Below are 114,650 nucleotides of genomic sequence, written 5' to 3'. Positions count from 1 at the left end.
ACGCGATCTCCGGCAGCAAGATTTTCATCTCTGCCGGCGAACACGACATGAGCGACAACATCATTCACCTGGTGCTGGCGAAACTGCCGGATGCGCCTGCGGGCACCAAGGGCATTTCGCTGTTCATCGTTCCTAAGTTCCTACCCGATGCCGAAGGAGAGGCGGGGGCGCGCAACGGCGTTTCCTGCGGTTCGATCGAACACAAGATGGGCATCAAGGCTTCGGCCACCTGCGTGCTGAACTTCGACGAGGCCAAGGGCTTTCTGATCGGTGAACCGAACAAGGGCCTGAACTGCATGTTCACCATGATGAACCATGCGCGTCTCGGCACCGGGATGCAGGGTTTGTGTCTGGGGGAGGCGAGTTTTCAGGGCGCGATCAAGTACGCCAATGATCGTTTGCAGATGCGCTCGCTGACCGGCCCGAAAGCACCGGATAAAGTCGCCGACCCGATCATCGTTCATCCAGATGTGCGTCGAATGTTGCTGACCATGAAGGCCTTCAACGAAGGCAATCGCGCGCTGACCTACTTCACTGCGCAACTTCTGGATGCCGCGCACCTGAGCCCGGATGACGCCGCGCGGCAGGACGCCGAAGACCTGTTGGCGTTCCTGACGCCGATCTGCAAGGCCTTCATGACCGACACCGGGCTGGAGGTGACCAACCACGGCATGCAGGTGTTCGGCGGCCACGGCTTCATTCGTGAGTGGGGCATGGAGCAGTTGGTTCGCGATTGCCGGATTGCACCGATCTACGAAGGCACCAACGGCATTCAGGCGCTGGATTTGCTTGGGCGAAAAGTGCTCGGCAGCCAGGGCAAATTGCTGCGCGGCTTTACCAAAATCGTTCACAAGTTCTGCGCGGCGAACGCCGATCATCCGCAACTCGCCAGCTATGTGGCGCAACTCAACGGGTTGAACCAGCAGTGGGGCGAACTGACTACCCAGGTCGGCATGGCCGCGATGAAGAATCCGGACGAAGTGGGCGCCGCGTCGGTGGATTACCTGATGTACAGCGGTTACATCATCCTCGGTTACTTGTGGCTGCGCATGGCGCTGGTGGCTCAGGCGCAACTGGATGCGGGCAGCGGCGATGCCGATTTCTGCCGGGGTAAACTGGCAACCAGCGAGTTTTACTTCAAGCGATTGCTGCCACGCACCGCCGCACATCGCGCGGCTATCGAAGCGGGTAGCGATTGCTTGATGCAACTGCCAGCGGAGTTGTTCTCGGTGTAACGGTTGCGTTTGAAAAGCTTCGCGGGCAAGTCGGATCGCCGCATCGCTCGCTCCTACAGGTCATGCACCAAATCGAAATGGCGCAAACCCTGTAGGAGCGAGGCTTGCCCGCGAAGGTGCTCTGGCAGACACAAAAACGCAATGACCAAAAATTACAAAATGGTCACAGCCTGACCCTATGTGTCGCAAAAGTTGTTGGGTTACACTCGGACCCAACGAAAACACTCTTCCTACGAATCACCTGTAAAGATCCTGCGAGGTTTGCCATGGCTGACTACAAAGCGCCCCTGCGCGATATGCGCTTCGTCCTCAATGAAGTATTCGAGGTCGCCAAGCTCTGGGCCGAGTTGCCTGCACTGGCCGATACCGTCGACGCAGAAACCGTTGAAGCCATTCTTGAAGAGGCCGGCAAGGTCACCAGCAAAAGTATCGCGCCCCTGAGCCGTGCGGCTGACGAAGAAGGTTGCCATTGGGCGGACGGTGCTGTCACCACGCCGGCAGGTTTCCCACAGGCTTATCAGACTTACGCTGAAGGCGGTTGGGTCGGTGTCGGTGGCGATCCGACCTACGGCGGCATGGGGATGCCCAAGGCGGTTTCGGCCCAGGTCGAAGAAATGGTCAACTCCGCGAGCCTGTCGTTCGGTCTGTACCCGATGCTGACCGCCGGTGCTTGCCTGTCGATCAACGCCCACGCCAGCGACGAACTGAAAGCCGCTTACCTGCCGAACATGTACGCCGGCGTCTGGGCCGGTTCCATGTGCCTGACCGAGCCTCACGCCGGTACAGACCTGGGCATCATCCGCACCAAGGCTGAGCCTCAGGCGGACGGTTCCTACAAAGTCAGCGGCACCAAGATTTTCATCACCGGCGGCGAACACGACCTGACCGAGAACATCATTCACCTGGTACTCGCCAAACTGCCGGATGCACCGGCGGGGCCGAAGGGCATTTCGCTGTTCCTGGTGCCGAAGTTCATGGTCAATGCCGATGGCAGCCTGGGTGCACGTAACCCGGCGACCTGCGGTTCGATCGAACACAAGATGGGCATTCAGGCCTCCGCGACTTGCGTGATGAACTTCGACGAAGCCGTGGGTTACCTGGTCGGCGAGCCGAACAAAGGCCTGGCGGCGATGTTCACCATGATGAACTACGAGCGTCTGGGCGTCGGTATCCAGGGCCTGGCCTCTGGTGAGCGCTCTTACCAGAACGCCGTTGAATACGCCCGCGACCGCCTGCAAAGCCGTTCGCCGACCGGCGCGCAGAACAAGGACAAAGTGGCCGACCCGATCATCGTCCACCCGGACGTGCGTCGCATGCTGCTGACCATGAAAGCCTCGAACGAAGGCGGCCGTGCTTTCTCGACTTACGTGGCCATGCAACTGGACACCGCCAAGTTCAGCGAAGATGCGACCACCCGCAAACGCGCGGAAGACCTTGTGGCGCTGCTGACCCCGGTAGCCAAGGCGTTCCTGACTGACCTCGGTCTGGAAACCACCGTTCACGGCCAGCAGGTTTTCGGCGGCCACGGTTACATCCGTGAGTGGGGCCAGGAGCAACTGGTTCGCGACGTGCGCATCACTCAGATCTACGAAGGCACCAACGGCATCCAGGCGCTGGACCTTGTCGGGCGCAAGATCGTTGGCAGCGGCGGGGCGTTCTACAACCTGTTCGCCGACGAGATTCGTCACTTCACCGCGACGGCCAGCGCTGAGCTGGACGAGTTCACCAAGCCGTTGAACGATGCCGTGACCACCCTCGACGAATTGACGGCGTGGTTGCTGGATCGGGCGAAAAACAACCCGAATGAAATCGGCGCGGCTTCGGTCGAGTACCTGCAAACTTTCGGTTACGTGGCTTACGCCTACATGTGGGCACTGATGGCCAAGGCCGCCTTCGGTAAAGAAGCGCAGGACGATTTCTACGCGAGCAAATTGGGTACGGCGCGGTTCTATTTCGCACGCCTGCTGCCGCGTATTCACTCGTTGAGTGCGTCGGTGAAGGCCGGTAGCGAGTCGCTGTTCCTGCTGGACGCGGCGCAGTTCTGACAATGTAACGTCATGTAAGCATTCTCTTACATGACGTGCTGCTTTTCTCCCATAGATGCAAATTGGATCCACGGCTAATCTACTTCACATGGACGTCGCGCAGGAAGCGCAAAGCAACAACACGGACACGTAGGATTCTGCCAGGACGGCGGAGTGAAATGGATGTCAGGGAAACAGTCTGCAAAGCCCCGCTTCGGCGGGGTTTTCTTTTGCCCGCAGAAAAGTAGTCAGCTCATCCCGTCCAGGGTTGTCGGGACGTCATTCGGGCCATTCATCACTTCTTCAAGCAAGGTCCGCAACAACGCCAATGACGCTTGTTGCCGTTGCACATCGCGACACACCAACCCGACTTTCAATGGCACCCGTGGCTCGGTCAGCGGCTTCCAGAGCAGTTCGTCATTGCCCAGCATCTTCTGCGAGCGGCCGGGCAGGACAGTCGCCAACCGGGTGTGCGGCAGGCTGTCGAGAATCCCCGCCATGTTGTTCAGTTCGGCCTGCACTTGCGGGCGTCGCCCCAGGCTGGCCAGTTGCGTCTGCCAGATCTGTCGCACCTGAAACTCTTCACCCAGCAGCAACATCGGCAACTCGGCGGCCTGACTCATGGAGACTTTCTTGAATTCGCGCAGCGGATGATCTGCCGGGATGACCAGTGTCAGTTCATCTTCGTACAGCATCACGCCGTGTAGCCCCGGCTGACGGGGCGGCAGGTAACTGATGCCGATGTCCAGCGAACCGTTGAGCAGCCGTCGTTCGATTTCCAGTCCCGTCAGTTCATAGATCTGCACCACAAGGTGCGGCTGCGCCTTGCGCACGCGTTCGAGCATCTGTGGCACCAGGCTGGTGTGGACGGTTTGCAGCACGCCAATGGCCAGGGTGCGCAGCGCTTGTCCCTTGAAGTTGCCCAATGCTTCACGCGCCCGTTGCAGGCCATCGAGCAAGGGCAGGGCGTGGTTGTACAGCGTGTGCGCGGCCAGGGTCGGCAGCAAGCGTTTACTGCTGCGCTCGAAAAGGCTCACATCGAGGTGTTGTTCGAGCTGGCGAATCTGTTGGGAGAGTGCCGGTTGGGAGATTGAAAGCCGCTCGGCGGCCCGGCCCACATGGCCCTCTTCGTAGACCGCGACGAAATAACGCAGTTGTTTAAAATCCATAAGTTTTACTTATTGAAAATGCTGGGAAATCGAAATGGCTCAAGGTCTTGCCTGAGCCTAGTCTAACCGCATTCACAGGGCTTACAGGGCCATAGAACGCGATGACTACCGTTTACGCCGAAGGTGTTTACATAGGTAAGGCAAAACACTTCACACGAGGTGTTTTCGGATGAATTTGTTCAATTTACGACGCAACGCTCCCAGTCTTGACGACCTGAGCGCGGACACTTTCCTGTCGTACAGAAGTGACAATCTTTCCAGTGAGTGCCTGATGCCCAGTGTCGAGCGGCCGAAACAGATTTTTGTGCGCGGTCAGGGCTCCTGGTTGTGGGACAGCGAAGACCGCGCCTATCTGGATTTTTCCCAGGGGGGCGGGGCCAATAGCCTCGGACATAGCCCTTCGGTACTGGTCAACGCGATCACGGCGCAAGCTCAATCGCTGATCAACCCCGGTTTCGGCCTGCACAATCGCGGCATGCTCAACCTCGCCGAGCGGCTCTGCGTCAGCACTGGCAGTGACCAGGCGTACCTGCTCAACAGTGGCAGTGAAGCCTGTGAAGCGGCGATCAAACTGGCGCGCAAGTGGGGCCAGCAACATCGCGGCGGTGCGTCGCGGATCATCGTGGCCAACAACGGTTGCCATGGCCGTAGTCTCGGGACGATTCCGGCGTCGGACAGTTCCAGGCTGACCAACCGCTTCGAACCGCAACTTCCAGGCTTCAGCCACGTACCGTTCAATGATCTGGCCGCTCTGCACGCCGCCGTTGATGCCCGGACCGTGGCAATCATGCTTGAGCCGATCCAAAACGAAGCCGGGGTCATTCCCGCTACCGAGGATTACCTCAAGGGTGTCGAACGCCTGTGCCGTGAGCTTGGCATCCTGTTGATCTTCGACGAAGTGCAAACCGGTCTTGGTCGACTCGGCACCTTACTCGCGGAACAGTCCTACGGTGTGCGAGCCGATATCGTCGTCCTCGGCAAAGGCCTGGGCGGTGGTGTGCCCTTGGCGGCGCTGCTGGCGCGAAGCAAAGCCTGCTGCTTCGACGTCGGCGAGCTGACGGGCACTCACCATGGCAACGCGCTGATGACCGCTGCTGGCCTGGCTGTGCTCGATAGTGTGCAGGACAAGGGCTTTCTCGAGCATGTCAGGGAAACCGGCCAGCACTTGCGCGAAGGCCTGGCACGTCTGGCTCATCGCTATGGACACGGCGAACTGCGTGGTCAGGGATTGCTCCGGGGGCTGACCCTGTCTGACGATTCGGCTGACGCCGTAGTCAAAGCAGCGCTGTACGAAGGCTTGCTGCTCGACGCCCCGCAAGCCGATTGCCTGCGACTCACCCCAGCGCTCACGGTCAGCAAATCCAACATCGACGAAATGCTCCTGCGCCTGGCCCGCGCGTTTTCCCGCGTGCGCACCGCACAACTGCAATGCCGCAAAGGGATTGCCGTCTGATCAGAACCGCCCTACACGAATTCCCGAACCGTCTCGCGGTATAACGCATCGCCCCACGTTTGATTCTTTTGACGTGGGGCGTTTTTTTTGTCTCTGCGTTTTGCCAGGTGCACTTCGTCGCTTGAACGGGAGATAAATCGGTGGCTTTTTAGAAAAGCCGGCAGGGAGTGCCGGTGCCAGTGAAGGATTCCTGGTTTTGATTTCTATACCACTCAGTGGTATGTTTTTTGGAAGGGATGCCAATGTCACCAAGGTTGTTCAAGACAAAGCGTTTTGCGATGCAGGCGGGTAAGGCCTGGATTGGTGATGATGAGCTTCGGGAGGCATTCACCGAAATGCTCAAGGGCCAGGTGGAAAGTCTCGGCGGCGGGGTTTGGAAGAAGCGTTTGAATGCCAATCGCCACCGCTCGATTGTTGTGGCGAAGGGCGGTCGTTACTGGATCTATCAGTTGCTGTTTGCCAAGAAGGATCGGAGCAATATCAGTTTTGCGGAACTGACCGAACTGCGTGGTTTAGCCAAGGTTTATGGCGTTATGACCGACATGCAAGTCCAGCACTTGCTGGACACCGAGGAGTTTGTGGAGATACACCATGAGTAAGAAATACAAAAGCGACGTGTTTGAGTCGATTCACGAATCCGCCAGTGCCTTGTACGCCATCGGCGCAATCAGCAAGGCAACCATGCGCGAGTTCGATGAATCCTGTCTCGCGACGGTGCCGGACGCGATTCCTGCAGAGCAGATCAAAGCACTGCGCGAACGCAACAACGTCAGCCAGCCGGTATTTGCGCGTTATCTGAACACCAGCGCGTCGACGGTCAAACAGTGGGAAGCAGGGGCCAAACACCCCAGTGGCATGGCGTTGAAGTTGTTGAGCATTGTTCAGAAACACGGTCTGGAGATACTGGCCTGAGGAACCGCACTGAACCCTGACGAACGGTGTTGGTCGATTAGCAGTAAGGCTCACATGAGCCCACTTCAATTCAGGAGCTGCCCCATGGACTTCATTCGCATCCTCATCGCCATTCTATTGCCGCCACTGGGCGTGTTTCTGCAAGTCGGTTTCGCTGGCGCGTTCTGGCTGAATATTCTGCTGACGTTGTGCGGTTATATTCCAGGGATCGTGCATGCGGTGTACATCATCGCCAAGCGCTAAGGTTCGCATCGCAAGATAGATCGCATTCGCTGGCAAGCCAGCTCCCACAGAGTTTGTGCACGCTGAAGATCCTGTAGGAGCGTGGCTTGCCCGCGAAGGGCGCGACACGGTTTCAGCTTTCGAGCGCCATCACCCGTCGATAAAACAACCACTCCTGTTCCAGCGCATGGGCCTGATTGCCGGCCTTGCGGAAGCCGTGACGTTCGTCCGCGTAATAATGCGCTTCTACCAGAATGCCGTTTTGCTGCAGCGCCTCGGCCATGTCGCGGGTCTGTTGCGGCACGACCACAGCGTCCAGTTCGCCCTGAAAGAAAATCACCGGCACGTTGATGTTGCTCGCATGCAGCAGGGGTGTGCGTGCGGCGTAGCGCTCGGCGTCCAGCTCGGGATCGCCAATCAGCCAATCCAGGTAATCGCCTTCGAACTTGTGGGTTGCGCGGCCCAGGGCAACGGGATCGCTGACGCCGTAAAGGCTGGCGCCGGCGCGAAAGACCTTCTTGAACGCCAATGCACACAGCGTGGTGTAGCCGCCGGCACTGCCACCGCGAATAAACGCCTGGTCGCCATCGATCAATCCGCGCTCGGCGAGATGGGCGACTACCGCGCAGGCGTCTTCCACATCCACTTCACCCCAACTCAAATGCAGCGCCTGGCGATAGGCCCGGCCGTAGCCGCTGCTGCCACGGTAGTTGAGGTCGGCCACGGCGAAGCCGCGTTGTGCCCAGTACTGGATGCGCGGATCAAGCATCGGGTAGCACGCCGATGTCGGGCCGCCGTGGATGAATACCACCAGCGGCGGTTTCGCTTCGCCGGTCATCGCAGGGTAGAAGAAACCATGAGCCTCGCCCGAACCGCTCGGGTAGCGCAGGGTTTGCGCGATGCTGATCTGATCGGCGGGCAGCGGCGCGATTCCACCGGCCAATACCCTGACGGCTCGGGTCTTGCGGTCGATGGCGATCACGGCTGATGAACTGATCGGCGAAGCGGCAATGCAGTAGATGAATTGTTCATCCAGTGCCAGATGTCGGAATCGGCTGTAGTCCCCGGTGAAATCTTCTGTAGCGTCACCGCCAATGCCCAGTCGGCCGAATCCGCCTTCGGTCCAACTGGCCAGATAGCTGTTTTCACTCAAGGGCAGCCAAGTGCAACCACCCAACTGCCAGGGCGCGGGTCCATGATCCGCCGCAGTGCTGGGCAACGGGCGCAACGCATCGGAAGACTCCGCCCACGGCTGCCAGTAACCGCCGCGATCCGTCAGACACAACAGCCGGCCACGGTCATCGAATCGCGGTTGTTGCAACGACTCCTGAATATCTTCACCCGCCAGGCAACGCGCTTGAGCATAACGGCCATCGCTCTGGCGCTCGGCAACCATCAGGCGGGTCGCGGTCCATGGCTGGTCCGGACGGCTCCATTCGATCCAGGCCAACCGTCGAGCATCGGGGCTCAGTGTCGGCGCGGCATAAAAGTCAGCACCCTCGGCCAACAGATGCCGCGTGCTGTCCGCCAGATCGATGGCCACCAGACGATGTCGATCCCGATGTTCTTCAACGGCCAACACTTGCCCGTTGGCAAATTGCAGATCGCCGTAGCGGCATTGACCGGACGTCAGCGCTTCGGGCGTTTCGCCTTTGAGCGATTGGCGATACAGCTGCTGATCCGCCTCGTTGACGAAAACTACCCCGTCATCTGTCAGACAGAACGCTCCGCCGCCATATTCGTACACCCGACTGCGCACGCTGAAACCCATTGGCGTCAGGCAATGCGCCTGGCCATCACGCCAATGCCAGATTCGACAAGCGGCGTCCTCGGGACGGTACTCGTTCCAGAACAAGCCATGCTGGCCAACCTGCAGTTCGGCAAAGTCGACACCGGCAGCGACCGCTTTGGCGGCGCTGAAGGGTTCAGCTTTTTGCGATGAGTCGTGAGTTTCGTTCATTGCGAAAGGCCAGTTGTTCGATGGTCTGGGTCGCGTGCTCGGCTTCTTCGCGGGCCTTGAGAATCACGCCGTGATGTTCCGACTTGCTGCACACCGGGTCGGCGTTGCTGGCGTCACCGGTGAGCATGAAGGCCTGGCAGCGGCAGCCACCGAAGTCCTTTTCTTTCTCGTCGCACGAGCGGCATGGCTCGGGCATCCAGTCGTAACCGCGAAAGCGGTTGAAGCCAAACGAGTCGTACCAGATGTGCTGCATGCTGTGGTCGCGCACGTTAGGAAACTGCACCGGCATCTGTCGGGCACCGTGACACGGCAGCGCGGTTCCGTCCGGGGTTACTGTCAGAAAAATACTGCCCCAACCGTTCATGCAGGCTTTCGGGCGTTCTTCGTAATAGTCCGGCGTGACGAAAATCAGCTTGCACGGATGCCCTTCGGCTTCCAGTTTGGCGCGGTATTCGTTGGTGATGCGTTCGGCCCGGACCAGTTGTTCCTTGGTCGGCAACAGACCGACCCGATTGAGCTGCGCCCAGCCGTAGAACTGGCACGTGGCGAGTTCGACGAAGTCCGCCTCAAGGGCGATGCACAGCTCGATGATCCGGTCGATCTTGTCGATGTTGTGCCGGTGGGTGACGAAGTTCAGCACCATCGGATAACCATGTGCTTTCACTGCACGAGCCATTTCCAGCTTCTGCGCGAAGGCCTTTTTCGAGCCGGCCAGCAAGTTGTTCACCTGCTCGTCGCTGGCCTGGAAGCTGATCTGGATATGGTCCAGGCCGGCCTCCTTGAAGTCGCTGATTTTCTGCTCGGTGAGGCCGATGCCGGAGGTGATCAGGTTGGTGTAGAAACCCAACTTGCGCGCCTCGGCAATCAGTTCGGCGAGGTCCTGGCGCACCAGCGGTTCACCGCCGGAAAAGCCCAGCTGCGCCGCGCCCATTTCCCGTGCTTCGCGGAACACCTTGATCCACTGTTCGGTGCTCAACTCTTTGCCTTGCTCGGCGAAATCCAGTGGATTGGAGCAGTACGGGCATTGCAGCGGGCAGCGGTAGGTCAGCTCGGCCAGCAGCCACAGCGGCAAGCCGATTTCCGGTTTGGGCGGTAACTTGTCCGACACGGAATCAGGCAAGTTCGATCCAGTGCTGAGCACGGGCGACCTCCATGAATTGCTCGATGTCATCACCGAGCTCCGGCACGCCAGGGAACTGCGCGTCCAGCTCGGCGATGATCGCCGCGACGTCACGTTCGCCGTCGATCAAACCGCCGATCAGCGCGGCGCTTTCATTCAGTTTGATCATGCCTTCCGGGTACAGCAGCACATGGCCTTTCTGCGCAGGTTCATACTGGAACCGGTAGCCTGGACGCCAGGTTGGGGTCTTGCTGCGATCAAAACTCATAAGCTGATTCCTTTGTGCCAGACCCGTTGCTCGGTCACGCTGTGATACGGCGGGCGTTTCAGTTCGTAGGCCATGCTCATGGCATCGAGCATGCTCCAAAGAATGTCCAGTTTGAACTGGAGAATTTCCAGCATGCGCTCCTGGCCTTCCCGCGTCGTGTAGTGCTGCAGGGTGATCGCCAGACCGTGTTCGACATCGCGGCGCGCCTGGCCCAGACGGGTGCGGAAATATTCGTAACCGGCCGGGTCGATCCATGGGTAATGCTGCGGCCAGCTGTCGAGACGCGACTGGTGGATCTGCGGCGCGAACAGCTCGGTCAATGAGCTGCTGGCGGCTTCCTGCCAACTGGCCCGGCGGGCGAAGTTGACGTAGGCGTCCACGGCGAAACGCACGCCGGGCAACACCAGTTCCTGCGAGCGCAGTTGGTCCGGGTCGAGGCCGACGGCCTGTCCCAGACGCAGCCACGCTTCGATACCGCCGTCTTCGCCGGGGGCGCCGTCATGGTCGAGCAGGCGTTGAATCCACTCGCGGCGGATTTCCCGGTCCGGGCAATTGGCCAGAATCGCAGCGTCCTTCAGGGGGATGTTCACCTGATAGTAGAAGCGGTTGGCGACCCAGCCCTGGATCTGCTCGCGGGTCGCCCGGCCTTCGTACATCGCCACGTGATAGGGGTGATGGATATGGTAATAGGCGCCCTTGGCGCGCAGGGCGACTTCGAATTCGGCGGGGGACAGTGGGGTGTCAGTCATTTCGGTCTCCGGGGGAATAACCGGTGGATTCTGTTGTGTCTGTTCGGACGCTTTCGCGGGCAAGCCTCGCTCCTACAGGTTCGGCGCTATCCCTGTAGGAGCGAGGCTTGCCCGCGAAGAGGCCATCCGCTACAACACAATACTCATGCCGTCATACGCCACTTCAACGTCCCGCCGAGCCAGCTCGGCGCGCTCCGGCGAATCCTCATCGAGGATCGGGTTGGTGTTGTTGATGTGGATAAGCACCTTGCGCTGCTTGGGCAACTGTTCCAGCACTTCCAGCATACCGCCGGGGCCGTTCTGCGCCAGATGGCCCATTTCCCGGCCGGTGCGGGTGCCGACACCACGGCGCTGCATTTCGTCGTCGTCCCACATCGTGCCGTCCACCAGTAGGCAGTCGCTGCCGGCCATGATTTCCAGCAACGGCGCGTCGACCTTGCCCAGGCCCGGCGCGTAGAACAGCTTGCCGCCGGTGTTCAGGTCTTCAATGATCAACCCGATGTTGTCGCCCGGATGCGGGTCGAAACGGTGCGGCGAATACGGTGGCGCGGCACTGCGCAGTGGCAGCGGAGTGAAACGCAGACTCGGGCAGGTCGGGATGGTGAAGCTGCAGTCGAGTTCGATGCGGTTCCAGTTCAGCCCGCCATTCCAGTGGGTCAGCATGGTAAACAGCGGGAAACCGGTGCTCAGGTCTTCATGGACCATGTCGGTGCACCAGACGTTGTGCGGGCAACCCTCGCGCAGGCTGAGCAGGCCGGTGGTGTGGTCGATCTGGCTGTCCATCAGGATGATCGCGCTGATACCGGTATCGCGCAGGGCGCGGCCCGGTTGCATCGGGGCAAAATTCTGGAGCTGGGCGCGGATGTCCGGCGAGGCGTTGCACAGCACCCAGTTCACGCCGTCATCGGAAATCGCGATGGACGACTGGGTCCGCGCCTTGGCGTTCAGGCTCCCGTCGCGAAAACCTGCGCAGTTCACGCAGTTGCAGTTCCACTGGGGGAAACCGCCGCCGGCGGCGGAACCTAGAATCTGGACAAACATGGGTGCTCCATCATTTCAACGCTGAAAATAAAAACGCCTCGGCAAACCGAGGCGCTGAACGGCAGGACAAGCTTAGCGGCTTGCGAAGTACATGGTGACTTCAAAGCCGATACGCAGGTCGGTGTAAGCAGGTTTGGACCAGGACATGGGAGCGCTCCTTCAGGTGATGGGACGGTTGAGATCTATACATATAGTCCACCTCCAGCCGGAGATGTTCAGATAGTTAGGTGGCTATGTTACTCAAAATTACAGAGCGATTGGCCTGCAATCTCGGAAAAAGCTAATTGCACCAGCGGTAATGATCATTTTGTCACTTGCCAAGGCGCCTCCGGTTGCGAACTGCTGGCCAGACCGCGCCAGCCGCCCTCGGCGTTGATCAGGCGTTGTGCGGCGGCGCGCAGGGCAGAACGATCGATGTCCAGAATGGCTTGGGGAAGCTGCGCCAGATAATCCGACGAGTGGCCGGCCAGCTTGCCCTGCCAGAGCAGTTCGGCGGCCTGGGCGACGGGCAACGCAGCGATCTGGAATTGATCGGCCAAGGCCTGACGCTGGGCAACGAAGGTCGCCTCGTCGATGCCGTCGATCATTGCGGGCACGTCGTTCAGAAAGTCTTCCATGTGTTGCAGCAAGTTCAGAGGGGCGACGCTCGGTGATTGCACGCCGAACAGAACACCCGTCTGCCCATGGACCTGACGCAGCGCACTGAACACCGCATAACCCAGTTGCAACTCAACACGAAGACGCTGGTAGAACGGCGTCTGACAAATGTGCGCGAGCAAACGCCACGCAGCTTCGTCAGAGATTTCCTGCGTGGCCGTCGGACAGAACAGCAACAGCGCGTGTTCGCTGGAACCGGTGTCGACGGCGGTCCACAGACGCTGCCCGTTGATCGAGGACGGCGGTGACGGTTGAGTGTCCGCAATGCCGGGCACGCGACTCAGGGCGAAACCCATCGCTGCTTGAGTCTGTGCCGACAACCCGATTGCCAGGCCTTCCCAGCGCGCCGTCGACCACAGCTGCTGCCAGTCATCAGCGACTGAGCTTTGCTCAAGGCAATGATCAGGCAGCGCTTTCAGCAGTTGTTTAATCGGTATCAACGCGGCGCTTTTCGGTTCTTCCTGTGAGAAACCGGCGTCAGGGTTTGTCAGCTCTTTCAGCGCATGTTCGAGGACGGTCGGCATCGACTCTTGCAGCCCCGTCATTTTCAGCAACCATTCATTTCCAGAAGCGCTGAAGGAAAAGTCGACGCCCGCCTGACGGGCATCCTCTCGCAGCGGCTGCAGGCGGTTTTCCAGACCCTGCTGATGGCGGGGTTGAGGTCTGGACTCTAATCGCCAGCGCAGATAAATCGCGCCTTCAGCGGTGTTGTCCGGCAGGGCTTGGCTGAATTGCATCGGCGAGTTTTCGCGACGGCTGCGCGAGCGGTCCTGGGCAAATGTCCGCAGGCCACGGTGTTTGCTGGTCTGGCCGCGAATCAGTCCGGCATTTGAGGGTGGCGCCTCGGCGCGCAAGAACGGATTCGGTGTCGGCAGTTGCCATTCACCGCTGAAGTTATCCACAGCGCCGATTTTCTTCAGGATGTCCTTGAGCGCTACAACGCCTTGCTCGGATAACCCGGTTTCAAGCTGTTCGCTGTCGAGTCGGGCCAGCTGCATAGCACTGCTGACTTGTTGCTGGCGCTGAAGCACGGCAGCGTACTCGTCACGCAGGAGGGCCCAATCTTGTTGAGCAGCAAAAAAGCCCAGCCAATCCAGGAGCTTCTCGCTCAGGATGCTCGCCGACGCGGTCGTTGTGAATTCAACGTGCAGCACGGCCTGTCCGGCAAATTGATACAGCGGCTTGGCATTCAGATGCTCAGCCAAACCGCATTCGCGCAATACAGTCAGCAGCCCGCCGGGCTTCGCGGCGTTCAACCAATGGCACAGAAACGCCAATGCTTCGGTCGACGCATTGGGCAGTGCTTCGAAGGTAAACAGCAGATCCAGCCGACGCTCGCCAGCCTGTTGATAACTTGCGACTGAAGACTCCATCAGCGGCACAGGAGCCTGTTGCGGGAGGTTTTTTCCCTCGGAAATCACCGCGCCGAACTTCAGCGCCATTTGCTTCAGCTCTTCGATACTTTGCGGGCCGGCCAGGCTCAGCGTCATCTGTCCGGTCTGATAAAACCGCTGATGGAAATCCCGCAGCGCTTGCTGAAACTCCGGTTGCTGCACGGGCAGGCTGTCGCGGTTGCCGGCATGAAAGCCGCGCAACGGATGAGTCGGCGAAAGCCCATCGAACAACGCCAGTTGCTGCTGTGCCGTAGGATCCTGCGACCAGGCGACAAACTCCGCGTGCAGCACTTCCCGTTCCCGCAACTGATCGTCCAGATTCATACGCGGATGAGCGAGCATGTCTGACAGACGCTGCAATCCTTCGTTGAAGACTTGAGGTGGCAACTCGAAAAAGAAGTCGGTGGTGCGCTCGCTGGTCCGTGCATTCACTTGCCCGCCATGACCTTGTACGTAGGCCATCAGCCCTTGTTCCGCAGGAAAACGCTCGGTACCGAGAAACAACAGGTGCTCAAGAAAATGCGCCAGACCTGGCCATGCCAATGGCACGTCATGACTGCCCGCGGCGACCCGCAACGCGGCCGCACAACGCTTCAGATTCGGGGCATGACGCAGCGTTACCCGCAGGCCGTTGGCCAGGGTTTCAGTGTGAGGGCGAGGGGGATTCAGCGCAGGCATGAGCACTTCCAGAACAGGGAAGCGCTAATGCTAGCGGATTACTGGGTGTCAGCGCTTGTTCAGCTCGCCGTAAAGCTCCGGGCGGCGATCGAGGAAGTAACGATTGGCGGTGCGGGAATCGATCATCAACTGGCGATCCAGCTCACCGACAATCAGCGCTTCATCGAGGCCCGCCTGTGCGATGCGGCTACCATCCGGCGCGGCGATGCTGCTCTGGCCGCAGTAGTGGATGTCGCCTTCGTTGCCGCAGTAATTGGCATAAGCCACGTAACACTGGTTTTCGAAGGCGCGGGCGCGGACGGTGACGTCGGCGATGAAGTCGTAAGGAATCATGTTCGCCGTCGGCACCAGAATCAGTTCGGCGCCGGCCAGGGCCAGACGCCGCGCGTTTTCCGGGAACTCCATGTCGTAGCAAATCAGGAAACCAAGCTTCCAGCCGTTGAGCTCCACCAGCGGAAAATCATCCTGGCCGGCGCTGAACATCGAGTGATCGAGGTCGCCGAACAGGTGAGTCTTGCGGTAGTTGCACAGGCGTTCGCCATTGGCGTCGATCAGTTGCACGGCGTTGTAGATCTGCCCGTCTTCGGTACGCTCGGGATAGCCATACAAAATGGCGATCCCCGCTGTCTTGGCAATGCGCGCGATCTGCTGCGCCGATTCACCGTTGTGCACCTCCGCCAGGACACTGACGGCATCGACGCCGATGTTGTAGCCGGTCAGGAACATCTCCGGCAGCACCAGCAAATCGGCGCCTTTGGCCTCCAGCGCCAGTTGATGCAGGCGTTGCAAATTGCCGGCGACGTCCAGAGGCAGCGGTGGACATTGGTAAAGGGCTACGCGCATTTCGAACTCCTTTTACTCGGGCAGGGCGATCGGACCGATCTCGTTGAACACATCTCCTGGACCCGGGTTCTCGGCGTGAGTTTCACCGCCGAAGTGTTTCATGATGCCCCACACCGCATTGAGCGAAGTCTGCACCGCGCCTTCGACCCACGCCGGTGTCCACGAAACGTCGTCGCCAGCGATGAAAATCCCGCGCTGTTCGGCTGGCATATCAGCCTGCATGAAGTGTGCGTACATGCGCTGGTTGTAACGGTAGTGACCGGGCAATGCGCCTTTGAACGCGCCAAGGAAATGCGGGTCGGCTTCCCACGACACGGTGATCGGATCGCCGATGATTCGCGCGGCGATGTCGACTTTCGGGTAGATCTTTTTCAGCGCGTTCAACGCCAGTTCGACGCGTTTTTCCACCGGGTGCGGAAGCATTTTCAACGCATCGCTCATCCACGAGTACGACAGGCAAATCACGCCCGGCTTGTCGTCGCCGTTATCGAACAGATAGGTGCCGCGGGTCAGGCGATCGGTGAGGGTCATGCTCATCAGGTCGCGGCCGGTTTCCGGATCCTTGTCCTTCCAGAACGGGCGGTCAACCATCACGAAGGTTTTGGAAGATTGCATGTAGCGGGTGCGGTCGAGGGCCATCCACATCTTTTGCGAGAACAGGGTTTCGTCGCACTCGATCTGGGTGGTCAGCAGCCAGCTCTGGCAGGTGGTCAGCACTGCCGCGTACTCGCGGGTATCGCCGTTGTTATCGGTGACCGCAAAACGACCGTCCGCGGCGTGAGCGATTTTTTTGACCCCGGAGCGTGGCGCGCCTCTGTGCAGCGACTTGAGGCTGGTGCCTTCGGGCCAGTGCACGCAACGTTCCGGCGCATGGCGCCAGATGCCTTGCGGCACTTGTTCGACGCCGCCGACGACCAGGTGTTGGTGATCGTCGCAGTTAGTCATCACTACGCGGAAGATTTCCAGCATCGAGTTCGGGAAGTCCGAGTCCCAGCCACCGGTGCCGAAACCAACCTGGCCGAATACTTCGCGGTGATGGAACGACAGCTTGGCGAATGCTTCTGAGGTGGCGACAAAGTCGTAGAAGGTGCGGTCGTCCCACAGCGGAACCAGGGTGTTCCACAACTCTTTGAGGCGTGGCACGTCGCGGTCGCGGATCGCTTGCTGGATATCGGAGAACTGTGAACCGGCTTCCAGTGCGTCCGCCCACGCGTCAGCCACTTCCTGGAACAGTGCCGGAAGATCCGCCAGTTTCTGTGCGTAATGGGTTTTGCCTTCCAGGTCGATGACGGTGCTGCCAGAGGCAGGGGTCAGCGGATTGGGAAAGGGTTTGGTCTGGAGGCCGAGCTTGTCGACGTAGTGGTAAAACGCGGTGGACGACACCGGGAAGCGCATGCCGCCCAGTTCGGCGACGATGCCATCGGTCCCGTTGAACGCCTGCGAGCGCAGACGGCCGCCCAATTTCGAGGCTTCATAGACGACGGGCTTGAGGCCCAGTTTCATCAGTTCGTAGGCCGCGACCAAACCGGCGATACCGGCGCCGACAATCGCTACTTCGGCGCCGTGGTTGTGCGCAGGAATGCTGCCGAGGCCGGCCGGGTGTTCGATCCAGTCGTCGAAGGCGAAAGGAAAGTCCGGGCCAAAAATGGTGACTGGTTTTTTACCGTCTGCAGGATGGCGATTGTTCTTGTTCATGGCTGACCTTGCTGGCGACCGGACGCGGGGTGCGCGTCTGAGTATAGGAAAAGATGGCAGCCATTCTAGAGAGCGTAGAACACGTTAATAAGACGCAATGTGTCGTCGTTTTGCTAATTAATTGAGCAAAATGACGAGCTATTGCTACACACCGTCCAGTGTGGGAGCGAGCCTGCTCGCGATGACGGTGTGTCAGTCGACATTGATAGTGATGGGTAAATCGATTCGCCGGCAAGCCAGTCTCGCTCCCACCTTGGCCGGCGTTAAACCGGCTGGCCGCGATCTATCTTGCTGCTGAGAATGATCGACGTGGTCGTCTTCTCCACCCCATCCACACTGCCGATCTGATCCAGCAACTGATCCAGCTGCTCTGGCGAATCAGTGCGCAACCACGCCACATAATCAAATTCGCCACTCACCGCACACAACTGCTGAACCTGAGCCATCGCACTCAACCGCCGCAACACTTCCTTGCCGGAGCGCGGTTGCACCGTGATCCCGACGTACGCCTGCAATCCGCCGTCCACCACACGCTGGCCCAAGCGCACGCCGTACCCGGTGATGACCCTGGCCTTTTCCAGGCGCGACAGCCGCGACGTCACGGTGGTGCGGGCGATGCCCAATTGCCGGGCGAGCATGGCCACGCTTTCACGGGCATTGATTTGCAGGGCCGCGATCAATTGGCGGTCGATTTCGTCAAGAACGGGCGGGCGAGTGTCAGGCAATGGTCGTCTCCAGCAACACAAATCAATGGGTCAGCATGTTACAGCACCGCTCGCATACCGGATGTTTGATCTAGCCTCAGTACCGTTCATGCCATTTTCACCTGCGACAATTTGCCATAAGTAACTAGGTAGTACATTATTCCGCGCTTGTCACAAATGGGGAAAATTACCGACATGAATAATTCTGGGGCTGCCGGCGGCGGCAAATGGTTGCTGTCGGGGCTGGGTGTCCTGATTGCGTTGATCGGACTCGGCCTGGCCGGTGGCGGCGGTTATCTGGTCTCGCTGGGTGGCAGCTGGTATTTCCTGCTGATGGGCCTGGCGATGCTGGTGTCCGGACTGATGATCGCCCGTCGCAAGCCGCAAGGTGCGTGGCTGTATGGCGTGGCGCTGATTCTTACCGCGATCTGGGCCGTATGGGACACCGGTTTCGAATACTGGCCACTGGTCTCGCGCGTGCTGACCTTCGCCGTGATCGGCGTGGTCGTTGCGCTGATCTATCCGACGCTGGTCCGTGCTTCAGGCGCGACTGCCGGCCGTGGCGCTTATGGCCTCGCCGGTATCCTGGGCGTCGGCGTTGTCGCAACGATGGCCTACATGTTCGTGCCGACCCATGTGGTCAAGGCCAGCATTGAACCGGCTGTTACGCCGGTCGCTCCGGGTACCGAGCAGAAAGACTGGGCCCATTGGGGCAACACCACCGCTGGCAACCGCTTTGCCGCGCTGGACCAGATCAACAAAGGCAACATCGACAAGTTGCAGGTGGCGTGGACCTTCCGCACCGGCGACATCCCGCAAAGCACCGGCGCTGGCGCTGAAGACCAGAACACCCCACTGCAAATCGGCGACACGGTCTACACCTGCACCGCTTACGGCAAAGTCTTCGCGCTGGACGTCGACACCGGCGCCCAACGCTGGAAGTTCGACCCGCAAGGTACTGCGCCAAACTGGCAGCGTTGCCGTGGCCTGGGTTATTCCGAGACGCCAGTGTCTTCGGATAACCAGCCCACTGCCTGTACGAAACGTCTGTTTCTGCCGACCGGCGATGCCCGTCTGATCGCGATCAATGCCGAGACCGGCAAGCCGTGTGAAGAGTTTGGCAACAAAGGCACGGTCGATCTGACCACCGATATGGGTGAAGTGAAGCCCGGTTACTACCAGCAAACCTCGACCCCGCTGGTCGCAGGTGACGTGGTGATCGTCGGTGGCCGTGTGGCCGATAACTACTCCACCGGCGAGCCGCCAGGCGTGGTCCGCGCTTACGATGTACGCAGCGGTGAACTGGTGTGGGCGTGGGATCCGGGCAATCCGAACACCACCAAACGTCCACCGGCTGGTGAGACCTATACACGCGGCACACCAAACGTCTGGTCGGCCATGTCCTACGACGCCAAACTCGGTCTGGTCTACTTGCCCACCGGCAACGCCACGCCAGACTTCTTTGGTGGCCAACGCACGGCATTCGATGACAAGTGGAGTTCGTCCATCGTCGCCATCGACGTGAAGACCGGTCAGGTGCGCTGGCACTTCCAGACCACCCATCACGACCTGTGGGACTTTGACCTGCCGGCCCAACCGTTGTTGTACGACGTGCCGGACAACAAGGGCGGCCTGCAGCCAGCCTTGGCGCAAGTCACCAAACAAGGCGAGATCTTCCTGCTCAACCGCGAAACCGGCGTGCCGATCGCGCGCGTCGAAGAGCGCCCGGTTCCGCAAGGTAGTGTGCCTGGCGAACGCTATTCGCCCACGCAACCGTTCTCGGTGGACATGCCGTCCATCGGCAACAAAACCCTGACCGAAGCCGACATGTGGGGCGCCACGCCGTTTGATCAGTTGATGTGCCGCATTCAGTTCAAAGGCATGCGCCACGAAGGCGTCTACACCCCGCCGGGCATGGACCGCGCACTGCAATTCCCGGGCTCGTTGGGTGGCATGAACTGGGGCAGCGTCTCGGTAGATCCAAACACGAACTACATGTTCGTCAACGACATGCGCCTGGGCCTGGCCAACTACATGATCCCGCGCAACAAGATCGCCGCCGGGGCCAGCGGTATCGAAATGGGCGTCGTGCCCCAGGAAGGCACACCGTTCGGGGCGATGCGCGAACGCTTCCTCTCGGCGGTGGGCATTCCGTGCCAGAAGCCGCCGTTCGGCACGATGTCCGCCATCGACCTCAAGACCCACAAACTGATGTGGCAAGTCCCGGTCGGCACCGTGCAAGACACCGGTCCGCTGGGCATCCGCATGCATTTGCAGATTCCGATTGGCATGCCGACCCTCGGTGCTTCCCTGGCCACCCAGTCCGGCCTGTTGTTCTTCGCCGGCACCCAGGATTTCTACCTGCGGGCGTTCGATACGGGTAACGGGAATGAGATCTGGAAGTCGCGTTTGCCAGTGGGTAGCCAGTCGGGTCCGATGACGTATGTTTCGCCGAAAACCGGTAAGCAGTACATCCTGCTGACGGTGGGCGGTGCGCGTCAGTCAACGGATCGTGGGGATTACGTGATTGCGTATGCCTTGCCTGAGTAAAGGCTGAATCGCACGTACGAAAAAGCCGCGCGATTGCGCGGCTTTTTCATTTTTGAAATTACTCCGTTATCTGCCAGAACGGGTCTTGGTGCCACTCCTGTGGAAATCCCATTGCTCGCTGATTCAGACTGGGAAATTCCTGCATCAGCTCTAGTAAACGGCGATCCCAATGGGTGTGTGGGCTCACTTGGTGCATCAAGTGTTTAAGGATGCACAAAACCGAAAAAATTCGCGGATGCTGTCCCTGCTGAAGTAATGCCTGTGGCCATTGAAAACTGGTTTTCTTAGGCAGTTCCGGTCGTATCCCCAGCTCCCGATTCCACAGCCGCGCGTGATGGGCGCAAATGTTGCGAATGGTGGTCAGGGTATGCAGCCACGATTGCAGCAGAGGTGCAGGTAATGCAAGGTACTTGGCGATAACTTTCTTGTCTGCATCGCGGGCAAGTCCCTTGTACAGGTGAGAAAGATCTCCCAGGGTCAGCTCTTCCAGCATGGCCCATCCGGGCATCAGTGACGGCTGGTCGTACGTTACCGGATAGTGCCGGGCATAGCTTTCTTTCGCACGTTGCCGCTTAAGGTGATCTTTACGCCGGGTATCGGTTTGCAGGCGGTCTATCCGTTGGCATTCCTTTTCGTAATCGCGTTTGGCGGTGTTTTGCTTGGTGCGTATGGTCTCCATCAATCGGGCGTGGTCATAGGTGTGCTGAAATAGCCGGACTTCCATGTACCAATGCCCGCCGTGAGTGGGGCCCATGTGGTTGCTGATCAATGAACGAACGGCAACTTCGACACGCTCGATGGCATCCATTGCAAGTAGGCGCAGCCTGCGGTCGAACTCATAGAGCGTGGTCAGTTCACGAAATTCGGAACCCTTGCGGAAAGGGTGATCTTGATCGTCTGCATGCTGAAACGTACGCATGTAAGGTGTGAGGCGGAAGAAGCTGACAGCTTGCAGGAAGTACCGTGCTCGAGCCTCATCCTGGATTTGCAGGCCACGCTGCTTGAGCAGTTCGATTTGGGCAGTGATGTCGATCACCGGTTTACCAAAGACTCTCATGCCCTAAAAACTCCGGGCAAAAAAAACCCGCTCAATTTGTGCTTGGCTGCTGACGCAACTATAGGCATGGCGGGTGTGTTGCGGCGAAGACTAGGTAGAACCGCTTCGCTTTGCAAGTTTTTTGCTGAAAGGTCGATAAGCGGATAGGCCAGGTTTTGCATGAGGAATCTCGCTGTTTTTGTTGACGAGGAACCTTGTCTTTTTCAGGTTTTGAGACTGATTGTACTGGCTGTAAACACTGACCCGAGCTCGATAGGCCGCGTAACAGGGCCTATAAGAATAGAGCTTCAACAACTTGGGAATCTTCCTACTTCGCTCGACAGAATGGACACTAACAGTCAGTCGAATTCGAAGAGTGCGGGGCAATGGAAATGACAACGAAGATGTCTCCCGCTATACGGGATCACGCATTACAGATCGCCCATCACGAAATGGGCCACTACGTCGTGGCCCGCGCATTGGGGTTTGCAACCGGCGGCGTGACTCTGTCCGTGACCATGGACTTACGGCATCAAGGAGGCGCTGCCATTACCCTGGCGCGCCCGATTTCATCGATGGACGCAATGAAAGCGCACGTGGAAGCCCGAATAATGGTCCTGATGGCTGGCGCCATGGGGCAGACATTGTCTTCGACACATCGGTCCGGGAATCGCGTAGACAAGACGAAAGCCGTCACCATCCTGAAAGGTGCGCTGGGGGCGGAGCAGGATTACGCAAAAGTAAAAGAGCTTCAGCATTTGCTGCGCAACATCACCTGTCCCGATACGGACCCTGCGTCATCTGACCGTATTGCGGCTGAGCTTCAAGCGATGACTGATCGCATGTGGGGCCGGACTCAAGCAATCGTCGAGGACCTGGCGGACACGATTACCGAATTGGGGCGCGTGTTGGTTGACGCCATGGTCATCGTGGAGCAGTGGGGCAGGGCGGCGGATACGTATGAGGTGGTGTTTACGCGTGAGATGCTTGAGCGGTTGCGGCCAGTGCAGGCCATTCCAGCGTTGGGTGTTTGGGCGTAAGACAACGCGCCACCGATCATCCTGTGAAAGCCCCGAATTCTCGGGGCTCATTCCACGGCCCATCGGCCGTTATTTTTTGGACTTCGTATCGGTGCGATCAGGTCCACGCTCCAGCACCTTCATCACATCATCGACCACGGCTTTGCTCATCGACGTGAGGTAATGCGCTGCCCAGGCGTGGCGGTCGGTGTCTTTGGCGTAGGCGGCGTCCATGGTCAGCTCCTTGGCGAGGTACAACAGATTTGAGGCCTGAGCTAGAGCATCGGCGAGGGGAACGCCACTACTGACATGGAACAGCGGTTGGTTTGAGCAGTAGATGAAGGGTGTGAGGCCGATGGTTTTCAGTTCTGAGGGGTGGAGCGGATTTGTTTGGGGCATGGTTTACTCCAGGGTTCCAGGAGCTGCCATTTTTCGTTACCACACGAAAAGGTGGCAGCTGTACGCAGGGTGGTAAACCGGGAACCAAGGAAACCGGCACGCCCGAGGGCGTCCCACGCACAGCCGCCATATCAAGAATTCAGGCCTGAAAACTACCTTCGTTCGTAATGCGTGCATTAGTGCGCTGGTTTCGCCGGGTTACCACACCCGATCACTGCATTTGCAGCGACGTCCGGAGACTATCCCGTCGAAGAACAGCGCAACAAGGCATCAAAGTGCCCACAAAACACGATTCGGAGTTTGCCTACAAGGTCTGCGGACGTCATCCGATATTGCGCCACCTGAAGTAAACAAAACCAAACGCCAGAAGCCGAACACCCGCATCCCGCTCGAAACCGCCCTTAACAATTGCATTGGCAACCAAGGTGGCCGCACGGCCGCTAATGCCTAAAGTTATTCCCTTGAGATCATATTCCTTGGGTGGCATATTGGTATGGGTTGGGAAATTGAATACACCGATGAATTTGAAGGCTGGTGGGAGAGTTTGGACGCGAAAGAGCAGTCATCGGTGTCAGCCAGCGTCGATCTGCTTGGGTTACTCGGCCCGGGCCTGCGTTTCCCACATAGCAGCGACATTAAAGGTTCACGACTGGGCAACCTCCGAGAGTTGCGGGTCCAGCATGCAGGACGTCCCATTCGCGTGCTTTATGCGTTTGATCCACGCCGATGCGCGTTACTTTTAATCGGAGGGGATAAAACCGGGCAAAACCGTTGGTATGACGAGCATGTCCCGCTGGCTGAAAAACTGTATGACGACCATTTGGAAACATTGCGTAAAGAGGGCCGCAACGATGGCTAAAAAATTTGCTGAACTTCAAGCCCGTATGACGCCAGAGTCTCGCGCAAACGCAGAGCGGTTATTCCAGCAGCACCTGAAAGAAATGCCTCTGCACGAGCTGCGTAAGGCCCAGGAGTTGAGCCAGGAAACACTGGCCAAGATGCTGCATGTCAATCAGGCGGCGATTTCCAGGATGGAACGACGTACAGACATGTACATCAGCACGCTGCGCAACTACATACGCGCAATGGGTGGCGAGCTGGAAATCATCGCGACCTTTCCTGAGGGACAGGTAAAGATCGAAAATTTTGCGAACTGAGCGAATTAAAAAAATTAGCACTGCAAAAAGCACCCGCTCAGACACGAAAAAGCCGCGCATTAAGCGCGGCTTTTTTGTTTGGTGGGCCCACACGGACTTGAACCGTGGACCAAAGGATTATGAGTCCTCTGCTCTAACCAACTGAGCTATAGGCCCTCAGTAGGCCGCGGATTATAGCGACGGTTTCTCGGCTGTGCTATCCGAAAAATCCGATACGGCTATACGAAGAAACGTCGCGGCGAATTCGTCCGCCCGCAATGGCAAGCTGACGATGTAGCCCTGAATCTGTTCGCAGCCTTCTTCGGCGAGAAATAGTTGCTGCGCCAGAGTCTCGACACCTTCGGCTATCACGGTGAATTGCATGCTGCGACCCAGCGCGATGATGGCGCGAACGATTGCCGCATCGTGGGGATCATCCGGCAGGCCGCGGACGAAAGACTGGTCGATCTTGAGAATATCCAGCGGCAGGCGTTTGAGGTAGCTCAGGGAGGAATAGCCGGTGCCGAAGTCGTCGATGGCCAGTTGCACGCCCAGGTGTTTGAGTTGATGCAGCACCGCCAGCGCTTCCTCGGCCTGGCTCATGATGAAGTTCTCGGTAATTTCCAGTTGCAATAACCCGGGCTGAAGACCGTTGTCCTTGAGCAGTTGTTCGATCCGGCCGAGCAGGTTGGGTTGACGCAGTTGTGCGCCTGCGAGGTTGACCGACAGCGGGCCGAGGCATTCATAGGTCTGATTCCATTCGTACATCTGCCGACACGCGGTCTCGAGCACCCAGTCGCCGATTTGCAGAATCATCCCGTTCTCTTCGGCCAGCGGAATGAAGTGCTCGGGCGGCACGGCGCCGAAGGTCGGGTGATGCCAGCGGATCAGCGCTTCGGCGCCGACAAGGCGATGGTCCTCCAGGCTGATTTTGGGCTGGTAACACAGGGACAGCTCATTGCGCTCGATGGCACGGCGCAGCTCGTGCTCCAGTGCGACGCGCTCGCTGGCCTGGGCGGTCAGGTCGCGGGTATAGCTTTCGACCCGGTTACGGCCCTTGGCCTTGGAGCGATACATCGCCGCGTCGGCGTTTTTGACCAGCGTGGCGACGTCACAGCCGTCCTTGGGATACAGGCTGGTGCCGATGCTGGCGCTGATGAAGAACTCATGCTCGCCCGCCTGGAATGGCGCGCTGAAGCAGTTGAGCAACTTGGTTGCGATATTGTCGGCGTCGGTGGATTGCTGCAGGCCTGGCAGCAGGATGATGAACTCGTCGCCGCCCAACCGCGCCACGGTGTCGATATCACGCAACTGCTCCTTCAGACGCACGGCGATGCCCTTGAGCAGCAGGTCGCCGACCGGGTGGCCGAGGCTGTCGTTGATGTGTTTGAAGCGGTCCAGGTCGAGGAACAACACCGCGCCCTGGCCGCCGTTTTCCTGCTGGTTGTTGAGCGCGGTCAGCAGCCGGCTTTCGAACAGTGTGCGGTTGGGCAGGCCGGTGAGCGGGTCGTGGTGCGCCTGATAATCGAGTTTGGCTTGCGCGTGCTTCAGGCTGGAAATGTCCGCGAACACGGCAACAAAGTGGGTGATGAACTTGTCGCGGTTGCGCACGGCGCTGATGGTCAGCCAGCTCGGGTACAACTCGCCGTTTTTGCGCCGGTTGGAAATCTCGCCCTGCCAATGGCCTTCGGCGGTCAGTTGATGCCACATCGCCGCGTAGAAAGCGCTGTCATGCAGGCCCGAGGCAAGCAGGCGCGGGGTGTGGCCCAGTGCTTCGCTTTCGCTGTAGCCGGTAATTTCGGTAAACGCGCGATTGACCGCGCTGATGTGTTGCTGCGTGTCGGTGATCAAAACCCCCTCGGCGGTGCTCTCGAACACAGTCGCGGCTTGTTGCAGTTTTTCCTGCATCAGGTGTCGTTCGGTGATGTCCCGGGCGATGGTCAACATGCAGTCTTCATCGCCGATCGGCAGAGGACGGCTGGACACCTCGCAGAGGCGGATCTGCCCGTCGCTGCGGCGGATATGGCAACTGAAGTCACGGACGAAACCGTCCCGGTGCAGCAGGTCGAGCATCTGTTTGCGTTCGTTGAGGTTGACCCAGATCCCCAGCTCAAGCGCCGAACGATCCACCGACATCGCACTGTTGAAACCGGTAATGCGGCTGAAGCCTTCGTTGACCTCCAGCAGCAAGCCATCGCTCTGCCGGGACAGCAGCAAACCGTCGGGGGACGCGTGGAAGGCTTTGGCGAATTTCTCTTCGGACGTTTGCAGCTGTTGCTGGGTTTCCTTGAGCTTGCTGATATCGCGCACAACCACCACCAGCGCTGGGGTCGTATCCAGGTCGAAAGGTTCGGCGGAGATCAGGCCGGTAAACACTTGGCCATTGCTGCGGCGAAAGGGCATCTCCAGGTTACGGATGCTGCCGGCCTGCAAGCGTTGCAACAGGCCTGGCCCAACGCCAGGTATGCCCCAGATGTTCAGGTCGGTGGCGGTCTGACCAATGACTTCCTCGGCTTTGAGACCAATCTGCTCCTCGAACGCTTCGTTGACCTCCAGCAGACAGCCATCCGACAACCGAGCAATGACCAGAATATCCGGGCATTGCTGGAATACCGAGGCAAACTTCTGCTCCGACAGGCGCAACGCCTCTTCGGTGCGCTTGGTTTCGCTGATGTCGATCATCAGCCCGCGCATCACCGGCTCATGACCGTGCTCGATCAGGCTGACGATGTCGCGCACCCACAGGCAACGGCCGTCGGCGGTGATGACCCGGTAATCGAGGCTGTGATCGCGCCCGGCCAGGACTTCGTGATCGCAGAAGGTCTGGGCGCGGGTCAGGTCGGCGGGGTGGATGATGTTGCGCCAGAACCCCGGAATCAGCCAATGGGACAGGGGATAACCAAGTAATTCTTCGGCGTGGGGCGACACGTAGCTGTAGGTGAAGTCGGTGATCCGTGCTTCCCAGGCAATGGCCGAAAGGCTCTCCACCAGCCCGCGATAATGGTATTCGCTGCTGCGCAGTTCCTGTTCCAGGTCGACGCGGCGGGAGATTTCCGAACTCAGTCGGCGATTGATCCGGATGACCACCGCCAGCACGGTGATCAGCAACAGCAACCCCGGCAGGCCGTAAACGATCAGATCGGACCAAAAGGTTCGATGATCGAGGACGTTACCGACCCAATGTTCCTGGATGGCGCTGATTTCTGCCGGTGTCATGTCTGCCAGGACTTTGTCGAGGATGCCGACCAGAATCTTCTTGTTCTGAGGCACGCCCATGGCCAGTTGATAGCGATAGGGTGTCTCGCCGCTGACATAGAGCCCATCGAGCTTGAGTTGACGCAAACTCCAGACGCTGGAAGCGAGATCGCCGACCACCGCGTCCACTTCATCGGTCGCCAGTGCCTGCAAGGCCGAACTGACGTTGGGCATGCCCACCAGATTCAGGTCAGGGTGGTGAGTGCGCAGCAGTTCATGAGGCGCGTAGTTTTCCACCACTGCGATTTTCAGACCGTACAACTCTTCAAGCTTGTGCGGTTGAGCGCCTCCGACGTGGGCAAGAATGACGATCGGAAAGTCGAGGTAGGGGCGCGTAAACGCCAGGTATTTCTGACGCTCCGGGGTCGACATGATGCCCGGCAACAGGTCCAGTTTCGCTTGTCTGGCCTGCTCAAGCACAGCCGTCCAGCTCACAGGCTCGATGGGCGTGAGCTTAATGGCCAGGCGTTGGCGAATCAGGTCGATGTAATCCGCCGCAAGGCCCTGATAGCGGCCCTGATCGTCACGAAACTCAAAGGGTGGCCATGACGCATCGACACCCAAGCGTAAGTCAGGGTGGGCCGTCAACCAGCTACGTTCTTCGTCGGTCAGAGTCAGCGCGCCAGCCGTTGCGGTCCAGGTCATCAGCGACAGCAAAAAAAGCACGGTCGGCAGTCTGGGCATAACGGTCTCGTTATGGCTCGGGGGAATGTTTCGAGTGTAGACGGGCAATTCGGCGGGAGGGAAGTGCGGGGGATTTAATCTGCATAAAGCAAAACCCCCGGCCTGGGCCGGGGGTTTTGTGATCACTCGTCGAGGAAGGAGCGCAGATGCTCGCTTCTCGTCGGGTGGCGCAGCTTGCGCAGCGCCTTGGCTTCGATCTGACGAATCCGTTCACGGGTCACGTCGAACTGCTTACCAACCTCTTCAAGCGTGTGGTCGGTATTCATGTCGATACCGAAGCGCATGCGCAGAACCTTGGCTTCACGGGCAGTGAGGCCGGACAGGACTTCGCGAGTCGCTTCTTTAAGGCTCTCAACGGTAGCAACATCGATTGGCGACTGCATGGTCGAGTCTTCGATGAAGTCACCCAGATGGGAGTCTTCGTCATCACCGATCGGGGTTTCCATGGAGATCGGCTCTTTAGCGATCTTCAATACCTTGCGGATCTTGTCCTCAGGCATTTCCATGCGTTCGCCCAGCTCTTCCGGGGTCGGTTCGCGACCCATTTCCTGCAACATCTGCCGGGAAATACGGTTGAGCTTGTTGATCGTCTCGATCATGTGCACCGGAATACGGATGGTGCGGGCCTGGTCGGCGATCGAGCGAGTGATCGCCTGACGGATCCACCAGGTGGCATAAGTCGAGAATTTGTAGCCGCGGCGGTATTCGAACTTGTCTACCGCTTTCATCAAACCGATGTTGCCTTCCTGGATCAGATCGAGGAATTGCAGGCCACGGTTGGTGTACTTCTTGGCGATGGAGATCACCAGACGCAAGTTCGCTTCGACCATCTCTTTCTTCGCGCGGCGGGCCTTGGCCTCACCGATCGACATGCGACGGTTGATGTCCTTGATCTCGGCGATCGTCAAACCTGTTTCGGTTTCCAGCGCGGTCAGCTTCTGCTGGCAACGAATGATGTCCGGCTGCAGGCGACCAATGGCTTCAGCATATTTGCTTTTGCCTTTGGCCAGAGCGTCGCTCCAGCTTTCGTCAACTTCGTTGCCCGGGAACTGGCGCAGGAAGTCGGCACGCGGCATACGGGCATCACGCACGCACAATTGCATGATCGCGCGCTCTTGCTGACGCAGACGATCCAGGGCACTGCGAACACGCTCGACCAGGCCTTCGAATTGCTTCGGCACCAGTTTGATCGGCATGAACAGCTCAGCCAGGGCCAACAGTTCAGCAATAGCTGCCTTGTTGTTGCGACCGTGCTTTTTCAGAGCCTTGCGGGTGATTTCCATCTGATCAGCGACAGCGCCAAAACGCTGTGCGGCGATGATCGGATCCGGACCGCTTTCGGCTTCTTCTTCGTCATCCGAAGCTTCGGCGTCATCGTCGTCGGTATCGTCGTCCGCTTTCACGGCTTTCGGATCGACTGGCGGCGGCACTTCTGCAGCAGGCGGCGCAATGCCGTCGTCCGGGTCGATATAACCGCTCAGGACGTCGGACAGGCGGCCACCTTCGGTGGTGACGCGAGTGTATTCGGAGAGAATATGGTCAACCGTGCCAGGGAAGTGCGCAATTGCGCCCATCACTTCGCGGATGCCTTCTTCAATACGTTTGGCGATTTCGATTTCGCCTTCACGTGTCAGGAGCTCTACCGTACCCATTTCGCGCATGTACATGCGCACCGGGTCGGTGGTGCGACCGATGTCGGTTTCGACCGCTGCCAACGCTGCTGCTGCCTCTTCGGCCGCGGCTTCGTCGGTATCGGCGTCGGCCAGCATAAGGGAATCCTTATCTGGCGCAACCTCGAATACGTTGATCCCCATGTCATTGATCATGCGGATGATGTCTTCCACCTGTTCCGGATCTGAAATATCCTCCGGCAGGTGGTCGTTGACCTCCGCGTAAGTCAGGTAGCCCTGCTCACGACCAAGTGTGATCAACTCTTTGATACGAGACTGCTGTTGCGCTTTTCCGGACATAACACCCTATCCACTGAAGGTCTTGGCGGGCAAAAAACAAGCCGAGGATTATACCTGAGCTATGACCTCACGCGCCAGTTGAGGTCGGGTTTGGTACAGTCATATTGCGTTTTAATAGGTCGCGCATCTGATTTGCGATCTGATTTGCTTCCTCTGCGGTCAATCCCGGCTGTCTTGCTTTTCTGATAAGTGCTTCCAGGCTATCGGTGTGTTGACCGGCTGATAGCCTAGTAATGGTGTCTAAAAACTGTTGTTCAAGGTTGCCGCCTTCAATCAGCCATTCCTTTTCCGCCAATGCTTTGAGAAGACGTCCCTGCTCCGTCCCATGCCAGCGGGCCATTAACTGAATTGAGTTTAGCTTAGGATTTTTTTGCACGGCCTCGATAAGGGCCACCAGCAATTGCGCGTAGGTGTTGCTCTCATTGGCGAAGTGATCGGCGGTTTCTACCCTGCCGGCCAGTTCCGGATGATGAATGAGCGTGCGAAGCGCAATCAGGGTCGGGGCTTCCACGGCAATCGGTGTGCGCGGGGGGCTTTGTTGATCGCGATCACCGCCACGCTTGCCATTTTTGTCCCACGGTTTCTTGTCCCATTTCTTGCCGCCGGCGCCGGGTTTCTTCGGCGTCCATTCCTGCTGCGGCACGTACATCTCTTGTGCCTGCGGCTGATGGTAATCGCCGTAATCCGGCATCGCGTCGTAATCGATACCCGGGTCATAGGCAGGCGGCGCGTCCTGAGGTGCGCTTTGCACCAGCTGGGTCACCGCTTCGCCACTGAGCCCGGTGATTTCGGACAGGCGCTTGCGCATGAGGATCCGCAGGTTCGCGCCCGGAACCTTGTCGATCAGCGGCGCCGCGAGGGTGGCCATGTGGGCCTTGCCTTCGAGCGAGCGCGGGTCCGATTCCTCGGTCAGTTGCTGAAAGAAATAGTCCGCCAATGGCTGCGCGTGCTGGTTGATCCGCGCGCGGAAAGCATCGGTGCCTTCGGAGCGGACCAGCGTATCCGGGTCTTCGCCTTCTGGCAGAAACAGGAAGCGCGCCCGTCGCCCGTCTTGCAGGCAAGGCAGGGTGGCTTCCAGTGCTCGCCATGCGGCGTTACGGCCAGCCTGGTCGCCGTCGAAGCAGAACAAAACGTTGGGCACGACGCGAAACAGACGCTTCAAGTGCTCTTCGCTGGTGGCGGTGCCGAGTGTGGCGACGGCATTGCGCAGGCCTTGCTGGGCGAGGGCGATGACGTCCATGTAGCCTTCGACGACGATGATTTCGTCGAGGTTACGGTTGTTTTTGCGTGCTTCATAAAGGCCGTAGAGTTCCTGGCCCTTATGGAATACCGGGGTTTCCGGTGAGTTCAGGTATTTCGGTTTGTCATCGCCCAATACCCGGCCACCGAAAGCGATGATGCGCCCGCGGCTGTCGCGGATCGGAAACATCACGCGATCGCGAAAGCGGTCATAACGCTTGCCGGTTTCGGCGTTTTCGATCAGCAGGCCGGCATCGACCATGGCTTTCTGTTGCAGGGTGTCACTGCTCAAGTGCTTGAACAGGTTGTCCCAGCCGGGCGGAGCGAAGCCGAGGCCGAAGTCCCGGGCGATCTCGCCCGTCAACCCGCGACCCTTCAAGTAATCCACCGCGGCTTTGCGCGACGGATGGCTTTTCAGTGCCTGGCGATAGAAATCGGCGGCGGCAGTGAGCAGCGGGTACAGCGGCGAGTCGGTTGGCTGCCGCGGTTTGTGCGGCCGGCCGCTTTCTTCGCGGGGGATTTCCATGCCGGCGGCTTTGGCCAGTTCTTCGACAGCCTGGATGAAGTCCAGGTTGTCGTGGTCCATCATGAAGCCGAGGGCGTTACCGCCAGCACCGCAGCCGAAGCAGTAATAGAACTGCTTGTCGGGGCTGACGCTGAAAGAAGGGGTTTTTTCTTTGTGGAACGGGCAGCAGGCAGTGTAGTTCTTGCCGGCCTTTTTCAGTTGCAGGCGCGAGCTGACCACATCGACGATGTCGGTGCGGTTCAGAAGGTCGTCAATGAAGCTCTGGGGAATTAGCCCGGCCATGGCGGTCTCGTCATCTGCGCTGAAATGGACCCAAAACGAAGGGCCGGCGAACGCGGGTCATTGCTTGAGGCGCGCAAAGTGTGCGGCTCGACCAGTGTCGTCTGCGTAATCGCTGTCGGGAAGTGTATCTGCCGAAAATCCACTGACGTTAATACCAATCAGTATTCGACTATTTGAAAGTGTTTCGCTGAATCCGCTGCGGCCAGTCGATGGCCTCGGATAGCTCATAAGCGGGCACGCAAGAAGGTGCCTTGGGCTGATCGTCGTGAGAGGAATCAGTGGGTGTGCTCGTCAGTAGCCTTGGAAGGCTCGTCAGAAAAGACGTGCACCGCTGGCAAAAGAGCCAGGTCTGACGCTGTGAAGCAGGTTTGTCTCGGTCGCGTCTGCGGCTTTGACGGTGAAGCATCAAGCGTTGTCCGCAAATGCCATTAGCCCGGCTGAGGGCCGGGCTTGGCAGAAGCTTGCTACGAACGTCTGTGTATTAGTACAGACGAACGGCGCGGCGCTGTTCGCGCTGAACTTTCTTGGCGTGACGCTTAACAGCGGCTGCTGCTTTGCGCTTACGCTCAGAAGTTGGCTTCTCGTAAAATTCGCGGCTACGAACTTCAGCCAGTACACCGGCTTTTTCGCAGGAGCGCTTGAAACGACGCAGAGCTACGTCGAAGGGTTCGTTCTCTTTTACTTTGACGGCTGGCATCCAGAGCTACCTTCATTCATTACCGGGGTCAACATCCTCGCGGCAAAAGAGCACTTGAAGACGTCGGTTTTTAAGGGTTGCGGATGTTAACCCCTCATCGCTCGGAATGCAAAGCCTCTGATCGAAAACCGCTAGTCGGGGCATCACATGGCGACTATTATGCGCGCCTTCGAATTCAGCCTAAACAAGGCGCAAACCCATGCTAGTACTGGGATTAGAAACCTCCTGCGACGAAACCGGTGTCGCATTATATGACAGTGAACGCGGCTTGCTGGCCGACGCGCTGTTCAGCCAGATCGACCTGCATCGCGCCTATGGTGGCGTCGTGCCGGAGCTGGCTTCGCGTGACCACGTCAAACGCATGCTGCCCTTGATTCGTCAGGTGTTGGCCGAGGCGGGCTGCGTGCCCACCGAGATCGACGCGATCGCCTACACCGCGGGTCCGGGGCTGGTCGGGGCGCTGCTGGTCGGTGCTTCCTGCGCTCAGGCGCTGGCCTTTGCCTGGGGCATTCCGGCGCTCGGCGTACACCATATGGAAGGCCATTTGCTGGCGCCGATGCTGGAGTCGCAACCGCCGGAATTCCCGTTCGTCGCTTTGTTGGTGTCGGGCGGTCATACGCAGCTGGTTCAGGTCGACGGGATCGGTCAATACACGCTCTTGGGTGAAACCCTCGACGATGCTGCCGGTGAAGCCTTCGACAAGACTGCGAAGATGATGGGGCTGAATTATCCGGGCGGTCCGGAAATCGCTCGTCTGGCGGAGCAAGGCGTTGCAGGACGTTTCACTTTTCCGCGTCCGATGTGCGACCGCCCGGGCCTGGCTTTCAGCTTCAGTGGCCTGAAAACCTTCGCCCTCAACACCTGGCAGCAGAGCGTCAGCGCCGGGGACGACAGCGAGCAAGCCCGTTGCGACATCGCGCTGGCGTTCCAGCAGGCCGTGGTGGAGACTTTGACCATCAAGTGCAAGCGCGCCCTGAAACAGGCGGGCATGAAGCGTCTGGTCATCGCAGGGGGCGTCAGCGCCAACAAGGCACTGCGCTCTTCACTGGAAAAAATGCTCGGCGACATGAAGGGCGACGTGTTTTACGCCCGTCCGGAGTTCTGCACCGACAACGGCGCAATGATTGCGTTTGCCGGCTGCCAGCGCTTGCAGGCCGGTCAGCACGAAAGTCTGGCAATCAGCGTGCAGGCACGCTGGCCGATGGAGCAATTGTCAGGGCTGTGATGAGCGGCGCTCACGTCCGGTATTTAAAAATGCCGTTCGCGCCCGGCAAACAGGTCGCGTAGATTGCCCCGATGACGCCAGACGATCATGCCCGTGAGCGCGCTCATGGGCAGCAAGGCCGCCGGTTCCTGCCAGGCCAGCAGCGGCAGGGTCAGCGGTGTGGCGATCAGCGCGGCGAGTGAGCTGGTGCGGGTCAGGTAGAACGTCAGCAGCCAGGCACAGACCGCCAGCAGGGCTGCTGGCGGGTAAAGCCCCAGTAACATGCCGGCAGCAGTGGCGACACCTTTGCCACCGCGAAAGCGAAAATACAGCGGGAACAGGTGACCGATGACGGCACAAACGCCGATCCAGGCCTGTTCTTGCAGCGAAAGACCCGCAACACCGGCGATCAGTACCGGCAGCAGCCCTTTGCAGAGGTCGCCGATCAAGGTCAGGATGGCGAGTTTCTTGCCGGCCAGACGCAACATGTTGGTGGCACCGGCATTGCCCGAGCCACTCATTCGCGGATCGGGGTTACCGGTCAGGCGGCTGAGCAAAATGGCGAAGGACAGAGAGCCGAGCAGGTAGGCGAGAGTCGCCAGTAACCAAAACATGCTAACTATTCCGGGCGAGGACGCCCTGATTCTAACGGCGCATTGCGCCCTTGTCGTGCAGCGGAGAAAAGTGCTTGGACAGAGTGTTTATCGAGGGCCTGGAAGTCGACACCGTGATCGGTGCCTACGACTGGGAGCGAGGCATCCGACAGTGCTTGCGTCTTGATCTGAGCTTCGCCTGGGACAATCGCCCGGCCGCGGCGGGTGATGACTTGACCCTGGCGCTCGATTACGCGAGCGTTTCGTCGCGCATCCAGGCCTTTGCCGAGCAAGCGCAGTTCCAGTTGGTCGAGACCTTTGCCGAACGTCTGGTTGAAGTGCTGATGAGCGAGTTCAACATCACCTGGATGCGTCTCAAGCTGACCAAGCCAGGTGCCGTCCCGGCGGCTACCGGTGGTGTGGGCGTGGAGATCGAGCGCGGATGTCGCTGACTCAGGTGTACCTCGGGCTCGGTAGCAATATCGAGCGCGAAACCCATTTGCAGGCTGGCCTGGAAGCCCTGGCGGGTTTTCTGGTGGATATAAGATGCTCGGCGGTGTTTGAAAGCCAGCCGGTGGGGATCAAGAGCGGGCCGTTCTTCAATTTCGTGGTCTCGGCTTACACCGATTTGCCGCTGATAGAACTGGACCGCCGACTGAAATTCATCGAGGCGGACAACGGCCGCTATGCACCGGACCGCAAGGGTTTGCCGCTGGATATCGACGTGCTGTTGTTCGGTGATTTGGTGGGCAACTTCGACGGATTGATTCTGCCGCGGGCAGAGATCCTGAAAAACGCCTTCGTGTTGTGGCCGTTGTCGCTCATTGCGCCGGATCGTGTGCATCCGGGTGTAGGCAAAAGCTTTGCGACGTTGTGGGGCGAAGCGCAGATTGATCAGGTGTTGGCGCCGGTGGCGTTTGAATGGCGTGGGGAGCAGCTGACTCCCCAGAATTTGCTGTGACCTGAATGACGCCTTCGCGGGCAAGCCTCGCTCCTACAGGGCAACGCATATCTGTAGGAGCGAGGCTTGCCCGCGAAGCTTTTAGGCGGACGCCGCCTCTTTGTAGGCTTTCAAAGCTTTTAGCCGCTCACGCTTGATCGCCTCTCCCAACTCCGGCCCCTTGAATCCCTTCTCCAGCAACGGCTGTACCGCCACGCTACGAGCAGCATTCGCCGCCCCGCGCAAATAATCCGCCTGTGGATAACTTCTCTGTTCCAGCCCTTTGCGCCCGCGCGCGTCCATTTCACACGCCGCAATAAACTCCTCAAACCGCTGCGGGCGACGATAGACGTCAAAACTCTGCAGCAGCTCCAGCAGTGTCGAGGGCTTTAACTCCAGGGCACGATGGCCATGGGTGTGATACTGCCCCACCAACAAAGCCAGTTCCTGGCAGTCCTTCGGTGCCTTGAAGCGTTCATTGACCGCTTTGATCAGCTTCAGGCCGGTGTGTTCGTGGGCGATGTGCCGCGGCCAGTCTTCTTTCGGCGTCAGTCCTTTGCCCAGGTCATGCAGCAGGCAAGCCCAGCGAACAGTCAGTGGTTGTTTGTGCAACGCTGATTGCTCAAGCACGCTCAAGGTGTGTACGCCCGTGTCGATTTCCGGGTGATGAGCTTCCGGTTGCGGTACGCCGAACAGGGCATCGACTTCTGGCATCAGCACCTTGAGAGCGCCGCACTCGCGCAGCACTTCGATAAACACTTGCGGTTGATCTTCCAGCAGGGCGCGGGAAATTTCTTTCCAGCTGCGTTCGGCGGTCAATGCCTCCAGTTCGCCCGACTCGCTGAGTTGGCGCATCAGCTCCAGCGTTTCCGGTGCGACGGTGAAGCCCAACTCCGCATAACGAGCGGAAAAGCGCGCAACACGCAGAACACGGAGCGGATCTTCGGCGAATGCGGGGGAAACGTGACGCAGAACGCGAGCTTCGAGATCGCGTTGGCCATGGTACGGGTCGGTCAAATTCTGTTGATCGTCTTCGGCCATGGCGTTGATCGTCAGGTCGCGACGAATCAGGTCTTCTTCGAGGGTGACTTCGGGGCTGGCGTGAAAGGTAAAACCGCCGTAACCGCGTCCGCTTTTGCGTTCAGTCCGGGCGAGGGCATATTCCTCACCACTTTTTGGATGAAGAAACACCGGGAAGTCCGCGCCCACCGGGCGATAGCCCTTGGCGAGCATTTCTTCGGTGGTGGCGCCGACCACGACCCAGTCGATATCGGTGACAGGTTTGCCCAGCAGGCGATCGCGTACCGCACCGCCGACTTTATAAATCCGCATAAAAAACCTCCGTTAGCCCGACAGAATAACCGTTGCGTCGAGCTTGCGGAGGCACGAACAGGATCAAAGATGAATGACGGCCAGGTCCAGCCGGCCGTATTCGCCTTCGCTGTGCTCGCTTCTGGGCGGTACGTGGTGGGTTTTCATCACCTGATCCCCTTGCAGGGTTTCCAGGTGAATGTCGAAGCCCCATAGGCGGTGCAAGTGTTTAAGCACTTCCTCGGTGGACTCGCCCAGCGGTTTGCGGTCGTGTTGCTGGTGACGCAGGGTCAGGGAGCGGTCTCCGCGGCGGTCGATGCTGTAGATCTGGATGTTGGGTTCGCGATTGCCCAGGTTGTACTGCGCGGCCAGGGTTTCCCGGATGGTGCGGTAGCCATCTTCGTCGTGGATGGCCGGTACCAGCAGGTCGTCCTTCTGGTCATCATCGAGAATGCTGAACAATTTCAGGTCTCGGATCACCTTCGGCGACAGGTACTGCAGGATGAAGCTTTCATCCTTGAAGCTGCTCATGGCGAACTTGATGGTCGATAGCCAGTCGGTGCCGGCGATTTCCGGGAACCAGCGGTAATCTTCCTCGGTGGGGGTTTCACACATGCGCCGGATATCACGGTACATGGCAAAGCCCAGGGTGTAGGGGTTTATTCCGTTGTAGTACGGGCTGTCGAAGCCCGGCTGGAAGACCACGCTGGTGTGGGACGTCAGGAACTCCATCATGAAGCCGTCGGTGACCAGGCCTTCGTCGTACAGGTCGTTCATCAGGGTGTAATGCCAGAACGTGGCCCAGCCTTCGTTCATCACCTGAGTCTGGCGTTGCGGGTAAAAATACTGCGCGATCTTACGCACGATCCGCACGATCTCCCGCTGCCAGGGCTCCAGCAGTGGCGCGTGTTTTTCGATGAAGTACAGGATGTTTTCCTGCGGTTCGGCGGGGAAGCGTGCGTTGTCCCGGTCGCTGTATTTGTCCGCGCCTTTCGGAATGGTGCGCCACAGATCGTTGATCTGTTTCTGCAAATGCTCCTCCCGGTCCTTTTGCCGACGACGTTCTTCCTCGGCGGAAATCGGGTAAGGGCGTTTGTAGCGGTCAACCCCGTAGTTCATCAGCGCATGGCAGGAGTCCAGCAGGTCCTCGACTGCGTCGATGCCGTGGCGCTCTTCGCACTGCATGATGTACTGCTTGGCGAACACCAGGTAATCGATGATCGAGCTGGCGTCGGTCCAGGTGCGAAACAGGTAGTTGCCTTTGAAGAAGCTGTTGTGCCCGTAGCAGGCGTGAGCCACCACCAGCGCCTGCATGCAGATGGTGTTTTCTTCCATCAGGTAGGCGATGCAGGGGTCCGAGTTGATCACGATTTCGTACGCCAGCCCCATCTGCCCGCGAGTGTAGGATTTTTCGGTGCTGAGGAAGTGTTTGCCGTACGACCAATGGTGATAACCCAGCGGCATACCGACGGAGGCATACGCATCCATCATCTGCTCGGCCGTGATCACTTCGATCTGGTTAGGGTAGGTGTCGAGCGCATAACGAGCCGCGATACGACTGATTTCGCGGTCGTAGGCCTGGATCAGCTCGAACGTCCATTCGGAGCCGGTGGAAATGGGTTGGCGCTTCTGCTCTTTGGCGGTCATGTCACTAACCTGCGCTGGAAGAGTTCACGGAAGACCGGATAGATATCCCCGGCCGAGACCAGTTGTTGCTGGGCAAAGGTGTCAGAAAAGGCTTCGGCAATGCGCTCGTACTCGAACCACAGGGCCTGATGTTCGCGCGGGGTGATCTCAACGTAAGTGTAGTACTGCACGAACGGCATGATCTGGTTGATCAGAATGTCGCGGCAGATCGGCGAGTCGTCATTCCAGTTATCGCCGTCGGAAGCCTGGGCGGCGTAGATGTTCCACTCGTTGCTCGGATAGCGTTCGGCCATGATCTCCTGCATCAGTTTCAACGCGCTGGAAACGATGGTGCCGCCGGTTTCGCGGGAATAGAAGAATTCTTCCTCATCCACTTCCCGGGCACTGGTGTGGTGGCGGATGAAAACCACGTCAATCTTGTCGTAGTTACGCTTGAGGAACAGGTACAGCAGGATAAAGAAACGCTTGGCGATGTCCTTGGTCGCCTGGGTCATGGAGCCGGACACGTCCATCAGGCAGAACATCACCGCCTTCGAACTGGGGTTGGGTTGCTTGATCAGCAGGTTGTACTTGAGGTCGAAAGTGTCGAGGAACGGTACGCGATGAATGCGCGCACTGAGTTTTTCGATTTCTGCCTCGATTTTCTGAATATCGCCGAAGTTGTCCGGTTCTTCCTGCTTGAGTCGCAGCAATTCCTCTTTGGCTTCGCGCAGTTTCGCCCGGCTGCTGCCGGACAGGGCGATTCGTCGGGCGTGGGCCGAGCGCAAGGTGCGGATGATGTTGATCCGCGACGGGTTGCCTTCGTTGCTGATGCCTGCACGAACGGTTTTGAAGGTATCGGTGCCGGTCAGGTTGCGCTTGACCAGATTGGGCAGTTCCAGGTCCTCGAACATGAACTCGAGGAACTCTTCCTGGGTGATCTGGAAGACAAACTCGTCCATGCCTTCACCCGAGTTGCCAGCCTTGCCGGGCCCTCTGCCGCCGCCACCTCCGGGCGGACGGGCGATGTGCTCGCCGCTGGTGAACTCTTTGTTGCCGGGGTGCACGACGGTCTGTTTGCCCCCGCGACCGTGGTGAAGCACCGGCTCGTCGATGTCGCGGCCGGGAATGCTGATCTGTTCGCCGTGTTCCATGTCGGTGATGGAGCGCCGGCTGACCGCCTCTTCGACAGCCTTTTTGATGTGATCACGGTAACGCCGCAGAAACCGCTGACGGTTCACCGTGCTCTTGTTCTTGCCATTGAGACGTCGGTCGATCACATAGCTCATGACTGCTCCTTAGAAGCTGTCCTGAAAGGGGCGAGCGGTGATGCAGCATCGGACCGAAGGCCAAGGGATATTCAACGCTCCCCCAAGCGCTTTGGATGCTGCCTGAACTCGCTACCGACTTTCGAACACCTTCCAGAGGCCTGTGTAACAGAAAATGCGTACACAGGCCTCTGGCTGACGACAACCGGTCTGACCGGCAGCGGGTTATTGTGATTTTCTGACCCGCAGGTACCACTCGGACAGCAGTCGTACCTGTTTGTCGGTGTAGCCCCGCTCGACCATCCGTGTGACGAAGTCGTTGTGTTTCTGCTGGTCCTCTTTGCTCGCCTTGGCGTTGAAGCTGATGACGGGCAGGAGGTCCTCGGTGTTGGAGAACATTTTCTTCTCGATGACCACCCGCAGTTTTTCGTAGCTGAGCCAGGTCGGGTTCTTGCCGTTGTTGTTGGCACGGGCGCGCAGCACGAAGTTGACGATTTCGTTGCGGAAATCCTTCGGATTGCTGATGCCGGCCGGTTTTTCGATTTTCTCCAGTTCTTCGTTCAGCGCCACGCGATTGAGGATCTCGCCGGTTTCCGGGTCGCGGTATTCCTGGTCCTGGATCCAGAAGTCGGCGTACAACACGTAGCGATCGAAGATGTTCTGGCCGTACTCGCTGTACGACTCGAGGTAGGCGGTCTGGATTTCCTTGCCGATGAACTCGATGTAACGCGGTGCCAGGTACTCCTTGAGGAAGCGCAGGTAGCGTTCGCGGGTTTCAGCCTGGAATTGTTCCTGTTCGATCTGTTGTTCCAGCACGTAGAGCAAATGCACCGGGTTGGCGGCGATTTCGTGCGGATCGAAGTTGAAGACCTTCGACAGAATCTTGAACGCGAAACGGGTCGACAGACCGTTCATGCCTTCGTCGACACCGGCATTGTCGCGGTATTCCTGGATCGACTTGGCCTTCGGATCGGTGTCCTTGAGGTTTTCACCATCGTAGACCCGCATCTTGGAGTAGATATTCGAGTTTTCCGGCTCCTTGAGGCGCGAGAGTACGGTGAACTGGGCGAGCATCTTCAGCGTGTCCGGTGCGCAGTGCGCCTTGGCCAGGGAGCTGTTGAACAAGAGCTTGTCGTAGATCTTCACTTCGTCGCTGACCCGCAGGCAGTATGGCACTTTGACGATGTAGATCCGGTCGATGAAGGCTTCGTTGTTCTTGTTGTTGCGGAAGGTGTGCCATTCCGATTCGTTGGAGTGAGCCAGCAGGATCCCGGTAAACGGAATCGCCCCCAGACCTTCGGTGCTGTTGTAGTTGCCTTCCTGGGTGGCGGTCAGCAATGGGTGCAGCACCTTGATCGGTGCCTTGAACATTTCGACGAATTCCATCAGGCCCTGGTTGGCCCGGCACAGTGCGCCCGAGTAGCTGTAGGCGTCGGCGTCGTTTTGCGGGAATTCTTCCAGTTTGCGGATATCGACCTTGCCCACCAGTGCCGAGATGTCCTGGTTGTTTTCGTCTCCCGGCTCGGTTTTGGCCACGGCTATCTGGTTGAGGATCGATGGATAGAGCTTCACCACGCGGAACTGGCTGATGTCGCCGCCGAATTCGGCCAGACGTTTGGTGGCCCATGGCGACATGATGGTGTTGAGATAGCGCCGCGGAATGCCGAAGTCTTCTTCGAGGATCGCGCCATCTTCGGTGGCGTTGAACAGACCCAAAGGAGATTCGAAAACCGGCGAGCCTTTGATCGCGTAGAAAGGCACCTTCTCGATAAGCTGTTTCAGCTTCTCGGCCAGGGACGATTTACCGCCGCCGACGGGGCCGAGCAGATAGAGGATTTGTTTCTTCTCTTCCAGGCCCTGAGCGGCATGGCGGAAATACGAGACGATCTGGTCGATGCATTCTTCCATCCCGTGGAAGTCTTCAAAGGCCGGATAGCGGCGGATCACCTTGTTGGAAAAGATTCGCGAAAGCCTCGAGTTGGTCGAGGTGTCGAGCAGCTCCGGTTCTCCGATGGCCAGCAACAGACGCTCGGCGGCGGAAACGTAGGCGCTGCGGTCCTTTTTGCACAGCTCCAGGTACTCTTGCAGTGAGAGTTCTTCCTGGCGTGTGGACTCGAAGCGTTGTTGGAAGTGGCTAAAGATACTCATGACGTCACCTCGCTCGATACGTGGAGCCGACGCCGGATCAGTCAGTCGATGCTGGCAGCGACCGGATATGCAGTCGCTGTTTACCCCCCAGAACCCTTTCAAAGCGTACCGCCCCGAAAGCTACTCCCGATGACCCGCGCGCCGGTGTACCGGCTCTCCCCTGTTTTGGATGGCCTGCGCTTAAGGATAGTTGCTTATTCGGGAGGTAAAGGCGAGATACGTAATTAGTTGTGGCAGACCGTTCGTCTGCCACCGCGCGAGCCCGCGGCAGCCGGGGCTTGCACGTTACAAAAAAATTATTCGGAAGTGCCTTGCGCAGTTTCCGAAGGATAAGTCGTACGCCACAGCTCAAAACCGCCATCCATGCTGTAGACATCGGAGAAGCCCTGGCTGATCAGGTAGGCTGCTGCGCCCTGGCTGGAATTGCCGTGATAGCAGACCACCACCGTCGGTGCGTCCAGGTCCGCGCCCTGAATGAAAGCATGCAGGGAATGGTTGTCCAGATGCTTCGAGCCGCTGATGTGCAGCGCGGCAAATGTTGCCGGGTCTCGAACATCGACTACCACTGCGCCTTGTTCGCGCAGGGCCTGGGCCTGTTCTGGGGGGATACGTTTGAATTCGCTCATGGCGGGCTCCTGTGGCTCGGCTGAAAGCGCAGTCTAGCGCCGGGCGCTGGCTGGCGTTTGTTCGGAAATAGGGGAGGCGACTGACGGCAGGAAGGTGTGGCCATGCTCGTCGCATTTGCACTGCAGTCGCTCAAGGGTGTCGACGTTCATCAAGGTCATCGACCCGCCCCAGACGCAACCGGTGTCGAGGGCGAAGATGCCCGGCTCGTTGCACTGGCCTTCGAGCGCTGCCCAGTGGCCGAAGATGATCTTCACGTCCCTGGTCTTGCGCTCCTTGTAAGTGAACCAGGGCGCATAACCTGGCGGCGCGGTGTCGACGCCTTCCTTGCCCTTGAGGTCGAGTTTGCCTTCGCTGGTGCAGAAACGCATGCGGGTGAAATAGTTGGTGATCACGCGCAGGCGGGTTACGCCTTTGAGATCGCTGTCCCATTTCAGTGGTTCGTTGCCGTACATGCCGTCGAGGTAAGGCGTGAAGCGATTGTCGTCGCGCAGGGCTTCTTCGACTTCGGCGGCGCACTTCAGGGCTTTGCGCAGCGACCATTGCGGGGGGATGCCGGCGTGGACCAAGGCGATGTTGCGTTGCTCGTCGTAATGCATGAGCTTTTGCTGGCGCACCCATTCCAGCAGTTCCACACGATCCGGAGCTTCGAGAATCTCGCGCAGGGTGTCGGCTTTCTTCAGGCGTTCGATGTTATGCCCGGCGGCCAGCAGATGAAGATCGTGGTTGCCGAGCACGCACACCAGTGATTCGCGAATGCTATAGAGGAAGCGCAAGGTTTCCAGCGACTGCGGGCCACGGTTGACCAGATCGCCCACCAGCCACAGTTTGTCCCGGGCAGGGTCGAAGGCGACTTGCTTGAGCAGGCATTTCAACGGTTCGAGGCAACCTTGCAGGTCGCCAACGGCATACGTCGCCATCAGTGCAGGGCTCCGGGCACCGCCAGGCGGAATGGAGCGATGATGGCGTCGAAGTGTTTGCCGTCTTCGGCAATCATTTGATAGCTGCCTTGCATGTTGCCGACCTTGGTCGTCATCACCGTGCCACTGCTATAGGTATGGCTCTCGCCTGCCTTGATCAACGGCTGTTGGCCAACCACGCCGGCACCGCGAACCTCCTCGACATGCCCGTCACCATCGGTGATCACCCAGTGCCGCGACAACAGCTTGGCCGGTAATTCGCCATTGTTGTGCACGGTGATGGTGTAAGCGAAGGCAAAGCGGTTTTGCTCGGGTTGCGATTGTTCTGCCAGATAGCGGGTGACGACGCTGACGTCGACCTGATAACGAGGATCGGACATTCAAGAGGCCTTAAAAACGAAGCGGGACGCGGGGCGTAGCTGATGGAATTCAGTCTAGGCCAAGTATCGGGTAGTAAACCAGACATGAGGGCTGGTGTCCTACCCGATAACGCTTGTTGCCTGTCAGTCGGCGGCGGGTTTCTGTAGGACTTGTTCGCTGAGTTTGTCGGCCAAGCGTACGAAGGCTGCCAGATCGAGCTGCTCTGGGCGCAGGCTGCCGTCGACACCGGCGGCGGTGATTTCGTCGTTGCTCAGCAGCAACTTGAGGGTGTTGCGCAGGGTCTTGCGGCGCTGGTTGAAGGCTTCGCGCACGACGCGCTCCAGCAAGCGGTGATCCTTGGCCGGGTGCGGCAGTACGGCGTGAGGCACCAGGCGCACGATGGCAGAATCGACTTTCGGCGGCGGGTTGAATGCGCCGGGGCCAACGTTGAACAGGTGCTCTACACGACAATGGTACTGAACCATGATCGACAGACGACCCCAGTCACCGCCGCCAGGGCCTGCCGCCAGACGCTCGACCACTTCTTTCTGCAGCATGAAGTGCATGTCGCGAATGATGCCTGCGTTGTGCAGCAGGTGGAAAATCAGCGGCGTGGAGATGTTGTACGGCAGGTTGCCCACCACACGCAGGCTGTTCGGCGCAGCGTTCAGGCTGTTGAAGTCGAACTTCAGCGCATCGCCCTGGTGCAGGTTGAAATTGCTCTTGCCGGCGAACTGCTGGTTGAGGATCGGAATCAGGTCTTTATCCAGCTCTACTACGTCCAGCTGGGCACCGCTGTTCAGCAGGCCTTGGGTCAGCGCGCCCTGGCCCGGACCGATTTCCAGCAGGCGGTCTTCGGGCTTGGCATGGATGGAGCGCAGGATGCGGTCGATAACGCCGGCATCGTGCAGGAAGTTCTGGCCAAAGCGTTTGCGCGCCTTGTGTTGGTAATGCTCGGTCATAAACGGGTCTCGGCCATCTGGTAGGCGGTTTCCAGGGCGACTTGCAGGCTGCCGGTGTCGATTTTGCCGCTGCCGGCCAGGTCCAGGGCAGTGCCGTGGTCGACCGACGTGCGGATGATCGGCAAGCCGAGGGTCACGTTGACTGCTGCGCCGAAGCCTTTGTATTTCAGCACAGGCAAGCCCTGGTCGTGGTACATCGCCAGCACCGCGTCGCAGTGCTCCAGATATTTGGGGGTAAACAGAGTGTCGGCGGGCAGGGGGCCGCGAAGGTCCATGCCTTCGTCACGCAGGCGCTCTAATGTAGGTTCGATGATGTCGATTTCTTCATGGCCCAGGTGTCCGCCTTCGCCGGCATGGGGGTTGAGCCCGCACACCAGGATACGCGGCTGGGCGATGCCGAATTTTTGTTGCAGGTCGGCATGCAGAATCCGCGTGACCCGCTCCAGACGCTCCGGTGTGATTGCATCGGCAATCTCGCGAAGGGGCAGGTGAGTGGTGACCAGCGCCACGCGCAATCCGCGGGTCGCAAGCATCATCACCACTTGCGCGGTCTGCGTCAGGTCGGCGAGAAATTCTGTATGTCCGGAAAAGGCGATACCCGATTCGTTGATCACGCCCTTGTGCACAGGGGCGGTGATCATGCCGGCGAAGTGCCCGTCCAGGCAGCCCTGGCCCGCGCGGGTCAGGGTTTCCAGAACGAAAGCAGCATTGGCTTTGTCGAGTTGACCGGCAGTCACCGGCGCATTGAGCGGTGTATCCCAGACATACAGGCTGTTGGCTGGCGCTGGGACATCCGGCCAGCTGTCCGGGGTCACCGGCAGCAAATCAACGACCACGCCCAGCTGCGCGGCCCGCTCAAGGAGCAGGTCGCGGCTGGTAATGGCAATCAGGGGATGTGGCTGGGCTTGCGAGGCAACCAGCAGGCACAGGTCAGGACCTATGCCGGCCGGTTCGCCGGGTGTCAGCGCGAAACGTTGGGGTTTCACTGCGCTGCCTGGTCTGCACCAGGGAGTTTGATCTCTACGTACGCTTCGTCACGGATCTGACGCAGCCAGGTTTGCAGCTCTTCGTCGTATTTGCGGTTACGCAGTACGGTCATTGCTTGCTGCTCACGGGCCTGGGTGGTGCTGTCCGTGGCGCGGCGGCCAAGGACTTCCAGGACGTGCCAGCCATATTGGGTCTGGAACGGCTTGGACAGCTGACCTTGCGGGGTCTTGGCCATCACTTCGCGGAACTCGGGCACCAATGCATTCGGGTCGATCCAGTTCAGGTCGCCGCCGTTGAGGGCGGAACCCGGGTCTTCCGAGAAGCTTTTCGCCAGTTCGCCGAAATCTTCGCCCGATTCGATACGGGTGTAGAGCGATTGGGCCAGGGCCTTGGTTTTTGCTTCGTCGCGGATCGGGCTAGGTTTGACCAGGATATGACGCACGTGTACTTCGTCACGGGTCTGGGTCTCGCCGCCGCGCTTGTCGAGGATCTTCAGGATGATGAAGCCACCCGGCGTGCGCATCGGCTGGGTTACATCGCCGACCGACATGGTGCTCAGCATGCGATCGAACGGAGGTGGCAATTGAGCGGCTTTACGCCAGCCCATGTCGCCGCCTTCCAGTGCGGTTTCGCTGGCGGATTTGGCGATTGCCAACTGAGCGAAGTCAGCGCCTTGCTTGAGCTGCTGGTAAACCGCGTCGGCCTGTTTGGCAGCACTCTGAATCGCATCGGAATTAGCACTTTCCGGTGTAGGAATCAGGATGTTGGCCAAGCGGAACTCTTCGGACAGCTGCATTTTGCCAAGGTCGGAAGCGAGGAAGTTCTTCACTTCCTGCTCGGACACTTGAATGCGCTCCGCCACACGGCGTTGACGCACGCGGCTGATGATCATTTCACGACGAATCTGCTCGCGAGCGTCTTCATAAGACAGGCCATCACGAGTCAGGGCCGCGCGGAATTGATCGATCGACATGTTATTGCGCTGGGCAATGGTGCCGACCGCCTGATTCAGCTCTTCATCGGTGATGCGAATGCCGGAGCGTTCGCCGATCTGCAGTTGCAGGTTTTCGACGATCAGGCGCTCGAGCACCTGCTGATCCAGCACGCTGGCCGGCGGCGCAGCAGAACCGCGTTTGGCGATGGTTTGCTGAACTTCATGAACACGTTGGTCCAGCTGGCTCTGCATGACCACATCGTTGTCGACAATGGCCACCACTTTATCGATGGACTGTACCGCGGCATTCGCCGCAGTACCCAGGAACAGCGCGCCCAGCATCAGCGGGCGCAGACAATCAGAAAGCTTGGTCTTCACGTTCACGATAACCTTGGATGCCTTTGTCGAGGAAGCTCTCTACTTTTTGGCCAACAACGCCGCCGAGACCTTTCAGAACGATTTGGAGGAAGATGCCATGGTCGCCTTTTTCGTTTTGCGGAGCTTCCTGACTGAATTCGTCATAGGAAACCCAGTAACGGTTGATCAGGCGCAGTTTCCAGCAGCAGTTGTCGTACTCGAAACCACCGAAGGCTTCCAGGGTACGGTTCTGGTTGTAGTCATACTGCCAGCGGCTGATGGCGTTCCATTGCGGCACGATCGGCCAGATCACCGAGAAGTCGTGCTGCTGGATCTTGTAGTAGTCCTTCACGTAACCCGGGGTGCCCGGCGTGCCGTAGTCACCACCGCCCACCGACCATTTACCGGTGTTCTGGTCGTAGCGAACCTGGTCATTGCGATAGCGATAGCCGGCGTTGATGACCTTGTTCGGGTTATCTTCAGGTTGGTAGTGGAACATCGCACTGCCCGAGCGAGGGCTGCGGCTGTCCGGATCCCAGTTATAGTCGGCGGTCGTGCGCCAATCGCGGTTCCAGCGGTATTCGTATTGCAGTGCATACGGGGACACATTGGAATGTGCATCTTCGCGGGTTTTTGCGTCGATACCCGGCAACTGGACTTCGCGATCCTTGAAGTACAAGGCCTGGCCGACGCTGATGCGTTGACGTTCAAAGCCGTTTTCTTCGATCCAGCGGCTGGTTACGCCTAGCGACAGTTTGTTCTCGTCGCCGATGCGGTCAGAACCCGAGAAACGGTTGTCGCGGAACAGAGACGAATAGTTGAAGGTGTATTCGCCAGTGTCGAAGACCGGAATGTCCTTCTGGTCTTCTTCAGGGACATACAGGTAGAACAGGCGTGGTTCCAGGGTCTGGCGGTAGTCCTTGCCGAACCAGTTGGTGTTGCGATCGAAATACAGGCCGCTGTCGACGCTGGCGATCGGAACGCCGCGATTTTGCGTGCTGCTGAACGACTCGCCAAGCGCCGAAGCGTTATTGCGGTTCGTCACGAGATCGTTTTTGCCGGTGCCATCAAGATCAAGGTCGTACTGAGTGTATTGATACTTGAGCGATGGCTTGACGAAACCATACGTCCAATCAAGCGGCAGGCTCACGCCTGGCTTGAGGTTCAGGCGATTGCCGTTGGCACGAGCCAGGCCTGCCACGTTGGTGTCCAGGCGAGGCGACAGGTTGCCGTTTTCATCGGAAAACTGCCCTTTTTCCAGGTCGCGCTCAAAGCGTACGATTTCTGTCTCGTAGTCGAAATCCAGACCGCTCGGATGAATCGGCAGCTGACCGGCGAAAGTGAGCTGCGGCAAGCGGTCGTACGGCGTGATGTTCGATACGGTGGCCAATTGATAGGCCTGGGCGTTGAGGCGGGCGGTATAGCTCTCTCCGCGATAAGTGACCGCGGCCTGCTGATTCACGTAGTCGGAAGTTTTCACACCCAACTGATCGGTCTGCAGATCCTGGAAGTAATACGGATCGCTGATCTTTGTGTAATCAACTTGAGTCAGAACGCGCGAATCGAGACCGCCCTTGTGCTGCCAGTTGTACATGTAACGGGTTTTTTCGTAGTCGGTCTGCAGCTTGCGCTCGTCGTCTTCATCGTTGAGATAAGCGGCGCCGAACTGACCTTCGGTGGACTTGGTCAGGTAGCGGAACTCGCCTTCCATCAACAGGCCGCGCTTGCTCATGTAGCGCGGGTACAACGTGGCATCGTAGTTCGGCGCCAGGTTGAAGTAGTACGGGGTGACCAACAGGAAGCCGGTATCGCTGCCGGTGCCAATGGTTGGCGGCAGGAAGCCGGACTGACGACGGTCGTCGATCGGGAAATAGATGTATGGCGTGTAAAGGACTGGAATGTCCTTGACCCGCAGCGTCACGTTGGTCGCGGTACCGAAACCGGTCGCCGGGTTCAAGGTGATGTTGTTGCCCTTGAGCTGCCAGGCGTTGCTGTTCGGTTCGCACGTAGTGTACGTACCATCCTTGAGGCGGATGATCGCGTTTTCGGCACGCTTGGCGTACAGCGCGTTACCGCGGACACGGGATTTGTGCATCACGTATTCGGCGTTGTCGACCTTGGCCTCGCCGGTGTCGAGCTGCACCTCGGCGTGGTCGCCGACGATCAGCGCGCCGTTGTCGCGAATGCGTACGTTGCCGTCCAGCTCGCCACGGCTCTCGGCCTGGTAGAGGTTCGCTTCGTCGGCTTCGGCCTGCATGCTGCCCTGACGCAGGACCACGTCACCGGCCAGGGTTGCGATCTGTTCATCCTGCTTGTAACGAGAAGCCTTGGCACCGACAAACGTCGGGGCGTCACTTTTATTCGTCTTGTCATTCATGCCAGGACGAATTGGTTCGATATAGGAACCAGAGCAGTAAGGACCGGTTTCGGCCAATTGCGCTGCAGTGAGATTCTCGCGCGGAACCCAGTCGAGGTGACTGTAGTCTGCGCTACGGGACTTGAGGGCGCGACCTTTGGATTCGGTGACGAGCACAGGCTTGGTGCCGGTGTCTTCACTGGCGCCGCTCTCGGTAGGTGCTTCACCGGTTGCGGAGACTGCGCTGCCCTCATGGATGGGACGCGGTGGCAATGCAGCCGCCGGCGTCTTGGGCGCACAGTTCCAGGCACCCGAAGCAGAGACTGAGCAGTCATACTGTTCCGCGGCGACCACGAACGAAGTGGCTAGAGGTTGCAGGGCCAGCAGACTGCCAGTGACCAACAACGGAAATTTTTTACGAAACGCGGGGGATTTCAATGCCATCTTATTAGTCCGGGCTTCCTGCGTGCCATCTGCCCGCGGTGTGGGCCGCACGCCTCTCGATGGTCTGAAAAAGATGCTGGATAATAAAGCATGACCCGCTTGACGGCTAGCGCCGTCGGAGACCCTTGCAATGCCTGACCAAGATGTACGTTTGCAACACCTGAAAGTTTGGCTCGATGAGCAGTTGGCGACCCTCTTTGCAGAGCAGAGTTGGGGCGCCGTACCCCCGGCCACGTTGACCGCGGCCAGCAGTGATGCGAGTTTTCGGCGCTATTTCCGTTGGGAAGGCGGCGGCAAAAGTTTCGTCGTAATGGACGCGCCGCCGCCCCAGGAAAACTGCAAACCCTTCGTGGATATCGCTTTTTTGCTGGCGAAATCCGGAATAAATGTGCCGAAAATTTATGCCGAAGACCTCGAGCGCGGTTTTCTTTTGCTCAATGACCTGGGCAACAAGACCTATCTGGACGTTATCGACAGCGAAAATGCCGACGATTTGTTCAAGGATGCCTTGCAGGCTCTGTTGGCTTTTCAGCAGTTGCCGATGGTTGCTCCGCTGCCGAGTTATGACGTGGCGCTGTTGCGTCGCGAGCTGGAATTGTTCCCCGAGTGGTTTGTGAAGCGTGAGTTGGGCATCGAGTTCGACGCTGCGCAGCAAATGCTCTGGCAGAACGTGTCGCAGCTGCTGATCGACAGCGCCCTGGCGCAACCGAAAGTCCTGGTGCATCGCGACTACATGCCGCGCAACCTGATGCTCAGCGAGCCGAATCCCGGCGTGCTGGATTTCCAGGATGCGGTCTATGGCCCGGTGACCTATGACGTGACCTGCCTGTTCAAGGACGCGTTCCTGAGCTGGCCCGAGGAGCGAGTGCACGGTTGGCTGCAAGATTACTGGCAGCAGGCGGGCGCCCTCGGCATTCCCGTCCAGCCAGACTTCGAAGACTTCTTGCGCGCCAGCGACCTGATGGGCGTGCAGCGTCACCTGAAAGTCATTGGTATCTTCGCCCGCATCTGCCATCGCGATGGCAAGCCGCGTTACCTCGCCGACGTGCCGCGCTTCTTTGCTTATATGGAAGCAGTGATCGCCCGCCGTCCTGAACTGGCGGAACTGGATGTGTTGCTGCTGAGTCTGCGTGCTGGAGTGAATGCATGAAGGCAATGATTCTGGCTGCGGGCAAAGGCGAGCGCATGCGCCCGCTGACCCTGACCACGCCAAAACCGCTGGTCCGCGCTGGCGGGGTGCCGCTGATCGAGTATCACCTGCGCGCGCTGGCCGCTGCCGGGTTTACCGAAATCGTGATCAACCACGCCTGGCTGGGACAGCAGATCGAGGACTATCTGGGCGATGGTTCGCGTTATGGCGTGAGCATCCAGTACTCGCCCGAAGGTGAGCCGCTGGAGACCGGTGGCGGGATTTTCCGTGCATTGCCATTGTTGGGTGATGAGGCGTTTGTGGTGGTCAACGGTGATATCTGGACCGACTATGACTTCAGCGTCTTGCATCAACCCATCAGTGGCCTGGCGCATCTGGTGTTGGCGGATAACCCGAGCCACCACCCGGCAGGCGATTTCACGCTGGTCGACGGGCAAGTGCACGACGGCCAGGCAGATTCGCCGACCCTGACTTACAGCGGTATTGCAGTGTTGCATCCGCAGCTGTTCGACGGGCACACCGCCGGGGCGTTCAAGCTTGCACCGCTGCTGCGCACGGCCATGGCCGATGGGCAAGTCTCGGGTGAGCGGCTGAGCGGACGGTGGGTGGATGTCGGAACTCACGAGCGTCTGGCGGAAGTTGAAACTCTGATTGAAGCGAGTCGCTGAGATGCTGTGGCCAGGGACTCTGATTGGAGCCGGAGCGGGCTTTGCCATTGCCAGCATTCCGGGGGCCTTGCTCGGCGCTTTATTGGGGCAGGCGCTGGATCGGCACCTGCAATTGCATTCGTGGGGGCATTTGCGTGAAAAGCTCGGTGGCAGGCCGGTGCTGCGCAACGATGAGCTGCTGTTCGTATTGCTGGGACGGCTGGCCAAATGCGATGGGCGAGTGGTAGACGGACATATCCAGCAGGCGCGCCTGGAAATGCAGGCACTGGACATGTCCGAGTCGGCCAAGCGTCGGGCGATTGCCGCGTTCAACCGCGGCAAGTCGGGCCGTGACCGGTTGCGCGGTTATCTGCGACGCTTGAGTGAGCAACCCCATGCGGCGGAAGGCGTATTGCGCGCCTGTTGGCGAATGGTCTGGGCCGATGGTCGTGCCGGGCATGCCGAGCGCGAACTGATTCGCCAATGGGGTAAATGGCTGGGCTGGACGTCGTATCAGGTGCAGGCGCTGGCGTCTGACTATGAGCCGCACAAGCAATCGTCGGCCGGCACTGCCATCACTTATCAGGAAGCGTTGTCGCTGTTGGGTGTGTCTGCCACCACCGAACCGGCGCAGATCAAACGCGCCTATCGGCGCCTGCTGAGTCGTCATCATCCGGACAAAATTGCCGGCAGCGGTGCGACGGCGTTGCAGGTGCGCGAGGCGACGGACAAGACGCGCGAATTGCATAACGCCTATACGTTGATTCGTCAGCGGCGGGATTTCAAGTGATGCGTCGTCAGTGATGACGCCTTCGCGGGCAAGTCGGATCGCCGCACCGCTCGCTCCTACAGGATTTAGTCAATCACAAAAATTGCAAACGACTAAATCCTGTAGGAGCGAGGCTTGCCCGCGAAGGGCGCGACTCGGTCTATCAGTTCGCAGCCTGAGGATTCAACCAGCCCCGCACCCGGCGAACCAACTGCTCCTGCTCTGCTTTCGAGTCACCCGGCAACGCCTTGAGCGATACCTGACTGAACGCCGAACCCTTCAAGCGCTTGCTGGCCTGCAAGCGTTCCAGAGCCGCATTGCGGTCCAGCGGCTTGTCCTTGTAGAAGATGTCGGCGGTGGGCAGTTTTAGCGTCGGCGTCAGTTCAGCCAGGCCAGGTTTCGCTGCCACGGGCGTCTGCGCGGCGACCATCGCGAACTTCTCGACTTGCGAGGGCTGCCTCTCGCTCAGATAACGCGCGGCCCAGTAAGCGCCGGTGCCATGACCCAGCACCACGATGCTGCGAGCGCTCTGCTGTTCGGCGTAGGCAACAGCCGCATCGATGCGTGCGAAAATTCGTTCGGCGTCGGCTTTGACCTGTTCGTCGCTGGTTTCAGCAATGGCCTTGTCGGCCACCTCCGCTTCACCGCCCGCCGCCTGCTCGATGGGCGCCGCCGTGGTCGAGTCCTTGCTGCCGGCATCAGGTGCTTTGGGCGGTGGCGTTACTTCAACGATACGTGGCGCAATGGCATCGCTTTGCACGTCTGGCAAGGTGATACTCAGGCTGCTCCACTCGGCGTCCGGCAATTGGCGCCGCAACGGACCGATTGCCTGCGGCCAGTCAACGGTTTCGCCCGCGCCCGGGATGATAATCACCGCACCCTTGGGGTCAGCGGTATTGGCCGGTTTCCACAAGGCCAGAAACGTGTCGCTGCCGGCCTGGAGTTGTTGCTGTTCCTGAGCGGGGATTTTTCGCTCAAGTGCTGCCGCTTCTTCCTGACTACGCTCAAGCAGCGGCTGACGTTCGACCGGTTTTTCTTCTGCGGGTTTTTCCGCGGCGGCCGGTGCCGGGTCTGCGGCCTCGACGGAAAAGGCGCAAGGCAGGATCAGCGACAGGCACAATGCTGGCAGTGCCAGGCGGTAGACAGGGGGCATCGGATATTCCAGGCCAGAAGTGGTTCCGGCAGCCTAATGGGTTGGTCAGTATTTGTCAGTGTGTGAGATTTCAATGATGCGTTTTTGCTGTCTGTGGGTTATCGGCTGTTTGTGGTTTCCCTTGATGGGCTGGGCGGCGCCTGCGCCACCGGAGCACGTCGCGCAGTTGTCTGCGAGCCAACAGCAATGGCTCGCGCAACATAATGAATTGCGCGTCGGACTGGTGTTGCAAGTGCCCTATGCGCAATACGATCGCCGTTTGCAGCGGCTGTCCGGGGTTAACGTCGAGCTGATGAAATGGCTGGCAAAAGCGCTCAAGGTCGAGCTGAGCTGGCGTAACTATCCTGACCTTGCGCAACTGGAAGCCGCCGCGCGCGAAGGTGAAATAGACATCGCCCCAGGGTTGGCGCAAACCCCCGGCGGCCTGCGCCTGTGGCAGTTTTCCGATCCATACATGCGGGTGCCGCAACTGGTGGTCAGTGACCAGAAGGGCGCCGGCGTGGTCGAGTTGGAAAAACTCGACAGCCAGACCCGCGTCGCCGTACGCATGCCCAGCGCCACCGCCGATTACCTGCGCAGCAATTACCCGCATTTGAACCTCCAGGGCGTGCCGATCGAGCGTCAGGCACTGCAACTGTTGTTGAGTCAGCAGGCCAGTTATGCCGTGGTCGACGAAGCGCAATTCGGGCGTTTGTCTGTCGAACCGGAGTTTGCCGGGTTGGTGGTGGTCGGTGATATTGGCCTGCCGCAACTGCTGCGCGTGGCTACACGGCGGGACTGGCCGGAACTCGCCGGCATCATCGAAAGCGCGCTGCGGGCGATCCCCGCCAAAGACCTGGAACAACTGCACAACCAATGGCTGCAAGCCAAATACCCGCGACTGACCGAGTCGCCGGGTTTCTGGCAGAACCTCTGCCTGCTGTTGGCGGTGTTGATGCTGAGCTGCATGGCGATCGTGGTCTGGCAGCGTCGGCAGCAACACAGTCTTGAGCAGCGGTTGCTGGTAGCACGGGAAGACATTGCCTTGCGTGCCGCCAGCGAAGAAGCGCTGCGCCTCACCCAGTTTTCTATCGACCAGAGCACCGTCGGCATTCTCTGGGTCAACTGGGACAGCCATGTGCGCTACGCCAACCGCGCCGCGGAAACCATGCTCGGCTATCCGTCGGGTGGCATCATCGATCGGCCGTTGATCGACTTTGAACCGGGTCTGCACATGGACCGCTGGCTGAACCTGTGGAAACGCGCCCGCGCCAGCGAAGAAGGGCCGCTCAGCTTTGAAACCAATTGCCTGCGAGCCGATGGCAGCATTCTGCCGACGGATGTGTCGTTGAGCTTCCTGCGTTTTCGCGATGGCGAATACCTGGTGGTCTACCTCAACGACGTCACCGAGCGTCGTCGTGCGCTGGCCGCGTTGCAGGAAAGCGAGGCGCGGCTGCAAGGGATCGCTGCCAACGTACCGGGATTGGTCTTTCGCCTGGAGCGGGCACCGATGACAGGGCAGATCGACTTTGCCTACATCAGTGAGGGCAGCGAGAGCCTGGTCGGTTACTCGCCGGCGACCCTGGCCCACCGCGACAAAGGCCTGCGCAGCCTGGTGCATCCGGATGACAAGGCCAGTTACCACCAAACGCAGGATCATGCGCTGGACACTGACAGTGACTGGTCGTGGCAAGGGCGGATTCTCACGCGTCAGGGCGATCAGCGCTGGGCCGAGATCAAGGCCATCACGCGTCGCCTCGATGACGGCACCTATGTCTGGGACGGCATCGTCTGGGACATCAGCGAGAGCAAGCGCATCGAGCTGGAACTGGCCAGCTCCCGTGAGCAATTGCGTGAATTGTCCGCACACCTGGAGAGCGTGAGAGAAGAGGAAAAGGCGCGCATCGCCAGGGAAGTTCACGACGAGTTGGGTCAGATGTTGACCGTGTTGAAACTGGAAACGTCCATGTGCGAACTGGCCTACGCCCAGCTCGACCCAGGTCTGAATGAACGTTTGAACAGCATGAAGCGCTTGATCGCTCAGCTGTTCCAACTGGTGCGCGATGTGGCCACGGCGTTGCGGCCGCCAATTCTCGATGCCGGTATTGCTTCGGCCATCGAATGGCAGGCCCGGCGTTTCGAGGCGCGCACGCAGATTCCGTGTCTGGTGCAAGTGCCGGAGAACTTGCCGGTGCTCAGCGATGCCAAGGCGATCGGCTTGTTCCGGATCCTTCAGGAAGCGCTGACCAATGTCATGCGGCATGCCCAGGCGCATACTGTTGAACTGACATTGACGCTTGAGGGCGACGAGTTGTGTCTGACTGTCAGCGATGATGGCGTAGGATTTGTCGCCGCTACTGGCCGGCCAACATCCTTCGGGGTTGTGGGCATGCGCGAGCGGGTGTTGATCATGGGCGGGGAACTGTCGCTTGAAAGTGAGCCGGGGGAGGGTACTACCCTGATGGTGCGTGTGCCGCTGGATGAAGCCTGAAGAATTTGTGTTGTCTGTAATGACGCCTTCGCGGGCAGGGATTTTGTGAACGCCACAGATCCAAATGTGGGAGCGAGCCTGCTCGCGATAGATCTTGAATCTGGAGAAAGACCGTGATCCGTGTACTGGTAGCCGAAGACCACACCATCGTTCGCGAAGGCATTAAACAACTGATCGGCCTGGCCAAGGACTTGCTGGTGGTGGGCGAGGCGAGCAATGGCGAGCAGTTGCTCGAAACCTTGCGTCATGTGCCTTGCGAAGTGGTGTTGCTGGACATCTCGATGCCGGGCGTCAATGGCCTGGAAGCGATTCCGCGGATTCGCGCACTGAACAATCCACCGGCGATCCTGGTGTTGTCGATGCACGACGAAGCGCAAATGGCTGCCCGGGCGTTGAAGGTCGGCGCGGCGGGTTACGCAACCAAGGACAGCGACCCGGCGCTGCTGCTGACGGCAATTCGCAAGGTCGCGGCGGGCGGTCGGTACATCGACCCGGACCTGGCCGACCGCATGGTTTTCGAAGTCGGCCTGACCGATTCGCGGCCGCTGCATTCGTTGCTCTCGGAGCGCGAATTCTCGGTGTTCGAACGCCTGGCCCAGGGCGCCAACGTCAACGACATCGCCCAGCAACTGGCCCTGAGCAGCAAAACCATCAGCACCCACAAGGCGCGGCTGATGCAGAAACTCAACATCACGTCCCTGGCCGAACTGGTGAAGTACGCCATGGAACACAAGCTGCTCTAACACGATTCACCACGGATCCTGTAGGAGCGAGGCTTGCCCGCGAAGCTTTTAGCGTCAGTAAGATCGCCTTCGCGGGCAAGCCTCGCTCCTACGAAACGTTGTGGCATATCCATTTGCGACATGCCTTTAAAACCGCTATCGCCGCTCCATAAGGCTCGCAGCTCACCACCTGCCCCCATCCCGAAACGACATACCCATTCCCGCCATCCTTGTAGGGCAATCCCTACCCCCAACCTTCCATCCGGCTGAGGCGATTCTCTCCTGCGCCCCGATTTGCGTGCTCCCCAGCGTCCACTAGGCTTAGTCCACAGCAGTCATCAATAACAAAGGTGTGGGTATGAGCCAGGTCGATTCAAGCGCAGGGGCCAATGACATTCTGGTCAGCTTTCGTGGAGTGCAAAAGAGCTACGACGGCGAGAACCTGATCGTCAAAGACCTCAACCTGGACATTCGCAAAGGCGAGTTCCTCACGTTGCTCGGGCCATCCGGTTCCGGCAAAACCACCAGCCTGATGATGCTCGCCGGTTTCGAAACCCCGACCGCCGGTGAAATCCTCCTGGCCGGGCGCGCCATCAACAACGTGCCGCCGCACAAGCGCGACATCGGCATGGTGTTCCAGAACTATGCATTGTTCCCGCACATGACCGTCGCCGAGAACCTCGCGTTCCCGCTGACCGTGCGCGGCTTGAACAAGAGCGATGTCAGCGACCGGGTCAAACGTGTCCTGAGCATGGTTCAGCTCGAGACCTTCGCCCAGCGTTATCCGGCGCAACTGTCCGGTGGTCAGCAACAGCGTGTGGCCCTGGCCCGTGCATTGGTGTTCGAACCGCAACTGGTGCTGATGGACGAACCCCTCGGCGCACTCGACAAACAACTGCGCGAACACATGCAGATGGAGATCAAGCATCTGCACCAGCGCCTCGGCGTGACCGTGGTCTACGTGACCCACGACCAGGGCGAAGCCCTGACCATGTCCGACCGCGTGGCGGTGTTCCATCAGGGCGAAATCCAGCAGATCGCCCCTCCACGCAGCCTCTACGAAGAACCGAAAAACACCTTCGTCGCCAACTTCATCGGCGAGAACAACCGTCTCAACGGCCGCCTGCACAGCCAGACCGGCGATCGTTGCATCGTCGAACTCGGTCGCGGTGAAAAGGTTGAAGCGCTGGCGGTCAATGTCGGCAAGACCGGCGAACCCGTCACGCTGTCGATTCGTCCGGAACGCGTGAGCCTCAATGGTTCGAGCGAGTCCTGTGTCAACCGCTTCTCAGGGAGGGTGGCGGAATTCATCTATCTGGGCGACCACGTCCGGGTTCGCCTGGAAGTCTGCGGCAAGACCGACTTCTTCGTGAAACAACCGATTGCCGAGCTCGATCCCGGGCTTGCTGTCGGCGACGTGGTACCGCTTGGCTGGGAGGTCGAACACGTTCGCGCGCTCGACCCACTTCTAGAGGCGAACTGATCGCCCCCTGCTTCAACCAACCCTGCACGTGGAGAGAACAATAAATGTTGAGATCCCTGAAATTCACCGCCCTGGTCATGGGCATGATCGGTGCGGCACACGCGATGGCGGCGGGCCCGGACCTGACCGTGGTGTCCTTTGGCGGGGCGAACAAGGCCGCGCAGGTCAAAGCCTTCTACGCACCGTGGGAAGCGGCGGGTAACGGCAAGATCGTAGCGGGCGAGTACAACGGCGAGATGGCCAAGGTCAAAGCCATGGTCGACACCAAAAGCGTGTCCTGGGACCTGGTGGAAGTTGAGTCGCCAGAACTGTCCCGTGGTTGCGACGAAGACATGTTCGAGCAACTCGACCCGGCGCTGTTCGGCAAGACCGAAGACTACGTCAAAGGCGCTATCCAGCCTTGCGGCGTAGGTTTCTTCGTGTGGTCGACCGTGTTGGCCTACAACGCCGACAAGCTGGCCTCCGCACCCACCAGCTGGGTGGATTTCTGGGACACCAAGAAATTCCCGGGTAAGCGCGGCCTGCGTAAAGGCGCCAAGTACACCCTGGAATTCGCACTGATGGCCGACGGTGTTGCGCCGAAAGACGTCTACAAAGTGCTGGCCGGCAAAGACGGTCAGGACCGCGCGTTCAAGAAGCTTGATGAGCTGAAACCAAACATCCAGTGGTGGGAAGCCGGCGCACAACCGCCGCAATACCTCGCTTCCGGTGACGTGGTCATGAGCTCGGCCTACAACGGCCGGATCGCTGCCGTGCAGAAAGAAAGCAACCTGAAAGTCGTGTGGAACGGCGGTATCTACGACTTCGACGCATGGGCCATTCCAAAAGGCCTGGACAAGACACGTGCTGAAGCGGCGAAGAAATTCATCGCGTACTCGGTGGCACCGCAGCAGCAGAAGACCTACTCGGAAAACATCGCCTACGGCCCGGCCAACACCCAAGCCGTACCGCTGTTGTCCAAGGATGTCCTGAAAGACATGCCGACCACCCCGGAAAACATCGCCAACCAAGTGCAGATCGACGTCAGCTTCTGGGCTGACAACGGCGAGCAACTGGAACAGCGCTTCAATTCCTGGGCTGCGAAATAAGACCACCCCGTGGGCTTATCGACTCCCGTAGGAGCGAGGCTCGCCCGCGAAGACGTCAGCACATTCAACATCAATGTTGACTGACACGCTGCCTTCGCGAGCAAGCTTCGCTCCTACGGGGGGGATGTGTAGTTATCAAGAACAGAGGCGGCCTCGCGGTCAAAGGATGCCGCCTCTGTAACGATCAAAGATTTCCGGAGTACGCCATGGCCACCGCCATTCCCCTGAACGCGGGCACTGACCCCACCTTGAAGCAGCGGCTCAAGCACGCCGAGCGGATCAACCGCTGGAAGGCCCAGGCCTTGATCGCGCCATTGGTGCTGTTTCTGTTGCTGGTGTTCCTGGTGCCCATCGTGGCGCTGCTCTACAAAAGCGTTGGTAACCCGGAAGTGGTCGGCGGCATGCCGCGCACCGTGGCGGCCATCGCCAGCTGGGACGGCCGTGGCCTGCCCGCTGAACCGGTTTACAAAGCGGCCAGCGAAGACCTCGCTGAAGCGCGCAAGAATCAGACCCTGGGCGACCTGTCCAAGCGCTTGAACATGGAGCTGGCCGGCTATCGCAGCCTGCTGACCAAAACCGCCCGCGCCTTGCCGTTCGCTACCGAACCGGCCTCTTATAAAGACGCGCTGGAAGGGCTCGACGAGCGTTGGGGCGACCCGGCCTACTGGCAAGCGGTGCGCCGCAACACCAGCAACATCACGCCGTACTACTTGCTGGCAGCGGTCGATCACCGCATCGATGACCTTGGCGAAATCGCCCCGGCCACGCCCGATCAGGCGATTTACCTCGACATCTTCGCCCGCACCTTCTGGATGGGCCTGATCATCACCGCCATTTGCCTGGTACTCGCCTATCCGTTGGCTTACCTGCTGGCGAATCTGCCGTCGCGTCAAAGCAACCTGTTGATGATCCTGGTGCTGCTGCCGTTCTGGACCTCGATTCTGGTGCGCGTCGCTGCGTGGATCGTATTGCTGCAATCGGGCGGGCTGATCAACAGCGGCCTGATGGCCATGGGCATCATCGATAAGCCGCTGGAGCTGGTGTTCAACCGCACCGGGGTCTACATCTCGATGGTGCACATCCTGCTGCCGTTCATGATCCTGCCGATCTACAGCGTGATGAAAGGCATCTCGCCGACCTACATGCGCGCCGCGATTTCCCTCGGCTGCCACCCGTTCGCCAGTTTCTGGCGGGTGTACTTCCCGCAGACCTATGCCGGTGTCGGCGCCGGTTGCCTGTTGGTGTTCATCCTCGCCATCGGCTACTACATCACCCCGGCCTTGCTGGGCAGCCCGAACGATCAGATGGTCAGTTACTTCGTCGCCTTCTACACCAACACCAGCATCAACTGGGGCATGGCGACCGCACTCGGTGGGCTGCTGCTGTTGGCGACCGTGGTGCTTTATCTGATTTACAGCTGGCTGGTGGGCGCCAGTCGCCTGCGCCTGAGCTAAGGGGAGAATCGAAATGCTGAGTCCTTACATGTCGCCCATCGAACGGGTGTGGTTCTACAGCTTGCGGATTCTCTGCGGCTTGATTTTGCTGTTCCTGATTCTGCCGGTGTTGGTGATCATCCCGTTGTCGTTCAACTCGGGCAGTTTCCTGGTGTATCCGCTGCAAGGTTTTTCGCTGCACTGGTATCAGGACTTCTTCGCCTCGGCGGAATGGATGCGTGCACTGAAGAACAGCATCATCGTCGCCCCGGCGGCGACCGTGCTGGCGATGGTGTTCGGTACGCTGGCGGCGATTGGCCTGACTCGGGGCGACTTCCCGGGCAAGGCGCTAGTGATGGCGTTGGTGATTTCGCCGATGGTGGTGCCGGTGGTGATCATCGGTGTCGCGAGTTACCTGTTCTTTGCACCGCTGGGCCTGGGCAACAGCTTCTTCTCGTTGATCGTGGTGCACGCGGTGTTGGGTGTGCCGTTTGTGATCATCACGGTGTCGGCAACATTGCAGGGGTTTAACCACAACCTGGTGCGCGCCGCTGCCAGCCTCGGGGCTTCACCGCTGACCGCGTTCCGCCGCGTGACCTTGCCGCTGATTGCGCCGGGTGTGATCTCCGGTGCGCTGTTTGCCTTCGCGACCTCGTTCGATGAAGTGGTGGTGACGTTGTTCCTCGCCGGTCCCGAGCAAGCGACCTTGCCACGGCAGATGTTCAGCGGTATCCGCGAAAACCTCAGCCCGACGATCGCCGCCGCGGCAACGCTGCTGATTGCCTTCTCGGTGATCCTGCTGCTGACCCTGGAATGGCTGCGTGGCCGCAGCGAAAAACTGCGCACCGCCCAGGTTTGATCAGCTTTTGATTTTGTAGGAGCGAAGCTTGCTCGCGAAGAGGCCAGAACAGTCAGCATCGATGTTGACTGAGATGGCCCCTTCGCGAGCAAGCTTCGCTCCTACATTAGATTTGTGTTGTTCCCATGTTCGGTCATTCACGCGCTGAATAGCAGACAAACCCCAATCCCCAGCTACTATTGTGCCCAGCTCCCCTATCTATAAGAGGCTGCGCACGATGAGTCTTTCCTCTTTCAAAATCGCACACAAACTGATCACCGGCGCAGCTGCCATCGAGCAACTGTCCGCCGAGCTCACGCGCCTGGACATCGACAACCCGCTGATCGTCACCGACGCCGCGCTGGTCAAATCCGGCACGGTGGAGCTGGCGCTCGCGCAGTTGGGGGACCGTAGTTACGAAATTTTCGACCGTGTACTGCCAGACCCGGAAATCGCCATCGTCGAAGACTGCATGCGCGTTTACCGTGAAGGCGGGCACGACGGGCTGATCGGCCTGGGCGGCGGCAGCGCGATCGACATCGCCAAAAGTGTTGCCGCGTATGCCGGTTATCACGGCGCGCTGGAGGATCTGTTCGGCATCGACCAGGTGCCGCGCAAGGGCCCACCGCTGATCGCCATCCCGACCACCGCCGGCACCGGCTCGGAAGTGACCAATGTCGCGATCCTCTCCGACAAGGTTGCGCAACTGAAAAAGGGCATCATCAGCGACTATCTGTTGCCGGACGTGGCCCTGGTCAGCCCGCAAATGACCCTGACCTGCCCGCGCAGTGTCACCGCCGCCAGTGGCGTCGATGCGCTGGTGCACGCCATCGAATCTTATTTGTCCCTCAATGCTTCAGCGATTACCGATGCGCTGGCCATCGGCGCTATCAAGTTGATCACCCAGGCGCTACCCAAGGCCTACGCCAATCCCTCCAATCTGCAGGCGCGTGAAGACATGGCCACCGCCAGCCTGATGGCCGGCATGGCGTTCGGCAATGCCGGGGTCGGCGCGGTGCATGCGCTGGCGTATCCGCTGGGCGGACGTTTCAACATCACCCACGGCGTCAGCAACGCCTTGTTGCTGCCGTACGTCATGACCTGGAACAAGATGGCCTGCGTCGAGCGCATGCAGGATATTGCCGAAGCCATGGGCGTGAAGACCGCTCATCTGAGCGCCAATGACGCTGCGGACAAAGCCGTCGAGGCGATGACTGCGTTGTGCGCAGCGGTAGAAATCCCGTCGGGCCTGCGCAGTTTCGGTGTTCCAGAGGATGCGATTCCGGCCTTGGCCCTGGAAGCCGCGGGTATCGAGCGGCTGATGCGCAACAATCCACGCAAATTGAGTGCGATTGATATCGAGAAGATCTACCGCGCGGCCTACTGATCATCGTCCTTACGGTGCGCGCGTCAAAGCATGAGGTATACAATGCGCGCCATCGTGATTCTGCTCAGAAAAGGTGCGTCATGCAGCCCTTCGTAATTGCTCCGTCGATTCTCTCCGCCGACTTCGCCCGCCTGGGTGAAGAAGTGGACAACGTTCTGGCCGCCGGCGCCGACTTCGTGCACTTCGATGTCATGGACAACCACTACGTGCCGAACCTGACCATCGGCCCGATGGTCTGTGCCGCGCTGCGCAAGTACGGCGTAACCGCGCCGATCGACGCGCACCTGATGGTCAGCCCGGTTGATCGCATCGTTGGCGACTTCATCGAGGCCGGCGCGACGTACATCACCTTCCACCCGGAAGCCACGCAGCACGTCGACCGTTCCCTGCAACTGATCCGCGAAGGCGGCTGCAAGTCGGGCCTGGTGTTCAACCCGGCGACCCCGCTGGACGTGCTCAAGTACGTGATGGACAAGGTCGACATGATCCTGCTGATGAGCGTCAACCCGGGCTTCGGCGGGCAGAAGTTCATCCCCGGCACCCTCGACAAGCTGCGTGAAGCACGCGCATTGATCGATGCCTCGGGCCGTGACATCCGCCTGGAAATCGACGGCGGCGTGAACGTGAACAACATTCGTGAAATCGCGGCGGCTGGCGCCGATACCTTCGTGGCCGGCTCGGCGATCTTCAACGCGCCGAACTACCAGGAAGTCATCGAGAAGATGCGTTCCGAACTGGCGCTGGCCCGTCCATGAGTGGCTTTGAGCAGCTGTTCCCGGGGCGTCTGCCACGGCTGGTGATGTTCGATCTGGACGGCACGCTGGTCGATTCGGTCCCTGACCTCGCCGCGGCGGTGGATAACATGCTGCTCAAACTCGGGCGCCAGCCTGTCGGCATCGAATCGGTGCGTGACTGGGTCGGCAACGGCGTGCACATGCTGGTGCGCCGGGCCCTGGCCAATCACATCGACGCCGAAGGTGTCGATGATGTCGAGGCTGAACATGCCCTGGAATTGTTCAACGGCTTTTACGAGGACGGTCACGACCTGACGGTGGTTTACCCCGGCGTGCGTGACACCCTCAAGTGGCTGAACAAGCAAGGCGTGGAGATGGCGCTGATCACCAACAAGCCGGAGCGCTTCGTCGCACCGTTGCTGGATCAGATGAAAATCGGCCGCTATTTCAAATGGATCATCGGCGGCGATACCTTGCCGCAGAAGAAACCTGACCCGGCTGCGCTGTTCTTCGTGATGAAAATGGCCAACATCCCGGCGTCGCAATCGCTGTTTGTCGGCGATTCGCGCAGCGATGTGCTGGCGGCGAAAGCGGCGGGGGTCAAATGCGTGGCCCTCAGTTATGGCTATAACCACGGTCGGCCGATTGCCGAAGAGTCGCCGGCGCTGGTCATCGACGACCTGCGCAAGCTAATTCCCGGTTGCCTGGATCCGGCCGCTGAGATAACGTTGGCCGACGCTGTTCAACCCCCTTCTGGAAACGCCATCGTGGTGGTCACTCGCAAACTCTGGATGAAAGTCATCAAGGCCCTGGCCCGCTGGCGTTGGCGCGCCTGACTTGTTCCTGGCCGGTCTACCGGCGCGTTTGCATACCTGACTGTTAGCACCTCAAGCCACGAGGCTACCCCATGATCCGTGAAGAATTCCTGCGTTTGGCCGCTGCCGGCTATAACCGCATCCCGCTTGCCTGCGAAACCCTGGCCGACTTCGACACGCCGCTGTCGATCTACCTGAAACTGGCTGACGAGCCCAATTCCTACCTGCTCGAATCCGTGCAGGGCGGGGAGAAGTGGGGTCGTTACTCTATCATCGGCCTGCCGTGCCGCACCGTGCTGCGGGTTCATGACCATCACATCAGCGTGACCCATGACGGCGTCGAGATCGAAAGCCATGAAGCGCAAGACCCGCTGGCGTTCGTCGAAGAATTCAAAGCCCGTTACAACGTACCGACCATCCCCGGCCTGCCACGCTTCAACGGCGGCCTGGTGGGTTACTTCGGTTACGACTGCGTGCGTTATGTGGAAAAGCGTCTGGGCAAGTGCCCGAACCCGGATCCGCTGGGCGTGCCGGACATTCTGCTGATGGTGTCCGATGCGGTGGTGGTGTTCGACAACCTCGCCGGCAAAATGCACGCAATTGTCCTGGCCGACCCGTCGCAGGACGATGCCTTCGAGCAAGGTCAGGCGCGCCTGCAAGAGCTGCTGGAAAAACTCCGCCAGCCAATCACCCCGCGCCGAGGCCTGGACTTCAGCAAGCAACAATCGACTGACCCGGTGTTCCGCTCCAGTTTCACCCAGAACGATTACGAAAAAGCCGTCGACACCATCAAGGAATACATCCTGGCCGGTGACTGCATGCAGGTCGTGCCGTCCCAGCGCATGTCGATCGACTTCAAGGCGGCGCCGATTGATCTGTACCGGGCGCTGCGTTGCTTCAACCCGACGCCTTATATGTACTTCTTCAACTTCGGCGACTTCCACGTCGTCGGCAGTTCGCCGGAAGTGCTGGTGCGGGTCGAAGACAATCTGATCACCGTTCGCCCGATTGCCGGCACCCGTCCGCGTGGGGCCAACGAAGAGGCAGACCTGGCGCTGGAGAAAGACCTGCTCTCCGACCACAAGGAAATCGCCGAACACCTGATGCTGATCGACCTGGGTCGTAACGACACCGGTCGCGTATCGGAAATCGGCTCGGTGAAGCTCACCGAGAAAATGGTTATCGAGCGTTATTCCAACGTGATGCACATTGTTTCCAACGTCACCGGGCAACTGAAAGCCGGGCTGACGGCCATGGACGCATTGCGGGCGATCCTGCCGGCGGGCACCTTGTCCGGCGCACCGAAGATTCGCGCGATGGAAATCATCGACGAACTGGAGCCGGTCAAGCGTGGCGTCTATGGCGGCGCGGTCGGTTACTTTGCCTGGAACGGCAACATGGACACGGCGATTGCGATCCGCACCGCCGTGATCAAGAACGGCGAACTGCACGTGCAGGCCGGTGGCGGCATCGTTGCCGACTCGGTGCCGGCGCTGGAATGGGAAGAAACCCTGAACAAGCGTCGTGCCATGTTCCGCGCAGTCGCCCTGGCTGAACAAACCCCGGAAAGCTGACCGATGAACGTGACCCGTATGCCATGTCGCTTTGGCTGACAAAGCGCTGCGGGCCGCTCATTCGAAGGCAGCCTTTATAGTCCGTGAATTCAAGAGGTTCTCAAGCCATGTTGCTGATGATCGATAACTACGACTCTTTTACCTACAACGTTGTGCAATACCTCGGTGAGCTAGGCTCCCAGGTCAAAGTCGTGCGCAACGATGAACTGACCGTTGCCGAAATCGAAGCCCTCAACCCTGAGCGCATCGTTGTGTCGCCCGGTCCTTGCACGCCGACCGAAGCGGGCGTCTCGATTGACGTCATCAAGCATTTCGCTGGCAAACTGCCGATTCTCGGCGTGTGCCTGGGCCATCAATCCATCGGCCAGGCCTTCGGCGGCGATGTGGTTCGTGCCCGCCAGGTGATGCACGGCAAGACCAGCCCGGTGTTCCACGAGGACAAAGGTGTCTTCGAAGGCCTGAACCATCCGCTGACCGTCACGCGTTATCACTCGCTGATCGTCAAGCGCGAAACCTTGCCGGACTGCCTGGAACTGACCGCCTGGACTCAACTTGAAGACGGTTCGGTCGACGAAATCATGGGCCTGCGCCACAAGACGCTGAACATCGAAGGTGTGCAGTTCCACCCTGAGTCTATCCTGACCGAGCAGGGCCACGAGCTGTTCGCCAACTTCCTCAAACAAACCGGCGGCACGCGCTAAGGACTTCCCATGAATATCAAGACAGCCCTCAGCCGTATCGTCGATCAACTCGACCTCAGCACCGATGAAATGCGCGATGTGATGCGCGAGATCATGACCGGACAATGCACGGACGCGCAGATCGGCGCGTTCATGATGGCCATGCGCATGAAGAGCGAAAGCATCGATGAGATCGTCGGCGCCGTGTCGGTCATGCGCGAGCTGGCGGACAAGGTCGAACTGAAGACCCTCGACGGCGTGGTTGATGTGGTCGGCACCGGCGGCGATGGGGCGAACATTTTCAACGTCTCGACGGCTTCTTCCTTTGTGGTGGCAGCGGCCGGTTGCACCGTGGCCAAGCACGGTAACCGTGCGGTGTCGGGTAAAAGCGGCAGCGCCGATCTGCTGGAGGCGGCGGGTATCTACCTGAACCTGACGCCGGTTCAGGTGGCGCGTTGCATCGACAACGTCGGCATCGGTTTCATGTTTGCCCAGACTCATCACAAAGCCATGAAATACGCCGCCGGCCCGCGCAAGGATCTTGGTCTGCGTACCCTGTTCAATATGCTCGGCCCGCTTACGAATCCGGCTGGCGTGAAACATCAGGTGGTGGGCGTGTTCAGCCAGGCGCTGTGCCGGCCATTGGCTGAAGTCTTGCAACGTCTGGGCAGCAAGCATGTGCTGGTGGTGAACTCGAAAGACGGCCTGGACGAATTCAGTCTGGCTGCGCCGACCTACGTGGCGGAATTGAAGAATGACCAGATCACCGAGTATTGGGTCGAGCCGGAAGATTTGGGCATGAAGAGCCAGAGCCTGCACGGCCTGGCGGTGGAAAGCCCGGCCGCTTCGCTTGAGCTGATACGCGATGCCCTGGGCAAGCGCAAGACCGAGAGCGGTCAGAAAGCTGCCGAGATGATCGTGCTCAATGCCGGTGCTGCACTCTATGCCGCCGACCTGGCGACCAGTTTGAAAGAAGGCGTTGCCCTGGCGCACGATGCGCTGCACACAGGCCTCGCTCGGGAAAAACTTGAGGAGTTGGGTGCATTTACCGCGGTATTCAAAGTGGAGAATGAGGGATGAGTGTACCGACGGTTCTGGAAAACATTCTGGCGCGCAAAGTCCAGGAAGTCGCCGAGCGTAGCGCTCGTGTGAGCCTGGCCGAGCTGGAAAGTCTGGCCAAGGCGGCCGATGCACCCCGTGGTTTTGCCAAGGCATTGCTGGCGCAGGCCAAGCTGAAGCAGCCAGCGGTCATTGCTGAAATCAAGAAAGCTTCGCCGAGCAAAGGCGTGATTCGCGAGAACTTCGTTCCTGCCGATATCGCCAGGAGCTACGAGAAGGGCGGCGCGACCTGCCTGTCGGTGCTCACCGATATCGATTATTTCCAGGGTGCAGATGCGTATCTGCAACAGGCCCGGGCGGCGTGCAAACTGCCGGTGATCCGCAAGGATTTCATGATCGATCCGTATCAGATCGTCGAGGCCCGTGCATTGGGCGCGGACTGCGTGCTGTTGATCGTCTCCGCGCTGGACGACGTGAAAATGGCCGAGCTGGCGGCGGTGGCAAAAAGCGTTGGCCTCGACGTGCTGGTGGAAGTCCATGACGGTGACGAACTGGAGCGGGCCTTGAAAACCCTCGACACACCGCTGGTCGGCGTGAACAACCGCAACCTGCACACCTTCGACGTCAGTCTGGAAACTACGCTGGATTTGCTGCCGCGGATTCCGCGTGACCGGTTGGTGATCACTGAAAGCGGCATCCTCAATCGGGCCGATGTCGAGCTGATGGAAATCAGCGACGTGTATGCGTTCCTGGTCGGCGAAGCGTTCATGCGCGCCGAAAGCCCGGGCACCGAGCTTCAGCGCCTGTTCTTCCCTGAGCGTGGCGTTCCGGTGAGTGGTTCTACCCTCGACTGATTACTGGCAGATCGAGTCGACCCCATCGCCGGCAAGCCGGTCTCGCTCCTACATTGGATCTATGGTGTTAGCAGATCCCTTGTGGGAGCGAGCCTGCTCGCGATGGCGGCATAAGACACACTTCAGACCTCAAGTCTTACGGAGCACCTTATGACCTCACCTGTCCCTCTGACCATCGAAGCCGGCCTGCAAGCCGAACAGGATTTGCTGGCGTCGGTCTGTGCAGGCGATTCAGAGTTTGGCCTGTTGTTCTGGCAGCCAAGCGATCGGGCTCTGGTCATGCCGCGCCGTTTGAATCGCCTGCCCGGTTTCGATCACGCTTGCGAAGTCTCCGCCGCTGCCGGCTGGCCAGTCCTTTTGCGTGAAACCGGCGGCGAGCCCGTGCCGCAATCGGCCTCGACCATCAACATCGCTTTGGTCTACGCGCCACCGCGTAGCGAGGGCGACCAGAACCGCATCGAAACCGCCTATCGCAGGCTCTGCGATCCGATCTGTCAGTTGCTGGATGAACTGGGCGGCGTTTCGTCCCTGGGCGAAATCGACGGCGCATTTTGCGATGGCCGTTTCAACGTCAATCTCGACGGTCGCAAGATGGTCGGCACCGCCCAGCGCTGGCGCCAGAGCAAGGGCGGCACGCGCCCGGTCGGGTTGGTGCACGGTGCGTTGTTGCTGGATAACGAGCGTGAATCAATGGTTGCGGCGGTCAATCGCTTCAATGAAGCGTGCGGCCTGGAGCAACGGGTCCGCGCCGAAAGCCACATCGCGCTCCATGAGAAGTTCGCCGCACCTGACGCATTGGCACGGCTCGATGCACTCTATCGCCAGTTGCTGGCAGACATGTTCAAGGCTTAGCGTGTCCCGAAGACCACCATGGTCTTGCCTTTGACGTCCACCAGGTTGCGTTCTTCCAGATCTTTAAGGACGCGACCGACCATCTCCCGGGAGCACCCGACAATCCGCCCGATTTCCTGACGGGTCACCTTGATCTGCATGCCATCGGGGTGGGTCATCGCATCGGGCTGTTTGCACAATTCCAGCAGGCAACGGGCAACGCGGCCTGTCACGTCGAAGAATGCGAGGTCACCGACCTTGCGCGTGGTATTGCGCAGGCGCTGTGCGATTTGTCCGCTAAGTACGTAAAGAATGTCCGGGTCTTGCTGGGACAGCTCGCGGAATTTGGCGTAGCTGATTTCAGCGACTTCGCACTCGATCTTGGCGCGCACCCAGGCGCTGCGTTCCTGTTCCAGGCCGGCCTGTTCAAACAGACCCAACTCGCCGAAGAAGTCTCCGGAGTTCAGGTAGGCAATGATCATTTCACGGCCGTCGTCATCCTCGATCAGGATGGTGACCGAGCCTTTGATGATGAAGAACAGCGTCTCCGAGCGGTCGCCGGCGCAAATGATATTGCTCTTGGCTGCATAGCGACGGCGCTGGCAATGCATCAACAGTTTGTCGAGGTTCTTGATCTTGGGTGTAGGGGCAATAGCAACCATGGTTGTATCCCGGAAAGACTGCACGGTGTGTTTGGTTTTTTTATGAGGCACTGAGGTTGCTACAAAGCTGGCAATGCGCCAGCGAATTGGCGCCAGCTTAACAGACACTTCCTGCAATATTCGAGATTTTACCTACAAAGCAAAAGGTTCTGTCCTAGGACGGCGAACGCTGTCAATCCAGGGCCCTGTGCTAAGCTGGCGACCCTTTTTTATACAGTGGAGTCTTGGCGATGAAGGCACGCATCCAATGGGCTGGCGAAGCCATGTTCCTCGGCGAATCCGGTAGCGGTCATGTCGTGGTCATGGACGGTCCGCCCGATGCCGGTGGTCGTAACCTGGGTGTCCGGCCGATGGAAATGCTCCTGCTGGGTGTCGGCGGTTGCAGCAATTTCGACGTGGTCAGCATTCTCAAGAAGTCCCGTCAGGCCGTCGAAAGCTGCGAAGCCTTCCTCGAAGCCGAGCGCGCGACCGAGGACCCGAAGGTCTTCACCAAGATCCACATGCACTTCGTGGTCAAGGGCCGCGGGCTGAAAGAAGCCCAGGTCAAGCGCGCCATCGAGCTGTCTGCCGAGAAGTATTGCTCGGCCTCGATCATGCTCGGCGCGGCGGGTGTCGCGATTACCCACGACTACGAAATCATCGAACTCGGTTGATTCGACATTCAACTATCATAAAAGCGGTGCAGACTCTGGCGATCCCAAGCTGACGTCTGCATAATGCGCCACTTTTTTCAGGGTAGTGGTCCGTCAACCGACAGACCGCTCGCCCGAACAGACAACCAAAATCGCCATCGCGAAGAGGTGTTAACCGTCCTACGCAGGTGCGTCGTACGCATCTGACGGGCATGCTTGATCACGCGGCCCGGGCCGCAATACATAGAGAGTTTTTAACGGTGAAAAGCAAACTCAAGCTCCACGGGTTCAATAACCTGACAAAGACCTTGAGCTTCAACATCTATGACATCTGCTACGCGGAAACCCCGCAAGACCAGCAGGCCTACGTCGAGTACATCAATGAAGAGTACAACGCGAAACGCCTGACGCAGATCCTCACGGAAGTTGTCGATATCATTGGTGCCAACATCCTGAACATTGCCAGTCAGGACTACGACCCACAAGGCGCCAGCGTCACGATTCTGATCTCTGAAGAGCCGGTGACCCCGACCGACAGCCAGATCGAAGAGTCTCCGGGCCCGTTGCCCGAAATCATCCTGGCCCACCTCGACAAGAGCCACATCACGGTGCACACCTACCCGGAAATCCATCCGGACGACGGTATTGCGACCTTCCGTGTGGACATTGACGTGTCGACCTGTGGCGTCATTTCACCGCTTAAAGCGCTCAACTTCCTGATTCACCAGTTCGATTCGGACATCGTGACCGTGGATTATCGTGTGCGCGGTTTCACCCGTGATGTCGAAGGCAACAAGCACTTCATCGATCACGAGATCAACTCGATCCAGAACTACCTGTCCGAAGACACCCGTGACGCGTACCAGATGACCGACGTGAACGTGTACCAGGAAAACCTGTTCCACACCAAAATGCTGTTGAAGAACTTCGAACTGGATAACTACCTGTTCGGCGACGCGACCAACAACCTGTCCCCTGAGCAACGCGCCCAAGTGACGGATCGTGTGAAACACGAAATGCTCGAAATCTTCTACGCGCGCAACATGCCGACCTAAGATTCTCGCGAGCACAAAAAAAGGCGACTCCCTCACGGCAGTCGCCTTTTTTATTGCCGCAGATCCCATGTAGGGGCGAGCGGTGCGGCGATCCGACTTGCCCGCGAAGAGGCCCTAACGAACAACACAATCGTCAGATTCTGTAGGTACTCTTGGTCATCACCTTGGCCATCAAGCTCATCCCGAACTTCACCGGCGCCGGAAAACGAAAGCCCCCAGCCTCCAGCGCACTTTCGGCATGTTGCTCTTCATCAACACGCATCTGCTCAAGAATCGCCCGGGACTTTTCGTCCTCGGCCGGCAGTTGTTCAAGGTGTTCGTTCAAGTGCTTGCACACCTGATGCTCGGTAGCCGCAACGAAACCCAGGCTGACCTTGTCGCTGATCAAGCCGGCCACCGCGCCAATCCCGAATGACATGCCGTAGAACAGCGGGTTGAGAATGCTGGTATGGCTGCCCAACTGCTTGATGCGTTGCTCGCACCAGACCAGATGGTCGATCTCTTCTTCAGCAGCATGTTCCATGGCGGCGCGCACCTGCGGCAACTTGGCGGTCAGGGCCTGCCCTTGATACAGCGCCTGGGCGCAGACTTCGCCGGTATGGTTGATGCGCATCAGGCCGGCGACGTGCCGGGTGTCTTCGTCGCTCATTTGCGTTTCCGGCTGCACGATCGCAGGGGACGGACGGTACGGCTGGCCGCTGAAGGGCAGCAGGGTACGCATCGCGGCATCGGCTTGCAGCAGAAGACGGTCAATGGGCGAGTAGTGACGTTGGGTAGTCATGCTGATCTCCGGGAGGAATCTCGGCGGCCAGTTTAACCCAATCGGCCGGGGAAGGTTTGCGCTGGGTCATTAGTGGTGGGATGACACTAACCCCGTAGGAGCGAGGCTTGCCCGCGAAGAACGATAACGCGATGTATCTGAAAGACCTCATCGCCTTGTTCGCGGGCAAGCCTCGCTCCTACAGTAATGCGGTATGGATCAACCCGGCGGCCAGTGCATCTGACGCTGACCCAGCACATGCATATGAATGTGGTAGACAGTCTGCCCACCTTCTTCATTGCAGTTCATGACAACGCGAAAACCTTTTTCGCAGCCCAGTTCCAGTGCCAGGCGCTGGGCAGTGAACAGAATATGCCCGGCCAATGCCTTGTCGTCCTCGGTGAGGTCGTTCAAGGTGCGCACCGGTTTCTTCGGGATCACCAGAAAATGCACCGGTGCCTGCGGGGCGATGTCGTGGAAGGCCAGTACCTGGTCGTCCTCGTAAATGATCTTCGCCGGGATTTCCCGGTTGATGATCTTGGTGAACAGAGTATCCACAGCTGTTTTCTCCGTTGTTTGGGCTGGCCTGAGTGTACTCATGGGGGATCCCCGAGCCCAGCCTTTTGCCTTGAAGCCAGGTCAGCGCGGGCAATAGGCCTTGTTGACCATGCCTGTGATGGTCCTGATCAGCCAGCGTGAGCCGAGCCGTGGCAGGAAAGCGAACCAGCGGTTCAGCCGGCCCGGAATAATAATGGCGCGATTCTTATCCAGAGCCCGCACGGTATAGAGCGCGACTTCCTCGGGACTCATCAGCAGTTTGCTGTCGACCAGTTTGTCGCTGTTCAATTGTGCGGTGCGGAAAAACGCGGTGCGGGTCGGGCCGGGGCAGAGTACGGAAACCTTGACTGCGCATTTCTTCAGCTCGACGCGCAGCCCTTCGGAAAAGTGCAGTACATAGGCTTTGCTGGCGTAGTAAGTGCTCATCCACGGGCCGGGATGGAACGCTGCAACCGAGGCGACGTTCAAGATCTGCCCACCGCCCTGCAAGGCCATGCTGTTGCCAATGGCATGGCACAGGCGAGTGAGGGCCAGAATGTTCACCTCGATCAGGTCTTGTTCGGTCATCCAGTCCTGCGCGAGGAATGGGCCGCAGGTGCCGATGCCGGCGCAGTTCACCAGCAAGTCGATCTGCCGGTCGCCTTCTTCCAGTTCCAGCAGAAACCCGGACAGGCGCAGCGGCTCGCCGAGGTCGCAGGCGCGGAACAACACCTCCACGCCAAAACGTTGGGTCAGTTCAATTGCAATACTTTCCAGCTGATCACGCTGTCGGGCCACCAGAATCAGGCTGCGGCCACGGCGGGCCAGCGCTTCGGCCATCGCCAGGCCGATGCCGCTGGAAGCGCCAGTGATCAGAGCGTAACGGGTCATGCAGTTCTCCATCGCAACAGCTCCGCGCCTGCGACGCAGGTGTCACGGGCGGGGAGCGCTGTTCATTCTTTCGCAGAGTCTACAGGGGCCGGGGCTTATTGGGCTTCCTCGTCTGCGGAATCCGGCACTTCTTCAGCCTCTGCGGCGGGCTCGACTTCCACTTCTTCGGTGGTTAGCGAGCTGCTGTCATAGCTGAGTCCGGCAGCGTCTTCGTACTCTTGCTGGATCGCACTGAAAGCGCCGGCCAATACACCGACAAAGACGATGGCAATGAATACCACCCACAGCGAAGACAACACTTTGACTGCGGTGGTGTTTGGCGGTGGTGGTGGGCCGTAGCGATTGGCGATGGTGTTGCCCGGCACGCACATGAGCACAAACGGAAAGAAGCTGCCTATGAACGGCACTAGATTGAGCAGCCAGAGCCAGCCGGACCAGCCGATGTCGTGCAGGCGCTGAACGCTGATCTGAACGGTGACGACCGCGATGGCGATGCACAGGAGCACCACCACCAGGCCGCCGACAATCAGGCCTGCAGTCGAGTCGCTGGCGATCAGGGCGATGGCGAAAATGGCGACGACCGACCCGACGCCGAGCATGACCAGCGTCGCCACCATGGTCCAGGCCAGATAGCGCAAACGGCCGATTCGCCCTTCGACGCCAAAAGGCTTGAGCGTGCTGAACGGCGGCAGGTTTTCGCCGACCCTGGCCTGAGGTGGTGCGTACGGCGACTCTGGTTCTGCGAACGCGGGTTTACTGCTGGCGGGGGCGTGGTGGTGAGCGTCGGCCAGGTTCAGTTCAATCGAGGGCTCGGCTTCAATGCGGGCTTCGATGCCGGTTTTCGTCAGCGCCTGAAGGTAGGTTTGCGCGTCAGTCTGCGACAGGCCTTGCTTGAGCGTAACAGCCTGTCCGTTGAACAGTCGTTCGACGGCTGCCACTTCGCTTTTGTACAACGCCGCCAGATTGAGTTTGGCGGTGGTGAGGTCGATCCCTGGCAGCAGAGCGCCGTCGAATACGATCTTGAAACGGTTGTCGCTCATTGCGAAGCATCCTTGTCGCGGGTGTTTGAATAGTTAGAGAGTTGCGAGCCCGGAGTGTAAGGCCAGTCGAGGATGACTGGCCAAATTTCCTGCTAACGCGGCCAGCGTTTCGGCAGTTGTGCTGCCAGCTCCAGCGCCTGGCGGTATTCAGCGTCCAGTCGTGCAACCAATTGATCCACGCTCGGTAAATCGTCTATCTCTCCGACGCCCTGGCCGGCGGACCACACGGTTTTCCAGGCCTTGGCTTCATCGCTCAATGGCTTGAGCTTGGAGCCGAAGTTGACCTCGCCTTTGTTTTGCAACGCCGCCATGTCGAAACCGGCCGCTTCCAGGCTTTGGCGCATGAAACTCGCCGGAACACCCGATACCGCCGGAGTATGAATGATGTCTGCCGCTCTGGATGTCAGCAGCATCTCCTTGTAGGCCTCAGGCGCATGGCTTTCGGTGGTGCCGATAAATCGCGTACCGAAGTAGGCCAGATCCGCACCGAGCAATTGTGCCGCGAGTATCTCGTGACCGTGATTGAGGCAGCCGGCCAGCAACAGCGTCTTGTCGAAGAACTGGCGGATTTCGGCAATCAGCGAAAACGGGCTCCAGGTACCCGCATGTCCACCGGCGCCTGCGGCAACGGCGATCAAGCCATCTACGCCAGCCTCCGCTGCTTTCTCTGCGTGGCGACGAGTCGTTACGTCATGGAATACCAGGCCGCCGTAGCCGTGGACTGCGTCGACCAGCTCTTTAACGGCGCCAAGGCTGGTGATCACGATCGGCACCTTGTGCTCGATGCAGATCTCCAGGTCCGCTTGCAGGCGCGGGTTACTGTTGTGGACGATCAGGTTCACGGCGTAAGGCGCCGGGTTTTCCATTGTCGCCAACCCTGCTTCGATCTCTTCCAGCCAGGCCTTGAAGCCGCTGCTCTCACGCTGGTTCAGCGCGGGGAAGCTGCCGACCACGCCATTACGGCAGCAGGCGAGTACCAGTTGCGGGTTGGAAATCAGGAACATCGGCGCAGCCACCACGGGCAGACGCAAACGTTGTTCGAGCAAAGCGGGCAGCGACATTGGAAGTACCCCGGTGAGTGGTGCCGATTGAAGTTAGAACGGCCGAACGACGACCAGAATTACGATAGCCAGCAATATCAGAACCGGCACTTCATTGAACCAGCGATAAAAGACATGGCTGCGGGTGTTCTCGCCACGGGCAAATCGTTTCACCTGCGCGCCGCACATGTGGTGGTAGCCGATCAGGATCACCACCAGCGTCAATTTGGCGTGAATCCAGGCACCTTGGCTGAATATGCTTGGGTTCAGCGCAATCAGCGCAATGCCGAATACCAGCGTGGCGATCATCGCCGGGCTCATGATGCCGCGATACAGCTTGCGCTCCATCAGGCTGAAGCGTTCCTTGCTGACGGTGTCTTCGCTTTGGGCGTGATAGACGAACAGGCGCGGCAGATAAAACAGGCCGGCAAACCAGCAGACCATGCTGATGATATGAAGCGCTTTGAGCCACAGATAAAGCATTTTTGGTTATTCCCAGGTTCACGGTAGCGAAGATAGTAGAGGGTAGAGCGTCCGCACGTCACCTTGACGGTTGTCGCAGGGCGATACGGGCCCTATTATCGACGGCTTTCCAGTGGGTTCGTTGAGGGCAGGTTTATGGTCAAGGTCGGTATCGTCGGCGGCACGGGTTACACCGGTGTCGAACTGCTGCGTCTGTTGGCACAGCATCCGCAGGCAGAAGTGGTGGTGATCACTTCCCGATCCGAGGCCGGTCTGGCCGTAGCTGATATGTATCCGAACCTGCGCGGCCATTACGACGGCCTGGCGTTCAGCGTTCCGGACATCAAGACCTTGGGCGCCTGCGACGTGGTGTTCTTCGCCACGCCTCACGGTGTTGCCCACGCGCTGGCCGGGGAACTGCTGGCGGCCGGAACCAAGGTCATCGACCTGTCGGCGGACTTCCGTCTGCAAGATGCCGATGAGTGGGCCAAGTGGTACGGCCAGCCGCACGGTGCGCCGCAGCTGCTGGAAGAAGCGGTCTACGGCTTGCCGGAAGTCAATCGCGAACAGATCAAGCAGGCTCGCCTGATCGCCGTACCGGGTTGCTATCCAACGGCTACGCAATTGGGTTTCCTGCCATTGCTCGAAGCCGGTCTGGCCGATACCACGCGCTTGATCGCTGACTGCAAATCCGGTGTCAGTGGTGCCGGTCGTGGTGCTGCCGTAGGTTCGCTGTACGCCGAGACGTCGGAAAGCATGAAGGCCTACGCCGTCAAAGGTCACCGTCACTTGCCGGAAATTCGCCAGGGTCTGCGTCGTGCTGCAGGAAAGGACGTCGGCCTGACCTTCGTTCCGCACCTGACGCCGATGATTCGCGGCATTCACTCGACGCTCTACGCGACGGTCGTGGATCGTTCGGTGGATCTGCAGGCACTGTTTGAAAAGCGCTATGCCAACGAGCCGTTCGTTGATGTAATGCCAGCAGGCAGCCACCCGGAAACCCGCAGCGTGCGCGGCGCCAACGTCTGCCGCATCGCCGTGCATCGTCCGCAGGACGGTGACTTGGTGGTGGTGTTGTCGGTCATCGACAACCTGGTAAAAGGCGCGTCGGGTCAGGCGGTGCAGAACTTGAACATCCTGTTCGGTCTGGATGAGCGTCTGGGCTTGTCGCACGCCGGCATGCTGCCGTAAGGCTTCAGCCCGCTCAGCAAAAAAGGCCCGTTGAACGGGCCTTTTTGCATTTCGAACCGGCAATCGGGTTTATTGATATACCGTAACAATAGTTGACCGCTTTTCTAGGAGAAGCGGATAATGCGCGTCATCACGCATTATGGCGGCGTAACGCCGGGAGATAGTCAGCATGAGCGTCGAATCCTTCACCCCCACGGCTTTGCAATTTACCCATGGTGCCGCGCACAAGGTGAAGAGCCTGGTCGATGAAGAGGGGAATGATCGCTTGAAGCTGCGCGTATTCGTTACGGGCGGCGGTTGTTCAGGTTTTCAGTACGGCTTCACCTTCGATGAAGAAGTGGCCGATGACGACACCATCGTCGAGCGCGAGGGTGTGAGCCTGGTCGTCGATCCGATGAGCTTCCAGTACCTGGCAGGTGCCGAGGTGGATTACCAGGAAGGTCTGGAAGGTTCGCGTTTCGTGATCAAGAACCCGAATGCCAGCACCACGTGTGGTTGCGGCTCTTCGTTCTCGATCTGATCGCGAGTCACCGCATTACAAACGCCGCATGGCCTCAGGGCTCTGCGGCGTTTTGCTGTCTGGCGTTCAGGCCGGGTAGATGGCGCCGAGTACGCGCAGGCCGCGAGCGCCAGTGACGCTTGGGCGATTGGCCGCGATGCCTTCCAGGCAGCAATGAGCCAGCCAGGCGAAGGCCATGGCTTCGACCCAGTCCGGGTCAACGCCATGAGTGGCGGTGCTGCTGACGTTCGCGTTTGGCAGCAGGCTGGCCAGGCGCTTCATCAGCGTGGCGTTGTGCGCACCGCCGCCGCAGACCAGCAACTCTCGGGTATCCGCCTGGGCGCTTTGCAATGATTCGACGATGGTCAGCGCGGTCAGCTCAAGCAGTGTTGCTTGCACGTCTTCGGCGGCGAAGGTCGGCAATTGCGAAAGATGCTGTGTCAGCCATGGCAGATTGAACACTTCACGGCCGGTGCTCTTCGGGCCTTTGGTCACGAAGAACGGATCACTGAGTAGCGCTTTCAACAGAACAGGTTCGACTTGGCCGCTGGCTGCCCATTGGCCGTCACGATCAAAGTTTTCGCCGCGTTGCTGATGAATCCACGCGTCCAGCAGTACGTTCCCGGGGCCGCAGTCGAAACCGGCTACGGGTTGGCCGGGTTCGATCAGGCTGAGGTTGCTGAAACCGCCGACGTTCAATACCGCGCGGTTGCCCGCCTGCTCTTCAAACAGCGCTTCGTGAAACGCTGGCACCAGTGGTGCGCCTTGTCCGCCGGCCGCAACGTCGCGACTGCGGAAGTCACTGACCACGGTGATGCCGGTCAATTCGGTCAGCAGGGCAGGGTTGCCGATCTGTACCGTGAAGCCGCGTGCCGGTTCGTGGCGAATGGTCTGGCCATGGCTGCCAATCGCGCGGATGTCTTCGGGTTTCAGGTTTTGTTGGTCAAGAAGGGTGCGAATGCCCTGCGCCGCCAGAGTCACCCAGTTTTGCTGGGCGATGGCGGAGCGGGCAATCTCGTCCGGGCCGCTGGCGCACAAGCCAAGCAGCTCGGTGCGCAGGGAATCAGGCATGGGAATGTAGTGCGTGGCGACCAGTCTGATCGCCGGGTTCAACTCAACCAGCGCGATGTCCAGGCCATCGAGACTGGTTCCGGACATCACACCTATATAGAGCGTCATGGCTTAGCGCTTGCTCGAAGCCAGTTGGGTGGATTTCTCTTGGTCCATGCGCGCCATCAGAGGCTGACTCTGCGCGAGGAAACGTGCCCGTTCTGCTTTGGAAATTGGATCGGCCATCGCCACTTTTTGACCCAGCGGATCGACGTGCACACCATTGACCTGGAACTCGTAGTGCAGATGCGGTCCGGTGGACAGGCCGGTAGTGCCGATATAGCCAATCACTTGACCCTGCTTGACGGAGCTGCCGGTCTGGACACCTTTCGCAAAGCCCTGCATATGGCCGTACAGCGTGCGATAAGTGTTGCCGTGCTGGATGATCACGGTATTGCCATAACCGCCGCGACGGCCGGCCAACAACACGTTGCCGTCACCGGCCGCCTTGATTGGCGTGCCGCGCGGAGCTGCGTAGTCGACGCCTTTGTGAGCGCGGATCTTGTTCAGGATTGGGTGTTTGCGGCCCATGGAGAATTTCGAGCTGATGCGGGCAAAGTCTACCGGGGTGCGGATAAACGCCTTGCGCATGCTGTTGCCGTCAGCAGTGTAGTAGCTGCTGTTGCCTTGTTTGTTGGTGTAACGCACGGCGGTGTAGGTCTTGCCGCGGTTGGTGAAGCGTGCGGAAAGGATCGGGCCATTGCCGACAGCCTTGCCGTTGACGACTTTCTGTTCGTAGATCACGTCGAACTCGTCACCCTGGCGAATATCCTGGGCGAAGTCGACGTCATAGCCAAACACGCTGGCCATGTCCATGGTCAGGCTGTGGGACAGGCCGGCGCGCGCGGCGGACTGCGACAACGAGCTGTTGATCACGCCGTGAACGTAGGCGGAGCGCACGGTAGGCTTGGCGGTGATGCGGTTGAACACATAACCCTTGTCATTCTTGGTCAGGGTGATGCTTTCGAGGTCGCTGACCTTGCTGTGCAGGTTGGTCAGCTGGCCTTCGGGGTTCAGTTCGAATTCGAGTTTCTGGCCATGTTTGAGTTGGCTGAATTGCTTGGCCTGCTTGTCGCTGGCCAGTACTTCATGCACAGAAGTGGCCGGAAGGCCGACTTTCTCGAACAGCGTGGAGAGCGTATCGCCTTTGGCGACGATCACTTCCCTGTGATTGGGACCCTTCTTTTCTTCGACAACCGGCGCGGGTTTGGCCTGGGCAGTTTCCTGAGACTCTTCGGCGCTGTCTTCGATCTGCGCGAAAGGGGAAGTTACCGGCTCATTTGTGGCTTGGGCGACGTCGGCAGCGTCTTGATCTTGTGTCAGTTGTTCAGCAGGGCTTTCCAGTTCAAGACTCAGGGTCGTCTTTTTGGCTTCTACATCACTGGAAGGAAATACCAGAAGCGCCAGGCTCAGAAGGGCGGCGATACCACTTGCTGCGAGCAGGTGGGTCTTCGGGTAAAGCGGAGGCGCTTTAGACGATTCTTTGGTCATAGGTAATTTTGACTTTGAAAAAGATGAATTGGAAAAGATGAATGACATGATGAAGATGAAATAACTGTATAAAATATAACCAAATCATCTCTGAAGCAAGTCCGTGGTCACTCTGTCAGCGGATTGGCGTCATTGCGCCGGCCAAACTTTGTATTTGACGCGTGATCTTGTATGGTTGGTTCCCTTTGAATTCGAGCCTTGCGGGTCTGTTATGAAGTCGGTTGAAGAGCAGCTAGCGCTGATCAAACGTGGTGCAGAAGAACTGTTGGTCGAGTCCGAGCTGATCGAAAAGCTCAAGCGTGGCCAGCCGCTACGTATTAAGGCAGGCTTCGATCCGACCGCGCCGGATTTGCACCTGGGTCACACGGTGCTTATTAATAAGCTGCGCCAGTTCCAGGAGCTGGGGCATCAGGTGATCTTCCTTATAGGTGACTTCACCGGGATGATCGGTGATCCGAGCGGCAAGAGCGCTACGCGTCCGCCGCTAACCCGTGAGCAGGTTCTCGAGAATGCCGAGACCTACAAGACTCAGGTTTTCAAGATTCTTGATCCGGCCAAAACCGAGGTGGCGTTCAACTCCACCTGGATGGATCAGATGGGGCCGGCCGACTTCATTCGCCTGACTTCGCAGTACACCGTTGCTCGTATGCTCGAGCGCGACGATTTCGACAAGCGCTACACGACCAATCAGCCAATCGCCATCCATGAGTTCCTCTATCCGCTGGTTCAGGGTTACGACTCGGTCGCCTTGCGCGCGGATGTCGAGCTGGGCGGTACCGATCAGAAGTTCAACCTGTTGATGGGGCGTGAGCTGCAGCGCGGTTATGGTCAGGATCCTCAGTGCATCCTGACCATGCCGTTGCTTGAAGGTCTGGATGGCGTGAAGAAGATGTCCAAATCCTTGGGCAACTACGTCGGTATTCAGGAAGCGCCGGGAGTGATGTACAGCAAGCTGGTTTCGATTCCGGATGCGCTGATGTGGCGTTACTTCGAATTGCTCAGCTTCCGTTCCATGGATGAGATCAATGCGTTCCGTGCCGATGTCGAGGCGGGTGCCAATCCGCGCGACATCAAGATCAAGCTGGCCGAAGAGATCGTTGCGCGCTTCCATGGTGAAGAGGCTGCGGCCAATGCTCATCGTGCAGCTGGCAATCGTATGAAGGATGGCGAGCTGCCGGACGATCTGCCGGAAATCGAATTGACCGCTACTGAAGATATGCCGATCGCTGCTGTCCTTAATAAGGCAGGCCTGGTGAAGAACTCGGCGGTAGCGCGTGATCTGCTGAATTCCGGCGGTGTACGTATAGATGGTGAGGTTGTGGATCGCACCTTTATATACGTGTTGGGCGCGACCCATGTTTGCCAGGCTGGCAAGAAGGCATTTGCGCGTATTTCGCTCAAATCCGAATAAAGCTGGAATTAGGGGTTGACGGCAGATTCTGGAAGTCTATAATTCGCCCCACTTCCGGCGCAGTCGAAACGGAAAACTCCTTGGTAAACAATGAGTTACGCGGTTTTCGACAGCGAGTTGCTTCAGATCATCGAAGCCCAGAAGGAGTTGAAAGGGCGGTGTTGTTTGGCTCTTTTGACGGTTCGATCTTCTCGGTCGAAAGCGGAGAAAAAGAGGTGTTGACAGCAGCGAGTAACGCTGTAGAATTCGCCTCCCGCTAACGAGAGATCGGAAGCGCAAGTGGTTGAAGTTGCAAAGGAAACTTTGAAAACTTCTGAAAATAACCGCTTGACAGATACAGAGGACGCTGTAGAATGCGCGCCTCGGTTGAGACGAAAGATCTTAACCAACCGCTCTTTAACAACTGAATCAAGCAATTCGTGTGGGTGCTTGTGGAGTCAGACTGATAGTCAACAAGATTATCAGCATCACAAGTTACTCCGCGAGAAATCAAAGATGTAACCAACGATTGCTGAGCCAAGTTTAGGGTTTCTTAAAAACCCAAAGATGTTTGAACTGAAGAGTTTGATCATGGCTCAGATTGAACGCTGGCGGCAGGCCTAACACATGCAAGTCGAGCGGTAGAGAGAAGCTTGCTTCTCTTGAGAGCGGCGGACGGGTGAGTAATGCCTAGGAATCTGCCTGGTAGTGGGGGATAACGCTCGGAAACGGACGCTAATACCGCATACGTCCTACGGGAGAAAGCAGGGGACCTTCGGGCCTTGCGCTATCAGATGAGCCTAGGTCGGATTAGCTAGTTGGTGAGGTAATGGCTCACCAAGGCGACGATCCGTAACTGGTCTGAGAGGATGATCAGTCACACTGGAACTGAGACACGGTCCAGACTCCTACGGGAGGCAGCAGTGGGGAATATTGGACAATGGGCGAAAGCCTGATCCAGCCATGCCGCGTGTGTGAAGAAGGTCTTCGGATTGTAAAGCACTTTAAGTTGGGAGGAAGGGCAGTAAATTAATACTTTGCTGTTTTGACGTTACCGACAGAATAAGCACCGGCTAACTCTGTGCCAGCAGCCGCGGTAATACAGAGGGTGCAAGCGTTAATCGGAATTACTGGGCGTAAAGCGCGCGTAGGTGGTTTGTTAAGTTGGATGTGAAATCCCCGGGCTCAACCTGGGAACTGCATTCAAAACTGACAAGCTAGAGTATGGTAGAGGGTGGTGGAATTTCCTGTGTAGCGGTGAAATGCGTAGATATAGGAAGGAACACCAGTGGCGAAGGCGACCACCTGGACTGATACTGACACTGAGGTGCGAAAGCGTGGGGAGCAAACAGGATTAGATACCCTGGTAGTCCACGCCGTAAACGATGTCAACTAGCCGTTGGGAGCCTTGAGCTCTTAGTGGCGCAGCTAACGCATTAAGTTGACCGCCTGGGGAGTACGGCCGCAAGGTTAAAACTCAAATGAATTGACGGGGGCCCGCACAAGCGGTGGAGCATGTGGTTTAATTCGAAGCAACGCGAAGAACCTTACCAGGCCTTGACATCCAATGAACTTTCCAGAGATGGATTGGTGCCTTCGGGAACATTGAGACAGGTGCTGCATGGCTGTCGTCAGCTCGTGTCGTGAGATGTTGGGTTAAGTCCCGTAACGAGCGCAACCCTTGTCCTTAGTTACCAGCACGTAATGGTGGGCACTCTAAGGAGACTGCCGGTGACAAACCGGAGGAAGGTGGGGATGACGTCAAGTCATCATGGCCCTTACGGCCTGGGCTACACACGTGCTACAATGGTCGGTACAGAGGGTTGCCAAGCCGCGAGGTGGAGCTAATCCCATAAAACCGATCGTAGTCCGGATCGCAGTCTGCAACTCGACTGCGTGAAGTCGGAATCGCTAGTAATCGCGAATCAGAATGTCGCGGTGAATACGTTCCCGGGCCTTGTACACACCGCCCGTCACACCATGGGAGTGGGTTGCACCAGAAGTAGCTAGTCTAACCTTCGGGAGGACGGTTACCACGGTGTGATTCATGACTGGGGTGAAGTCGTAACAAGGTAGCCGTAGGGGAACCTGCGGCTGGATCACCTCCTTAATCGACGACATCAGCTGCTCCATAAGTTCCCACACGAATTGCTTGATTCATTGAAGAAGACGATAAGAAGCAGCCCGAAATTGGGTCTGTAGCTCAGTTGGTTAGAGCGCACCCCTGATAAGGGTGAGGTCGGCAGTTCGAATCTGCCCAGACCCACCAATTTTTGTGTGGGATCCTGTAGCAATACGGGGCCATAGCTCAGCTGGGAGAGCGCCTGCCTTGCACGCAGGAGGTCAACGGTTCGATCCCGTTTGGCTCCACCACTACTGCTTCTGATTGTATAAAGCTTAGAAATGAGCATTCCATCGTGATGGTGGTGAATGTTGATTTCTAGTCTTTGGCTAGATCGTTCTTTAAAAATTTGGGTATGTGATAGAAAGATAGACTGGATAGCACTTTCACTGGTGTTTATTCAGGCTAAGGTAAAATTTGTGAGTTTAATCGCGAATTTTCGGCGAATGTCGTCTTCACAGTATAACCAGATTGCTTGGGGTTATATGGTCAAGTGAAGAAGCGCATACGGTGGATGCCTTGGCAGTCAGAGGCGATGAAAGACGTGGTAGCCTGCGAAAAGCTTCGGGGAGTCGGCAAACAGACTTTGATCCGGAGATGTCTGAATGGGGGAACCCACCTAACATAAGTTAGGTATCTTAAGCTGAATACATAGGCTTAAGAAGCGAACCAGGGGAACTGAAACATCTAAGTACCCTGAGGAAAAGAAATCAACCGAGATTCCCTTAGTAGTGGCGAGCGAACGGGGACTAGCCCTTAAGTGGCTTTGAGATTAGCGGAACGCTCTGGAAAGTGCGGCCATAGTGGGTGATAGCCCTGTACGCGAAAATCTCTTAGTCATGAAATCGAGTAGGACGGAGCACGAGAAACTTTGTCTGAATATGGGGGGACCATCCTCCAAGGCTAAATACTACTGACTGACCGATAGTGAACTAGTACCGTGAGGGAAAGGCGAAAAGAACCCCGGAGAGGGGAGTGAAATAGATCCTGAAACCGTATGCGTACAAGCAGTGGGAGCCCACTTTGTTGGGTGACTGCGTACCTTTTGTATAATGGGTCAGCGACTTATTTTCAGTGGCGAGCTTAACCGAATAGGGGAGGCGTAGCGAAAGCGAGTCTTAATAGGGCGTCTAGTCGCTGGGAATAGACCCGAAACCGGGCGATCTATCCATGGGCAGGTTGAAGGTTGGGTAACACTAACTGGAGGACCGAACCGACTACCGTTGAAAAGTTAGCGGATGACCTGTGGATCGGAGTGAAAGGCTAATCAAGCTCGGAGATAGCTGGTTCTCCTCGAAAGCTATTTAGGTAGCGCCTCATGTATCACTGTAGGGGGTAGAGCACTGTTTCGGCTAGGGGGTCATCCCGACTTACCAAACCGATGCAAACTCCGAATACCTACAAGTGCCGAGCATGGGAGACACACGGCGGGTGCTAACGTCCGTCGTGAAAAGGGAAACAACCCAGACCGTCAGCTAAGGTCCCAAAGTTATGGTTAAGTGGGAAACGATGTGGGAAGGCTTAGACAGCTAGGAGGTTGGCTTAGAAGCAGCCACCCTTTAAAGAAAGCGTAATAGCTCACTAGTCGAGTCGGCCTGCGCGGAAGATGTAACGGGGCTCAAACCATACACCGAAGCTACGGGTATCATCTTCGGATGATGCGGTAGAGGAGCGTTCTGTAAGCCTGTGAAGGTGAGTTGAGAAGCTTGCTGGAGGTATCAGAAGTGCGAATGCTGACATGAGTAACGACAATGGGTGTGAAAAACACCCACGCCGAAAGACCAAGGTTTCCTGCGCAACGTTAATCGACGCAGGGTTAGTCGGTCCCTAAGGCGAGGCTGAAAAGCGTAGTCGATGGAAAACAGGTTAATATTCCTGTACTTCTGGTTATTGCGATGGAGGGACGGAGAAGGCTAGGCCAGCTTGGCGTTGGTTGTCCAAGTTTAAGGTGGTAGGCTGGAATCTTAGGTAAATCCGGGATTCTAAGGCCGAGAGCTGATGACGAGTGTTCTTTTAGAACACGAAGTGGTTGATGCCATGCTTCCAAGAAAAGCTTCTAAGCTTCAGGTAACCAGGAACCGTACCCCAAACCGACACAGGTGGTTGGGTAGAGAATACCAAGGCGCTTGAGAGAACTCGGGTGAAGGAACTAGGCAAAATGGCACCGTAACTTCGGGAGAAGGTGCGCCGGTGAGGGTGAAGGACTTGCTCCGTAAGCTCATGCCGGTCGAAGATACCAGGCCGCTGCGACTGTTTATTAAAAACACAGCACTCTGCAAACACGAAAGTGGACGTATAGGGTGTGACGCCTGCCCGGTGCCGGAAGGTTAATTGATGGGGTTAGCTAACGCGAAGCTCTTGATCGAAGCCCCGGTAAACGGCGGCCGTAACTATAACGGTCCTAAGGTAGCGAAATTCCTTGTCGGGTAAGTTCCGACCTGCACGAATGGCGTAACGATGGCGGCGCTGTCTCCACCCGAGACTCAGTGAAATTGAAATCGCTGTGAAGATGCAGTGTATCCGCGGCTAGACGGAAAGACCCCGTGAACCTTTACTATAGCTTTGCACTGGACTTTGAATTTGCTTGTGTAGGATAGGTGGGAGGCTTTGAAGCGTGGACGCCAGTTCGCGTGGAGCCATCCTTGAAATACCACCCTGGCAACTTTGAGGTTCTAACTCAGGTCCGTTATCCGGATCGAGGACAGTGTATGGTGGGTAGTTTGACTGGGGCGGTCTCCTCCTAAAGAGTAACGGAGGAGTACGAAGGTGCGCTCAGACCGGTCGGAAATCGGTCGTAGAGTATAAAGGCAAAAGCGCGCTTGACTGCGAGACAGACACGTCGAGCAGGTACGAAAGTAGGTCTTAGTGATCCGGTGGTTCTGTATGGAAGGGCCATCGCTCAACGGATAAAAGGTACTCCGGGGATAACAGGCTGATACCGCCCAAGAGTTCATATCGACGGCGGTGTTTGGCACCTCGATGTCGGCTCATCACATCCTGGGGCTGAAGCCGGTCCCAAGGGTATGGCTGTTCGCCATTTAAAGTGGTACGCGAGCTGGGTTTAGAACGTCGTGAGACAGTTCGGTCCCTATCTGCCGTGGACGTTTGAGATTTGAGAGGGGCTGCTCCTAGTACGAGAGGACCGGAGTGGACGAACCTCTGGTGTTCCGGTTGTCACGCCAGTGGCATTGCCGGGTAGCTATGTTCGGAATAGATAACCGCTGAAAGCATCTAAGCGGGAAACTAGCCTCAAGATGAGATCTCACTGGGACCTTGAGTCCCCTGAAGGGCCGTCGAAGACTACGACGTTGATAGGTTGGGTGTGTAAGCGCTGTGAGGCGTTGAGCTAACCAATACTAATTGCCCGTGAGGCTTGACCATATAACACCCAAGCAATTTGACTACTCGAAAGAGCATCAGATTGCGGTGTGTGAAGACGCAATGAACCGAAAGTTCGAGAAACAAACACACAAACTATCGCATACCCAATTCGCTGGAACGTCGTAAGACGCGTCAGCTCAAGAATTTCTTGACGACCATAGAGCATTGGAACCACCTGATCCCATCCCGAACTCAGCAGTGAAACGATGCATCGCCGATGGTAGTGTGGGGTTTCCCCATGTGAGAGTAGGTCATCGTCAAGATTAAATTCCGAAACCCCAATTGCGAAAGCAGTTGGGGTTTTGTTTTGCCCGCAAGAAAATCTGCCCAGTACGGTTTCTATGCAACGGCTCAAGGCATGGCTATCATGCGGGCCTCATTGTGAGGCGGGACTTGCATGCTGACGTTGTTAAAGCTTCTTAAGGATGGCCGATTCCATTCAGGCCAGGCCCTGGGCACCGCTTTAGGTGTCAGTCGGAGTGCTGTGTGGAAGCAGCTTCAGCTTCTCGAGGCTGAGCTTGGCTTGTCCATCCACAAAGTGCGGGGGCGTGGTTATCAATTGGCCTCACCGTTGACACTGCTCGACTCTGTCGCAATAGCAGAGCAGGCGCCTTCTTGTAATTGGCCCATTCTGGTTTTCGATTCAATTGACTCCACTAACGCCGAGGCGCTGCGTGCAATAGAACGCGGTCAGGTAGCGCCATTTCTTGTGCTTGCCGAGCGGCAGACGTCTGGCCGTGGGCGCCGCGGGCGTAAGTGGGCGAGTCCTTTCGCGGAAAATATCTATTACAGTCTGGTGCTGCGTATTGAAGGTGGCATGCGCCAGTTGGAAGGCTTGAGTCTTGTTGTTGGGCTTGCTGTCTTGCAAACCTTGCGAGCGCTGGGCGTATCAGATGCAGGCTTGAAGTGGCCCAATGATGTTCTGGTTGGTCAAAAAAAGCTCGCGGGGATACTGCTTGAGTTGGTAGGCGATCCTGCTGATGTGTGTCATGTGGTTCTGGGTGTCGGGATCAATGTGAACATGCAGATGACCGAAGAGGTTGATCAGCAGTGGACGTCCTTGCGGCTTGAGTCAGGGCGGACATTCGATCGCAATCAATTGGTCGCGCAGTTGGGGCAGATGCTCCAGGTTTATTTGAGTCGACATCAAGTCGGCGGATTTTCCGCTATCCAGGCTGAGTGGGAGCAGAATCATCTGTGGCAGGGGCGGGCGGTGTCGTTGATCGCCGGAGTTAGCCATATAGATGGCGAGGTACTGGGTATTGATAGTCAGGGTGCTCTGCGCTTGAAGGTGGGCGGTGTGGAAAAAGTCTTTAGTGGTGGTGAGCTCAGCTTGAGGTTGCGTGATGATTCTTGAGCTCGACTGCGGAAACAGTTTTATCAAGTGGCGAGTGCTTGAAGCTGATGCTCGCCAGACGATTGGCGAGGGCGTCGTCGACTCCAATCTTGCATTGCTGGAGAGCTTGAGCGCGCTCAAGGGGCTCGCCCTCAAGTTTTGCCGATTGGTCAGTGTCCGAACGCCAGAAGAGACCGGTGCATTGATTGCTCTGCTGACCGACACTTTTGGAGTGTCAGTAGTTTGCGCTGCGCCCGCTCGTGAAATGTCGGGGGTTCGCAATGGCTATGAAGAGTTCGAACGCCTGGGGCTCGACCGCTGGCTGGCGATGCTTGGGGGGTTCCAATTAGCGTCGGGTGCATGCCTGGTGCTTGATTTTGGTACTGCTGTCACTGCGGATTTCGTCGCCGGTGATGGAGAGCATCTCGGGGGGTTTATTTGTCCGGGAATGCCATTGATGCGAAATCAATTGCGCACCCATACCCGTAAAATTCGTTATGGGGATCTGGCAGCTGAGCGCGCCATGGAGAGTCTCGTTCCAGGTCGCACAACCGTCGAAGCGGTTGAGCGGGGGTGCTCGTTGATGCTTAGAGGCTTTGTTCTGACCCAGCTGGAGCTTGCGCGTAGCTACTGGGGGGCGGATTTCTCCGTGTTTCTGACCGGTGGGGATGCCGGGTTGGTTTCTGAGATTGTGCCAGAGGCTAGAGTGGTTCCGGACCTGGTATTTGTGGGTTTGGCTATGGCATGTCCTTTGTCCTGAGGTTCTTATGCGTTGGTTGTTTCTGCTGCTGCTTGTTCTGAATGTGTTCTATTACATCTGGCACCAACAAGAGGCTCCTCTGCGCGCGAAGGATGTCACTCCTCTCAGTTTGTATAGGGGAGGGCAGCAGGATATTCGCTTGTTGAGCGAGGCGGCTGATCCGGTCCTTGATAAGGGGAAGGCTGCTCTGCCGGACAATAGTTGTTTGTACTTGGGTGGTTTTGTTCGTCAAGAAGCGGTTCAGGCAGTTGAACGGCGCTTGAATGGCATGGAAATCAAGTATCAGCTCCTGCCAAAGGATCATCTTGAATTCGCGGGTTATTGGGTTCGGATCGCCCCTGAAAGCCGGCGTTGGCTGGGTGAGGTTCAGCTGCAAAACCTTTCTAGAGAATTCAATGAGTTAAAACATAAAATAATGCCGTGCGAGGGGGTTGCACCGGCTGAATAGTTTGAATAGAATGGCGCCCGCTTCGCAGTGAACGCCTTTAACGGCAAACGCAGCGAAGCGATGTCAACGCAGCTAACCTCAGGTTTTTAATGAGAAAATGCTTGACAGAAGGCTGGCATGATATAGAATGCCGGCTCGCTTAGGAGGGGTTCCCGAGCGGCCAAAGGGATCAGACTGTAAATCTGACGTCTACGACTTCGAAGGTTCGAATCCTTCCCCCTCCACCATTTTTAGCGAGAGCTGCAAGCCTCGCGGGTATAGTTTAGTGGTAGAACCTCAGCCTTCCAAGCTGATGATGCGGGTTCGATTCCCGCTACCCGCTCCAAGTTTGCAGGTCCTGCAAAGTGTTACGCTCTTGTAGCTCAGTTGGTAGAGCACACCCTTGGTAAGGGTGAGGTCAGCGGTTCAAATCCGCTCAAGAGCTCCATATGACAAGGCAGATATGAAAATATCTGCCTTTGTTTTAAGGGTTGCGATCAGGCCTTGTTGTTTTTTTTGTTGGCTGGTTGTGCAGGTGGCTTTGGCCTTAGCGTCGAGGCTGTCGAGTAAGGTGTTGTAATGTCTTTTTCGGGTCGGCATAATGGTCGGCCTGATTTTGTTTTAGGTCAGTAGCTCAATTGGCAGAGCGACGGTCTCCAAAACCGTAGGTTGGGGGTTCGATTCCCTCCTGACCTGCCAGATTCACTTGGTGTGTCTGGCTTTCTTTTCACAGGATCTTCATAGATGACTCCTAAAGCTGAAGCTCAAGGCTCTCGCTTCGATCTGCTCAAGTGGCTAGTAGTAGTCGCTTTGGTGGTTGTTGGCGTTGTTGGTAATCAGTATTACTCTGCTTCGCCGATCCTGTACCGCGTACTTGCATTGCTTGTCATCGCTGCTGTGGCTGCCTTCGTAGGCCTGCAAACAGTCAAGGGCAAGTCTTTCTTCGTACTGGTTAAGGAAGCTCGCACCGAGATTCGTAAAGTCGTATGGCCAACTCGCCAAGAAACCACGCAGACCACGTTGATCGTTGTCGCTGTTGTGTTGGTTATGGCGTTGCTGTTGTGGGGTCTTGATTCCCTGCTCGGCTGGCTTGTTTCCTTGATTGTCGGCTAAGGGTGTCCCGTGGCTAAGCGTTGGTACGTTGTGCATGCTTACTCCGGTTACGAGAAGCATGTCATGCGCTCGTTAGTAGAGCGCGTAAAGCTGGCTGGCATGGAAGATGGCTTTGGCGAAATTCTGGTTCCCACTGAAGAAGTGGTTGAAATGCGTAATGGCCAGAAACGCAAAAGCGAGCGTAAGTTCTTCCCAGGTTATGTGCTGGTTCAGATGGACATGAATGAGGGTACTTGGCACTTGGTCAAGGATACTCCTCGGGTGATGGGTTTCATCGGCGGTACCGCTGATAAGCCAGCACCAATCACAGACAAAGAGGCAGAAGCGATTCTGCGTCGTGTCGCTGATGGTAGCGATAAGCCGAAGCCGAAGACGTTGTTCGAGCCTGGCGAGTCGGTGCGTGTCAATGACGGGCCGTTTGCCGACTTTACCGGCACGGTTGAAGAAGTTAACTACGAAAAGAGCCGGATCCAAGTGGCAGTGCTCATTTTCGGTCGCTCTACTCCGGTAGAGCTAGAGTTCAGCCAGGTCGAAAAAGTCTAGCTGAGCAAGCGTCCCAACCCCGCAGCCCTAGGCTGTGGGGTTTTGTCGTCACTGGGATAAACGCGCAAGTAACCGGGGAGCCTTTCGAGGCGTTCGAACCCGTAATTGGAGTGCCTCATGGCCAAGAAGATTACCGCTTACATCAAGCTGCAAGTGAAGGCCGCTCAGGCTAACCCAAGCCCACCTGTTGGTCCTGCTCTGGGTCAGCACGGCGTGAACATCATGGAATTCTGCAAGGCTTTCAACGCCCGTACTCAGGGTATTGAGCCAGGTCTGCCGACTCCAGTGATCATCACTGTCTACAGCGACCGTAGCTTCACTTTCGAAACCAAATCCACCCCTGCTTCGGTTCTGCTGAAGAAGGCGGCTGGTCTGACTAGCGGTTCCGCTCGTCCGAACACCGTTAAGGTTGGCACTGTGACTCGTGCTCAGCTGGAAGAAATCGCGAAAGTTAAAAACGCGGATCTGACTGCAGCTGATATGGAAGCAGCCGTGCGTACCATCGCCGGTTCTGCTCGTAGCATGGGCCTTAACGTGGAGGGTGTGTAATGGCTAAGTTGACCAAGCGTCAAAAGGCTATCGCCGGCAAAATCGAAGCAGGCAAGTCCTACAACTTTGTAGACGCTGCTGCTCTGCTGGCTGAGCTGTCGACTGTCAAGTTCAGCGAGTCGTTCGACGTTGCTGTGAACCTGGGTGTTGACCCGCGTAAATCCGACCAGGTCGTTCGTAGCGCTACTGTGCTGCCGCACGGTACTGGCAAGACTGTTCGCGTTGCTGTGTTCACCCAGGGTCCAGCTGCTGAGGCCGCTCTGGCTGCCGGCGCTGACCGTGTAGGTATGGACGACCTGGCTGCCGAAATGAAAGGCGGCGACCTGAACTATGACGTAGTTATCGCATCCCCGGATGCAATGCGCGTTGTAGGCCAGTTGGGTCAGATCCTCGGTCCACGTGGCCTGATGCCTAACCCTAAAGTCGGCACCGTAACTCCAGACGTAGCTACCGCGGTTAAAAACGCCAAGGCTGGTCAGGTTCGTTATCGCACCGACAAAAACGGCATCATCCACACTTCCGTTGGCAAGATCGGCTTCGACGCCGTCAAGCTGAAGGAAAACGTTGAAGCCCTGATCGCTGATCTGAAGCGTATCAAGCCAGCTTCCTCGAAAGGCATTTACGTCAAGCGCGTTACCCTGAGCACCACTATGGGCCCAGGTCTGGTCATCGACCAAAGCTCGCTCGACGCGTAAGACAAAAGTTGGCGTAAGCGATTACGCCAATTGAAAGATTGGGGTCCCTGCCTGGCGGGGGCTATCCAAGACCGTAGGCGACGCAAGTCTTAAACCACAAGCCTACGCAGATGGTGCTCCCGGTTCCTTACCGAATCAGACACCAAAACGACATCCGGTTTCGACCAGATGAAACGGTAACAAGCAGGAGTTAAACCCGTGGCAATTAAACTCGAAGACAAGAAGGCCATCGTCGCTGAAGTCAACGAGGCTGCCAAAGTCGCTCTGTCCGCTGTCGTGGCTGATGCCCGTGGCGTAACAGTAGGCGCAATGACCGGACTCCGTAAAGAGGCTCGTGAAGCTGGCGTTTACGTACGTGTTGTACGTAACACCCTGCTCAAGCGCGCCGTTGCTGACACTGAATTCAGTGTTCTCAACGACACGTTCACTGGCCCTACCCTGATTGCCTTCTCCAAAGAACATCCAGGCGCTGCTGCCCGGATCTTCAAAGAGTTCGCAAAGGGTCAGGACAAGTTCGAGATCAAGGCAGCTGCGTTCGAGGGCAAGTTCCTCGCAGCTAACCAAATCGACGTACTGGCAACTCTGCCGACCCGTGACGAAGCAATTTCTCAGCTGATGAGCGTGATTCAAGGCGCTACCAGCAAATTGGCTCGTACTCTGGCGGCAATTCGCGACCAGAAAGAAGCCGCTGCAGCCTAAGGCTCGTCAGCTTCTCGCGTTTTTTGTTTTTTTCGATGGTCGCGTAGGCCGTCCCCAATATCAGGAATTAGATTCATGTCTATCTCTCAGAACGATATCCTTGAAGCAGTTGGCAACATGTCCGTAATGGAAGTTGTTGAGCTGATCAAAGCTTTCGAAGAAAAATTCGGTGTTACCGCTGCTGCTGCATCGGCTGGTCCAGCTGCTGCTGCCGCTGTTGTTGAAGAGCAAACTGAATTCAACGTCATGCTGACCGAAGCTGGCGAGAAGAAAGTTAACGTGATTAAGGCAGTACGTGAACTGACCGGTCTGGGCCTGAAAGAAGCCAAGGCTGTAGTTGACGGCGCTCCTGCCATGGTTCTGGAAGCTGTTGCCAAAGACGCAGCTGACAAAGCCAAAGCAGTACTGGAAGAAGCAGGCGCTAAAGTCGAGCTGAAGTAAGCATCGACTTTGCTCCTCCAGCCCGAGCGTTAAGCGAAAGGCTGATGGCTGGTGGCTCTTGCCACCGGCCTTTTTCCGTTATTGGCAGCCGACTGGGTCGGTGCTGATAACGAGTTGTAACCACCCGATGCGGTGGCGCAAACCATGGGGTTTGCACGATTTTCTGGCTGCTCCCGTCGGGAGGGGCCAAACAAGCAGGTGACCAAGCTGGGGAACGCTGATGGCTTACTCATATACTGAGAAAAAACGTATCCGCAAGGACTTTAGCAAGTTGCCGGACGTCATGGATGTGCCGTACCTCCTGGCCATCCAGCTGGATTCGTATCGTGAATTCTTGCAAGCGGGAGCGACTAAAGATCAGTTCCGCGACGTGGGCCTGCATGCGGCCTTCAAATCCGTTTTCCCGATCATCAGCTACTCCGGCAATGCTGCGCTGGAGTACGTCGGTTATCGCCTGGGCGAACCGGCATTTGATGTCAAAGAATGCGTATTGCGCGGTGTAACTTACGCCGTACCTTTGCGGGTAAAAGTGCGCCTGATCATTTTCGACAAAGAATCGTCGAACAAAGCGATCAAGGACATCAAAGAGCAAGAAGTCTACATGGGTGAAATCCCCCTGATGACTGAGAACGGTACCTTCGTAATCAACGGTACCGAGCGTGTAATCGTTTCCCAGCTGCACCGTTCCCCGGGCGTGTTCTTCGACCACGACCGTGGCAAGACGCACAGCTCCGGCAAACTGCTGTACTCCGCGCGCATCATTCCTTACCGCGGTTCGTGGTTGGACTTCGAGTTCGATCCGAAAGACTGCGTGTTCGTGCGTATCGACCGTCGTCGCAAGCTGCCTGCATCGGTACTGCTGCGCGCGCTCGGCTATACCACTGAAGAAGTGCTCGACGCGTTCTACACCACCAACGTCTTCCACGTGCAAGGTGAAAACCTCAGCCTGGAACTGGTGCCTCAGCGCCTGCGTGGTGAAATTGCTGTCCTGGATATCCTGGATGACAAAGGCAAGGTTATTGTCGAGCAAGGTCGTCGTATCACCGCTCGCCACATCAACCAGCTGGAAAAAGCCGGGATCAAAGAGCTGCAAGTGCCTCTGGACTACGTCCTGGGTCGCACTACCGCCAAGGTCATCGTGCATCCGGCAACCGGCGAAATCCTGGCGGAGTGCAACACCGAGCTGAACACCGAGATCCTGGCGAAAATCGCCAAGGCTCAGGTTGTCCGCATCGAAACTCTGTACACCAACGATATCGACTGCGGTCCGTTCGTCTCCGACACCCTGAAGATCGACTCCACCAGCAACCAATTGGAAGCGCTGGTCGAGATCTATCGCATGATGCGTCCAGGCGAGCCGCCAACCAAAGACGCTGCCGAGACTCTGTTCAACAACCTGTTCTTCAGCCCTGAGCGCTATGACCTGTCTGCGGTCGGCCGGATGAAGTTCAACCGTCGTATCGGTCGTACCGAAATCGAAGGTTCGGGCGTGTTGTGCAAAGAAGACATCGTTGCGGTTCTGAAGACTCTGGTCGACATCCGTAACGGTAAAGGCATCGTCGATGACATCGACCACCTGGGTAACCGTCGTGTTCGCTGCGTAGGCGAAATGGCCGAGAACCAGTTCCGCGTTGGCCTGGTACGTGTTGAGCGTGCGGTCAAAGAGCGTCTGTCGATGGCTGAAAGCGAAGGCCTGATGCCGCAAGACCTGATTAACGCCAAGCCAGTGGCTGCGGCGGTGAAAGAGTTCTTCGGTTCCAGCCAGCTGTCCCAGTTCATGGACCAGAACAACCCGCTGTCCGAGATCACCCACAAGCGTCGTGTTTCTGCACTCGGCCCTGGCGGTTTGACTCGTGAGCGTGCCGGCTTTGAAGTTCGTGACGTACACCCGACTCACTACGGTCGTGTATGCCCGATCGAAACGCCGGAAGGTCCGAACATCGGTCTGATCAACTCCCTGGCCGCCTATGCGCGCACCAACCAGTACGGCTTCCTCGAGAGCCCGTACCGTGTGGTGAAAGACGCTCTGGTCACCGACGAGATCGTGTTCCTGTCCGCCATCGAAGAAGCTGATCATGTGATCGCTCAGGCTTCGGCCACGATGAACGACAAGAAAGTCCTGATCGACGAGCTGGTAGCTGTTCGTCACTTGAACGAGTTCACCGTCAAGGCGCCGGAAGACGTCACCTTGATGGACGTATCGCCGAAGCAGGTAGTTTCGGTTGCAGCGTCGCTGATCCCGTTCCTCGAGCACGACGACGCCAACCGTGCGTTGATGGGTTCGAACATGCAGCGTCAAGCTGTACCAACCCTGCGCGCTGACAAGCCGCTGGTCGGTACCGGCATGGAGCGTAACGTAGCTCGTGACTCCGGCGTTTGCGTCGTGGCTCGTCGTGGCGGCGTTATCGATTCCGTGGACGCCAGCCGTATCGTGGTTCGTGTTGCTGATGACGAAGTTGAAACCGGCGAAGCTGGTGTCGACATCTACAACCTGACCAAATACACCCGCTCTAACCAGAACACCTGCATCAACCAGCGTCCGCTGGTGCGTAAAGGTGATCGGGTCCAGCGCAGCGACATCATGGCCGACGGTCCGTCCACCGACATGGGTGAGCTGGCTCTGGGTCAGAACATGCGCATCGCGTTCATGGCATGGAACGGCTTCAACTTCGAAGACTCCATCTGCCTGTCCGAGCGTGTTGTTCAGGAAGATCGCTTCACCACGATCCACATTCAGGAACTGACCTGTGTGGCACGTGACACCAAGCTTGGGCCTGAGGAAATCACTGCAGACATCCCTAACGTGGGTGAAGCTGCACTGAACAAACTGGACGAAGCCGGTATCGTTTACGTAGGTGCTGAAGTTGGCGCAGGCGACATTCTGGTCGGTAAGGTCACTCCGAAAGGCGAGACTCAACTGACTCCGGAAGAGAAGCTGCTGCGTGCCATCTTCGGTGAAAAAGCCAGCGACGTTAAAGACACCTCCCTGCGCGTACCTACCGGTACCAAGGGTACTGTCATCGACGTGCAGGTCTTCACCCGCGACGGCGTTGAGCGTGATGCTCGTGCACTGTCGATCGAGAAGACTCAGCTCGACGAGATCCGCAAGGACCTGAACGAAGAGTTCCGTATCGTTGAAGGCGCCACTTTCGAACGTCTGCGTTCCGCTCTGGTCGGCCATAAAGCCGAAGGCGGCGCCGGTCTGAAGAAAGGTCAGGACATCACCGACGAAGTTCTCGACGGTCTTGAGCATGGTCAGTGGTTCAAACTGCGCATGGCTGAAGATGCTCTGAACGAGCAGCTCGAGAAGGCTCAGGCCTACATCGTTGATCGCCGACGTCTGCTGGACGACAAGTTCGAAGACAAGAAGCGCAAACTGCAGCAGGGCGATGACCTGGCTCCAGGCGTGCTGAAAATCGTCAAGGTTTACCTGGCAATCCGTCGCCGCATCCAACCGGGCGACAAGATGGCCGGTCGTCACGGTAACAAAGGTGTGGTCTCCGTGATCATGCCGGTTGAAGACATGCCGCACGATGCCAATGGCACCCCGGTCGACGTCGTCCTCAACCCGTTGGGCGTACCTTCGCGTATGAACGTTGGTCAGATCCTTGAAACCCACCTGGGCCTCGCGGCTAAAGGTCTGGGCGAGAAGATCAACCGGATGATCGAAGAGCAGCGCAAAGTCGCCGAGCTTCGCAAGTTCCTGCACGAGATCTACAACGAGATCGGCGGTCGCAACGAAGATCTGGATAGCTTCTCCGATCAGGAAATCCTGGATCTGGCGAAGAACCTGCGTGGCGGCGTTCCAATGGCCACTCCAGTGTTCGACGGCGCCAAGGAAAGCGAAATCAAGGCCATGCTGAAACTGGCAGACCTGCCAGAAAGCGGCCAGATGCAGCTGACCGACGGCCGTACCGGCAACAAGTTCGAGCGCCCGGTTACTGTTGGCTACATGTACATGCTGAAGCTGAACCACTTGGTAGACGACAAGATGCACGCTCGTTCTACCGGTTCGTACAGCCTGGTTACCCAGCAGCCGCTGGGTGGTAAGGCACAGTTCGGTGGTCAGCGTTTCGGGGAGATGGAGGTCTGGGCACTGGAAGCATACGGTGCCGCTTACACTCTGCAAGAAATGCTCACAGTGAAGTCGGACGATGTGAACGGCCGTACCAAGATGTACAAAAACATCGTGGATGGCGATCACCGTATGGAGCCGGGCATGCCCGAGTCCTTCAACGTGTTGATCAAGGAAATTCGTTCCCTCGGCATCGATATCGATCTGGAAACCGAATAACACGTGACGCGAATCGAGAGCGGGGCAGGATTGCCCGCTCTCTGCTCCGCCAGGAGGAAAGGCCTTGAAAGACCTACTGAATTTGCTGAAAAACCAGGGTCAAGTCGAAGAGTTCGACGCCATCCGTATTGGATTGGCATCGCCTGAGATGATCCGTTCGTGGTCGTTCGGTGAAGTTAAAAAGCCGGAAACCATCAACTACCGTACGTTCAAACCTGAGCGTGACGGCCTGTTCTGCGCCAAGATCTTTGGCCCGGTAAAGGATTACGAGTGCCTGTGCGGTAAGTACAAGCGCTTGAAGCACCGTGGTGTGATCTGCGAGAAGTGCGGCGTTGAAGTCGCGCTGGCTAAAGTTCGTCGTGAGCGCATGGCGCACATCGAACTGGCCTCGCCAGTTGCCCACATCTGGTTCCTGAAATCGCTGCCGTCGCGTATCGGCTTGCTGATGGATATGACCCTGCGTGATATCGAACGCGTTCTCTATTTCGAGAGCTATGTCGTTATCGATCCAGGCATGACCACCCTTGAAAAAGGTCAGCTGCTGAACGATGAGCAGTACTTCGAAGCGCTGGAAGAGTTCGGCGACGATTTCGATGCCCGCATGGGTGCCGAAGCTGTCCGCGAACTGCTGCACGCTATCGACCTGGAACACGAGATTGGCCGTCTGCGTGAAGAAATTCCGCAAACCAACTCCGAAACCAAAATCAAGAAGCTGTCCAAGCGTCTGAAGTTGATGGAAGCCTTCCAGGGTTCCGGCAACCTTCCAGAATGGATGGTGCTGACCGTTCTGCCGGTTCTGCCGCCAGATCTGCGTCCACTGGTCCCGCTGGATGGCGGTCGCTTCGCGACTTCCGACCTCAACGATCTGTATCGTCGAGTGATCAACCGTAACAACCGCTTGAAGCGTCTGCTCGATCTGTCCGCTCCGGACATCATCGTGCGCAACGAAAAGCGTATGTTGCAGGAAGCCGTCGATGCACTGCTCGACAACGGTCGTCGTGGTCGCGCTATCACCGGTTCCAACAAGCGTCCTCTGAAATCCTTGGCTGACATGATCAAGGGTAAGCAAGGTCGTTTCCGTCAGAACTTGCTCGGTAAGCGTGTTGACTACTCGGGTCGTTCGGTAATTACCGTAGGTCCGACCCTGCGTCTGCACCAGTGCGGTCTGCCGAAGAAAATGGCTCTCGAGCTGTTCAAGCCGTTCATTTTCGGCAAGCTGGAAATGCGTGGTCTTGCTACCACCATCAAAGCTGCGAAGAAGATGGTTGAGCGCGAGCTGCCGGAAGTTTGGGACGTTCTCGCTGAAGTTATCCGCGAACACCCAGTGCTTCTCAACCGTGCACCGACCCTTCACCGTCTGGGTATCCAGGCGTTTGAACCAGTACTGATCGAAGGTAAGGCTATCCAGCTGCACCCTCTGGTCTGTGCTGCATACAACGCCGACTTCGACGGCGACCAAATGGCCGTGCACGTACCGCTGACACTGGAAGCCCAGTTGGAAGCGCGTGCGTTGATGATGTCGACCAACAACATTCTGTCGCCAGCCAACGGTGAGCCAATCATCGTTCCGTCGCAGGACGTTGTATTGGGTCTGTACTACATGACTCGTGAAGCGATCAACGCCAAGGGCGAAGGTCGTGTGTTCGCGGATCTGCAGGAAGTTGACCGTGTGTTCCGTGCCGGCGAAGCCGCGCTGCACGCAAAAGTCAAAGTGCGGATCAACGAAACCGTCAATGACCGTGATGGCGGCAGCGTGACCAACACTCGTATCGTCGACACCACTGTCGGCCGTGCGCTGTTGTTCCAGGTTGTACCAAAAGGTCTGTCGTACGACGTCGTCAACCTGCCGATGAAGAAAAAGGCGATCTCCAAGCTGATCAACCAGTGCTACCGCGTGGTTGGTTTGAAAGAGACCGTGATCTTCGCTGACCAGTTGATGTACACCGGTTTTGCCTATTCGACTATTTCCGGCGTTTCCATCGGTGTTAACGACTTCGTTATCCCGGATGAAAAAGCCCGCATCATCGGTGCTGCTACCGACGAAGTGAAAGAGATCGAAAGTCAGTACGCCTCCGGCCTGGTAACCCAGGGCGAGAAGTACAACAAAGTGATCGACCTTTGGTCCAAGGCGAACGACGAAGTTTCCAAGGCGATGATGGCCAACCTCTCGAAAGAGAAAGTCATCGACCGTCATGGCGTCGAAGTCGACCAAGAGTCCTTCAACTCGATGTACATGATGGCCGACTCGGGCGCACGGGGTTCTGCTGCGCAGATCCGTCAGCTCGCCGGTATGCGTGGCCTGATGGCCAAGCCGGATGGTTCCATCATCGAAACGCCGATTACTGCGAACTTCCGTGAAGGTTTGAGCGTACTTCAGTACTTCATCTCGACTCACGGTGCTCGTAAAGGTTTGGCGGATACCGCGTTGAAAACTGCGAACTCCGGTTACCTGACTCGTCGTCTGGTAGACGTGGCGCAGGATCTGGTTGTGACCGAGATCGATTGCGGCACCGAGCATGGCCTGGTAATGACTCCGCACATTGAAGGCGGTGACGTTGTTGAGCCGTTGGGTGAGCGCGTATTGGGTCGTGTCATTGCCCGTGACGTATTCAAGCCAGGTACCGAGGAAGTTATCGTTCCTGCCGGCACTCTGGTAGACGAGAAGTGGGTCGAGTTCATCGAGCTGAACAGCATCGACGAAGTGATCGTGCGTTCGCCGATCAGCTGCGAAACCCGCTACGGCATTTGCGCCAAGTGCTACGGCCGTGACTTGGCTCGTGGTCACCAGGTGAACATCGGTGAAGCGGTCGGCGTTATCGCTGCCCAGTCCATCGGTGAGCCGGGTACCCAGCTGACCATGCGTACGTTCCACATCGGTGGTGCGGCAAGCCGGACCTCCGCAGCTGACAGCGTTCAGGTGAAGAATGGCGGTACCGTCCGTCTGCACAACTTGAAGCACGTTGAGCGAGTGGATGGTTGCCTGGTTGCTGTGTCCCGTTCCGGTGAGCTGGCAATCGCTGATGACTTCGGTCGTGAGCGCGAGCGTTACAAGCTGCCGTACGGTGCTGTGATTTCGGTTAAAGAAGGTGACAAGGTCGACGCTGGCGCAATCGTGGCCAAGTGGGATCCGCACACTCACCCAATCGTTACCGAAATGAAAGGTACCGTGACCTACGTGGGCATGGAAGAAGGCATCACGATCAAGCGTCAGACTGACGAATTGACCGGTATGACCAACATTGAAGTTCTCGACGCCAAAGACCGTCCAGCTGCCGGTAAAGATATCCGTCCTGCTGTGAAGATGGTTGATGACAACGGCAAGGATCTGTTGCTGCCAGGCACTGACGTTATCGCTCAGTACTTCCTGCCAGCCAACGCCCTGGTCGGTGTTGCGGACGGTGCGAAAATCGCGATCGGTGATGTTATCGCTCGTATTCCGCAAGAGACTTCGAAGACCCGTGACATCACCGGTGGTCTGCCGCGTGTTGCCGACTTGTTCGAAGCCCGTCGTCCGAAAGAAGCCTCGATTCTGGCTGAAGTCAGCGGCACCATCGCGTTCGGTAAAGAGACCAAAGGCAAACGCCGTCTGGTCATCACTCCGAACGACGGTAGCGATCCGTACGAAGAGCTGATTCCGAAGTGGCGTCACCTGAACGTCTTCGAAGGCGAACAGGTAAACCGCGGCGAAGTTATCTCCGACGGCCCGAGCGATCCACACGACATCCTGCGTCTGCTGGGTGTAAGTGCGCTGGCCAAGTACATCGTGAACGAGATCCAGGACGTTTACCGTCTGCAAGGCGTGAAGATCAACGATAAGCACATCGAGACCATCCTGCGTCAGATGCTGCGTAAAGTTGAAATCGCTGAATCCGGCGATTCCAGTTTCATCAAGGGCGACCAGATGGAATTGACTCACGTATTGGTAGAGAACGAGCGCCTGGCGAACGACGAGAAATTCGTTTCCAAGTTCACTCGCGTGCTGCTGGGTATCACCAAGGCGTCGTTGTCCACCGAATCGTTCATCTCGGCGGCTTCCTTCCAGGAAACCACTCGCGTACTGACCGAAGCGGCGGTAACCGGCAAGCGCGATTACCTGCGCGGCCTGAAAGAAAACGTGGTCGTGGGTCGTCTGATCCCGGCTGGTACCGGTCTGGCTTATCACAGCGAGCGTAAACGCCGTCGTGATGCTGACAAACCGTTGCGCGTAAGCGCCAGTGAAGTGGAAGCTGCACTGACCGAAGCGCTGAACTCGAGCGGTAACTGAGTTCTGCGATAAATGAGCCAAGGCCCTGATCGTTCCGTTCATCGAATCAAGACATTTTGTCGAGGTTGGATAAGCGGGAAGGTCGGGGCCTTGTCTTGACTGGGGGCAAGATCCTCTTTAGACTCTTGTACCCCTAAATTTGGCGGGAATTCGTTCCTGCCATTTTGCTTTTCTTGCAAGACAATAGCGTCGCAAGACAACAGTGGAGCTAGTAGATGGCAACTATCAACCAGCTGGTACGTCAGCCGCGTAAGCGTATCGTCGAGAAATCCGACGTGCCTGCGCTGCAGAACTGCCCGCAACGTCGTGGCGTATGCACCCGTGTGTATACCACCACGCCGAAAAAACCTAACTCGGCACTGCGTAAAGTATGCCGTGTGCGTCTGACCAACGGTTTCGAGGTTTCCTCGTACATCGGCGGTGAAGGCCACAACCTGCAAGAGCACAGCGTGGTACTGATCCGCGGCGGTCGTGTAAAAGACTTGCCAGGTGTTCGTTACCACACCGTTCGCGGCTCTTTGGATACTTCCGGCGTTAAAGGTCGTAACCAAGGTCGTTCGAAGTACGGTACCAAGAAGCCTAAGTAGTAGTGGCTTTTTGTAAAAACTGAATCATCTATTTTTCTGAGTCGATAAGAGTAAGGTCGGAGGCGTCCCGAAAGGGCACTGATTCCGAGCGAACCTGAAGACCGTTTGAGGGCTTATCCATGCCAAGAAGACGCGTAGCAGCCAAGCGCGAAGTGCTTGACGATCCAAAATACGGAAGCCAAATCCTGGCCAAGTTCATGAACCACGTGATGGAAAGCGGCAAGAAAGCCGTTGCCGAGCGTATCGTTTATGGCGCGCTGGAGAAGGTTAAAGAACGCAAGAACAGCGACCCCCTGGAAATCTTCGAGAAAGCTCTCGACGCCATCGCTCCGCTGGTCGAAGTAAAGTCGCGCCGTGTAGGCGGTGCTACTTACCAGGTTCCGGTCGAAGTTCGTCCGTCCCGTCGTAACGCTCTGGCAATGCGCTGGTTGGTAGACTTCGCCCGTAAGCGCGGCGAGAAGTCTATGGCTCTGCGTTTGGCTGGCGAACTGTTGGACGCTGCTGAAGGCAAAGGTGCTGCAGTTAAGAAGCGTGAAGACGTGCACCGTATGGCTGAAGCCAACAAGGCTTTCTCGCACTACCGCTTCTAATTTTAGCGTCACTAATTTTGCGAGGGCTTTATGGCTCGTACTACACCGATTAATCGCTACCGTAACATTGGTATCGTTGCTCACGTGGATGCTGGTAAAACCACCACCACCGAGCGCGTCCTTTTTTACACTGGCAAAAGTCACAAAATGGGCGAGGTGCATGACGGCGCCGCGACCACAGACTGGATGGTGCAGGAGCAGGAGCGTGGTATTACCATTACTTCTGCTGCTATTACCGCCTTCTGGCAGGGTTCCGAGAAGCAGCACAAAGATCAGTATCGCTTCAACGTCATCGACACCCCGGGCCACGTTGACTTCACTATTGAAGTTGAACGTTCCCTGCGTGTTCTCGACGGCGCGGTCGTTGTGTTCTGCGGTACCTCGGGTGTTGAGCCTCAGTCGGAAACCGTATGGCGTCAGGCCAACAAGTACGGCGTTCCACGTCTTGTTTACGTAAACAAGATGGACCGTGCTGGTGCAAACTTCCTGCGCGTGATCGGTCAGATCAAGCAGCGTCTGGGTCACACTCCGGTGCCAATCCAGTTGGCTATCGGTTCCGAAGACAACTTCCAGGGTCAGATCGATCTGATGTCCATGGAAGCTGTTTACTGGAATGACGCTGACAAAGGCATGACTCCACGTCGCGAGCCTATCCCTGCTGAATTGCAGGAATTGGCTGACGAGTGGCGCAGCAACATGATTGAAGCTGCGGCAGAAGCCAGCGAAGAGCTGATGAACAAGTACCTCGAAGGTGAAGAACTCACCAACGCGGAAATCAAGGCCGCTCTGCGTCAGCGTACTATTGCTGGCGAGATCGTTCTGGCTGTTTGCGGTTCTTCCTTCAAGAACAAGGGCGTTCCCCTGGTTCTCGACGCCGTTATCGACTACCTGCCTGCTCCTACCGACATTCCTGCCATCAAGGGTACTGACCCGGATGACGAGACCAAGGAAATGGAGCGTCACGCAGACGACAGCGAGCCGTTCTCGGCTCTGGCGTTCAAGATCGCTACCGACCCATTCGTGGGTACTTTGACCTTTGTTCGAGTTTACTCGGGCGTGTTGGCCTCCGGCGACGGCGTGATCAACTCGGTTAAAGGCAAGAAAGAGCGTGTGGGTCGTATGGTGCAAATGCACGCAAACGCCCGCGAAGAGATCAAGGAAGTTCGCGCTGGTGACATCGCGGCCTTGATCGGCATGAAGGACGTCACCACTGGTGAGACTTTGTGCAACGCTGACAAGCCAATCATCCTGGTTCGCATGGACTTCCCGGAGCCGGTTATTTCGGTTGCCGTAGAGCCTAAGACCAAGGATGACCAGGAAAAAATGGGTATCGCTCTGGGCAAACTTGCTCAGGAAGACCCGTCTTTCCGCGTCAAGACTGATGAAGAGACTGGTCAAACGATCATCTCCGGCATGGGCGAGTTGCACCTGGACATCCTGGTTGACCGGATGCGCCGTGAGTTCAACGTCGAAGCCAACATCGGTAAGCCTCAAGTTTCGTACCGTGAGCGCATCACGAAGAGCTGCGAAATCGAAGGCAAGTTCGTTCGTCAGTCCGGCGGTCGTGGCCAGTTCGGTCATTGCTGGATTCGCTTTGCTCCTGCTGACGAAGGTCAGGAAGGTCTGCAATTCCTGAACGAAGTAGTGGGTGGTGTGGTTCCTAAGGAATACATCCCGGCTATCCAGAAGGGTATCGAAGAGCAGATGAAGAACGGCGTTGTTGCCGGCTATCCGCTGATCGGCCTGAAGGCTACCGTGTTTGATGGTTCCTACCATGACGTCGACTCGAACGAGATGGCGTTTAAGGTGGCTGCTTCCATGGCGACCAAGCAACTGGCCCAGAAGGGCGGTGGTGAGTTGCTTGAGCCGATCATGGCTGTAGAGGTTGTTACACCTGAAGACTATATGGGTGACGTGATGGGCGACCTTAACCGTCGTCGCGGCATGATCCTGGGTATGGAAGATACGGTTTCCGGTAAAGTAATTCGTGCCGAGGTTCCGTTGGGCGAGATGTTCGGTTATGCGACCGACGTTCGTTCCATGTCCCAAGGTCGCGCAAGCTACTCTATGGAATTCAAAAAATACAATACAGCTCCGTCGCACATCGTCGAAACTGTAACCAAAAAACAAGGCTGATTCAGTCCTTTAGGCTAGGAGTTAATTGTCGTGGCTAAAGAAAAATTTGATCGTTCCCTTCCGCACGTCAACGTTGGCACCATCGGTCACGTTGACCACGGTAAAACCACTCTGACTGCTGCTCTGACTCGCGTCTGCTCCGAAGTTTTCGGTTCGGCTCGTGTTGACTTCGACAAGATCGACAGCGCACCAGAAGAGAAAGCTCGTGGTATCACCATCAACACCGCGCACGTTGAATACAACTCGCTGATCCGTCACTACGCTCACGTTGACTGCCCAGGTCACGCTGACTATGTGAAGAACATGATCACCGGTGCTGCTCAGATGGACGGCGCTATCCTGGTTTGCTCGGCCGCTGATGGTCCGATGCCACAAACCCGTGAGCACATCCTGCTGTCCCGTCAGGTAGGCGTTCCGTACATCGTGGTTTTCCTGAACAAGGCTGACCTGGTAGACGACGCAGAGCTGCTGGAACTGGTTGAGATGGAAGTTCGCGACCTGCTCAGCACTTACGACTTCCCAGGTGACGACACTCCGATCATCATCGGTTCTGCTCGTATGGCTCTGGAAGGCAACGACGAAAACGAAATGGGCACCACTGCCGTTCGTAAACTGGTTGAAACTCTGGACAGCTACATCCCAGAGCCAGTTCGTCTGACCGACAAGCCGTTCCTGATGCCAATCGAAGACGTATTCTCGATCTCGGGTCGTGGTACTGTTGTGACTGGTCGTATCGAGCGCGGTATCGTTCGCGTTCAGGATCCACTGGAAATCGTTGGTCTGCGTGACACCACCGTCACCACCTGCACCGGTGTTGAAATGTTCCGCAAACTGCTCGACGAAGGTCGTGCTGGCGAGAACTGCGGCGTTCTGCTGCGTGGTACCAAGCGTGACGACGTTGAGCGTGGCCAGGTTCTGGTTAAGCCGGGTTCGGTTAAGCCGCACACCAAGTTCACCGCAGAAGTTTACGTTCTGAGCAAGGAAGAAGGCGGTCGTCATACTCCGTTCTTCAAAGGCTACCGTCCACAGTTCTACTTCCGTACTACTGACGTGACTGGTAACTGCGAGCTGCCAGAAGGCGTTGAAATGGTAATGCCAGGTGACAACATTCAGATGACTGTTACCCTGATCAAAACCATCGCAATGGAAGACGGTCTGCGTTTCGCTATCCGTGAAGGCGGTCGTACCGTCGGCGCTGGCGTCGTAGCCAAAATCATCGAGTAAGCTCTTTTTGAGTAAGCTTTGATGAATTGAAAAAGCCCCCGCTTAGCGGGGGCTTTTTTATTGGGTTGACACCTATCTGGGGCGTCTATAGAATTGCGCCTCCTTTTAACGGGCGTATTGCGCCCGGTGGGAATAGCAGCCGGAGTCTGAAATCCAATGCAAAATCAGCAAATCCGTATCAGGTTGAAGGCTTTTGACCATCGCCTGATCGACCAATCCACCCAGGAAATCGTGGAAACCGCGAAACGTACTGGTGCTCAAGTGCGTGGTCCAATTCCACTGCCTACCCGTAAAGAGCGGTTCACCGTTCTGGTCTCCCCGCACGTCAACAAAGACGCGCGTGACCAGTACGAGATCCGTACTCATAAGCGCGTTCTGGACATCGTCCAGCCAACGGATAAAACCGTTGATGCTCTTATGAAGCTTGATCTTGCGGCCGGTGTGGAAGTGCAGATCAGCCTCGGCTAAGACTCGGTCTTAGTCGTGTAACGCTCTGAAATGGGCGGCCATAGCGGGTGAAAGCCCCGTACACTCATGAGGTTTACAACATGACTATTGGTGTAGTCGGTCGTAAATGCGGTATGACCCGTATTTTCACCGAAGAAGGTGTCTCCATTCCGGTCACGGTCATTGAGATCGAGCCGAATCGCGTCACCCAGTTCAAAACTGAAGAGACCGATGGCTATCGTGCAGTGCAAGTCACTGTAGGCGAGCGTCGTGCTTCGCGTGTTACAGCTGCTCAGGCTGGCCACTTCGCTAAAGCGAACGTTGCCGCTGGTCGTACCGTAATGGAATTCCGTCTTGAAGAAGGCGAGTACCAGGCCGGCGATCTGATCAACGCTGAAATCTTCGCCGCTGGTCAACTGGTTGATGTAACCGGTCAGTCCAAAGGTAAAGGCTTCCAGGGTACGATCAAGCGTTGGAACTTCCGCGGGCAAGATAATACCCACGGTAACTCCGTGTCCCACCGCGTTCCAGGCTCTATCGGCCAGTGCCAGACTCCTGGTCGTGTATTCAAGGGCAAAAAAATGTCCGGTCATATGGGCGCTGAGCGCGTGACCGTGCAGTCCCTCGAAGTAGTGCGCGTGGACGCTGAACGCAATCTGTTGTTGGTCAAGGGCGCTGTTCCTGGCGCTACTGGCGGCAACTTGGTTGTACGTCCAGCAGCCAAGGCTCGCGGTTAAGGGGAAGCTGACATGCAATTAAATGTAAATGACGCTCAAGCGATCGAAGTTTCCGAACTGACATTTGGCGGCGAATTCAACGAGACGCTGGTTCACCAAGCAGTCGTGGCCTACATGGCCGGCGGCCGTCAAGGTAGCAAGCAGCAAAAGACCCGTTCCGACGTTCGTGGTGGCGGTAAGCGCCCATGGCGTCAGAAAGGTACTGGCCGTGCTCGTGCCGGTACTATCCGTAGCCCAATCTGGCGTGGCGGCGGTACCACTTTCGCAGCTCGTCCTCAGGATCACTCCCAGAAGCTGAACAAGAAGATGTATCGCGCAGCAATGCGTTCCATCCTTGCTGAGCTGGTGCGTACTGATCGTCTGGTCGTGGTTCAGGATTTCGCAGTTGAAACTCCGAAAACCAAAGACCTGCTGGGCAAGCTGAACAACATGAGCCTGACCGACGTTCTGATCGTGTCGGACGCTGTTGATCAGAACCTGTACCTGGCTGCTCGCAACCTGCCGCACGTAGATGTACGTGATGTGCAAGGTTCCGATCCAGTTAGTCTGATCGCATACGACAAGGTGTTGATCACCGTGTCGGCCGTGAAGAAATTCGAGGAGCTGCTGGGATGAACCAGGAACGCGTATTTAAAGTTCTGCTTGGCCCGCACGTTTCCGAGAAGGCTACGGTTCTGGCAGACAAGAAAGGTCAGTTCGTTTTCAAGGTTGCTACTGATGCAACCAAGCTGGAAATCAAGAAGGCCGTCGAAAGCCTGTTCAGCGTGAAAGTAGAGCGTGTTACTACCCTGAATGTTCTGGGTAAGAGCAAGCGTACTGCTCGCGGTCTGGGCAAGCGTAATGACTGGAAGAAGGCAGTTATCTCCCTTCAGCCAGGCCAAGATCTCGATTTCAGCAGCAGTGCTGAGTAAGGAAGGGGTGCATCATGGCAATCGTTAAATGCAAACCGACTTCCCCTGGCCGCCGTCATGTGGTCAAGGTGGTCAACCAGGAGCTGCATAAAGGCGCTCCTCACGCACCGCTGCTCGAGAAGAAATCGAAGTCTGGTGGTCGTAACAACAATGGTCGTATTACCACTCGTCACATCGGTGGTGGCCATAAGCAGCATTATCGTCTGGTCGATTTCCGTCGCAACGACAAAGATGGCATTCCAGCCACTGTCGAGCGTATCGAATACGATCCAAACCGTACTGCTCACATTGCTCTTATGTTGTACGCAGACGGCGAACGCCGTTACATCATCGCCCCTAAAGGCGTGAACGCTGGTGACCAGCTGATTTCGGGTGCTTTGGCTCCGATCAAGCCGGGCAACCAGTTGCAACTGCGCAGCATTCCAGTTGGTAGTACCGTACACGGCATCGAATTGAAGCCAGGTAAAGGCGCGCAAATCGCTCGTTCCGCTGGTGCTTCGGCTCAGCTGATCGCTCGTGAAGGTGTCTATGTGACCCTGCGTCTGCGTTCTGGTGAGATGCGTAAAGTGCTGGCTGAATGCCGCGCGACCCTGGGTGAAGTCTCGAACTCCGAGCACAGCCTGCGTTCGCTGGGTAAAGCTGGTGCCAAACGCTGGCGTGGCGTTCGCCCAACCGTTCGTGGTGTTGCCATGAACCCGGTTGACCACCCACATGGTGGTGGTGAAGGTCGTACCTCTGGTGGTCGTCATCCGGTATCGCCATGGGGCTTCCCGACTAAGGGCGCGAAGACTCGTGGTAATAAGCGTACCGACAAAATGATCGTCCGTCGTCGCAAGTAAATAGAGGGATACGACAGTGCCACGTTCTCTGAAAAAAGGTCCTTTTATCGATCTTCACCTACTGAAGAAGATCGAAGTGGCGGCGGAAAAGAACGATCGCAAACCAGTTAAAACCTGGTCGCGCCGTTCGATGATCCTGCCACAAATGGTCGGTCTGACCATCGCAGTACACAACGGTCGTCAACATGTTCCAGTTCTCGTGAACGAAGACATGGTCGGCCACAAACTGGGCGAGTTCGCCGGTACCCGCACTTATCGTGGGCACGTGGCTGACAAGAAAGCCAAGCGTTAAGGGGTTAGGAAATGGAAGTAGCCGCTAAGTTGTCGGGCGCTCGAATCTCCGCCCAGAAAGCCCGCTTGGTCGCCGACCAGATCCGCGGGAAGAAGGTGGGCGAAGCGCTCAACTTGTTGGCTTTCAGCAGTAAGAAAGCCGCCGAGATCATGAAGAAAGTGCTGGAGTCGGCCGTAGCCAACGCCGAGCATAACGAAGGCGCAGACGTTGATGACCTTAAAGTCAGCACCGTTTTCGTCAACGAAGGGCGTTCGCTGAAGCGAATCATGCCACGTGCCAAAGGCCGTGCTGATCGCATCGTCAAGCGGTCTTGCCATATCACTGTCAAGGTTGCTGACAAGTAACGGAGTCGAAGAGATGGGTCAGAAAGTACATCCCATTGGCATTCGCCTGGGAATCGTCAAGGAGCACACCTCCGTCTGGTACGCAGACGGTCGGACTTATGCGGACTATTTGTTCGCTGATCTGAAGGTGCGTGAGTATCTCCAAGACAAACTAAAAAGCGCGTCCGTAAGCCGTATCGATATCCATCGTCCGGCCCAAACTGCACGTATCACCATCCACACCGCTCGTCCAGGTATCGTTATCGGGAAGAAAGGTGAAGATGTTGAGAAACTGCGTCAGGACCTGACCAAGCAAATGGGTGTGCCTGTGCACATCAATATCGAAGAAATCCGCAAGCCGGAACTCGACGGTATGTTGGTTGCGCAGAGCGTAGCTCAGCAGCTGGAGCGTCGCGTAATGTTCCGTCGCGCTATGAAGCGCGCTGTACAGAACGCCATGCGCATTGGTGCCAAAGGCATCAAAATCCAAGTGAGCGGTCGTCTCGGCGGTGCTGAAATCGCACGTACTGAATGGTATCGCGAAGGTCGTGTGCCACTGCACACCCTGCGTGCCGACATCGACTATGCCAACTACGAAGCTCACACCACTTACGGTGTGATCGGTGTAAAGGTTTGGATCTTCAAAGGCGAAGTAATTGGTGGTCGCCAAGAAGAACTGAAACCACAAGCACCAGCGCCTCGTAAAAAAGCTGCTAAGTAAGGGGTACGCCAAATGTTGCAACCAAAGCGTACGAAGTTCCGCAAGCAGATGACTGGTCACAACCGTGGCCTGGCATTGCGCGGTAGCAAAGTCAGCTTCGGCGAGTTCGCGCTGAAGTCTGTAGCTCGTGGTCGTCTCACCGCTCGTCAGATCGAGTCAGCGCGTCGTGCACTGACCCGTCACGTTAAACGTGGCGGCAAGATCTGGATCCGTGTGTTCCCGGACAAGCCTATTTCCAAGAAGCCACTCGAAGTTCGGATGGGTAAAGGTAAAGGTAGCGTGGAATACTGGGTTGCCCAGATTCAGCCAGGCAAAGTCCTGTATGAAATCGAGGGTGTTTCTGAAGAGCTGGCGCGTGAGGCATTTGCCCTGGCTGCTGCAAAGCTGCCGCTCGCCACTGCCTTCGTTAAACGGACGGTGATGTGATGAAAGCGAACGAACTTCGTGAAAAAGACGCGCCGCAGCTTAACGAGCAACTGCTCGGCCTGCTGCGCGACCAGTTCAATCTGCGCATGCAGAAAGCAACTGGCCAGTTGGGGCAGTCTCACCTGCTCCGGCAAGTTAAGCGTGACATCGCTCGCGTGAAGACTGTGCTCAAACAGCAGGCAGGTAAGTAATCATGGCTGAAGCCGAAAAAACCGTCCGTACGCTGACTGGCCGTGTTGTCAGCGACAAAATGGACAAGACCATCACCGTTCTGATCGAGCGTCGCGTTAAGCACCCGATCTACGGTAAATACGTTAAGCGTTCGACTAAGCTGCACGCGCACGACGAAACCAATCAGTGCCACATCGGCGACAAAGTCACTATTCGTGAAACTCGTCCTTTGGCCAAGACCAAGTCTTGGGCGCTGGTTGATGTTCTCGAACGCGCTGTGGAAGTCTAAGGACTAGGGGTCGGAGAAATTATATGATTCAGACTCAATCCATGCTCGATGTGGCCGATAACAGCGGCGCTCGCCGCGTTATGTGCATCAAGGTGCTGGGTGGCTCCCATCGTCGTTACGCTGGTATCGGTGACATCATCAAAGTTACCGTGAAGGAAGCAATTCCTCGCGGTAAAGTGAAAAAAGGCCAAGTGATGACTGCTGTTGTAGTCCGCACTCGTCACGGCGTTCGTCGTGCTGATGGCTCCATTATCCGCTTTGATGGCAACGCTGCTGTTCTTCTGAACAACAAGCAAGAGCCGATCGGCACCCGTATCTTTGGGCCAGTGACCCGTGAACTTCGTACTGAGAAGTTCATGAAGATCGTCTCGCTCGCCCCAGAAGTGCTGTAAGGAGATCCGACATGCAAAAGATTCGTCGTGACGACGAGATCATCGTGATCGCCGGCAAAGACAAAGGTAAGCGCGGTAAGGTGCTTAAGGTTCTCGCTAATAACCGTCTGGTTATCGGTGGTCTGAACCTGGTCAAGCGTCATACCAAGCCTAACCCGATGTCGGGCGTACAAGGCGGTATCGTCGAGAAAGAAGCTCCACTGGACGCTTCTAACGTAGCCATTTTCAACGGCGAAACCAACAAGGCTGATCGCGTTGGTTTCAAAGTAGAAGACGGCAAGAAAATTCGTGTCTTCAAGTCGACCCAAAAAGCGGTTGATGCTTGAACACTGCTAGGTAGATGAGACCATGGCACGACTAAAAGAGATTTACTGGAAAGAAATCGCACCGAAGCTTAAGGAAGAACTTAAGCTTTCGAACGTGATGGAAGTTCCACGCGTTACCAAAATCACCCTGAACATGGGTCTGGGCGAAGCAGTCGGTGACAAAAAAGTCATCGAGCACGCTGTTGCTGACCTGGAAAAGATCACCGGCCAGAAAGTCGTTGTGACTTACGCTCGGAAATCCATCGCTGGCTTTAAAGTCCGTGAAGGTTGGCCGATCGGCGTCAAAGTGACCCTGCGCCGTGAGCGTATGTACGAGTTCCTGGATCGTCTGCTGTCGATCTCCCTGCCTCGGGTTCGCGACTTCCGCGGCCTGAATGCCAAGTCCTTCGATGGTCGTGGTAACTACAGCATGGGCGTTAAAGAGCAGATCATCTTCCCGGAAATCGACTACGACAAGATCGATGCTCTCCGCGGTCTGGACATTACCCTGACCACCACTGCCAAGAACGATGATGAAGGTCGCGCCCTGTTGCGTGCTTTCAAATTCCCGTTCCGCAACTGATTGGAGTAGGAAAATGGCCAAGATGAGCATGAAAAACCGCGAGCTGAAGCGTCAGCTCACGGTTGCCAAGTACGCCAAAAAGCGTGCAGCACTGAAAGCTATCATCGTTGATCTGAACGCAAGTCCAGAAGCGCGTTGGGAAGCTACAGTAGCTCTGCAAAAGCAGCCACGTGACGCAAGCGCTTCGCGCATGCGTAACCGCTGCCGCCTGACCGGTCGTCCACACGGCGTTTACCGCAAGTTCGGCCTTGGCCGTAACAAACTGCGTGAAGCTGCAATGCGTGGTGACGTACCTGGTCTGGTTAAAGCCAGCTGGTAAGCACTATCAAAGTCTCGGTGTTCGGGATCGCAAGATCCTGACCGCCGGTGACCTTGAACTTGAATCAAGCCCCTTTTGGGGCTTGATTCATTTGTGGGGTGTGTCTAGAATACCCGGCTCGCCTGAGCCCGTGCTTTTTTTGCACGGATGTCCTCGGCGACACGTAGTAGCCGCAAGGCTAATTTTTTGTGTATTAGGAGCGTCTAGCCCATGAGTATGCAGGACCCGTTAGCGGACATGCTAACTCGAATCCGTAATGCCCAGATGGCTGAAAAGTCCGTCGTAAGCATGCCATCTTCTACTTTGAAGGTAGCTGTTGCCAAAGTCCTGAAGGAC

The 114,650-nt window shown here is 57.7% G+C and carries 105 protein-coding genes, 7 tRNA genes, 3 rRNA genes and 2 pseudogenes (2 of these 117 cut by a window edge); 76 read left to right on the top strand and 41 right to left on the bottom strand.

The window, feature by feature from the left end; genetic code table 11:
• Together K5R88_RS18320 and K5R88_RS18315 are read left to right on the top strand one after the other, a co-directional pair.
• A protein-coding gene (locus tag K5R88_RS18320) for an acyl-CoA dehydrogenase C-terminal domain-containing protein (protein ID WP_226298156.1) crosses the window boundary here: on the top strand, positions 1-1,235 show its 3' portion. Its footprint begins 562 nt before the window's first position; the window shows 1,235 of its 1,797 coding nt (coding positions 563-1,797); the start codon falls outside the window, past its left edge; it ends in the stop codon at positions 1,233-1,235.
• Between the two features lie 266 nt (positions 1,236-1,501).
• Positions 1,502-3,280 (top strand): acyl-CoA dehydrogenase C-terminal domain-containing protein, encoded by a 1,779-nt coding sequence (locus K5R88_RS18315; RefSeq protein ID WP_008024204.1) that lies wholly within the window; start codon positions 1,502-1,504, stop codon positions 3,278-3,280.
• A gap of 227 nt (positions 3,281-3,507) precedes the next feature.
• Here K5R88_RS18315 and K5R88_RS18310 read toward each other — a convergent pair whose 3' ends face one another.
• The gene (locus K5R88_RS18310) at positions 3,508-4,428 is read right to left on the bottom strand and encodes a LysR family transcriptional regulator (protein ID WP_223452627.1); all 921 of its coding nucleotides are present in this window, start codon (positions 4,426-4,428) and stop codon (positions 3,508-3,510) included.
• 169 nt (positions 4,429-4,597) lie between these two features.
• Here K5R88_RS18310 and K5R88_RS18305 point away from each other — a divergent pair, with 169 nt between their 5' ends.
• From K5R88_RS18305 to K5R88_RS18290, 4 genes are all read left to right on the top strand, one after another.
• Entirely contained in the window at positions 4,598-5,881 is a 1,284-nt protein-coding gene (locus K5R88_RS18305; RefSeq protein ID WP_226298155.1) for an aspartate aminotransferase family protein, read from the top strand.
• Positions 5,882-6,123: 242 nt separating this feature from the next.
• Positions 6,124-6,480 carry a type II toxin-antitoxin system RelE/ParE family toxin gene (locus K5R88_RS18300; protein WP_192227621.1) on the top strand — a complete coding sequence of 119 codons (357 nt, stop codon included), beginning with the start codon at positions 6,124-6,126 and terminating at the stop codon, positions 6,478-6,480.
• Positions 6,473-6,793, top strand: a complete 321-nt coding sequence (locus tag K5R88_RS18295; protein WP_192227622.1) for a helix-turn-helix domain-containing protein — start codon at positions 6,473-6,475, stop codon at positions 6,791-6,793. Before K5R88_RS18300 ends, K5R88_RS18295 begins: the two co-directional genes overlap by 8 nt.
• Positions 6,794-6,877: 84 nt before the next feature.
• The gene (locus K5R88_RS18290; RefSeq protein ID WP_207284819.1) at positions 6,878-7,036 is read left to right on the top strand and encodes a YqaE/Pmp3 family membrane protein; all 159 of its coding nucleotides are present in this window, start codon (positions 6,878-6,880) and stop codon (positions 7,034-7,036) included.
• Positions 7,037-7,148: 112 nt separating this feature from the next.
• Here the strand turns inward: K5R88_RS18290 and K5R88_RS18285 are convergent, their stop codons facing one another.
• From K5R88_RS18285 to K5R88_RS18240, 10 genes are all read right to left on the bottom strand, one after another.
• Positions 7,149-8,975 carry a S9 family peptidase gene (locus tag K5R88_RS18285; RefSeq protein WP_226298154.1) on the bottom strand — a complete coding sequence of 609 codons (1,827 nt, stop codon included), beginning with the start codon at positions 8,973-8,975 and terminating at the stop codon, positions 7,149-7,151.
• Complete coding sequence (gene pqqE, locus K5R88_RS18280; protein ID WP_226298153.1) at positions 8,941-10,116, bottom strand: pyrroloquinoline quinone biosynthesis protein PqqE; 1,176 nt, start codon at positions 10,114-10,116, stop codon at positions 8,941-8,943. Before pqqE ends, K5R88_RS18285 begins: the two co-directional genes overlap by 35 nt.
• The gene (gene pqqD / locus K5R88_RS18275) at positions 10,088-10,363 is read right to left on the bottom strand and encodes a pyrroloquinoline quinone biosynthesis peptide chaperone PqqD (RefSeq protein ID WP_008024193.1); all 276 of its coding nucleotides are present in this window, start codon (positions 10,361-10,363) and stop codon (positions 10,088-10,090) included. The genes pqqE and pqqD overlap by 29 nt, the downstream gene beginning before the upstream one ends.
• On the bottom strand, positions 10,360-11,112 hold the full coding sequence (gene pqqC, locus K5R88_RS18270) for a pyrroloquinoline-quinone synthase PqqC (RefSeq protein WP_192227625.1): 753 nt from the start codon (positions 11,110-11,112) through the stop codon (positions 10,360-10,362). The genes pqqD and pqqC overlap by 4 nt, the downstream gene beginning before the upstream one ends.
• 129 nt (positions 11,113-11,241) lie before the next feature.
• Positions 11,242-12,153 (bottom strand): pyrroloquinoline quinone biosynthesis protein PqqB, encoded by a 912-nt coding sequence (gene pqqB / locus K5R88_RS18265; protein ID WP_192227626.1) that lies wholly within the window; start codon positions 12,151-12,153, stop codon positions 11,242-11,244.
• A gap of 72 nt (positions 12,154-12,225) precedes the next feature.
• Complete coding sequence (pqqA, locus tag K5R88_RS18260) at positions 12,226-12,300, bottom strand: pyrroloquinoline quinone precursor peptide PqqA (RefSeq protein WP_009045898.1); 75 nt, start codon at positions 12,298-12,300, stop codon at positions 12,226-12,228.
• 155 nt (positions 12,301-12,455) lie between these two features.
• Positions 12,456-14,882, bottom strand: a complete 2,427-nt coding sequence (gene pqqF / locus K5R88_RS18255; RefSeq protein WP_226298152.1) for a pyrroloquinoline quinone biosynthesis protein PqqF — start codon at positions 14,880-14,882, stop codon at positions 12,456-12,458.
• A gap of 48 nt (positions 14,883-14,930) precedes the next feature.
• The gene (locus tag K5R88_RS18250) at positions 14,931-15,725 is read right to left on the bottom strand and encodes a carbon-nitrogen hydrolase family protein (protein ID WP_223452633.1); all 795 of its coding nucleotides are present in this window, start codon (positions 15,723-15,725) and stop codon (positions 14,931-14,933) included.
• A gap of 12 nt (positions 15,726-15,737) precedes the next feature.
• On the bottom strand, positions 15,738-17,420 hold the full coding sequence (locus K5R88_RS18245) for a flavin monoamine oxidase family protein (protein WP_207284813.1): 1,683 nt from the start codon (positions 17,418-17,420) through the stop codon (positions 15,738-15,740).
• Between the two features lie 263 nt (positions 17,421-17,683).
• On the bottom strand, positions 17,684-18,145 hold the full coding sequence (locus K5R88_RS18240) for an Lrp/AsnC family transcriptional regulator (RefSeq protein WP_008027020.1): 462 nt from the start codon (positions 18,143-18,145) through the stop codon (positions 17,684-17,686).
• Positions 18,146-18,319: 174 nt separating this feature from the next.
• Here K5R88_RS18240 and K5R88_RS18235 point away from each other — a divergent pair, with 174 nt between their 5' ends.
• Entirely contained in the window at positions 18,320-20,674 is a 2,355-nt protein-coding gene (locus K5R88_RS18235) for a glucose/quinate/shikimate family membrane-bound PQQ-dependent dehydrogenase (RefSeq protein WP_226298151.1), read from the top strand.
• A gap of 58 nt (positions 20,675-20,732) precedes the next feature.
• Here K5R88_RS18235 and K5R88_RS18230 read toward each other — a convergent pair whose 3' ends face one another.
• Complete coding sequence (locus K5R88_RS18230; RefSeq protein WP_223452635.1) at positions 20,733-21,731, bottom strand: Abi family protein; 999 nt, start codon at positions 21,729-21,731, stop codon at positions 20,733-20,735.
• A gap of 371 nt (positions 21,732-22,102) precedes the next feature.
• Between K5R88_RS18230 and K5R88_RS18225 the strand changes: the two genes are divergently transcribed.
• Positions 22,103-22,750 (top strand): peptidase M41, encoded by a 648-nt coding sequence (locus tag K5R88_RS18225; protein WP_223452654.1) that lies wholly within the window; start codon positions 22,103-22,105, stop codon positions 22,748-22,750.
• 69 nt (positions 22,751-22,819) lie between these two features.
• Here the strand turns inward: K5R88_RS18225 and K5R88_RS18220 are convergent, their stop codons facing one another.
• The gene (locus K5R88_RS18220; RefSeq protein ID WP_223452636.1) at positions 22,820-23,128 is read right to left on the bottom strand and encodes a DUF3077 domain-containing protein; all 309 of its coding nucleotides are present in this window, start codon (positions 23,126-23,128) and stop codon (positions 22,820-22,822) included.
• Between the two features lie 493 nt (positions 23,129-23,621).
• Here K5R88_RS18220 and K5R88_RS18215 point away from each other — a divergent pair, with 493 nt between their 5' ends.
• Together K5R88_RS18215 and K5R88_RS18210 are read left to right on the top strand one after the other, a co-directional pair.
• The gene (locus tag K5R88_RS18215) at positions 23,622-23,987 is read left to right on the top strand and encodes a type II toxin-antitoxin system RelE/ParE family toxin (protein ID WP_223452637.1); all 366 of its coding nucleotides are present in this window, start codon (positions 23,622-23,624) and stop codon (positions 23,985-23,987) included.
• Complete coding sequence (locus tag K5R88_RS18210; protein WP_008027032.1) at positions 23,980-24,285, top strand: helix-turn-helix domain-containing protein; 306 nt, start codon at positions 23,980-23,982, stop codon at positions 24,283-24,285. Before K5R88_RS18215 ends, K5R88_RS18210 begins: the two co-directional genes overlap by 8 nt.
• A 79-nt stretch (positions 24,286-24,364) precedes the next feature.
• Here the strand turns inward: K5R88_RS18210 and K5R88_RS18205 are convergent.
• From K5R88_RS18205 to rpsU, 5 genes are all read right to left on the bottom strand, one after another.
• Positions 24,365-24,441, bottom strand: a tRNA-Ile gene (locus K5R88_RS18205).
• A gap of 15 nt (positions 24,442-24,456) precedes the next feature.
• Positions 24,457-28,203: a bifunctional diguanylate cyclase/phosphodiesterase gene (locus K5R88_RS18200; RefSeq protein ID WP_223452638.1), complete on the bottom strand. Its 3,747-nt coding sequence runs from the start codon at positions 28,201-28,203 to the stop codon at positions 24,457-24,459.
• Positions 28,204-28,325: 122 nt separating this feature from the next.
• Positions 28,326-30,173, bottom strand: a complete 1,848-nt coding sequence (gene rpoD, locus K5R88_RS18195; protein ID WP_008027035.1) for an RNA polymerase sigma factor RpoD — start codon at positions 30,171-30,173, stop codon at positions 28,326-28,328.
• 67 nt (positions 30,174-30,240) lie between these two features.
• Complete coding sequence (gene dnaG / locus K5R88_RS18190; protein ID WP_008035947.1) at positions 30,241-32,220, bottom strand: DNA primase; 1,980 nt, start codon at positions 32,218-32,220, stop codon at positions 30,241-30,243.
• Positions 32,221-32,701: 481 nt separating this feature from the next.
• Positions 32,702-32,917 (bottom strand): 30S ribosomal protein S21, encoded by a 216-nt coding sequence (gene rpsU / locus K5R88_RS18185; protein ID WP_002551877.1) that lies wholly within the window; start codon positions 32,915-32,917, stop codon positions 32,702-32,704.
• 199 nt (positions 32,918-33,116) lie between these two features.
• Between rpsU and tsaD the strand changes: the two genes are divergently transcribed.
• Positions 33,117-34,142: a tRNA (adenosine(37)-N6)-threonylcarbamoyltransferase complex transferase subunit TsaD gene (gene tsaD, locus K5R88_RS18180; RefSeq protein WP_008027039.1), complete on the top strand. Its 1,026-nt coding sequence runs from the start codon at positions 33,117-33,119 to the stop codon at positions 34,140-34,142.
• Between the two features lie 23 nt (positions 34,143-34,165).
• On the opposite strand, the gene plsY is transcribed toward tsaD, so the two are convergent.
• The gene (plsY, locus tag K5R88_RS18175; RefSeq protein WP_008027042.1) at positions 34,166-34,735 is read right to left on the bottom strand and encodes a glycerol-3-phosphate 1-O-acyltransferase PlsY; all 570 of its coding nucleotides are present in this window, start codon (positions 34,733-34,735) and stop codon (positions 34,166-34,168) included.
• A gap of 74 nt (positions 34,736-34,809) precedes the next feature.
• Here plsY and folB point away from each other — a divergent pair, with 74 nt between their 5' ends.
• Both folB and folK read left to right on the top strand, forming a co-directional pair.
• Positions 34,810-35,166, top strand: coding sequence for a dihydroneopterin aldolase (gene folB / locus K5R88_RS18170; protein ID WP_008027044.1), 357 nt, complete (start codon positions 34,810-34,812; stop codon positions 35,164-35,166).
• On the top strand, positions 35,157-35,675 hold the full coding sequence (gene folK, locus K5R88_RS18165) for a 2-amino-4-hydroxy-6-hydroxymethyldihydropteridine diphosphokinase (RefSeq protein WP_226298150.1): 519 nt from the start codon (positions 35,157-35,159) through the stop codon (positions 35,673-35,675). Before folB ends, folK begins: the two co-directional genes overlap by 10 nt.
• A gap of 81 nt (positions 35,676-35,756) precedes the next feature.
• On the opposite strand, the gene K5R88_RS18160 is transcribed toward folK, so the two are convergent.
• The 11 genes from K5R88_RS18160 to K5R88_RS18110 all read right to left on the bottom strand — a co-directional run bounded on the left by K5R88_RS18160 (position 35,757) and on the right by K5R88_RS18110 (position 49,951).
• A complete protein-coding gene (locus K5R88_RS18160) occupies positions 35,757-36,986 on the bottom strand; it encodes a multifunctional CCA addition/repair protein (RefSeq protein ID WP_226298149.1) in 1,230 nt (409 codons plus the stop codon).
• Between the two features lie 63 nt (positions 36,987-37,049).
• Positions 37,050-38,612, bottom strand: coding sequence for a SpoVR family protein (locus K5R88_RS18155; protein ID WP_008027050.1), 1,563 nt, complete (start codon positions 38,610-38,612; stop codon positions 37,050-37,052).
• Complete coding sequence (locus K5R88_RS18150; protein WP_007947798.1) at positions 38,609-39,880, bottom strand: YeaH/YhbH family protein; 1,272 nt, start codon at positions 39,878-39,880, stop codon at positions 38,609-38,611. Before K5R88_RS18150 ends, K5R88_RS18155 begins: the two co-directional genes overlap by 4 nt.
• A gap of 204 nt (positions 39,881-40,084) precedes the next feature.
• Positions 40,085-42,007, bottom strand: a complete 1,923-nt coding sequence (locus tag K5R88_RS18145; protein ID WP_008027052.1) for a PrkA family serine protein kinase — start codon at positions 42,005-42,007, stop codon at positions 40,085-40,087.
• Positions 42,008-42,303: 296 nt separating this feature from the next.
• Positions 42,304-42,633 carry a thiosulfate sulfurtransferase GlpE gene (gene glpE / locus K5R88_RS18140; RefSeq protein WP_008027054.1) on the bottom strand — a complete coding sequence of 110 codons (330 nt, stop codon included), beginning with the start codon at positions 42,631-42,633 and terminating at the stop codon, positions 42,304-42,306.
• Between the two features lie 33 nt (positions 42,634-42,666).
• A complete protein-coding gene (locus K5R88_RS18135; RefSeq protein WP_226298148.1) occupies positions 42,667-43,551 on the bottom strand; it encodes a symmetrical bis(5'-nucleosyl)-tetraphosphatase in 885 nt (294 codons plus the stop codon).
• The gene (gene apaG / locus K5R88_RS18130) at positions 43,551-43,931 is read right to left on the bottom strand and encodes a Co2+/Mg2+ efflux protein ApaG (protein WP_008027059.1); all 381 of its coding nucleotides are present in this window, start codon (positions 43,929-43,931) and stop codon (positions 43,551-43,553) included. The genes K5R88_RS18135 and apaG overlap by 1 nt, the downstream gene beginning before the upstream one ends.
• Positions 43,932-44,054: 123 nt before the next feature.
• The gene (gene rsmA, locus K5R88_RS18125; RefSeq protein ID WP_008027060.1) at positions 44,055-44,873 is read right to left on the bottom strand and encodes a 16S rRNA (adenine(1518)-N(6)/adenine(1519)-N(6))-dimethyltransferase RsmA; all 819 of its coding nucleotides are present in this window, start codon (positions 44,871-44,873) and stop codon (positions 44,055-44,057) included.
• On the bottom strand, positions 44,870-45,859 hold the full coding sequence (pdxA, locus tag K5R88_RS18120; RefSeq protein WP_008027062.1) for a 4-hydroxythreonine-4-phosphate dehydrogenase PdxA: 990 nt from the start codon (positions 45,857-45,859) through the stop codon (positions 44,870-44,872). The genes rsmA and pdxA overlap by 4 nt, the downstream gene beginning before the upstream one ends.
• Complete coding sequence (gene surA / locus K5R88_RS18115) at positions 45,856-47,172, bottom strand: peptidylprolyl isomerase SurA (RefSeq protein ID WP_192229280.1); 1,317 nt, start codon at positions 47,170-47,172, stop codon at positions 45,856-45,858. Before surA ends, pdxA begins: the two co-directional genes overlap by 4 nt.
• On the bottom strand, positions 47,153-49,951 hold the full coding sequence (locus K5R88_RS18110) for an LPS-assembly protein LptD (RefSeq protein WP_226298147.1): 2,799 nt from the start codon (positions 49,949-49,951) through the stop codon (positions 47,153-47,155). Before K5R88_RS18110 ends, surA begins: the two co-directional genes overlap by 20 nt.
• A 130-nt stretch (positions 49,952-50,081) precedes the next feature.
• On the opposite strand from K5R88_RS18110, the gene K5R88_RS18105 reads away from it, so the two are divergent.
• Genes K5R88_RS18105 through K5R88_RS18095 form a run of 3 tightly spaced genes read left to right on the top strand, consistent with a single transcriptional unit; the run spans position 50,082 to position 52,538 of the window.
• The gene (locus tag K5R88_RS18105; protein ID WP_226298146.1) at positions 50,082-51,101 is read left to right on the top strand and encodes an aminoglycoside phosphotransferase family protein; all 1,020 of its coding nucleotides are present in this window, start codon (positions 50,082-50,084) and stop codon (positions 51,099-51,101) included.
• The gene (murU, locus tag K5R88_RS18100) at positions 51,098-51,769 is read left to right on the top strand and encodes an N-acetylmuramate alpha-1-phosphate uridylyltransferase MurU (protein ID WP_223415943.1); all 672 of its coding nucleotides are present in this window, start codon (positions 51,098-51,100) and stop codon (positions 51,767-51,769) included. The genes K5R88_RS18105 and murU overlap by 4 nt, the downstream gene beginning before the upstream one ends.
• Before the next feature lies 1 nt (position 51,770).
• Entirely contained in the window at positions 51,771-52,538 is a 768-nt protein-coding gene (locus tag K5R88_RS18095; RefSeq protein WP_008035968.1) for a TerB family tellurite resistance protein, read from the top strand.
• 142 nt (positions 52,539-52,680) lie between these two features.
• Here the strand turns inward: K5R88_RS18095 and K5R88_RS18090 are convergent, their stop codons facing one another.
• The gene (locus K5R88_RS18090; RefSeq protein WP_226298145.1) at positions 52,681-53,670 is read right to left on the bottom strand and encodes an alpha/beta hydrolase family protein; all 990 of its coding nucleotides are present in this window, start codon (positions 53,668-53,670) and stop codon (positions 52,681-52,683) included.
• 73 nt (positions 53,671-53,743) lie between these two features.
• Between K5R88_RS18090 and K5R88_RS18085 the strand changes: the two genes are divergently transcribed.
• The 14 genes from K5R88_RS18085 (at position 53,744) to K5R88_RS18020 (ending at position 69,659) form a co-directional block, all read left to right on the top strand.
• The gene (locus K5R88_RS18085; RefSeq protein WP_226298144.1) at positions 53,744-56,140 is read left to right on the top strand and encodes a PAS domain-containing sensor histidine kinase; all 2,397 of its coding nucleotides are present in this window, start codon (positions 53,744-53,746) and stop codon (positions 56,138-56,140) included.
• 113 nt (positions 56,141-56,253) lie between these two features.
• Positions 56,254-56,883, top strand: a complete 630-nt coding sequence (locus K5R88_RS18080; RefSeq protein ID WP_003210977.1) for a response regulator — start codon at positions 56,254-56,256, stop codon at positions 56,881-56,883.
• 337 nt (positions 56,884-57,220) lie between these two features.
• Positions 57,221-58,345 (top strand): ABC transporter ATP-binding protein, encoded by a 1,125-nt coding sequence (locus tag K5R88_RS18075; RefSeq protein WP_008027079.1) that lies wholly within the window; start codon positions 57,221-57,223, stop codon positions 58,343-58,345.
• Between the two features lie 44 nt (positions 58,346-58,389).
• Positions 58,390-59,433, top strand: coding sequence for an ABC transporter substrate-binding protein (locus K5R88_RS18070; RefSeq protein WP_226298143.1), 1,044 nt, complete (start codon positions 58,390-58,392; stop codon positions 59,431-59,433).
• Positions 59,434-59,639: 206 nt separating this feature from the next.
• On the top strand, positions 59,640-60,887 hold the full coding sequence (locus K5R88_RS18065; protein ID WP_008027082.1) for an ABC transporter permease: 1,248 nt from the start codon (positions 59,640-59,642) through the stop codon (positions 60,885-60,887).
• A gap of 13 nt (positions 60,888-60,900) precedes the next feature.
• Entirely contained in the window at positions 60,901-61,725 is an 825-nt protein-coding gene (locus tag K5R88_RS18060; RefSeq protein ID WP_008027084.1) for an ABC transporter permease, read from the top strand.
• Between the two features lie 217 nt (positions 61,726-61,942).
• The gene (locus tag K5R88_RS18055) at positions 61,943-63,091 is read left to right on the top strand and encodes an iron-containing alcohol dehydrogenase (RefSeq protein ID WP_226298142.1); all 1,149 of its coding nucleotides are present in this window, start codon (positions 61,943-61,945) and stop codon (positions 63,089-63,091) included.
• 80 nt (positions 63,092-63,171) lie between these two features.
• The gene (gene rpe / locus K5R88_RS18050) at positions 63,172-63,846 is read left to right on the top strand and encodes a ribulose-phosphate 3-epimerase (protein WP_008035979.1); all 675 of its coding nucleotides are present in this window, start codon (positions 63,172-63,174) and stop codon (positions 63,844-63,846) included.
• Entirely contained in the window at positions 63,843-64,661 is an 819-nt protein-coding gene (locus K5R88_RS18045) for a phosphoglycolate phosphatase (protein ID WP_084318377.1), read from the top strand. Before rpe ends, K5R88_RS18045 begins: the two co-directional genes overlap by 4 nt.
• A gap of 71 nt (positions 64,662-64,732) precedes the next feature.
• Positions 64,733-66,214 carry an anthranilate synthase component I gene (gene trpE, locus K5R88_RS18040; RefSeq protein ID WP_226298141.1) on the top strand — a complete coding sequence of 494 codons (1,482 nt, stop codon included), beginning with the start codon at positions 64,733-64,735 and terminating at the stop codon, positions 66,212-66,214.
• A gap of 107 nt (positions 66,215-66,321) precedes the next feature.
• Positions 66,322-66,915: an aminodeoxychorismate/anthranilate synthase component II gene (locus K5R88_RS18035; RefSeq protein ID WP_008027095.1), complete on the top strand. Its 594-nt coding sequence runs from the start codon at positions 66,322-66,324 to the stop codon at positions 66,913-66,915.
• A gap of 9 nt (positions 66,916-66,924) precedes the next feature.
• Entirely contained in the window at positions 66,925-67,974 is a 1,050-nt protein-coding gene (gene trpD, locus K5R88_RS18030; RefSeq protein WP_008027097.1) for an anthranilate phosphoribosyltransferase, read from the top strand.
• Positions 67,971-68,807, top strand: coding sequence for an indole-3-glycerol phosphate synthase TrpC (gene trpC, locus K5R88_RS18025; protein ID WP_008035982.1), 837 nt, complete (start codon positions 67,971-67,973; stop codon positions 68,805-68,807). The genes trpD and trpC overlap by 4 nt, the downstream gene beginning before the upstream one ends.
• 150 nt (positions 68,808-68,957) lie before the next feature.
• Complete coding sequence (locus K5R88_RS18020; RefSeq protein WP_223480071.1) at positions 68,958-69,659, top strand: lipoate--protein ligase family protein; 702 nt, start codon at positions 68,958-68,960, stop codon at positions 69,657-69,659.
• Here K5R88_RS18020 and crp read toward each other — a convergent pair.
• On the bottom strand, positions 69,656-70,300 hold the full coding sequence (gene crp, locus K5R88_RS18015; protein ID WP_008027103.1) for a cAMP-activated global transcriptional regulator CRP: 645 nt from the start codon (positions 70,298-70,300) through the stop codon (positions 69,656-69,658). The two genes, K5R88_RS18020 and crp, sit on opposite strands and share 4 nt — an antisense overlap.
• Before the next feature lie 230 nt (positions 70,301-70,530).
• Between crp and K5R88_RS18010 the strand changes: the two genes are divergently transcribed.
• The 3 genes and pseudogenes from K5R88_RS18010 to K5R88_RS31020 form a co-directional block, all read left to right on the top strand.
• Positions 70,531-70,953, top strand: a complete 423-nt coding sequence (locus tag K5R88_RS18010; RefSeq protein ID WP_007941657.1) for an OsmC family protein — start codon at positions 70,531-70,533, stop codon at positions 70,951-70,953.
• A gap of 239 nt (positions 70,954-71,192) precedes the next feature.
• Entirely contained in the window at positions 71,193-71,987 is a 795-nt protein-coding gene (speD, locus tag K5R88_RS18005) for an adenosylmethionine decarboxylase (protein ID WP_008027106.1), read from the top strand.
• A 90-nt stretch (positions 71,988-72,077) separates the two neighbouring features.
• Positions 72,078-72,227: pseudogene (locus K5R88_RS31020) on the top strand (hypothetical protein); the annotation flags it as partial.
• On the opposite strand, the pseudogene coq7 reads toward K5R88_RS31020, so the two are convergent.
• The 6 genes and pseudogenes from coq7 to hemJ form a co-directional block, all read right to left on the bottom strand.
• Positions 72,184-72,708, bottom strand: a pseudogene (gene coq7, locus K5R88_RS18000) (2-polyprenyl-3-methyl-6-methoxy-1,4-benzoquinone monooxygenase); the annotation flags it as partial. The pseudogenes K5R88_RS31020 and coq7 sit on opposite strands and share 44 nt — an antisense overlap.
• A gap of 258 nt (positions 72,709-72,966) precedes the next feature.
• Complete coding sequence (locus tag K5R88_RS17995; RefSeq protein WP_008027110.1) at positions 72,967-73,305, bottom strand: histidine triad nucleotide-binding protein; 339 nt, start codon at positions 73,303-73,305, stop codon at positions 72,967-72,969.
• A gap of 81 nt (positions 73,306-73,386) precedes the next feature.
• Entirely contained in the window at positions 73,387-74,175 is a 789-nt protein-coding gene (locus K5R88_RS17990; RefSeq protein WP_032828658.1) for an SDR family NAD(P)-dependent oxidoreductase, read from the bottom strand.
• A 95-nt stretch (positions 74,176-74,270) separates the two neighbouring features.
• A complete protein-coding gene (locus K5R88_RS17985; protein WP_226298140.1) occupies positions 74,271-75,215 on the bottom strand; it encodes a DUF805 domain-containing protein in 945 nt (314 codons plus the stop codon).
• A gap of 92 nt (positions 75,216-75,307) precedes the next feature.
• Positions 75,308-76,276 carry an NAD(P)H-dependent flavin oxidoreductase gene (locus K5R88_RS17980; RefSeq protein ID WP_192229290.1) on the bottom strand — a complete coding sequence of 323 codons (969 nt, stop codon included), beginning with the start codon at positions 76,274-76,276 and terminating at the stop codon, positions 75,308-75,310.
• A gap of 33 nt (positions 76,277-76,309) precedes the next feature.
• On the bottom strand, positions 76,310-76,738 hold the full coding sequence (hemJ, locus tag K5R88_RS17975) for a protoporphyrinogen oxidase HemJ (RefSeq protein ID WP_226298139.1): 429 nt from the start codon (positions 76,736-76,738) through the stop codon (positions 76,310-76,312).
• A 135-nt stretch (positions 76,739-76,873) separates the two neighbouring features.
• On the opposite strand from hemJ, the gene argC reads away from it, so the two are divergent.
• The gene (argC, locus tag K5R88_RS17970; protein WP_008027118.1) at positions 76,874-77,908 is read left to right on the top strand and encodes an N-acetyl-gamma-glutamyl-phosphate reductase; all 1,035 of its coding nucleotides are present in this window, start codon (positions 76,874-76,876) and stop codon (positions 77,906-77,908) included.
• 169 nt (positions 77,909-78,077) lie between these two features.
• The gene (erpA, locus tag K5R88_RS17965) at positions 78,078-78,428 is read left to right on the top strand and encodes an iron-sulfur cluster insertion protein ErpA (protein WP_007947969.1); all 351 of its coding nucleotides are present in this window, start codon (positions 78,078-78,080) and stop codon (positions 78,426-78,428) included.
• Between the two features lie 66 nt (positions 78,429-78,494).
• On the opposite strand, the gene K5R88_RS17960 is transcribed toward erpA, so the two are convergent.
• Together K5R88_RS17960 and K5R88_RS17955 are read right to left on the bottom strand one after the other, a co-directional pair.
• A complete protein-coding gene (locus K5R88_RS17960; RefSeq protein ID WP_226298138.1) occupies positions 78,495-79,586 on the bottom strand; it encodes an anhydro-N-acetylmuramic acid kinase in 1,092 nt (363 codons plus the stop codon).
• A gap of 3 nt (positions 79,587-79,589) precedes the next feature.
• On the bottom strand, positions 79,590-81,008 hold the full coding sequence (locus K5R88_RS17955; protein ID WP_226298137.1) for a peptidoglycan DD-metalloendopeptidase family protein: 1,419 nt from the start codon (positions 81,006-81,008) through the stop codon (positions 79,590-79,592).
• A gap of 211 nt (positions 81,009-81,219) precedes the next feature.
• Here K5R88_RS17955 and tyrS point away from each other — a divergent pair, with 211 nt between their 5' ends.
• The 12 genes from tyrS (at position 81,220) to K5R88_RS17895 (ending at position 90,872) form a co-directional block, all read left to right on the top strand.
• A complete protein-coding gene (gene tyrS / locus K5R88_RS17950) occupies positions 81,220-82,419 on the top strand; it encodes a tyrosine--tRNA ligase (RefSeq protein WP_008027125.1) in 1,200 nt (399 codons plus the stop codon).
• A gap of 552 nt (positions 82,420-82,971) precedes the next feature.
• Positions 82,972-84,508: ribosomal RNA gene (locus K5R88_RS17945) — 16S ribosomal RNA — on the top strand.
• Positions 84,509-84,590: 82 nt separating this feature from the next.
• Positions 84,591-84,667, top strand: a tRNA-Ile gene (locus K5R88_RS17940).
• A gap of 28 nt (positions 84,668-84,695) precedes the next feature.
• Positions 84,696-84,771, top strand: a tRNA-Ala gene (locus tag K5R88_RS17935).
• Positions 84,772-85,007: 236 nt separating this feature from the next.
• Positions 85,008-87,901 (top strand): 23S ribosomal RNA (locus K5R88_RS17930).
• 147 nt (positions 87,902-88,048) lie between these two features.
• Positions 88,049-88,164, top strand: a 5S ribosomal RNA gene (rrf, locus tag K5R88_RS17925).
• The 16S, 23S and 5S rRNA genes sit together here with 2 tRNA genes alongside, the layout of an rRNA operon.
• Before the next feature lie 134 nt (positions 88,165-88,298).
• The gene (gene birA / locus K5R88_RS17920) at positions 88,299-89,258 is read left to right on the top strand and encodes a bifunctional biotin--[acetyl-CoA-carboxylase] ligase/biotin operon repressor BirA (RefSeq protein WP_226298136.1); all 960 of its coding nucleotides are present in this window, start codon (positions 88,299-88,301) and stop codon (positions 89,256-89,258) included.
• Positions 89,248-89,997, top strand: a complete 750-nt coding sequence (locus tag K5R88_RS17915) for a pantothenate kinase (protein ID WP_226298135.1) — start codon at positions 89,248-89,250, stop codon at positions 89,995-89,997. The genes birA and K5R88_RS17915 overlap by 11 nt, the downstream gene beginning before the upstream one ends.
• Before the next feature lie 7 nt (positions 89,998-90,004).
• Entirely contained in the window at positions 90,005-90,445 is a 441-nt protein-coding gene (locus K5R88_RS17910; RefSeq protein ID WP_008041291.1) for a hypothetical protein, read from the top strand.
• 142 nt (positions 90,446-90,587) lie between these two features.
• Positions 90,588-90,672, top strand: a tRNA-Tyr gene (locus K5R88_RS17905).
• 24 nt (positions 90,673-90,696) lie between these two features.
• A tRNA-Gly gene (locus tag K5R88_RS17900) sits at positions 90,697-90,770 on the top strand.
• A 26-nt stretch (positions 90,771-90,796) separates the two neighbouring features.
• Positions 90,797-90,872, top strand: a tRNA-Thr gene (locus K5R88_RS17895).
• Here the strand turns inward: K5R88_RS17895 and K5R88_RS17890 are convergent.
• Complete coding sequence (locus K5R88_RS17890) at positions 90,851-91,024, bottom strand: hypothetical protein (RefSeq protein WP_226298134.1); 174 nt, start codon at positions 91,022-91,024, stop codon at positions 90,851-90,853. The two genes, K5R88_RS17895 and K5R88_RS17890, sit on opposite strands and share 22 nt — an antisense overlap.
• A gap of 23 nt (positions 91,025-91,047) precedes the next feature.
• Between K5R88_RS17890 and K5R88_RS17885 the strand changes: the two genes are divergently transcribed.
• The 29 genes from K5R88_RS17885 to rpsH form a co-directional block, all read left to right on the top strand.
• Positions 91,048-91,123 (top strand) — tRNA-Trp (locus tag K5R88_RS17885).
• A 45-nt stretch (positions 91,124-91,168) separates the two neighbouring features.
• Complete coding sequence (gene secE, locus K5R88_RS17880) at positions 91,169-91,537, top strand: preprotein translocase subunit SecE (protein ID WP_007896620.1); 369 nt, start codon at positions 91,169-91,171, stop codon at positions 91,535-91,537.
• A gap of 9 nt (positions 91,538-91,546) precedes the next feature.
• The gene (gene nusG, locus K5R88_RS17875; protein WP_007896622.1) at positions 91,547-92,080 is read left to right on the top strand and encodes a transcription termination/antitermination protein NusG; all 534 of its coding nucleotides are present in this window, start codon (positions 91,547-91,549) and stop codon (positions 92,078-92,080) included.
• 117 nt (positions 92,081-92,197) lie between these two features.
• The gene (gene rplK, locus K5R88_RS17870; protein ID WP_008030880.1) at positions 92,198-92,629 is read left to right on the top strand and encodes a 50S ribosomal protein L11; all 432 of its coding nucleotides are present in this window, start codon (positions 92,198-92,200) and stop codon (positions 92,627-92,629) included.
• A complete protein-coding gene (gene rplA, locus K5R88_RS17865; protein WP_008041297.1) occupies positions 92,629-93,324 on the top strand; it encodes a 50S ribosomal protein L1 in 696 nt (231 codons plus the stop codon). Before rplK ends, rplA begins: the two co-directional genes overlap by 1 nt.
• 198 nt (positions 93,325-93,522) lie before the next feature.
• Entirely contained in the window at positions 93,523-94,023 is a 501-nt protein-coding gene (rplJ, locus tag K5R88_RS17860; RefSeq protein WP_110755008.1) for a 50S ribosomal protein L10, read from the top strand.
• A gap of 75 nt (positions 94,024-94,098) precedes the next feature.
• Positions 94,099-94,464, top strand: coding sequence for a 50S ribosomal protein L7/L12 (rplL, locus tag K5R88_RS17855; protein WP_008030886.1), 366 nt, complete (start codon positions 94,099-94,101; stop codon positions 94,462-94,464).
• 220 nt (positions 94,465-94,684) lie between these two features.
• On the top strand, positions 94,685-98,758 hold the full coding sequence (rpoB, locus tag K5R88_RS17850; RefSeq protein WP_008030889.1) for a DNA-directed RNA polymerase subunit beta: 4,074 nt from the start codon (positions 94,685-94,687) through the stop codon (positions 98,756-98,758).
• A gap of 64 nt (positions 98,759-98,822) precedes the next feature.
• Positions 98,823-103,022, top strand: a complete 4,200-nt coding sequence (rpoC, locus tag K5R88_RS17845) for a DNA-directed RNA polymerase subunit beta' (RefSeq protein WP_008030891.1) — start codon at positions 98,823-98,825, stop codon at positions 103,020-103,022.
• Positions 103,023-103,237: 215 nt separating this feature from the next.
• Complete coding sequence (gene rpsL / locus K5R88_RS17840; protein ID WP_002555494.1) at positions 103,238-103,609, top strand: 30S ribosomal protein S12; 372 nt, start codon at positions 103,238-103,240, stop codon at positions 103,607-103,609.
• 119 nt (positions 103,610-103,728) lie between these two features.
• Positions 103,729-104,199 (top strand): 30S ribosomal protein S7, encoded by a 471-nt coding sequence (rpsG, locus tag K5R88_RS17835; RefSeq protein WP_002555493.1) that lies wholly within the window; start codon positions 103,729-103,731, stop codon positions 104,197-104,199.
• A 30-nt stretch (positions 104,200-104,229) separates the two neighbouring features.
• Positions 104,230-106,335 carry an elongation factor G gene (fusA, locus tag K5R88_RS17830; RefSeq protein ID WP_008030893.1) on the top strand — a complete coding sequence of 702 codons (2,106 nt, stop codon included), beginning with the start codon at positions 104,230-104,232 and terminating at the stop codon, positions 106,333-106,335.
• A gap of 30 nt (positions 106,336-106,365) precedes the next feature.
• Positions 106,366-107,559, top strand: a complete 1,194-nt coding sequence (tuf, locus tag K5R88_RS17825; protein ID WP_008030895.1) for an elongation factor Tu — start codon at positions 106,366-106,368, stop codon at positions 107,557-107,559.
• Between the two features lie 156 nt (positions 107,560-107,715).
• Complete coding sequence (gene rpsJ, locus K5R88_RS17820) at positions 107,716-108,027, top strand: 30S ribosomal protein S10 (protein WP_003186070.1); 312 nt, start codon at positions 107,716-107,718, stop codon at positions 108,025-108,027.
• 80 nt (positions 108,028-108,107) lie between these two features.
• Positions 108,108-108,743, top strand: coding sequence for a 50S ribosomal protein L3 (rplC, locus tag K5R88_RS17815; RefSeq protein ID WP_003186059.1), 636 nt, complete (start codon positions 108,108-108,110; stop codon positions 108,741-108,743).
• Between the two features lie 12 nt (positions 108,744-108,755).
• Entirely contained in the window at positions 108,756-109,358 is a 603-nt protein-coding gene (rplD, locus tag K5R88_RS17810) for a 50S ribosomal protein L4 (protein WP_003228735.1), read from the top strand.
• Positions 109,355-109,654: a 50S ribosomal protein L23 gene (gene rplW / locus K5R88_RS17805; protein ID WP_002555488.1), complete on the top strand. Its 300-nt coding sequence runs from the start codon at positions 109,355-109,357 to the stop codon at positions 109,652-109,654. Before rplD ends, rplW begins: the two co-directional genes overlap by 4 nt.
• Before the next feature lie 14 nt (positions 109,655-109,668).
• Positions 109,669-110,493 (top strand): 50S ribosomal protein L2, encoded by an 825-nt coding sequence (gene rplB, locus K5R88_RS17800; RefSeq protein ID WP_008030897.1) that lies wholly within the window; start codon positions 109,669-109,671, stop codon positions 110,491-110,493.
• Between the two features lie 16 nt (positions 110,494-110,509).
• Positions 110,510-110,785 carry a 30S ribosomal protein S19 gene (gene rpsS / locus K5R88_RS17795; protein ID WP_002555486.1) on the top strand — a complete coding sequence of 92 codons (276 nt, stop codon included), beginning with the start codon at positions 110,510-110,512 and terminating at the stop codon, positions 110,783-110,785.
• 11 nt (positions 110,786-110,796) lie between these two features.
• Positions 110,797-111,129, top strand: a complete 333-nt coding sequence (gene rplV, locus K5R88_RS17790) for a 50S ribosomal protein L22 (protein WP_003103908.1) — start codon at positions 110,797-110,799, stop codon at positions 111,127-111,129.
• 13 nt (positions 111,130-111,142) lie between these two features.
• Positions 111,143-111,829: a 30S ribosomal protein S3 gene (gene rpsC, locus K5R88_RS17785; RefSeq protein WP_003176422.1), complete on the top strand. Its 687-nt coding sequence runs from the start codon at positions 111,143-111,145 to the stop codon at positions 111,827-111,829.
• 12 nt (positions 111,830-111,841) lie between these two features.
• Positions 111,842-112,255 (top strand): 50S ribosomal protein L16, encoded by a 414-nt coding sequence (gene rplP, locus K5R88_RS17780; RefSeq protein ID WP_008030899.1) that lies wholly within the window; start codon positions 111,842-111,844, stop codon positions 112,253-112,255.
• The gene (rpmC, locus tag K5R88_RS17775) at positions 112,255-112,446 is read left to right on the top strand and encodes a 50S ribosomal protein L29 (RefSeq protein ID WP_008030901.1); all 192 of its coding nucleotides are present in this window, start codon (positions 112,255-112,257) and stop codon (positions 112,444-112,446) included. Before rplP ends, rpmC begins: the two co-directional genes overlap by 1 nt.
• Positions 112,447-112,448: 2 nt before the next feature.
• On the top strand, positions 112,449-112,715 hold the full coding sequence (gene rpsQ / locus K5R88_RS17770) for a 30S ribosomal protein S17 (protein ID WP_003176419.1): 267 nt from the start codon (positions 112,449-112,451) through the stop codon (positions 112,713-112,715).
• A gap of 23 nt (positions 112,716-112,738) precedes the next feature.
• Positions 112,739-113,107, top strand: a complete 369-nt coding sequence (gene rplN / locus K5R88_RS17765) for a 50S ribosomal protein L14 (RefSeq protein ID WP_002555479.1) — start codon at positions 112,739-112,741, stop codon at positions 113,105-113,107.
• Between the two features lie 11 nt (positions 113,108-113,118).
• Positions 113,119-113,433, top strand: a complete 315-nt coding sequence (gene rplX, locus K5R88_RS17760; RefSeq protein ID WP_003176416.1) for a 50S ribosomal protein L24 — start codon at positions 113,119-113,121, stop codon at positions 113,431-113,433.
• A gap of 22 nt (positions 113,434-113,455) precedes the next feature.
• Positions 113,456-113,995, top strand: coding sequence for a 50S ribosomal protein L5 (gene rplE / locus K5R88_RS17755; protein ID WP_003176415.1), 540 nt, complete (start codon positions 113,456-113,458; stop codon positions 113,993-113,995).
• A 13-nt stretch (positions 113,996-114,008) separates the two neighbouring features.
• The gene (gene rpsN / locus K5R88_RS17750) at positions 114,009-114,314 is read left to right on the top strand and encodes a 30S ribosomal protein S14 (protein WP_003176414.1); all 306 of its coding nucleotides are present in this window, start codon (positions 114,009-114,011) and stop codon (positions 114,312-114,314) included.
• A 210-nt stretch (positions 114,315-114,524) separates the two neighbouring features.
• Positions 114,525-114,650, top strand: the start of a protein-coding gene (gene rpsH, locus K5R88_RS17745; protein ID WP_003186040.1) for a 30S ribosomal protein S8. It continues 267 nt past the right edge of the window; the window shows 126 of its 393 coding nt (coding positions 1-126); it begins with the start codon at positions 114,525-114,527; the stop codon falls past the right edge of the window.

It is taken from the genome of Pseudomonas sp. MM213 (assembly GCF_020423045.1).
Lineage (GTDB): Bacteria > Pseudomonadota > Gammaproteobacteria > Pseudomonadales > Pseudomonadaceae > Aquipseudomonas > Aquipseudomonas migulae.
This window is presented reverse-complemented; position numbering and strand designations above follow the sequence as displayed.

Coding starts and splice junctions, on each gene's coding strand:
- pqqB (WP_192227626.1), bottom strand. CDS start 12,153: ATGTTTGTCCAGATTCTAGGTTCCGCCGCCGGCGGCGGTTTCCCCCAG.
- rpsJ (WP_003186070.1), top strand. CDS start 107,716: ATGCAAAATCAGCAAATCCGTATCAGGTTGAAGGCTTTTGACCATCGC.
- rplN (WP_002555479.1), top strand. CDS start 112,739: ATGATTCAGACTCAATCCATGCTCGATGTGGCCGATAACAGCGGCGCT.
- trpC (WP_008035982.1), top strand. CDS start 67,971: ATGAGTGTACCGACGGTTCTGGAAAACATTCTGGCGCGCAAAGTCCAG.
- rplX (WP_003176416.1), top strand. CDS start 113,119: ATGCAAAAGATTCGTCGTGACGACGAGATCATCGTGATCGCCGGCAAA.
- rpsQ (WP_003176419.1), top strand. CDS start 112,449: ATGGCTGAAGCCGAAAAAACCGTCCGTACGCTGACTGGCCGTGTTGTC.
- pqqD (WP_008024193.1), bottom strand. CDS start 10,363: ATGAGTTTTGATCGCAGCAAGACCCCAACCTGGCGTCCAGGCTACCGG.
- dnaG (WP_008035947.1), bottom strand. CDS start 32,220: ATGGCCGGGCTAATTCCCCAGAGCTTCATTGACGACCTTCTGAACCGC.
- tyrS (WP_008027125.1), top strand. CDS start 81,220: ATGAAGTCGGTTGAAGAGCAGCTAGCGCTGATCAAACGTGGTGCAGAA.
- K5R88_RS18095 (WP_008035968.1), top strand. CDS start 51,771: ATGCTGTGGCCAGGGACTCTGATTGGAGCCGGAGCGGGCTTTGCCATT.
- rpoB (WP_008030889.1), top strand. CDS start 94,685: ATGGCTTACTCATATACTGAGAAAAAACGTATCCGCAAGGACTTTAGC.
- K5R88_RS17910 (WP_008041291.1), top strand. CDS start 90,005: ATGCGTTGGTTGTTTCTGCTGCTGCTTGTTCTGAATGTGTTCTATTAC.
- K5R88_RS17960 (WP_226298138.1), bottom strand. CDS start 79,586: ATGACGCTCTATATAGGTGTGATGTCCGGAACCAGTCTCGATGGCCTG.
- K5R88_RS18245 (WP_207284813.1), bottom strand. CDS start 17,420: ATGAACAAGAACAATCGCCATCCTGCAGACGGTAAAAAACCAGTCACC.
- K5R88_RS18210 (WP_008027032.1), top strand. CDS start 23,980: ATGGCTAAAAAATTTGCTGAACTTCAAGCCCGTATGACGCCAGAGTCT.
- murU (WP_223415943.1), top strand. CDS start 51,098: ATGAAGGCAATGATTCTGGCTGCGGGCAAAGGCGAGCGCATGCGCCCG.
- rplW (WP_002555488.1), top strand. CDS start 109,355: ATGAACCAGGAACGCGTATTTAAAGTTCTGCTTGGCCCGCACGTTTCC.
- folK (WP_226298150.1), top strand. CDS start 35,157: ATGTCGCTGACTCAGGTGTACCTCGGGCTCGGTAGCAATATCGAGCGC.
- birA (WP_226298136.1), top strand. CDS start 88,299: ATGCTGACGTTGTTAAAGCTTCTTAAGGATGGCCGATTCCATTCAGGC.
- erpA (WP_007947969.1), top strand. CDS start 78,078: ATGAGCGTCGAATCCTTCACCCCCACGGCTTTGCAATTTACCCATGGT.
- rpsG (WP_002555493.1), top strand. CDS start 103,729: ATGCCAAGAAGACGCGTAGCAGCCAAGCGCGAAGTGCTTGACGATCCA.
- secE (WP_007896620.1), top strand. CDS start 91,169: ATGACTCCTAAAGCTGAAGCTCAAGGCTCTCGCTTCGATCTGCTCAAG.
- rplB (WP_008030897.1), top strand. CDS start 109,669: ATGGCAATCGTTAAATGCAAACCGACTTCCCCTGGCCGCCGTCATGTG.
- rpsN (WP_003176414.1), top strand. CDS start 114,009: ATGGCCAAGATGAGCATGAAAAACCGCGAGCTGAAGCGTCAGCTCACG.
- K5R88_RS18055 (WP_226298142.1), top strand. CDS start 61,943: ATGAGTCTTTCCTCTTTCAAAATCGCACACAAACTGATCACCGGCGCA.
- K5R88_RS18200 (WP_223452638.1), bottom strand. CDS start 28,203: ATGCCCAGACTGCCGACCGTGCTTTTTTTGCTGTCGCTGATGACCTGG.
- K5R88_RS17985 (WP_226298140.1), bottom strand. CDS start 75,215: ATGAGCGACAACCGTTTCAAGATCGTATTCGACGGCGCTCTGCTGCCA.
- K5R88_RS18010 (WP_007941657.1), top strand. CDS start 70,531: ATGAAGGCACGCATCCAATGGGCTGGCGAAGCCATGTTCCTCGGCGAA.
- K5R88_RS18105 (WP_226298146.1), top strand. CDS start 50,082: ATGCCTGACCAAGATGTACGTTTGCAACACCTGAAAGTTTGGCTCGAT.
- trpD (WP_008027097.1), top strand. CDS start 66,925: ATGAATATCAAGACAGCCCTCAGCCGTATCGTCGATCAACTCGACCTC.
- fusA (WP_008030893.1), top strand. CDS start 104,230: ATGGCTCGTACTACACCGATTAATCGCTACCGTAACATTGGTATCGTT.
- rpsU (WP_002551877.1), bottom strand. CDS start 32,917: ATGCCAGCCGTCAAAGTAAAAGAGAACGAACCCTTCGACGTAGCTCTG.
- K5R88_RS18225 (WP_223452654.1), top strand. CDS start 22,103: ATGACAACGAAGATGTCTCCCGCTATACGGGATCACGCATTACAGATC.
- rplA (WP_008041297.1), top strand. CDS start 92,629: ATGGCTAAGTTGACCAAGCGTCAAAAGGCTATCGCCGGCAAAATCGAA.
- K5R88_RS18315 (WP_008024204.1), top strand. CDS start 1,502: ATGGCTGACTACAAAGCGCCCCTGCGCGATATGCGCTTCGTCCTCAAT.
- pqqC (WP_192227625.1), bottom strand. CDS start 11,112: ATGACTGACACCCCACTGTCCCCCGCCGAATTCGAAGTCGCCCTGCGC.
- K5R88_RS18235 (WP_226298151.1), top strand. CDS start 18,320: ATGAATAATTCTGGGGCTGCCGGCGGCGGCAAATGGTTGCTGTCGGGG.
- K5R88_RS18145 (WP_008027052.1), bottom strand. CDS start 42,007: ATGAGTATCTTTAGCCACTTCCAACAACGCTTCGAGTCCACACGCCAG.
- crp (WP_008027103.1), bottom strand. CDS start 70,300: ATGGTTGCTATTGCCCCTACACCCAAGATCAAGAACCTCGACAAACTG.
- K5R88_RS18070 (WP_226298143.1), top strand. CDS start 58,390: ATGTTGAGATCCCTGAAATTCACCGCCCTGGTCATGGGCATGATCGGT.
- K5R88_RS18285 (WP_226298154.1), bottom strand. CDS start 8,975: ATGAACGAAACTCACGACTCATCGCAAAAAGCTGAACCCTTCAGCGCC.
- rplE (WP_003176415.1), top strand. CDS start 113,456: ATGGCACGACTAAAAGAGATTTACTGGAAAGAAATCGCACCGAAGCTT.
- tsaD (WP_008027039.1), top strand. CDS start 33,117: ATGCTAGTACTGGGATTAGAAACCTCCTGCGACGAAACCGGTGTCGCA.
- rplD (WP_003228735.1), top strand. CDS start 108,756: ATGCAATTAAATGTAAATGACGCTCAAGCGATCGAAGTTTCCGAACTG.
- hemJ (WP_226298139.1), bottom strand. CDS start 76,738: ATGCTTTATCTGTGGCTCAAAGCGCTTCATATCATCAGCATGGTCTGC.
- K5R88_RS18300 (WP_192227621.1), top strand. CDS start 6,124: ATGTCACCAAGGTTGTTCAAGACAAAGCGTTTTGCGATGCAGGCGGGT.
- rpoD (WP_008027035.1), bottom strand. CDS start 30,173: ATGTCCGGAAAAGCGCAACAGCAGTCTCGTATCAAAGAGTTGATCACA.
- trpE (WP_226298141.1), top strand. CDS start 64,733: ATGATCCGTGAAGAATTCCTGCGTTTGGCCGCTGCCGGCTATAACCGC.
- K5R88_RS18295 (WP_192227622.1), top strand. CDS start 6,473: ATGAGTAAGAAATACAAAAGCGACGTGTTTGAGTCGATTCACGAATCC.
- rplP (WP_008030899.1), top strand. CDS start 111,842: ATGTTGCAACCAAAGCGTACGAAGTTCCGCAAGCAGATGACTGGTCAC.
- K5R88_RS18110 (WP_226298147.1), bottom strand. CDS start 49,951: ATGGCATTGAAATCCCCCGCGTTTCGTAAAAAATTTCCGTTGTTGGTC.
- K5R88_RS18060 (WP_008027084.1), top strand. CDS start 60,901: ATGCTGAGTCCTTACATGTCGCCCATCGAACGGGTGTGGTTCTACAGC.
- K5R88_RS18305 (WP_226298155.1), top strand. CDS start 4,598: ATGAATTTGTTCAATTTACGACGCAACGCTCCCAGTCTTGACGACCTG.
- K5R88_RS17890 (WP_226298134.1), bottom strand. CDS start 91,024: ATGCCGACCCGAAAAAGACATTACAACACCTTACTCGACAGCCTCGAC.
- K5R88_RS17915 (WP_226298135.1), top strand. CDS start 89,248: ATGATTCTTGAGCTCGACTGCGGAAACAGTTTTATCAAGTGGCGAGTG.
- rplC (WP_003186059.1), top strand. CDS start 108,108: ATGACTATTGGTGTAGTCGGTCGTAAATGCGGTATGACCCGTATTTTC.
- K5R88_RS18045 (WP_084318377.1), top strand. CDS start 63,843: ATGAGTGGCTTTGAGCAGCTGTTCCCGGGGCGTCTGCCACGGCTGGTG.
- K5R88_RS18075 (WP_008027079.1), top strand. CDS start 57,221: ATGAGCCAGGTCGATTCAAGCGCAGGGGCCAATGACATTCTGGTCAGC.
- K5R88_RS18150 (WP_007947798.1), bottom strand. CDS start 39,880: ATGAGCTATGTGATCGACCGACGTCTCAATGGCAAGAACAAGAGCACG.
- K5R88_RS18135 (WP_226298148.1), bottom strand. CDS start 43,551: ATGGCGACGTATGCCGTTGGCGACCTGCAAGGTTGCCTCGAACCGTTG.
- K5R88_RS17955 (WP_226298137.1), bottom strand. CDS start 81,008: ATGACCAAAGAATCGTCTAAAGCGCCTCCGCTTTACCCGAAGACCCAC.
- K5R88_RS17990 (WP_032828658.1), bottom strand. CDS start 74,175: ATGACCCGTTACGCTCTGATCACTGGCGCTTCCAGCGGCATCGGCCTG.
- rpsL (WP_002555494.1), top strand. CDS start 103,238: ATGGCAACTATCAACCAGCTGGTACGTCAGCCGCGTAAGCGTATCGTC.
- pqqF (WP_226298152.1), bottom strand. CDS start 14,882: ATGCCTGCGCTGAATCCCCCTCGCCCTCACACTGAAACCCTGGCCAAC.
- K5R88_RS18085 (WP_226298144.1), top strand. CDS start 53,744: ATGATGCGTTTTTGCTGTCTGTGGGTTATCGGCTGTTTGTGGTTTCCC.
- rpmC (WP_008030901.1), top strand. CDS start 112,255: ATGAAAGCGAACGAACTTCGTGAAAAAGACGCGCCGCAGCTTAACGAG.
- argC (WP_008027118.1), top strand. CDS start 76,874: ATGGTCAAGGTCGGTATCGTCGGCGGCACGGGTTACACCGGTGTCGAA.
- K5R88_RS18160 (WP_226298149.1), bottom strand. CDS start 36,986: ATGCGGATTTATAAAGTCGGCGGTGCGGTACGCGATCGCCTGCTGGGC.
- K5R88_RS18065 (WP_008027082.1), top strand. CDS start 59,640: ATGGCCACCGCCATTCCCCTGAACGCGGGCACTGACCCCACCTTGAAG.
- K5R88_RS18220 (WP_223452636.1), bottom strand. CDS start 23,128: ATGCCCCAAACAAATCCGCTCCACCCCTCAGAACTGAAAACCATCGGC.
- K5R88_RS18290 (WP_207284819.1), top strand. CDS start 6,878: ATGGACTTCATTCGCATCCTCATCGCCATTCTATTGCCGCCACTGGGC.
- K5R88_RS18230 (WP_223452635.1), bottom strand. CDS start 21,731: ATGAGAGTCTTTGGTAAACCGGTGATCGACATCACTGCCCAAATCGAA.
- plsY (WP_008027042.1), bottom strand. CDS start 34,735: ATGTTTTGGTTACTGGCGACTCTCGCCTACCTGCTCGGCTCTCTGTCC.
- rplK (WP_008030880.1), top strand. CDS start 92,198: ATGGCCAAGAAGATTACCGCTTACATCAAGCTGCAAGTGAAGGCCGCT.
- rpe (WP_008035979.1), top strand. CDS start 63,172: ATGCAGCCCTTCGTAATTGCTCCGTCGATTCTCTCCGCCGACTTCGCC.
- apaG (WP_008027059.1), bottom strand. CDS start 43,931: ATGTCCGATCCTCGTTATCAGGTCGACGTCAGCGTCGTCACCCGCTAT.
- K5R88_RS17980 (WP_192229290.1), bottom strand. CDS start 76,276: ATGTCGCTGCCCGCTTTGCTCGAACAACGTTTGCGTCTGCCCGTGGTG.
- rplV (WP_003103908.1), top strand. CDS start 110,797: ATGGAAGTAGCCGCTAAGTTGTCGGGCGCTCGAATCTCCGCCCAGAAA.
- rsmA (WP_008027060.1), bottom strand. CDS start 44,873: ATGACCGAGCATTACCAACACAAGGCGCGCAAACGCTTTGGCCAGAAC.
- K5R88_RS18035 (WP_008027095.1), top strand. CDS start 66,322: ATGTTGCTGATGATCGATAACTACGACTCTTTTACCTACAACGTTGTG.
- glpE (WP_008027054.1), bottom strand. CDS start 42,633: ATGAGCGAATTCAAACGTATCCCCCCAGAACAGGCCCAGGCCCTGCGC.
- K5R88_RS18155 (WP_008027050.1), bottom strand. CDS start 38,612: ATGACCGCCAAAGAGCAGAAGCGCCAACCCATTTCCACCGGCTCCGAA.
- K5R88_RS18020 (WP_223480071.1), top strand. CDS start 68,958: ATGACCTCACCTGTCCCTCTGACCATCGAAGCCGGCCTGCAAGCCGAA.
- K5R88_RS18215 (WP_223452637.1), top strand. CDS start 23,622: ATGGGTTGGGAAATTGAATACACCGATGAATTTGAAGGCTGGTGGGAG.
- K5R88_RS18090 (WP_226298145.1), bottom strand. CDS start 53,670: ATGCCCCCTGTCTACCGCCTGGCACTGCCAGCATTGTGCCTGTCGCTG.
- K5R88_RS18310 (WP_223452627.1), bottom strand. CDS start 4,428: ATGGATTTTAAACAACTGCGTTATTTCGTCGCGGTCTACGAAGAGGGC.
- K5R88_RS18250 (WP_223452633.1), bottom strand. CDS start 15,725: ATGCGCGTAGCCCTTTACCAATGTCCACCGCTGCCTCTGGACGTCGCC.
- rpsC (WP_003176422.1), top strand. CDS start 111,143: ATGGGTCAGAAAGTACATCCCATTGGCATTCGCCTGGGAATCGTCAAG.
- rplL (WP_008030886.1), top strand. CDS start 94,099: ATGTCTATCTCTCAGAACGATATCCTTGAAGCAGTTGGCAACATGTCC.